We start from the raw sequence: 113,073 nt of genomic DNA, 5'->3' as shown, positions 1-113,073 counted from the left end.
CCGACCACCACCACCCCTGCCTGGAACTGGAAGTCGCTGCTGCTGTTCTTCCTCGCCGGGGTCGGCCTGACCTTCACGCCCTGCGTCCTGCCGATGCTGCCGATCCTGTCTGGCGTGGTGCTGCGCGGCCAGGTTGGCGGGCTACGCGGGCTGTCGCTGTCGCTGGCCTACGTGCTGCCTATGGCTGCCAGCTTTGCGGCACTCGGCGCCCTGATGGGCCTGTTCGGTGCGGGCCTGAACCTGCAGGCACGCCTGCAGTCGGCCTGGGTGCTGGTGCCTTTCGCGCTGTTCTTCGTGGTATTCGCCCTGGCCATGTTCGGCCTGTTCGAACTGAAGCTGCCCCAGGCCCTGAGCAACCGCCTGAACAACGTCGCCAACCATACCCGCGGCGGCTCTCTGCTAGGCGCGGCAATACTTGGCGTGCTCTCCAGCCTGCTGGTTTCGCCATGCGTCTCGGCGCCCCTGGCCGGTGCCCTGCTGTATATCAGCGCCAGCGGCGATGCCCTGGGCGGCGCGCTCAAGTTGTTCGCCCTGGGTTTGGGCATGGGCGCACCGTTGCTACTGGTGGCCACCGGTGGCGCAGCCTGGCTGCCGAAAAGCGGCCCTTGGATGAACACGGTGAAAAACGCCATCGGCGTGCTGCTGCTGGGGCTGGCCATCGGCTTGCTCAGCCGTGTACTGCCAGGCCCTGTGACCTTGCTGCTGGTCGGTTTCCTCGCCGCTGGCGTGGCCCTGTTCCTCGGTGCCCTGGAGCTCGTCGTCAAAACCGCGCCCCAGCGCCTGGCGCAACTGCTCGGCCTGGCCTTGCTGGTGTACGCGCTGGCCTGTTGGTACGGCGCCCTCAGTGGCCAGGGCGACCCACTGCGACCGCTGCCAGTTGCAACACTGGGCGCCAGCGGCGCCAGCCCGACGGCAAAGGCCGATGCCTGGCAGACCATCACCACGCCTGACGCATTGGACGCGGCCTTGGCGCAAGCCAAGGCGGCCGGGCAGCCAGTGCTGCTGGACTGGTACGCCGACTGGTGCATCAGTTGCAAGGTGATCGAGCATGAGGTGCTCAATGCGCCCCAGGTGCAGACACAGTTGACCGGCTTCAAACTGCTGCGTTTCGACATCACCGAAAGCAATGCCGAGCAACGCAAACTGCTCGACCGCTACCAGCTGTTCGGCCCGCCTGCCCTGCTGTTCTTTGCAGCGAACGGCAGCGAAATTACCGCTGATCGGGTGATAGGCGAAATAAACGCCGCTGAATTTGCACAAATTCTGGCACGCGTACGCGGCAAAGCCGGTCTATAACTTCCCGCGAGGCGGGGAAAATCCTGAAATCAGTGACCAGATTTAATTATTTGGTCACATACTTCGCGCGAATCTCGGACATCGTGCTGGCTATTGCCGGGAACTGGACACTTGCGGTCGCTTTACGGCACACTCGCCGCGCTGTGTCGAATTGCCCTACAAATCCAAGGAATCCGCAGATGGCAACGCTACTGGTGCTCCACGGCCCCAACCTCAACCTGCTCGGTACTCGCGAGCCAGGCCATTACGGCGCCGTGACCCTGGCCCAGATCAACCAGGACCTGGAGCAACGTGCCCGCGCCGCAGGCCACCATCTGCAGTACCTGCAGAGCAATGCCGAATACGAATTGATCGACCGCATTCACGCCGCACGCAACGAGGGTGTGGACTTCATCCTGATCAATCCGGCTGCTTTCACCCACACAAGCGTCGCATTACGTGACGCATTGCTTGCGGTGAGCATCCCATTCATCGAAGTGCACCTGTCCAACGTGCACAAACGCGAACCGTTCCGTCACCACTCCTACTTTTCCGATGTTGCCGTAGGGGTGATCTGCGGCCTGGGCGCCAGCGGTTATCGCCTGGCCCTGGAGTCCGCGCTGGAACAACTGGCTGCCAACGCACAGCCCAAATGATGAAAACCCTGGCCTAAGTGGGCCGGGGTTCGAGAGAAACGTTCCGATACGTTTTTTTGTATTTCGCCCCCTGACCGAACCTTTGGGAGTTGATGATTAATGGATATCCGTAAAGTCAAGAAACTGATCGAGCTGCTGGAAGAGTCTGGCATCGACGAACTGGAGATCAAGGAAGGCGAAGAGTCGGTCCGTATCAGCCGTCACAGCAAAACCCCAGCTGCCCAGCAGTTCTACGCACCAGCACCGATGGCTGCCGCCCCGGTTGCTGCGCCAGTTGCCGCCGCCGCCCCTGTCGCCGAAGCCGCTGCTGCTGCCCCAGCCCTGAAAGGCACCGTGATCCGTTCGCCAATGGTCGGCACCTTCTACCGCAAGCCTTCGCCGACCTCGCCTAACTTCGCTGAAGTTGGCCAGACGGTGAAAAAGGGCGACACCCTGTGCATCGTTGAAGCCATGAAGATGATGAACCACATCGAAGCCGATGTTGGCGGTGTCATCGACGCCATCCTGGTAGAAGACGGCCAGCCGGTTGAGTTCGACCAGCCGCTGTTCACCGTCGTTTGAATCGCGGAGAGCCAACGATGTCTGGGAAGCTCGAAAAAGTCCTGATCGCCAACCGTGGGGAAATTGCCCTGCGGATCCTGCGTGCCTGCAAAGAGCTGGGCATCAAAACCGTCGCTGTGCACTCCACCGCCGACCGTGAGCTGATGCACCTGGGCCTGGCAGACGAGTCGGTCTGCATCGGTCCTGCATCGTCCAAGGATTCCTACCTGCATATCCCGGCAATCATCGCTGCCGCCGAAGTCACCGGCGCCACCGCGATTCACCCGGGCTACGGCTTCCTGGCAGAAAACGCCGACTTCGCCGAACAGGTAGAAAAATCCGGCTTCGCCTTCATCGGCCCGAAAGCCGACACCATTCGCCTGATGGGTGACAAGGTTTCGGCCAAGGACGCGATGATCAAGTCGGGCGTGCCGACCGTACCAGGCTCCGATGGCCCGCTGCCGGAAGACGAAGAAGTCGCCCTGGCGATTGCCCGTGACGTCGGCTACCCGGTGATCATCAAAGCCGCCGGTGGTGGTGGTGGTCGCGGCATGCGCGTGGTGCACAAGGAAGAGGACCTGATTTCCTCGGCCAAGCTCACCCGTACCGAAGCCGGTGCTGCCTTCGGCAACCCGATGGTCTACCTGGAGAAGTTCCTGACCAACCCACGTCACGTGGAAGTGCAGGTGCTGTCCGACGGCCAGGGCAACGCCATCCACCTGGGCGACCGCGACTGCTCGTTGCAGCGCCGTCACCAGAAGGTACTGGAAGAAGCACCAGCCCCGGGCATCGACGAAAAGGCCCGTCAGGAAGTGTTCAAGCGCTGCGTCGATGCGTGCATCGAGATCGGCTACCGTGGTGCCGGTACTTTCGAGTTCCTGTACGAAAACGGCCGCTTCTACTTCATCGAGATGAACACCCGCGTGCAGGTTGAGCACCCGGTGTCGGAGATGGTTACCGGTATCGACATCGTCAAGGAGATGCTGAGCATCGCCGCTGGCAACAAGCTGTCGTTCCGCCAGGAAGACGTGGTGATCCGTGGCCACTCGCTGGAGTGCCGGATCAACGCAGAAGACCCGAAGAAGTTCATCCCAAGCCCAGGCAAGGTGAAGCACTTCCACGCACCAGGCGGCAATGGCGTACGTGTCGATTCGCACCTGTACAGCGGTTATTCGGTTCCGCCGAACTACGACTCGCTGATCGGCAAGCTGATCACCTACGGCAAGGACCGCGACGAAGCCATGGCGCGCATGCGCAATGCCCTGGACGAGATCGTCGTCGACGGCATCAAGACCAACATCCCGCTGCACCGCGACCTGGTGCGTGATGAAGGTTTCTGCAAAGGCGGCGTCAACATTCACTACCTCGAACACAAGCTGGCCAACGAGCATTGATCGAGTAGTGTGATGTACCAGAACCCCGGACCTGTTCCGGGGTTTTTTATGCCTGCAACAATCTGGGGCCGCTATGCGGCCCCAATGGCCCTACCCCTTCATCCGCGGCATCTCGATACGATGCTCATGCACCCGTCGATACAGGGTCGCCCGCGAGATCCCCAAAGCCCGCGCCGCATCCGCTGGCTTCCAGCGATGACGGATCAATGCATCCAGCAGCAACTGCCGGGCCGGGCACGATACGCCGCTTTCAGCCGAAACAACCGCGTCACCGCGAACCTCATGCGGCAGGTCCTGCAAGTGCAACTGCCCGCCCTCGCTCACCGCACAGGCATAGCGCAACACCTGCCGCAGCTGGCGCAAATTGCCCGGCCAGCGATAAACCAGCAACGCCTGCAGCGCAGCATCGGCCAGTACCACCTCCACTCCACAGGCCAGGGCTTCTTCGGCCAGCAGCTGGTGAATCAACCCCAAGCGGTCCTCGCGCTCACGCAGCGGCGGCAGCTCGAACCGGGCATTGGCCAGGCGGAAATACAGATCCTCACGAAAACGCCCGTCCGCCACCATGGTTGCCAGGTCGCGGTGAGTGGCACAGATCACCTGAATGTCCACCCGCTCGCGCCGTGCAGCACCCAGCGGCGCCACTTCGCCCTCGGCCAGCACCCGCAACAAGCGGGTTTGCAGGTGCAACGGCATATCGCCGATTTCGTCCAGGAACAGCGTACCGCCATCGGCCTGCTGCAACAGCCCCTGCATGCCTTTGCTGGAAGCCCCGGTAAAGGCTCCTGCGACATAGCCGAACAACTCGCTCTCGATCAGGCTTTCCGGGATGGCCGCGCAGTTCAGTGTGACGAACGGGCCGTCGCGGCGCAGGCTTTGCTGGTGCAACTGGCGGGCAAAGACCTCTTTGCCAGCACCGGTTTCGCCTAGCACCAGCACCGCCAGGTTGCAGTCCTTGACCCGCGTGGCCAACCGCAGGTGCTGCTCGATCCGCGCGTCCTGGGCCTGATGCAACGGCTGCGCGCGCTCGCGTCGTTGCGGCGCGCTGACCCGGCCATACAAACCACCCAAGCCGGGCAGGCGCTGGGCTGAAGTCGCGCTCACCCGGCGCAACTGGTCTAGGTCGAACAGTTCGCCAATATGCTCGGGCAAACGCCCCAAGCGCTCCACCAAGCGTTGCCGCGCCAGGCTGTTGATGGCCTGCAAGCGGCCATCGGCATCCCAGGCCAGCAGGTAATCGGGCTGGCTTTCCACATAACCTGGCGTGCCATGGGCACGCATCACCCAATGGCCCTGGGCACTGTGCATGAAGAAGGCGTTTTCGATCTCGCGGGCCGTCTGCTCGACCAGTTGCCGGATCAGGTGCTGGCTGCGCCGATCGTCTGGCGACTGCAAGGCTGATACATCCACCACACCCAAAAGCTCGCCCAACGGGTCGAATACCGGTGCGGCAGTGCAGGTAAGGCCGATGAAGGCAGCGCGAAAGTGATCGCGCTTGTGCACCGTGACCGGGGCCTTGCTGGTCAGCACCGCCGCCACGCCGCAGGTGCCCTCCTCGCCCTCTGACCAGCAGGTGCCCAAGTACAGCCCGGCTTTGCGGCAGTCGTTGCGGATGGCCGACTCGACCCGATAATCGATGGTGCGCCCCTGGGCGTCGGTCAGCAGCACGCAGTAGTCGGCGCCGCGCACCCGCTCATGCAGGCGTGCCACGGCATCGCTGGCGATACGCAGGAACAGCTCGGCGCGTTCGCGGCATTCGTTGAGCAGGCTTTGGGAAAGGATACGCGGCCCCTGCTGGGACCCAGGGTCGAGGCGGTACAGCTCCATGGAGCGGCGCCATGAGTCGAGGATCAGCGCAGGAACCGGCGCCTGTGGCAGGCGATCGGCATTCTTCAGCACCCTGCTGACGCAGTCGACGTGGGCTCGGGAGTTCGCGGCAAGCATTCAGGCCCTCCGGTTCTCGTTGCTGTTTTTATCGTTGTCCGGCCATTAAGCGCCTCTGTGCATGCCCCGACAAGCACTGTGTGATTACTGCCGAGCTTGAGACGCAGCGTCTCAGCGTCTCGGCATGGCCAGCCCCGCGCTGGCACCCGGCGTCTCGTCGGCGCCGCCGTGCAGGCCTGCCATAACTCGACCAAAGCCCTCTAGCGCGGCCACTTCAGCCAAGGCGAAGAAAGCTGGCACCGCGCTTGCTCAAGCCCTTGCAAACAAAAATACGAGGTGCGCCATGCCGCTACCCGCCCCGATTGTCGGGATCATTGCCAACCCTGCCTCTGGCCGCGACCTACGCCGCCTGACCGCCAATGCCGGGCTCTATTCGAGCACCGACAAAGCCTCGGCGATTCAACGCCTGCTCGCAGCCTTCGGCGCCACCGGCATCGGCCAGGTGCTGCTGCCCAGCGACATGACCGGCATCGCCGCCGCTGTACTCAAGGCCAGCCAGGGCCCAGGGGCCCACGATCAGCACTGGCCGGCCATCGAGATCCTCGACCTGCCACTGACCCAGACCGTGGCCGATACCCACCTGGCTACCCGGCGCATGGTCGAGCGTGGCGTGTCGATGATCGCTGTGCTGGGTGGCGACGGCACCCACAAGGCGGTCGCCGCCCAAGCCGGTGACGTACCGCTGCTGACCCTGTCCACCGGTACCAACAACGCCTTCCCCGAACTGCGCGAAGCCACCAGCGCGGGCCTGGCCGGCGGCCTGCTCGCCAGTGGCCGGGTGCCGGCCAGCATCGGCTTGCGCCGCAACAAGCGCCTGCTGGTGAACGTGCCAGAGCAACAGCTGGCGGAATGGGCCTTGGTCGAAGTGGCCGTGTCACCGCAACGCTTCATCGGTGCCCGCGCGCTCAGCCGCAGCGAGGACCTCTGCGAGGTCTTCGCCTGCTTCGCCGAGCCCCATGCCATCGGCCTGTCGGCCTTGTGCGGCCTGTGGTGCCCAGTATCGCGCCAGGACCCGCACGGCGCCTGGGTACGCCTGAACCCCGCTGCCGAGCAAGCGCTGCTCGTCCCCCTGGCCCCCGGCCTGCTGCAAGCCTGCGGCATTACCGCCAGCGGCCCACTGACGCCCGGCGTCGCCCATCGCCTGAGCCTGGCCAGCGGCACCCTGGCCCTGGATGGCGAACGTGAAATCGAATTTGCCGAACACGACACGCCCACCATCACCCTCGACCACCAAGGCCCGCTCAGCGTGGACGTCGAGGCCGTACTGGCGCATGCCGCTCGCCATCACCTGCTGGCCGTCCCGCGCGGCCACCGGCTGCACCCTGCAAACCCGTGTTGAGACAACCCTGGAGAACAACAAGATGTCCAATCAACTCAGTACCGAACAACTGCTGCATGCCTATGAAGTGATGCGCACCATCCGCGCCTTCGAAGAACGCCTGCACGTGGAATTCGCCACGGGCGAGATCCCCGGCTTCGTCCACCTGTATGCCGGCGAAGAAGCCTCCGCCGCCGGGGTCATGGCCCACCTGCGCGACAGCGACTGCATCGCCTCGACCCACCGCGGCCATGGCCACTGTATCGCCAAGGGCGTGGACGTGTACGGCATGATGGCCGAGATCTACGGCAAGAAAACCGGGGTATGCGGCGGCAAGGGCGGCTCGATGCACATTGCCGACCTGGAAAAGGGAATGCTCGGTGCCAACGGCATCGTCGGTGCTGGCGCTCCGCTGGTGGCCGGGGCCGCGCTGGCGGCCAAACTCAAGGGCCGTGACGACGTGTCGGTGGCGTTCTTCGGCGATGGCGCCTCCAACGAGGGAGCCGTGTTCGAAGCCATGAACATGGCGTCGATCATGAACTTGCCGTGCATCTTCGTGGCCGAAAACAACGGCTACGCCGAGGCCACCGCCTCCAACTGGTCGGTCGCCTGCGACCACATCGCCGACCGCGCTGCTGGCTTTGGCATGCCAGGCGTCACCATCGACGGCTTCGACTTCTTTGCCGTGTACGAGGCCGCAGGCGCGGCCATCGAGCGCGCACGTTCCGGGCAAGGCCCGTCGCTGATCGAGGTCAAGCTCAGCCGCTACTACGGCCACTTCGAGGGCGATGCGCAAACCTACCGCGCCCCCGATGAAGTGAAAAACCTGCGCGAATCCCGCGACTGCCTGATGCAGTTCCGTAACAAGACCACCCGCGCCGGCCTGCTCACTGCCGAGCAACTGGACGCCATCGACGCGCGCATCGAGGACCTGATCGAAGACGCCGTGCGCCGCGCCAAATCCGATCCCAAGCCACAGCCCGCCGACCTGCTCACCGACGTCTACGTCGCCTACCCCTGAGCCGCGGATTACAAGAACAACAGGAGAACCACCATGGCAAGAAAGATCAGCTACCAGCAGGCCATCAACGAAGCCCTGGCCCAGGAAATGCGCCGTGACAATACCGTGTTCATCATCGGCGAAGACGTCGCCGGTGGTGCCGGTGCACCCGGCGAGGATGACGCCTGGGGTGGCGTGCTGGGGGTGACCAAAGGCCTGTACCACCAATTCCCCGGCCGCGTGCTCGACGCGCCGCTGTCGGAAATCGGCTATGTCGGCGCCGCGGTCGGTGCCGCCACCCAGGGCCTGCGCCCGGTGTGCGAACTGATGTTCGTCGACTTCGCCGGCTGCTGCCTGGACCAGATCCTCAACCAGGCCGCCAAGTTCCGCTACATGTTCGGCGGCAAGGCGGTCACCCCGCTGGTGATGCGCACGATGTACGGCGCCGGCCTGCGCGCGGCAGCCCAGCATTCGCAGATGCTCACCTCGCTATGGACGCACATCCCCGGCCTGAAGGTGGTGTGTCCGTCCTCGCCCTACGATGCCAAGGGCCTGTTGATCCAGGCGATCCGTGACAACGACCCGGTAATTTTCTGCGAACACAAGCTGCTGTACAGCATGCAAGGCGAAGTGCCAGAAGAGGTGTACACCGTGCCGTTCGGCGAAGCCAACTTCCTGCGCGATGGCGACGACGTGACCCTGGTGACCTATGGACGCATGGTCCACGTGGCACTTGAAGCGGCCAACAATCTGGCCCGCCAGGGCATCGACTGCGAGGTGCTGGACTTGCGCACCACCAGCCCGCTGGACGAAGACAGCATTCTGGAAAGCGTGGAGAAGACCGGCCGGCTGGTGGTGATCGATGAAGCCAACCCGCGCTGTTCGATGGCCACCGACATCAGCGCGCTGGTGGCGCAGAAGGCCTTCGGCGCACTCAAGGGCCCGATCGAAATGGTCACCGCGCCGCACACCCCGGTGCCGTTCTCCGACGCACTGGAAGACCTGTACATCCCTGACGCGGCGAAGATCGAAACTGCCGTGCGCAAGGTGATCGAAGCTGCAAGGAGTGCCGCATGAGCCAGATCCATACCCTGACCATGCCCAAGTGGGGCTTGTCGATGACCGAGGGCCGGGTGGACGCCTGGCTCAAGCAGGAAGGTGACGAAATCAACAAGGGCGACGAGGTGCTGGACGTCGAGACCGACAAGATCAGCAGCAGCGTCGAAGCCCCGTTCAGTGGTGTACTGCGCCGCCAGGTGGCCAGGCCGGATGAAACCCTGCCGGTCGGCGCGCTACTGGCAGTGGTGGTGGAAGGCGAAGCCGAAGAAGCAGAAATCGATGCGCTGGTGCAACGCTTCCAGGCCGAGTTCGTCGCCGAAGGGGGCGCCGATCAGGCACAAGGGCCGGCCCCGCAGAAGGCGGAAGTCGGTGGCCGCCTGCTGCGCTGGTTCGAGCTGGGCGAAGGCGGCACGCCGCTGGTGCTGGTGCACGGTTTTGGCGGCGACCTCAACAACTGGCTGTTCAACCACCCGGCGCTGGCCGCCGAACGCCGCGTAATCGCCCTGGACCTGCCGGGGCACGGCGAGTCGGCCAAGGCCCTGCAACGGGGTGACCTGGACGAGCTGAGCGAAACCGTGCTGGCCTTGCTCGACCACCTGGACATCGCCAAGGCCCACCTGGCGGGCCATTCCATGGGCGGTGCGGTAAGCCTCAACGTGGCGCGCCTGGCGCCGCAGCGGGTGGCCAGCCTGAGCCTGGTGGCCAGTGCCGGGCTGGGTGACGCAATCAACGGGCAGTACCTGCAAGGTTTTGTCAGCGCCGCCAACCGCAATGCGCTTAAACCACAAATGGTGCAGCTGTTTGCCGACCCGGCGCTGGTCACCCGGCAAATGCTTGAGGACATGCTCAAGTTCAAGCGCCTGGAAGGTGTTGATGATGCCTTGCGCCAGCTGGCATCGGCCCTCGCCGACGGCGACCGGCAGCGCCACGACCTGCGCGGGGTGTTGGGACAGCACCCGGCACTGGTGGTGTGGGGCGGCAAGGACGCGATCATCTCGGCCAGCCATGCCGAAGGCCTGGAGGCAGAAGTACTGGTGCTGCCGGAGGCTGGGCATATGGTGCAGATGGAAGCGGCTGAACAGGTCAACCAGCAACTGCTCGCGTTCCTGCGCAAGCACTAAGCCCTTTCCGTGAGCCTGGAGAACAACAATGAACGACCTGAGCCACACCCATATGCGCGCCGCCGTCTGGCATGGCCGCAACGATATTCGCGTCGAACAGGTACCCCTGCCAGCCGACCCTGCGCCGGGCTGGGTACAGATCAAGGTGGACTGGTGCGGCATCTGCGGCTCCGACCTGCACGAATACGTCGCCGGCCCGGTATTCATCCCGGTGGAGGCCCCGCACCCACTGACTGGCATTCAGGGCCAGTGCATCCTCGGCCACGAATTTTGCGGCCAGATCGCCAAGCTGGGTGAAGGCGTGGAAGGCTTTGCGGTCGGCGACCCGGTGGCCGCAGACGCCTGCCAGCATTGCGGCAACTGCTACTACTGCACCCACGGCCTGTACAACATCTGCGAGCGCCTGGCCTTCACCGGCCTGATGAACAACGGCGCCTTCGCCGAGTTGGTCAACGTGCCTGCCAACCTGCTCTACCGGCTGCCGCAGGGCTTCCCTGCTGAAGCCGGGGCACTGATCGAGCCGCTGGCAGTGGGCATGCATGCAGTGAAAAAGGCGGGCAGCCTGCTCGGCCAAACCGTGGTGGTGGTGGGTGCTGGTACCATTGGCCTGTGTACCATCATGTGCGCCAAGGCTGCGGGAGCAGCGCAGGTCATTGCCCTTGAGATGTCCTCGGCGCGCAAGGCCAAAGCCAAGGAAGTCGGTGCCAGCGTGGTGCTGGACCCCAGCCAGTGCGATGCCCTGGCGCAAATCCGCGCACTCACTGCCGGGTTGGGGGCGGATGTGAGCTTTGAGTGCATCGGCAACAAGCACACGGCCAAGTTGGCCATCGACACCATCCGCAAGGCGGGCAAGTGTGTGCTGGTGGGCATTTTCGAAGAGCCTAGCGAGTTCAACTTTTTCGAGCTGGTGTCCACCGAGAAGCAGGTGCTGGGGGCGTTGGCGTACAACGGTGAATTTGCCGATGTGATTGCCTTTATCGCTGATGGACGACTGGATATTCGCCCCTTGGTGACCGGGCGGATCGGGCTGGAGCAGATTGTCGAGCTGGGCTTCGAGGAACTGGTGAACAACAAGGAAGAGAACGTGAAGATCATCGTTTCACCGGGCGTGCGCTGAAGCCATTGGTTGGGGCAAACACTTGCATATGGCACCAATCCCTGTGAGAGCGGGTTTACCCGCGAAGAATGCGACGCGGTGCATGGCACCGGCTTCGCCGGTGTTCGCGGCCAAAGCCGCTCCCACAGGTACCGCGTGAGCTTTAGGGGCCGTACAAGCCTTGCGCTCCCTGTCTCAGGATCCCATTCTGCGTCATACTCGGCAGACCTATTGCCCGGTCCTCGCCATGCGTCCACTGCTCCCCATTACCCTGGTCCTGCTGCTCGCCGCCTGTGGCGATGGCGAATCGCTGCTTCCGCCAGACGCGCGCCTGCCTGACGGCGGGCGTTACCGGGGGCAGGTGGTCGATGGCCTGCTGCAGGGTGAGGGCCGGATCGACTACCCCAACGGCAGCTGGTACGCCGGCAGCTTCAAGGATGGCCAGTGGCACGGCCAGGGCGAATGGCATGGCCAGAACGGCGAGGTGTACCGTGGCCAGTTCGCCGAGGGGCTGTTCCAGGGCCTGGGCGATTTGACCACCCCGGGCAGCCACTATGGCGGCACGTTCAAGCATGGCCGTCGCGACGGCGAAGGCACCCTCAAGCAGGCCGACCAGACCTACCGCGGCCAGTTCAAGGACGACCTCTACGACGGCGCGGGCGAGCTGGAACTGGCCGATGGCAGCCGCTACCAGGGGCTGTTCGCCAAAGGCAAGCCCAACGGTGCCGGCGTGCGCAGCGACGCCAGCGGCAACCAGTTCAGCGGCCACTTCATCAACGGCCAGTTACAAGGCAGCGGCACCTTCGACAGCGTTGACGGCGAGCAGTACATCGGTGAGTTCAAGGACAACCGCCTGGAGGGCCGTGGCCGCTACGAAAATGCCGATGGCGATGTATGGATCGGTGAATTCAAGGATGGCTCGCTGGTGGGTGAAGGCGAACTGCTGGGCAGCGATGGCAGCCACTACAAAGGCGAGTTCGCCGATTGGCGCCTATCGGGCCAAGGCAGCCTGCAACTGGCCGACGGCAGCCAGTACATCGGCGGCTTCCTCAATGATGCCTACCATGGCCATGGCCGATTGATCCTGCCCAGCGGCAAGGTTGAAAGCGGCGTGTGGGCAAATGGCGTGCGCGTGCGTGACCAGAAAGGCAAGCTGCTGCCCGACCCACTGGACCTGGCACTGCTCAACCAGGGCCGGCTGCTGGAAGAAGCGCTGGCCAGGGTGCCGCGCTCGGCGCCCCCGATCCAGCTGTACAGCCTGGTGGTGGCCGGCGATGGCCAGCAGAGCGTGTTCCTGCGTGAAGCCGATTATGTCAGCAACATGCTCAAGGTGCGCTTTGGTGCCCGTGGCCAGGTGACCCTGGTCAACCACCGCGACCATATGGCCACCCGCCCCATGGCCACCCGCGAGAACCTCACCCGTGCCGCCAGCACGCTGGCCGAACGCAGCGGCCCCGAAGACCTGGTGTTCATCTACCTCACCAGCCATGGCAGCCAGGACCACCAGTTGGTGCTCGACCAGCCGCGCCTGCAGCTGGCCGACCTGTCCGCCGACGAGCTGGCCACCGCCCTGGCGCCGTTGAAGGACCGCGACAAGGTAATCGTCATATCCGCCTGCTATTCAGGGGGCTATATCGCCCCTCTCAAAGATGAGCGCACGCTGATCATGACCGCCGCCCGGGCCGACCGCGTCTCCTTCGGCTGCTCGGAAGAGGCCGACTTCACCTACTTTGGCGATGCCTTGTTCGCCGAAGCGCTGAACCAGACCGACGACCTGAAACAGGCGTTTGAACTGGCGCGCGCCAGCGTTGCCGAACGAGAACAAAGGGAAGGCTTCGAGGCCTCTGAACCGCAGCTATGGGCGCCGCCAGCCGTGCTTGAACACTGGCAGCACCTGCGCCGCCAACAGGCCGAAGAAGCTTTGCGTAACGCCGCACAAGCCGCCGTGGGGGAACAGGCAAAAACGCCCCGCAGCCACTAAGCTTGTGTGTAACAAGGGAGAGACATCATGTATTTGACGCCTCAGCATGTCCTGCTTGCCGGTGCCACGGGCCTGACGGGTGAACACCTGCTGGACCGCCTGCTCAACGAGCCCACCATTACCCGCGTATTGGCGCCCACCCGCCGGCCACTGGCCGAGCACCCACACCTGGAAAACCCGGTGGGCGACCCGGCGGTGTTCCTCCCGCAGCTGGCCGGGCGCGTCGATATTGCCTATTGCTGCCTGGGCACCACGTTGAAACAGGCCGGCTCCGAGTCGGCCTTCCGCGCGGTGGACCTGGACATGGTGGTGGCGTTCAGCAAACGCGCAAGGGAAATGGGCGCACGGCATCTGCTGGTGGTCAGTGCAGTAGGCGCCGACCCCAAGTCGTCAATTTTCTATAACCGGGTCAAGGGCGAGATGGAAGAAGCGCTCAAGGCTCAGGACTGGCCACAGCTGACCATCGTGCGGCCCTCCTTCCTGCTGGGCGAGCGGATAGAGCCACGGCTCACTGAGCAGCTGGTTGCGCCACTTTCCAGGTTGATTCCTGGCAAGTACCGGGGGATCGAGGCGTGTACCCTGGCGCGGGCGTTGTGGCGACTGGCGCTTGAGGAAGAAGACGGGATACGGATTGTGGAGTCCGATGAATTGCGCAAGCTGGGCAAAAAATAGGGGGTTACCTGCCAGGGCCTCTTCGCGGGCAACCCAGCGAAAGGGCCCTTAAAGGCCGCCTGTGGCCTGGAAGCCTACACCTGCCGCTGTCAGTAAGGATAACGGCAACAACAGGGTATCGAGCAGCATGCTCCCCGGCAGGTCCAACCCCGGATAGGCCGGCGCATCAGCCCCATAATGATCACGCGGGCAGCACCCGCCGTTGATCACATACAAATCCAGCCGGGTGCCGGCATATACCACCGGTGCCCCAGGCTTGGCGGCATCCAGCGTGCGCACCGTGGCACAACCACTCAACAGCCCCAGCGCCAGCAAACTGGCCAGCGCTCGCTTCAATCATCCACCCCAAAATGATGCTCGCCCCAACGCGGCAGCATGTCCTGGGGGATGTTCAGCAGGTTGAGAATGCGCGCCACGACAAAGTCGACCAGGTCGTCGATGGTCTGTGGCTGGTGATAGAAGCCCGGCGCCGCCGGCAGGATCACCGCGCCCATTTGCGACAGCTTGAGCATGTTTTCCAGGTGGATGGTGGAGAACGGTGCTTCGCGTGGTACCAGGATCAGCTGGCGACGCTCCTTGAGGGTAACGTCGGCAGCCCGCTCGATCAGGTTGTTGCACGCACCGGTGGCAATCGCCGACAACGTGCCGGTAGAACTCGGCACCACCACCATCGCTGCTGGGGCGCCAGAGCCCGAGGCCACGGGCGACATCCAGTCCTCCTTGCCGTACACACGGATCTGCCCATCGGCGGCGCCGGTGTACTCCGTCAGAAAGGCCTGCATTGCCTGGGGCTTGGCCGGCAGCAACACATCCGTCTCGGTGGCCATTACCAACTGCGCGGCCTTTGAGATGAGGAAATGTACCTCGCGGTCCTCACGCACCAGGCAATCGAGCAAGCGCAGGCCATATTGGGCGCCAGAGGCGCCCGTCATGGCCAGGGTGATGCGTTGCGGCCCGTTCACTTCAGCGCCTCGGCCAACTTGCCGTGCAGGCCACCGAAACCGCCGTTGCTCATGATCACCACATGGGTGCCTGGGCGAGCCTGGCCTTTGACCCGTTCGATGATCGCTTCGAGGCTGTCGGCCACCACGCTCGGCACCTTGCATTGGGCGGCGGTGGCGGCCAGGTCCCAGCCGAGGTTGGCCGGTGCATACCAGATCACCTGGTCCGCATCGTTGACGCTTTCTGGCAGGCCGTCACGGTGAGCACCAAGCTTCATTGAGTTGGAGCGTGGCTCGATCACCGCGATCACCGGTGCCTCGCCAACACGCTTGCGCAGGCCGTCGAGGGTGGTGGCAATGGCGGTCGGGTGGTGGGCGAAGTCATCGTAGATGGTCACGCCCTGCACTTCGGCCACCTTCTCCATGCGCCGCTTGACGCTCTTGAAGGCACTCAGGCCAGCGATCCCCATGGCCGGCACCACGCCAACATGGCGGGCCGCAGCCAGGGTGGCCAAGGCGTTGGCGACGTTGTGCTGGCCGGTCAGTGCCCAGTCCACCACGCCCTGCGCCTCGCCTTCGAACAACACTTCGAAGCGCGAGCCATCAGGGCTGAGCAGGCGAGCTTGCCACTGGCCTCCTTCACCGGTGGTTTGCACCGGGGTCCAGCAGCCCATGCCGATCACTCGCTCCAGCGCTTGCTCGGTGGTCGGATGGATGACCAGGCCCTCGCTGGGGATGGTACGCACCAAGTGATGGAACTGTCGCTCGATCGAGGCCAGGTCCGGGAAGATGTCCGCGTGATCGAACTCAAGGTTGTTGAGGATCGCAGTACGTGGGTGGTAGTGAACGAACTTCGAGCGCTTGTCGAAGAACGCGCTGTCGTATTCGTCGGCTTCGACCACGAAGAACGGCGTGTCGCCCAAACGCGCCGACACCGAGAAGTTCTGCGGCACACCGCCAATCAGGAAGCCTGGGCTCATGCCGGCGTGCTCCAGCACCCAGGCCAGCATGCTGCTGGTGGTGGTCTTGCCGTGGGTACCGGCAACGGCCAGCACCCAACGGCCTTGCAGCACGTGGTCGGCCAGCCACTGCGGGCCGGAGACATAGGGCAGGCCCTTGTTCAGCACGTATTCAACCGCCGGGTTGCCGCGCGACATGGCGTTGCCGATGACCACCAGGTCTGGCGCCGGGTCCAGCTGAGCCGGGTCATAACCTTGGGTCAGTTCGATGCCCTGGGCTTCGAGCTGGGTGCTCATCGGGGGATAGACGTTGGCGTCCGAGCCGGTGACGCGGTGGCCAAGTTCCTTGGCCAGCACCGCCAGCGAGCCCATGAAAGTGCCGCAAATACCGAGAATGTGAATATGCATGGTCGACCTCGCAAAACATCGAGGCAGGGTAGCCCAGGGCGCGACAAATCGCACCCGCTGTTTCGCTCAGTCGGCCCTGGTGATGCCGTGTTTGCGCAGTTTTCGATACAAGGTATTGCGGCTGATGCCCAAGTGCTCGGCGACGCGGGTCAAGTGCCAGTGTTTTGCCTCCAGCATGGCCAGCAAAACTTGCCGTTCCGCATCCTGCAAAACCTGGTTACCCACGGATTCACCGTCAACTGCGGAATCAACGCAGGTTGTGCGGGAGCGGGCTTGCCCGCGAACGAGGGCAAAACCCTCGCCCTCATACGGCTGTGAGGCAGCCTTCGCGGGCAAGCCCGCTCCCACAGGATTGGCGTTGTTGCGGACGATGGTTGGGAGATCCGCCAATGCGATTCGGGAATCTTCGCAAAGCGCCACCAAGGTACGCAGCACATTGCGCATTTGCCGCACGTTCCCCGGCCAGGTGAATTCGAGCAGTGCCTGCCGCGCCCTGGGCTCGATGTCGATCAACTGCCCCTGCGCCTCCTGGCGCAGCAGGAAGTCCAGCAACTGCGCCTTGTCACTGCGCTCGCGCACCGCTGGCAACGCCACTTCCAGGCCATTGAGGCGGTAATAAAGGTCTTCGCGGAAACTGCCCTGCTCTACCCGCTCCAGCAAGTCACGGTGGGTGGCGCTGACAATGCGCACGTCCACCGCCTGCGGCTCGCCCCCGATCGGCACCACCTGGCGCTCCTCCAGTACCCGCAGCAGGCGGGTTTGCAGGGCCAGCGGCATGTCGCCGATCTCGTCCAGCAGCAAGGTGCCGCCGTCAGCCTGCAGCAGCTTGCCGCGCATGCCTTCCTTGCGCGCGCCGGTAAAACTGCCGCCACGGTACCCGAACAGCTCACTCTCGATCAGGCTTTCTGGGATCGACGCACAGTTGATGGCAACGAACGGCTTGCCGCGTCGCTCACTGGCCTGATGCACAGCCTGGGCGAAGGCCTCCTTGCCACAACCGGTCTCGCCGCGCAGCAGCAAGGGCACATCGCGCTCGAACACCCGCACGCTGCGCCGGAAGTCGTTTTGCAACGCCGGGTCGAGCAGGCAGACCAGCGGCTCTACTTCGCACGCGGGCCGCGGCTGGGCGGCTGGCACCGACCACACCGGCGCCCGGGCCTGCCCTCGCAGGCTGGCGAACACCTGGCGGCCGTCCAGGGTACGCAGCGGCCAGGCGGTGCTGCCGCCGGGCGTGGCGCGGCTGAACAATTCGTCATGGCTGCAGGCAAAAAATCGCTTCAATGGTTTGCCCAGCACACCGCCCCGCACAGTGCCCAGCAGGTTAAGCGCGCTCTGGTTGGCAGCGCAAATGCGCCCATCGCCGTCGAACGCCAGCAAGCCTTCGCTGAACAAGCCGACCGACTCGGCCTGCAGGTGAAAACGCAGCAGCCATTGCTGCTCGAAATGGCGAAGGAAGTAACAGCTTTCGATCATCTTCGCCGACAGGTTGACCAACGCCATGGTGTGGAACTGGCTTTGCCGTGATACGTCAGGACGCGCCGAGGACACGTCGAGTACCGCCAGCAACTCGCCATGCGGGTCGAACACTGGGCTGGCCGAGCAGGTCAGGCCGGTGTGGCGGCCACGGAAGTGCTCGTTCTGGTGGATAGTCAGCGCTTGGCGCTCGACCAGGCAGGTGCCGATGCCATTGGTGCCCTCGCGCGCCTCGCTCCAGTCGGCGCCCAGCCACAGCCCGGCACGCTCGAAGCTACGCCGCTCGGTGGGGGCGCTGACACAGTTGAGGATCACCCCGCGGGCGTCGGTCAGCAGCACTGCGTGGCCCGCGCCGGAAAGCTGCTGGTGCAGGCTGTTCATTTCATGGTCGGCAATTTGCAACACCTGGCGCAGGCGCTCGCGGCTTTCCAGCAGGCGCCCATGCTCAAGCACCACCGGCGCTTCGATCACCGTAGGGTCGAGGTGGTAGTCCTCCAGGCAGCGCAGCCAGGAGCGGGCGATGGACGGGTCACTGCCGCCCTCCCCAGCCCGACCATGGGCAACGCTATGGACCTGCTGGGCATGGCGACTGAAAGGGTTGCTCTGCATTGTTGTAGTTCTCCGCAGATAGAGCGTCAGCCCAGCATCCTCCACCCGGAAAGGCTTTGCAATGCACGCGCCTGTGACGTGTCGCAAATGGCACAAAATGTCACCCAGCGCGTACCGGCGCCGGCACAGCGACTGTTGATCAGCGCCGTGATACTGACCCAAGTCATTGATTTGCCTGGCACAGCCAACGCTGGCCCAACCTTTGCTCTACGCTTTTCAACTCCCTAACAAACACAATAGCCAGGAGACACACCATGCGTTACGCACATCCCGGTACCGAAGGCGCGAAGGTTTCCTTCAAGAGCCGCTACGGCAACTACATCGGTGGTGAGTTCGTTCCTCCGGTAAAGGGGCAGTACTTCGAAAATACCTCCCCGGTGAATGGCAAGCTGATCGCTGAATTCCCTCGCTCCACTGCCGAAGACATCGACAAGGCCCTGGATGCCGCCCATGCTGCGGCCGACGCCTGGGGCCGCACGTCGGTGCAGGACCGCTCCAACGTTCTGCTGAAGATTGCCGACCGTATCGAGCAGAACCTCGAGCTGCTGGCCATTACCGAAACCTGGGACAACGGCAAGCCAATCCGCGAAACCCTAAACGCCGACATCCCGCTGGCGGTCGACCACTTCCGCTACTTCGCTGGCTGCATCCGCGCCCAGGAAGGCGGCGCGGCCGAGATCAACGAAGGCACCGTGGCCTATCACATCCATGAGCCGCTGGGCGTGGTCGGGCAGATCATCCCGTGGAACTTCCCGATCCTGATGGCGGCCTGGAAGCTGGCGCCCGCGCTGGCCGCGGGTAACTGCGTGGTGCTCAAGCCTGCCGAGCAAACGCCCCTGGGCATCACCGTGCTGCTGGAAGTGATCGGCGACCTGCTGCCACCTGGCGTGCTGAACGTGGTGCAAGGCTATGGCCGCGAAGCCGGTGAAGCCCTGGCCACCAGCAAGCGCATCGCCAAGATCGCCTTCACCGGCTCGACTCCGGTTGGCTCGCACATCATGAAATGCGCCGCCGAGAACATCATCCCGTCAACTGTCGAACTGGGCGGCAAATCGCCGAACGTGTACTTCGAAGACATCATGCAAGCCGAGCCAAGCTTCATCGAGAAGGCGGCCGAAGGCATGGTGCTGGCATTCTTCAACCAGGGCGAAGTGTGCACCTGCCCATCGCGGGCACTGGTACAGGAGTCGATCTACCCGCAGTTCATGGAAGTGGTGATGAAGAAGGTGCTGCAGATCAAGCGCGGCGACCCGCTGGACACCGACACCATGGTCGGCGCCCAGGCCTCGCAGCAGCAGTTCGAGAAGATTCTGTCGTACCTCGACATCGCCCAGAAGGAAGGCGCCGAGCTGCTGACCGGCGGCAAGGTGGAAAAACTGGAAGGCTCGCTGGCCACCGGTTACTACATCCAACCGACCCTGCTCAAGGGCAACAACAAGATGCGCGTGTTCCAGGAAGAAATCTTCGGCCCGGTGGTCAGCGTCACCACCTTCAAGGACGAAGCCGAAGCGCTGGCGATTGCCAACGACACCGAGTTCGGCCTGGGCGCCGGCGTATGGACCCGCGACATCAACCGTGCCTACCGCATGGGCCGTGGCATCAAGGCTGGCCGTGTATGGACCAACTGCTACCACCTGTACCCGGCGCATGCCGCGTTTGGCGGGTACAAGAAGTCCGGTGTTGGCCGTGAGACGCACAAGATGATGCTCGACCACTATCAGCAGACCAAGAACCTGCTGGTGAGCTACGACATCAATCCGCTGGGCTTCTTCTAATCCGCGTCGCGGCCCTCGCGGGCTCGCCCGCTCCCACAAGCTCTGCACATGACTTGAATGTTGTGCAATCCCTGTGAGGGCGGGCAAGCGCGCGACGAGGCCGGGCCTGCATTTAACAATGCCAAAGCGGTTGCCGTGCACCAACCGCTCTGGCTCGCTTCCTGCAGTACCCATCACCATCGGCCCGGAACCCTTCCGGCCACCAAGAAAAACAACAGGTGAAACTATGCCAAGCGATCATTCCGCCGGCTCGCCGGCAGGCTCTTCCGTAGACTTCGAAAAAGTCGGTTCGGACTATTTCCAGCAACGTGAACTGAAAAAAGGCGCCGCCGGCTGGGTACTGCTGGTCGGCCTGGGCGTGGCCTATGTCATCTCCGGCGACTACGCTGGCTGGAACTTCGGCCTGGCCCAGGGCGGCTGGGGTGGCATGTTCCTGGCCACCCTGCTGATGGCCACCATGTACCTGTGCATGTGTTTCTCATTGGCCGAGCTGTCGTCGATGATCCCCACCGCAGGCGGCGGCTACGGCTTTGCCCGCAGCGCCTTCGGCCCGTGGGGCGGCTTCCTGACCGGGACGGCGATCCTCATCGAATACGCCATCGCACCCGCCGCCATCGCCGTGTTCATCGGCGCCTACTGCCAGTCACTGTTCGGCATCGGCGGCTGGATGATCTACCTGGCGTTCTACATCGTGTTCATCGGCATCCACATCTTTGGCGTGGGTGAGGCGTTGAAGCTGATGTTCATCATCACCGCTATCGCAGCCATCGCCCTGGCGGTGTTCCTGGTGAGCATGGTGCCCCATTTTGATGCAGCCAACCTGTTCGACATCGCCAAAACGGACGCGGTAGGCGCCAGCAGCTTCCTGCCGTTCGGCTATGTCGGTGTGTGGGCGGCGATTCCTTACGCCATCTGGTTCTTCCTTGCCGTAGAAGGTGTGCCACTGGCCGCCGAAGAGACCAAGAACCCCAAGCGCGACCTGCCACGCGGCCTGATCGGTGCCATGCTGGTACTGCTGGCCTTCGCCCTGCTGATCTTGGTGGTCGGGCCTGGCGGTGCGGGGTCCGAAGCCCTGAAAGCGTCCGGTAACCCGCTGGTCGAGGCATTGTCCAAGGCCTACGGCGGCAACACCTGGATGGGCGGTTTCGTCAACCTGGTGGGCCTGGCCGGGCTGATCGCCAGCTTCTTCTCGATCATCTACGCCTATTCCCGGCAGATCTTCGCCCTGTCCCGCGCGGGCTACCTGCCCCGCAAATTGTCGCAAACCAACAAGAGCAAGGCCCCGGTGCTGGCCTTGATCATCCCTGGCATCATCGGTTTTGCCTTGTCGCTGACCGGCCAGGGTGACCTGCTGATCCTGGTTGCCGTATTCGGCGCTACCCTGTCTTACGTGCTGATGATGGCCGCGCACATCACCTTGCGCATCCGCCGGCCGAAGATGGAACGCCCATACCGCACCCCGGGTGGCGTCTTCACCTCGGGCGTAGCCTTGGTGCTGGCGTGCATCGCCGTGGTCGCCGGCTTCCTGGTCGACCCACGGGTGGTGATTGGCGCCGCAGTGATCTATGCGGTATTAATTGCCTACTTTGCTTTCTACAGCCGCCACCACCTGGTCGCGGGCACACCGGAAGAGGAATTCGCCGCGATCCAGAAGGCCGAAGAGGCCCTGCACTGATCGCCGCCACCCGCCGCGGGGCAACCCGCGGCTCTGGAGATTCTGTATGGCAAGTTTCGTACACACGGTCGGCCACCTGGTCTACCGCTTCGACAGCCTCAAGGACGTAATGGCCAAGGCCAGCCCGGCACGCTCGGGGGACTACCTGGCGGGCGTCGCGGCCAGCAACGACGGCGAACGTGTCGCGGCGCAGATGGCGTTGGCCAATATCCCACTGACGCACTTCCTCAACGAAGCCCTGATCCCTTACGAGGATGACGAGGTCACCCGCCTTATCGTCGATACACACGACGCCCAGGCTTTCGCCCCGGTCAGCCACCTGACCGTGGGCGGCCTGCGCGACTGGCTGCTCAGCGAAGAGGCCGATGAAGACAGCCTTCGCGCCCTGGCGCCCGGGCTGACACCCGAAATGGCGGCAGCGGTGTCGAAGATCATGCGCGTGCAGGACCTGGTGCTGGTGGCGCAGAAGATCCGCGTGGTCACGCGCTTTCGCGGCACCATGGGCCTGCGCGGGCGCCTGTCGACGCGGTTGCAACCCAACCACCCGACCGACGAACCGGCCGGTATTGCCGCCAGCATTCTCGACGGCCTGCTGTACGGCAACGGCGACGCCATGATCGGCATCAACCCGGCCACCGACAGCATCGCCTCGATCTGCGCCCTGCTGGAAATGCTCGATGCCATCATCCAACGCTACGACATCCCTACTCAGTCCTGCGTGCTGACCCACGTCACCACCTCGATCGAAGCGATCAACCGTGGCGTGCCCCTGGACCTGGTGTTCCAGTCCATCGCCGGCACCGAGGCAGCCAACGCTGGCTTCGGTATCAACCTGAACGTGTTGCAGGAAGGCTACGAAGCCGGCCTGTCGTTGAAACGTGGCACCCTTGGGCAAAACCTGATGTATTTCGAAACCGGCCAGGGCAGCGCACTGTCGGCCAACGCCCACCATGGCGTCGACCAGCAAACCTGCGAAACCCGCGCCTATGCCGTGGCCCGCCACTTCAAGCCGTTTCTGGTCAACACCGTGGTCGGCTTCATTGGCCCGGAGTACCTGTACAACGGCAAGCAGATCATCCGCGCAGGCCTTGAAGACCACTTCTGCGGCAAGCTGCTGGGTGTGCCGATGGGCTGCGACATCTGCTACACCAACCACGCCGAAGCCGACCAGGATGACATGGACACCCTGCTGACCTTGCTGGGTGTGGCCGGGATCAACTTCATCATGGGCATCCCCGGCTCCGACGACATCATGCTCAACTACCAGACCACCTCGTTCCATGACGCGCTGTACGCGCGCCAGACCCTCGGCCTGAAGCCTGGGCCGGAATTCGAGGCATGGCTGGCCCGCACCGGCATCTTCACCCAGGCCGATGGCCGGGTGCGCTTTGGTGACAACCTGCCACCGGCCTTTCGCCAGGCCCTGGCACAGCTTGCATAGGGATGACCATGGACCATCGCACGCCTACCCCCGACAACCCTTGGCTGGCCCTGCGCAACCTGACCCCGGCGCGCATCGCCCTGGGCCGCACCGGCACCAGCCTGCCGACCGGCGCGCAACTGGACTTCCAGTTCGCCCATGCCCAGGCCCGCGATGCCGTACACCTGGCCTTCGACCACGCCGGCCTGGCCAGCCAGCTGAGTGATCGCGGGCGCGACAGCCTGGTGCTGCACAGCGCCGCCAGCGACCGCCACCAGTACCTGCAGCGCCCGGACTTGGGGCGACGGCTGAACGAAGACTCGATTGCCACCCTGCGCCAGCACACCCAGGCCAACCCCGGCGGCGTCGACCTGGCCATCGTGGTCGCCGACGGCCTCTCGGCGCTGGCCGTGCATCGCCACACCCTGCCGTTTCTGAACCGCTTCGAGGAGCAGGCCGCCGCCGACGGCTGGACCAGCGCCCCGGTGGTGCTGGTGCAGCAAGGCCGTGTGGCAGTGGCCGATGAGGTCGGCGAGCTGCTCGGCGCACGCATGACAGTGATGCTGATCGGCGAACGCCCGGGGCTGAGTTCGCCTGACAGCCTGGGCTTGTATTTCACCTATGCACCGAAGGTTGGCCTGACCGACGCCTACCGCAACTGCATTTCCAACATCCGCCTGGAGGGGCTGAGCTATGGCATGGCGGCTCACCGCCTGCTGTACTTGATGCGCGAAGCCTGCCGGCGCCAACTTTCCGGGGTGAATTTGAAGGACGAGGCCGAGGTCCATAGCCTGGAGAGTGAAGGCAGTGCCAGCCAGAAAGGTAACTTCCTGCTCGGCAAAGGGTAAAAAACATGTCACGGAAGGCGGATTGCACTTGTGCCGCGCATTGGGCAGCATGCCCTTGAAAGCTGCTGGCATTCCGCTGTTTCCCAAAATGGACTCTGAGGGCCGCACATGCGCATCATCAAGGCAACCCTGGAACACCTCGACCTGCTCACGCCATTGTTCGTCAAATACCGCGAGTTCTATGGTCAGCTGCCCTACCCCGACAGCTCGCGCAGCTTTTTGGAAAAGCGCCTGAAACGGGATGAATCGGTGATCTACCTGGCGCTACCGGATGATGACGACAGCAAACTGATGGGCTTCTGCCAGCTGTACCCCAGCTACTCGTCGCTGTCATTGAAGCGGGTGTGGATTCTCAACGATATCTATGTAGCCGAAGACTCGCGGCGCATGCTGGTGGCCGACCACCTGATGCGCGAAGCGAAGAAAATGGCCAAGGACACCAACGCCGTACGCATGCGGGTGTCGACCAGCGCGGACAACGAAGTTGCACACAAGACTTACGAATCCATCGGTTTTCGCGAAGACACCGAGTTCAAGAGCTATATCCTGCCGATCAGCCAGGATTGACCGGTGGCGGCCTTTTCGCGGGCACGCCCCCGAAGAGGCCGCCACAGGATTACCTCTATCGTAACCCCCCGCTACAAACTCCCCGGGCATGTTCCTGACTTAGCCGTATAATGCCTCTTCTGTCATGTGTGAAATTTTACCCATCCCCAGGTAACCGAGCCTACGCCCCAGAACACAGGTGCTGTACATGGATTTCAACCCGCTGGACCTTATCCTGCATCTCGATGCTTACCTCGATCTGCTGGTCACCAATTACGGTCCCTGGATCTACGCCATCCTGTTCACCGTGATCTTCTGCGAAACCGGGCTGGTGGTAATGCCCTTCCTGCCGGGCGATTCGCTACTGTTCATCGCCGGCGCCGTGGCTGCGGGTGGCGGTATGGACCCTGTCCTGCTGGCCGGCCTGCTGATGGTTGCCGCGATCCTGGGTGACAGCACCAATTACGTGATCGGCCGAACGGCCGGCGAGCGCTTGTTCAACAACCCCAACTCCAAGATATTCCGCCGCGATTACCTGCAACGCACCCACGAGTTCTATGAACGCCATGGCGGCAAGACCGTGACCCTCGCGCGCTTCCTGCCCATCCTGCGCACCTTCGCGCCGTTCGTCGCCGGCATCGCCCACATGCATTACCCACGCTTCCTTGGCTTCAGTGTCGCCGGCTCGCTGCTGTGGGTCGGCGGGCTGGTCACCCTGGGTTATTTCTTCGGCAACGTGCCGTTCATCAAGCAGCACCTGTCGCTGATGGTGGTGGGCATTATCATCCTGTCGCTGGTGCCGATGATTCTCGGCCTGCTGCGTGGGCGTCTGGGCCGCACGGCCAAGGCTCACTGAACACGCACAAGAGCAACCGGCATGTGGTCATTCAGCGCCTGGCGGCGCAAGCGCACTCTGGCGCGTTACCCGATCACGCCACAGCAATGGCAGGCCGTACGCGAGCGCCTGCCCATGCTGGACGGCATCACTGACGCAGAAGACCAATGGCTGCGCGAAGCCTGCATCCTGTTCCTGCTCGACAAGCACCTCACCTGCCTGCCCGGCGTCGAACTGGACGACGAGCAGCGCCTGTTGCTGGCCGCCCAGGCACAGTTGCCACTGCTGCACCTGGGCGAGCTGAACTGGTACCAGGGCTTCCACGAAATCATCCTGTACCCCGACGACTTCAAGAGCCCCCAGCGGCACCGCGATGCCAGTGGCGTGGAGCATGTGTGGGACGGCGAGCACAGCGGCGAAGCCTGGCAACAGGGGCCGATCATCCTCGCCTGGAACGGCGTGCTGGGCAGCGGTGGCTGGGAGGCCTACAACCTGGTCATCCATGAGCTGGCGCACAAGCTCGACATGCTCAACGGCGATGCCAACGGCCTGCCACCACTGCACAGCGGCATGCCGGTGGATGAGTGGGCAACAGCCATGCAGCAGGCTTACGACGACCTCAACCGCCAGTTGGATGCCGACCCTGACGCCGAAACCGCCATCGACCCATACGCTGCAGAAAACCCGGCAGAATTCTTTGCCGTCACCAGCGAATACTTCTTTAGTGCCCCCGACCTGCTGCATCAGGCTTATCCACAGGTCTACCGCCAGTTGTCGCAGTTCTACCGGCAAGACCCGCTGGCGCGCCTTTGCCGGCTGCAGGCCGAACACCCCGAGTACCGCGAAAGCCACGCCTGACGGGGCCGCACATCAGGCCAGACGTGGCATGCCCCGGCAGAATGTGCCTATAATCGCCGCCACTTTTTTGGTCAAACACGGGGGCACTGCCCAATGAGCTACAGCAAGATTCCGGCGGGCAAAGACCTGCCGAACGACATCTACGTCGCCATCGAGATCCCGGCCAACCACGCGCCGATCAAATACGAGATCGACAAGGACAGCGACACGCTGTTCGTCGACCGCTTCATGGCTACCCCAATGTTCTACCCAGCCAACTACGGTTTCATCCCGAACACCCTGGCTGACGACGGTGACCCGCTGGACGTGCTGGTGGTTACCCCTTATCCGGTAGCGCCAGGCTCGGTAATCCGCGCCCGCCCGGTTGGCGTACTGAACATGACCGACGACGGCGGCGGCGACGCCAAGGTCATCGCCGTTCCTCACGACAAGCTGTCGCAGCTGTACGTCGACGTGAAGGAATACACCGACCTGCCAGCCCTGCTGATCCAGCAAATCGAGCACTTCTTTGCCAACTACAAAGATCTCGAGAAGGGCAAGTGGGTCAAGATCGAAGGCTGGGAGGGCGCTGACGCTGCCCGTGCTGCGATCACCAAATCGGTTGCTGCCTACAAGGGCTGATACCGGTTGCATAAAAAACCCCGCCTTGGCGGGGTTTTTTTACGCCTGAAAGGGCGATGCGCTGATTACTAGTAAGAAATCCTACGCAGTCCTACACCAACGCCCTACAGGCGGCCTCTTTTCACACAAACCCCATCAACACCCGGTTCATATCCTTGCTGGCACCCCGCCGCTACACTCGCTGCCATGAACACTTCCGGTGACCGCCTCAAGGCCCTGCTGCATGAATGCGGCCTGACCCCTTCCGATTTCGCCGCCCAGCGCAGCGTCACACCGCAGCACGTCAACAACTGGTTCAAACGCGGTGTGCCTTTGGCCCGGCTGGATGAGCTGGCCGACCTGTTTTGTGTGCACCGCCGTTGGCTGCGCACCGGTGAAGGGCCCAAACACCCCAACCCGATCCTGCGCAACGGCCCGCCAAAGCCGGCACTCGCCAACCCACCCACTCCGCTGTCGGTGCGACACGGCCGGGTACTGAACGTGCCTTATTACGAGATGCATAACAGCCTGCTGTCGCCAGTGGCGGGCAAAAACCTGCGCCTGCCGGCAAAGGCCCTGAAGGGGTTGGGTGTACAGGCCGGTAACGCGATCTGCCTGGCGATGCCGGCCGGCAACATGCTCCCGTTGATTCCGCTGGAGGCCACCCTGGCCATCGACCTGAGCATGACCCGAGTGGTCGATGGCGAGACCTATGCCCTGCTGCACAACGGCATGCTCAGGGTTAACAGCCTCAGCCTTGGCCTGCACGATACGCTCTATCTGCACAGCCATGACCGGCGTAACTATGCGGTCGAACGCTACACCCCAGCGCAGCGCCAGGCGCAGGGGCTGGAGATCCTTGGCTGGGTGTTCCACTGGTCACATTTCCGCCAGCAGCGGCCAGGCTGAAACACCCTGTGCCATTTTTTGCTGGGCATCCTGCGCGGGCCCTTGTATGCTACGCGGCACATTTAGCCCCGACCGGCGCAAGCCGCGGTCCAGAGGGCTCGGCGATATCCCACACGGGCATCTGCCATCTCTTTCAGGCCCTTGATGGCCACACAGTTAAGGCGATTGCGGCTTACCATAAATTAGTCGGAAGCGTCCCCGAGAAGCCGGCCACAAGCCGGCTTTTTAATACCCCGTCGTATACGCTACAACCGGCAGATCCTCGTACGTGGCGTCAGATGTGCGGGCTGGCCGAGAGCTTCAAGCTGCTCTTCAGGAATTCCTCACGAACCTGATGCATCTGCAAGTGGGTTTTCCCCGTCGCATAGTCCAGCCCCGCGAGCCCCATTTTCAGCGCCAGCTCGGGGTGCCGCGCCGCATATCGAATACGGTCAGCCAAACTGGACGGGTTACCGGTTTCAAACGTGAGCGCATTGTGCCTGCTGGTAATATCCTGCACCCCGGATGTGTCGGAGCCGATGACGGGAACGCCCTGGCTGAACGCATCGAATATGATTCGGGGTTGTTCCTGCTTCAATGTCGGGACCAACAGCCAGTCATGCTGGGCAATGATCGTGAAAAAGTCTTTGCCATAATCGACTGCGCTCTGAAACCTCACCGCGACGGCGCCACGGTACTCAGCGGCAAAGCGTAGGCAGTGCGCTTTCAAATCCCCGTCACCCATGAGAGTGATCGTGATTTCAACGCCTTCGACGTTCAGTTGTTCAATGGCTTCAAGAACGACCATGACACCTTTATCCACGACCAGGCGTGAGGGGTAAAGCAAGTTGAGTGTACGCTCACGCCTACCTTCGAATCGCCTCCTGACTGCCTCCGGGGCCGCCATGTACTGCTTATCGAGCCAGCTGGCAGGGTTAATTAACGTGTGGCTATTGTTGCCCCCGAGAAAATATTCCTTGTAGAAAGATTGAGTGAATATCCTGGCGTTTGCCAGCTTCAAACAGCGTTTCAACAGGAGGGAGTGTGCGTAGTGCTCGATGACTGCCCTGAACGTCCGCGTATCACCCTGGCCCAGCATCCAGAATGAAGACTCTATGACAACAACCCATTGAAAGCGAAACAGGGGTTTCAGGGGCAGCAGGTAGAAGGACAACGGAAATGCCCAACCGGCACCGTCGGAATGCACGACCCTCGCCGATTTACAGGCTTTGGCGACGCACATGAAATTGGGTAGGAAATTCTTTAATACAGAGGCAAGCCCATAGTCTTTTCTCAAGCCGTAAAGCCATTTCACATTCAGATGACTAATGCTTTGCAACCCTTCGACGTTGTTGCTTTTTTCAACAGGGCAGCAGATGCCGAAGTTTTCTATGTAGCTCAGATGAAGCTCTATATCCTTGACCCACAAAGGGTCAGTAAAAAGTTCACCTTGCTCGTTTACAACAATCGGTATTCGGGTAAACAGGATATATGGGTCTTCAATCATATTCCCCTCACAGGGATGCCTGGACACGATCAGTTGAATTGTCTACATGGGGCCTACTCCTCAAAACCAGCCGTCCATCTCAACAACGTTTCAGCGTCCTTGCAGACCTCCTGCACACGCAGTAAGCACTCCGCTAGGGCTACACTCTAGTGCGACTCAACCGATTGCACACGCAGTGCTGCAAAAAAACCAGGCGGTCATGGCGCCGGTAAGCCGGCGCCAAAAACAGTCATGCCAAACTAGCTATATATATCGTTCAATGAGCGCCGCACCTGGGATATCGACGCATCAGAAGTCATACCGCGCGCCAACCATCATGCTGCGCGACGGCCCGTAAAAGTTGAATGTCGAAGTTGACCCCACCCGCGACAGGTAGTCCCGATCGAACAGGTTGTTGACGTTGAAGGTGGCCGTCAGCTTCGAGGTAACCGGGTACGACAGCATCGCATCCACTGTGGCATAGCCCGGTGCATCGATACGCACACCGCCATTTTCGGAATAGAAGTTGCTCATCGCCGATATGCCGCCACCCACGGCCAGGCCAGTCAGCGGCCCTTGGTTGATGGTGTATTTGCTCCACAGTGATGCCTGGTTGCGCGGCATGATGAAGAAGGTGGTTTCGGCGTCACCCTTGACGGTTTCGGTTTCCATCCAGGTGTAGCCGGCCAGCAGTTCCCAATTTGCCGTCAGCTTGCCGCTCACTTCTACTTCCGCGCCCTTCACACGTGTCTTGCCGGCTGCAACGGAGTCGGTAGTTGCTACGCCATCAGCGTCGTACAGCGTGGTGGCGCGGTTCTTGTCGGTCAGCCGGAACACCGACAACCGGGTATTCAGGTCGCCGCCAAAGTAGCTGCTCTTCAGGCCGAGCTCATACTGCTCGCCTTCACGCGGCTTCAGCACGCGGCCGTTGCTGTCGGTGTCGGACTGCGGCTTGAACACCTGCGAGTAGCTGGCATACAACGCGTGGTTATCGGTCAGGTCGTAGACCAGGCCGCCATATGGAGTGAAGTGACCGTCCACGCGTTTGCTGTCATTGGTGGTGGCGCCGCTGCTCAGGGTAGTGGTGTAGAAGTCACCGCGATACCAGCTGAAACGACCACCGGCGATCAGCGCCAGGCGATCGATCGGGCGGAACGTAACCTTGGAGTACAGCCCGTATTCCTCTTCCTGCATGCCGGTTTCGGTGCTGTAGTTGGGCGACGGCTTGGCGAACTGCTTCGGCGAATAGGTGTTGACGTTGATGGCACCCAGGTTGGTGGTGCCGTTGAGGTACTCGGTATCGTAGTTCTTATAGTCGCTGCCGACCACGAACTCGCTGACCTGGCCGAATGTTTCGAACGGCTGGCTGTAGCTGGCGTCCAGCGAGTAGGTGTCCTGGGTGAAATCGCGGGCGCTGGCGCGTTCGGAGTTGGCACCGGTAGTGGCGTTGGTCGCAGTGAAGGCATACAGGTAATTTGTATCGCGGTGCGAGCCACGGGCAGCGACACGGCCGTAGCCACCGTTATCGAAGCGGTGGGTCAGTTCAGCAACCAGGTCGGTGGTCTTGCCGTCGAAGTAGTTCCAGTCGGCCCCCAGGAAACGCGAATGGCTGAAGTCGGGCACTTCACCGGACAACGTGGCCGGGTAGCCGTTGTGCGGGGTGATGTTCTTCACTTCGTGCATCAGCCCGAACGACAGCGTGGTGGCCTCGTCCAGGTCGATGTCCAGCGCACCGTAGTAGCTGTTACTGGTGTTGGCGTTGTAATCGACTTCGCCATTGGTGTCGTCACGGGATGCGATGAAGCGCCCGCGCACGCGGCCGGCGTCATCCAGCGGCCCGCTCAGGTCGATTTCCTCGTGGTTGGTGTCCCAGGTGCCGTAGCTGCCTTCGATGTGGCCCTGGAATTCGGCCGTCGGGCGCTTGCGCACCATGTTGACGATGCCACCCAGTTCACTGGTACTGCTGAACAGCCCAGCCGGGCCACGCATGATTTCGACTCGGTCGAACGCCGCCAGCGACGGCACAGTGCCGAAGATACTGGCCATGGGGGCCGGCAGGCCGTCGATGTTGAATTCGCTGTACTCGTAGCCACGGGCGTAGATTGACGAGCGGCCGCTATCGTTGGTCAGGGTGCGCAGGCCGGCGGTGTACTTGGCCAGGTCATCCAGGTGCACGAACTGGCGGTCCTTGACGTAGTCCTGGGTGTAGACGGTGATGGACTGGGGAATGTCCTTTAGCGCTGCTGGCGTCTTGGTGCCCACTGTAGCGGCATCGACGCTGTAGCCCCCGGTTTCTTCCGATGGCAGCATGTCGTAAAGGCGGTTGCCCTCGATGGTCAATGCTGGCAGGTCGAGCGAGGCATCCTCGGCTGCCGCCTGAGTCGCTACAGTTTCAGCCAGTGCCGACAACGAAAATGGCGCCAGCAGCCCCAGTACCAGCCAGCCCCGCACCCGTCGCGGGCTCCCCACACCTTTGAAACCGTTCATGCCACACCCTTCGCCCAAGTGATAATAATTCGCAAACGAAACAAGTTGCTTTTTGCGAACGATACCGGAGCGAAAACGGGGGTGCAGCATCATTAACCTTCTTAACACATTGGGGCGTTGCCCTCGGGCCGCTGGCAATGGGATGATTCGTAACTGATAGAAGTTCTCATTCAAGGCTCGCCGTGCCCACCTCACTTCTCCTTGTCGAAGACGACCCTCGCCTGCTTCAAGACCTGGAACGCCATTTCCTCAACCGCGGTTTCCAGGTGCACGCCTGCGCCAGCGGCACCCAGGCACTGAATGCCATACAGCAATCGCAGTTCGATTTGGTGCTGTTGGACATCATGCTGCCAGGCATCGACGGCCTCAGCCTGCTCGACGAGCTGCGCCGACAACAGGCGGTACCGGTCATGCTGATGTCGGCGCTAGGCGCCGAGCAAGATCGCATCAGCGGCTTTACCCGTGGCGCGGACGATTACCTGCCCAAGCCCTTCAGCCTGGCGGAGCTGGACGCCCGGGTCGACGCCTTGCTGCGGCGTGTGGCATTCGACCGTGGCACGGCGCTGCGTACCGACGTCGGCGAGGTGATGCTGGACCACGACCGTCAAGACGTTATCCACAACGGCAATGCCGCTGGCCTCACCGCTTCCGAATTCCGCTTGCTGGTGACGCTGCGGGCGCACCCCGGCGAAGCCTTGAGCAAACCCTTCCTGTACCGGAGCGTGCTGCACCGGGCCTATACCCGCCTGGACAGGGGCCTGGACGTGCATGTGTGCAACCTGCGCCGCAAGCTGGCCGACATCAGTGCCCAGCACCTGCAGATCCAGGCCGTGCGTGGCCAAGGGTATGTCCTGATCGACACGGAACAGCCCTGATGCGTCGCCACCCTTTGCTATGGAAACTGGCGGTACTGCAGGTCAGCTTCTGCCTGCTGCTGGTCTGGCTGATCTGGACCTGGGGCCTGTCGGTAGAGCGCAGTACCTACTTCCTGTCCCAGGGCGACCAGGATTACCTGGCCCGCTATGCACAACAAGCCGAACAGGCCTGGAACCAGGGCGGCGCGGAAGGCGCCGAGGCCTGGCGCAGGCAACTGGAACAAGCCGAGGACACCTGGGTTGCCTTGGTCGGGCCGCACCTGCAAAGCCTTGGCACCACGCCACTGAATGCCGAGCAAGCCAGCCACCTGACCTTCATGCGCAAACTCGACTGGCCAATGAGCCGGCGCCTGCAGGATGAGCTGCCGTATGTCAGCATCGAGTTCCCGCAACACCCCGAGCACGGCCGCCTGGTGCTGCAACTGCCCGAGCGCCTGCTGCCCACCGGCCTGACACCGTGGACCCATGTGATCACCCACGGCGTTGCACCCGCACTGCTCGCACTGCTGCTGGGCCTGGCGTTGTACCGACATTTGGTCGTACCGCTGAACCGCCTGCGCGACCGCGCCGACGCCCTGCGTGCCGACGACCTGGACAGCCCCGCCCTGCCCCTGCAGGAACGCCGTGACGAGCTGGGTGAACTGGCACAGGCCTTCGAACACATGGCCGGGCGCCTGCGCCAGAGCCTGGAACAACAGCGCCTGCTGTTGCGCACACTGTCTCACGAATTGCGCACGCCACTGGCGCGGCTGCGCATTGCCCATGACAGCGACTTGCCACCGCCACAACTGCGCGAACGCCTGGACCGCGAAGTCGCCGACATGCAAAAGCTGCTGGAAGACACGCTGGACCTGGCCTGGATGGACACCGAACAGCCCAGCCTGCCGACCGAACCGGTGTTGATGCTTTCGGTATGGGAAGCACTGTGCCAGGACGTTTGCTTCGAAAGCGGCTGGGCCCCGTCGCGCCTGCCGTGTTCGCTCGGTACCGACTGCCGGGTACAGGCTCACTTGGACAGCCTGGCCCAAGCCCTGGAAAACCTGCTGCGCAATGCCATTCGCCACTCGCCGGCCGAGGGCCGGGTGAGCCTGGATGGCTGGCGTGAGGGCGATTGCTGGCACCTGCGCCTGAGCGATCAAGGCCCCGGTGTGCCTGACATCGACCTGGAACGCATCTTCAAGCCTTACCAGCGCCTGGCCGGTAGCGGAGCGGGCTTCGGCCTGGGCCTGGCCATCGCCCGCCGCGCCATCGAGCTGCAAGGTGGCCGCTTGTGGGCCAGCAACGGCCACCCTGGCCTGTGCCTGCACATGACCTTGCCGCTTGCCAGGGACTGTTTAGAAAGTTAATGCGCTTTACGCCCAATCAGGACTGATTATCATCTTGGCGCACCCGCCTTGCGCTCCTCGCAAAGCCCTGACGAGACGCCTGATGAGCAAGATGACCCTGACGCTGGCTTTGGCACTGGCCCTTGCAGCCCCTGTCGCCCTGGCGCAGCCCGAGCACAACCAGAAAATGGACACTTCGCTGCTGCAGCGCAAGGGCCTGGCGTACCGCTTCAGCCATCTCGATATGGACTCGGCAGACGGCCAGCGCCACTACCGCCTGTGGGTCGGCCAGCCGAACCGCCCGGCACCCGCATCCGGGTATCCGGTGCTGTGGATGCTCGATGGCAATGCCGCGCTAGGGGCGCTGGACAGCCAGCAACTGGGCAAGCTCGCTGCCGGTCAGGCGCCATTGCTTGTGGCCGTGGGTTACCAGACCGACCAGCGTATCGAGCGAACTGCGCGCACCTATGACTACACCCCGGCATTGCCTGGGCGGACAGAACAACACGACCCGTTGACCGGGGAGCCCAGTGGCGGCGTGGAGGCGTTCGTTGACCTGCTGACCGGGCCCATGCGCAACAAGGTGGCTGGCGTGGCACCCATCGACCTGCGAAGGCAAACCCTGTGGGGCCACTCCTACGGCGGGCTGGCCGTGCTGCATACACTGTTCACCCGGCCCGGCGCATTCAGCGACTACGCCGCCGCCAGCCCATCACTGTGGTGGCATGACGGGGCCATCGTGCAGGAGGCGCGGGGGCTTGAGCAGCGCTTGGGCAACAACCCTGCGCGGCTGCTACTGATGCGGGGCAGCGAGGAACCTGCGAGCCCCAGGGCGCAGTTAAAGGGCGATGTGGAGAAGCCCGCGCGCGAACTGACGGCAGACCTGGCCAAGGTAAAAGGCCTTCAGGTGCGCTTCGAACGGTTCGAGGGGCTGGACCATGGGCAAATGCTGGGGGCTTCTTTGCGTACGGTGCTCAAGCAGCTGGCCAGATAACGACGTATCCGGCTGCAGTTGTTCGAGGCGCTCCTGGCTAGCCCTTCACACACACCACCTGCCGCAGGGTGTGAACCACCTCGACAAGCGCCTGCTGGGCACGCATCACCGCGTCGATGTCCTTGTACGCCATCGGGATTTCGTCGATTACATCCTTGTCCTTGCGGCATTCCACATGCGCCGTGGCCCGCCGTTGGTCCTCGACGGTGAAGCGGCTTTTGGCCTTGGTCCGGCTCATCACGCGCCCAGCGCCATGGCTGCAGGAGCAGAACGACTCCTCATTGCCCAGCCCACGCACGATGAAGCTTCTGGCGCCCATGGAGCCTGGGATGATGCCCAACTGCCCCTTCTGCGCCGACACCGCCCCCTTGCGCGTGACCAACACTTCGCGGCCAAAGTGCTGCTCACGCTGTACATAGTTGTGGTGGCAGTTCACCGCTTCCAGGCTGGCCTCGAACGGTTTGCCCAGCGCCTTGCGAGCAGCGCCGACCACGGCCAGCATCATCAGCTCGCGGTTCTGCCGGGCGTAGTCCTGTGCCCACTCCACGGCCTGGACGTAGTCCGCGAAATGGCGACTGCCTTCCTCGAAATACGCCAGGTCCTTGTCCGGCAGGTTGGCCAGGTGCTGACGCATGTCGGCCTGGGCCAGTTCGATGAACAGGTTGCCGATGGCATTGCCCACACCGCGCGAGCCGCTGTGCAGCATGAACCAGACGCGGTCGGCCTCATCCAGGCACACTTCGATGAAGTGGTTGCCACCGCCCAAGGTGCCCAGGTGGTGACGGTTGTTGGTCTTCTCCAGGCGCGGGTACTTGTCGGTAATGGCCTTGAAGCGCCCGGCCAACTGGCCCCAGGCCTTGTCTGCCTTGGCCGGCACATCGGCCCAGGCGCCCTGGTCACGTTTGCCGAAGGTTTTGCCATGGGGCACCGCCTGCTCGATGGCGCTGCGCAGGCCATGCAGGTTGTCTGGCAGGTCACGGGCGTGCAAAGAAGTGCGCGCAGCGATCATGCCGCAGCCGATGTCCACGCCAACCGCTGCGGGAATGATCGCACTGACCGTGGGGATCACGCTGCCGATGGTCGAGCCCTTGCCCAGGTGCACGTCCGGCATCACCGCCAGATGCTTGAAGATGAACGGCATCCTGGCCGTGTTCATCAGTTGCCGGCGGGCGTCCTCCTCGACCGGCACGCCATCAGTCCATAATTTGACCGGCTTGCCGCCGGCGACTTGGAGAATGTCCATGGGGGTACTCCAGAAAGGCCATGCCTGCATGATACCGCCGAAGGTCGTAGAACAGCGGGTTGCCAGTGGGGTGGCACTGTGCGGTATGCTTGCCCGGTCTTCAGGGCGGGGTGAAAGTCCCCACCGGCGGTAAATCGAAAGATGAGCCCGCGAGCGCCCCGGCCATGCCGGGGGTCAGCAGATCTGGTGCAACTCCAGAGCCGACGGTCATAGTCCGGATGAAAGAAGGCGTCAGGCAGGGGCCATTCGGGCGCCCTTGCGCGCGCATTTTGTTCGCCCCGAGACGTTCATCGATCATTCACGAGGAGCGTTTCATGTCCACCCAGCACCTTTCGCAATTTCCCAATGTTTCCGCCGCCATCGCCGCCTTCCAGGCCGGGCGCCCTGTACTGCTGCTCGACGATAACGACCGCGAGGACGAAGCGGACATCATTGCCGCCGCCGAGAACATTACGTTGCAGACCATGGCCATGATGATCCGCGACTGCAGCGGTATCGTCTGCCTGTGCCTGGATGAAGCCACCGTCGACGCGCTGCAGCTGGCACCGATGGTGCAGAACAACCAGGCCCGCCACGGCACCGGCTTCACCGTCACCATCGAGGCAGCAGAAGGCATTACCACCGGGGTTTCTGCCCAGGACCGTATCACCACCATCGACGCGGCACTGCGTTCCAGCGCCGAACAGCGCCATATCGTCAGCCCAGGCCATGTGTTCCCGCTGCGCGCCCGCAATGGCGGGGTACTGACCCGCCGTGGGCACACCGAAGGTTCGGTTGACCTGGCGCGCCTGGCTGGCCTGCGCCCGGCGGCTGTGTTGTGCGAACTGATGAACCCCGATGGCAGCATGGCCCGGGGCGAGCAGGTGGCGGTGTATGCGCGGCAGTACAATTTGCCGGTGCTCACCATCGAAGAACTGGCGCGGTATCGTGAGGCCTTGTTGGAGCTGGAAGCAGAGCCAGCCTGATAGGTCACCTTCAGGTTGTTCGCGTTCACGCCCGCTGCCACAGGTACCCCACAGTTCTTCAAGGCTGTGGAGTACCTGTGGCAGCGGGGGTGCCCGCGAAAGAGCCCTTGATACCCACCTCATTGCCCCTGAAGTTTGCTCCCCCCGCCCCGCTCTGCTAGTGTCGCGCCGTTCTGAATGCCACCGAGACAGTCGCCATGGCCCGCAAAAAAGCCTCCCTCGATTTCGAGCAATCCCTCGCAGACCTGCAAGCACTGGTCGAGCGCCTGGAGAACGGCGAGTTGTCGCTGGAAGAGTCGCTGGCCGCCTTCGAACAAGGCATCGCCCTGACCCGTGATTGCCAGGGCGCCCTGGCCCAGGCCGAACAGAAGGTGCAAATTCTGCTGGAGCGCGACGGCGAGCTGGCTGCCCAGCCCTTCGACGCGGAGCCAGACGTATGATTGGTACCTACCAGGCCAGTTGCCAGGCGCGGGTCGATACCGCCCTCGAACCGCTGTTCATCGCCCCGACCAAAGAGCTGGAGCGCCTTTACGCCGCCATGCGCTACAGCGTGATGAACGGCGGCAAGCGCGTGCGCCCGTTGCTGGCCTACGCGGCCTGCGAAGCCCTGGGCGCACCCGCCGAACAGGCCAACGGCGCCGCCTGCGCGGTCGAGCTGATCCACGCTTACTCGCTGGTGCATGACGACCTGCCGGCCATGGACGACGACGACCTGCGTCGCGGCCAGCCAACCACTCACAAAGCGTTCGATGAAGCCTGCGCCATCCTGGCTGGCGACGGCCTGCAGAGCCTGGCGTTCAGCGCCCTGCTCGACCCACACCTGAGCCCGCAGGCAGACAACATCCGCCTGGCCATGGTCCAGGCATTGGCCAAGGCTGCCGGCCCGGCCGGCATGGTCGGCGGCCAGGCCATCGACCTCGGCTCAGTGGGCCTGAAGCTGGACCAGCAGGCGCTGGAATTCATGCACCGACACAAGACCGGCGCGCTGATCGAAGCCAGCGTCCGCCTCGGCGCCCTGGCCAGTGCCCGCGCCGAACAAGCGCAGCTCGATGCCCTGCAAACTTATGCACAGGCCATCGGCCTGGCATTCCAGGTGCAGGACGATATCCTCGATGTGGAAAGCGATACCGCCACCCTGGGTAAACGCCAGGGCGCCGACATAGCCCGTGACAAACCGACCTATCCGGCCCTGCTGGGCCTGGAAGCGGCCAAGGCCTATGCAATCGAACTGCGCGACCAGGCGCTGATCGCACTGCAAGGGTTCGGTGAAACGGCCGAGCCGCTGCGGGCGCTGGCGCGCTACATCGTCGAACGCCGTAACTGATGGATTGGGGCCGCTGCGCGCCCCATGCGACACCCGTCTGAATGGGCAGTATTTCCTACAATGGGGTAAACTGCCGCGTCTTCACACACCTATAACGACTCGCCTGATGCCCACGACGTTTCAAGAGATCCCCCGCGAACGCCCGGTCACGCCGTTGCTCGACCGCGCTGACACGCCTGCCGGCCTGCGCCGGTTGGCCGAAGCCGACCTGGAGACCCTGGCCGACGAATTGCGCCAGGAACTGCTCTATACCGTGGGGCAGACCGGTGGGCACTTTGGTGCCGGTCTGGGCGTGATCGAGCTGACCATCGCCCTGCACTACGTGTTCGACACCCCGGACGACCGGCTGGTGTGGGACGTGGGCCACCAGGCCTACCCGCACAAGATCCTCACCGGGCGCCGTAACCGCATGCTCAGCCTGCGCCAGAAGGACGGCATCGCCGCCTTCCCGCGCCGCAGCGAAAGCGAGTACGACACCTTTGGCGTCGGCCACTCCAGCACCTCCATCAGCGCCGCGCTGGGCATGGCCATTGCCGCCCGTCTGCAAAACAGTGCACGCAAGTCGATCGCGGTGATCGGCGATGGCGCGCTGACCGCCGGTATGGCCTTCGAGGCGTTGAACCACGCCCAGGAGGTCAACGCCGACATGCTGGTGATCCTCAACGACAACGACATGTCGATTTCGCGCAATGTCGGCGGCCTGTCCAACTACCTGGCCAAGATCCTCTCCAGCCGCACCTACGCGAGCATGCGCGAAGGCAGCAAGAAAGTGCTGTCGCGCCTGCCAGGTGCCTGGGAAATCGCCCGCCGCACCGAGGAGTACGCCAAGGGCATGCTGGTGCCAGGTACGCTGTTCGAAGAGCTGGGCTGGAACTACATCGGCCCGATCGACGGCCACGACCTGCCGACCATGATCGCCACCTTGCGCAACATGCGTGACCTGAAGGGCCCGCAGTTCCTGCACGTGGTGACCAAGAAGGGCAAGGGCTTCGCCCCGGCCGAGGTCGACCCGATCGGCTACCACGCCATCACCAAGCTGGAGCCAGCCGACAAGCCAGCCGCGCCGAAGAAAGTCAGCGGCCCGAAATATTCCGCCGTGTTCGGCCAGTGGCTGTGCGACATGGCCGCCGCCGACAACCGCCTGGTGGGCATTACCCCGGCGATGAAGGAAGGCTCGGACCTGGTCGACTTCAGCGAACGCTACCCGCAACGCTACTTCGACGTGGCCATCGCCGAGCAGCACGCCGTGACCCTGGCGGCCGGCATGGCCTGCGAGGGCAGCAAGCCGGTGGTGGCGATCTACTCCACCTTCCTGCAGCGTGCCTACGACCAGCTGATCCACGACGTGGCCGTGCAGAACCTCGACGTGCTGTTCGCCATCGACCGCGCCGGCCTGGTCGGCGAAGACGGCCCGACCCACGCCGGCAGCTACGACCTGTCGTACCTGCGCTGCATTCCGGGCATGCTGGTGATGACGCCTAGCGACGAGAACGAGCTGCGCAAGATGCTCAGCACCGGCCACCTGTACAACGGCCCAGCGGCCGTGCGCTACCCGCGTGGCACTGGCCCGAACGCGCCGATCAGCGGTGACCTGCAGCCACTGGAAATCGGCAAGGGCGTGGTTCGCCGCCAAGGCGAGAAAGTCGCCTTGCTGGTGTTCGGCGTGCAACTGGCCGAGGCCATGCAGGTGGCCGAGCAGATCAACGCCACGGTGGTCGACATGCGCTTCGTCAAGCCGCTGGACGAGGCCTTGGTGCTGGAGCTGGCTGGCAGCCACGAACTGCTGGTAACCATCGAAGAGAACGCCATCATGGGTGGTGCGGGCGCTGCCGTGGGTGAGTTCCTGGCCAGTCAGGCGGTGCTCAAGCCGCTGCTGCACCTGGGGCTGCCGGATATCTATGTCGAGCACGCCAAGCCTGCGCAAATGCTGGCAGAGTGCGGGCTGGATGCAGCCGGGATCGAGGCTTCGGTGAAGGCTCGCATGGCCAAGCTCGGGCTGTAACCCTCGGGGCCACTTTGCGGCCCATCGCAACACAAGGCCGCTTCTACAGAGGAACGCGGACTCCTGTAGGAGCGGCCTTGTGTCGCAATCGAGGGCGCAGCCCTCGCAATATGGTACTGCCCATGAAAACCCCAACCTTCGCCACCCTGCTCTGCCTCCCTCTTCCGCTGCTGGCCACTGAGCGCGACGACGCCCTCAAGCTCCCCGACGTATTGATCAGCGCCAGCCGCCAAGTCGAATCGCGCACCGCTACCAGCGCCGCCAACACCGTCTTCACCCGCACCGACATCGACCGCCTGCAACCCACCAGCGTCACCGACCTGCTCACCCGCGTGCCCGGCGTGCAGGTGGCACCTACCGGTGGCCGTGGCAGCCTGCCTGGCATCTTCATTCGCGGCACCAAGGCAGCACAAAGCCTGGTGCTGGTCGATGGCGTGCGCATCGCCAACGCCACCTCCGGCGACAGCGGCCTGCAGTTTCTCGACGTCGACCAGATCGAGCGCATCGAAGTGCTGCGCGGCTCGCGCTCGGCGGTGTACGGCAGCGATGCCATAGGCGGGGTGATCCAGATTTTCACCCGCCGTAGCAATGGCCCCGGCCTGCAGCCGCGCCTGCGCATGGCCGCTGGCAGCAACCAGACCTTTCAACGCAGCCTGGGGCTTTCTGGCGGCAACGATGCGACCCGCTTCAACCTGGGCGCCAGCCTGGATGAAACTGCCGGCATCGACTCGACCGGGCCGTCCTTCGACAGCGATGGCGACCACGATGCCTACCGCAACCGATCGCTCAACCTGAGCCTGAGCCATACGTTCAACGAACGTTTCGAGGCAGGTGTAAACCTGCTCGACAGCCGCGGGCGCAGTGAATACGACAATCCGTACGGGCGACTCGATGAAGATACCTGGCTGAGTTATCCACAACAGCCCTACACCGATTTCAGCGTCAGCAGCCTGGGCGGCTGGTTCGATGCCCAACTCAACGACGCCTGGCACTCGAGGCTGGAACTGGGCCACAGCGAAAACCGCGACGACAAACGCGACAAACTCAGCGACCAGCGCTTCATTTACAACACCTATCGTGATCAGGTCACCTGGCAGAACGATCTCGCCTTCGACGACCAAAACCAACTGATGCTCGGTGGCGATTGGTACGAGGAACGCTTCCATGGCACGGCGAACTTCAGCGAAGACAGCCGCTGGAACCGCGCCGCCTTCGCCCAGTACCGTTTTACCGGGGAACACTTCTCGAGCGAGCTCGGCGTACGTCACGACCGCAACCAACAGTACGGCGACCAGACCACTTGGAACGCCAGCCTTACCCTTCCATTGAATTCCCGCAACGACCTACTGGCGTCTTACAGCGAAGGGTTTCGCGCCCCCACTTTCAATGACCTCTACGACGTACAGTACGGTAACCCGGACCTGCGCCCCGAGCACTCGAAGAGTTACGAGCTGCAATGGCGCAGCCAACTGGCCAGCCATACCCGACTGGAAGCCTCGCTGTATCGCACCGACCTACGCGATGCGATCAACTACGACCCAACGCTCAGGCGACCCGGCAATGTCGACAATGCACGCATCAATGGCTTCGAGTTGTCGTTGCTGCAGGAGTGGGCTGGCTGGACCTCTCAGTTGGGGGTGAGCATGATTGATCCCCGAGACCGCGAAAGCGGACATACCCTGCAGCGACGCGCCCGCCGCACGTTGAACCTTGACCTGGATCGTCAGTTCGAACGCTTCAGCGTGGGCGCGAGCTGGCAGGCTGTCAGCGGCAGCTACGACGATCCATCGAACAATGAGCGCATAGGTGGCTATGGACTTGTAGGCCTACGAGGCGGCATGCGCCTGACGACGGATGTAAAGCTTGAACTGAAGCTCGACAACCTGTTGGACAAACAGTACAGCCGAGCCATGTACAGCTTCGATGGCAGCCAGTACGGCTACCGCGAAGAAGGCCGCACGCTGCTGTTCAGCGTTACCTGGACGCCGGTGCTTTAGCCGCGAGCAACGCGCACAGGCGGGCGGTGGCCTCGATCATCTGCCCGCTGGGGCGCTCCAGGCCTTTGTCAGGCACCACCAGCAGGCGCCCATCAGCCACGGCTCGAAGCTGCGGCCAGGCCTTCCAGCTGGCCAACTGTGCCTGATCGCCGGCCAGGATGACCTGCGGATCACGCAGCAGTACAGACTCCACACTCACCTGCGGTGCCGGCTGGCTGAGGTCGGCGAATACGTTGCGCGCCCCGCACACGGCCAGGGCGTCGCTCACCACCTGGCGGCCACCGAGCGTGTACAACGGCCTATCCCACACTTGATAGAACACCTGCAAGGGTTCGTCTCGCCCATACTGCTGGCGCAGCTGCTGCAGCCGCTTGCGCAGGGCTTGAGCGTACGCGTGGCCTTGCTCGGCACGCCCAATGCGCCCGGCAATGGCCTCGATCTGCTCGATCAGTTGGTCGATGTCATGGGGTTCGGCACTGAAGGTGGCAATGCCCAGGCGCTTGAGCTGGTCGCGCTGGGCGGGCGATACGCTGCCAGGCCACAGCAACAACAAGTCGGGGCGCAGGCTGAGCAAACGCTCCATGTCCAGCTGCCCTTGGCGCCCGACCGAGGGCAAGTCGCCCAGGGCAGCCGGCCGTTCGCCACCGTCGAGCACGCCCACCAACAAGTCGTCGGCCTGCAGCTCAAGCATGATTTCAGTCATCGAGGGGGCCAGGCTGACCACCCGCAAGGGGTCGGCGGCCAGCGCGGTGCAGGCTAACAGCGCCAGCAGGCCAGGCAGCAGGCGCATCAGCCGAGCTGACGCGGAATACGATAGAGGTACAGCACTACCACCGTGGACAATGCCAGCAGGATCTGCGGCACCGCCTCCAGACCGACAAGCACCGTCAGCGCTGCGACCCAGGCTGGGAAGCAGGCATACAGCATGGCCACGCGCCGTACCCGCGCCAGTTCGATCCAGGCGCCAGGCTCTTCGCCCGTGCCGAGCACTTTGGAGGTGGCGATCAGTGCACGCTTGTAGGCGCCGAAGCGCGGCAAGCTGAGGAACATGGTGGCCGCACCGGCAATGAACAGTGGCATGGCCAGCACCGGGATCAGCGCATCACCACCACCAAAGGCCCAGGCCATGACCGGCAGCGGCACCAGGCCCACGGCCAGGTACTGCCACCAGGCCAGCGCCAGGCGCCGCTTGACCTCGGCGCGTGTCACGCCTGTGGCGCCTCGCCCTGGTGCTCGTTGCCCAGCATGTGGCCCAACTTACCGGCCTTGGTCGCCAGGTAGTAACGGTTGTGCGGGTTGTGCCCGGTGTGCAGCGGCACACGCTCGGCAACCACGATATTCATGTCGGTCAGGGCTTTGACCTTGCGTGGGTTGTTGGTCATCAGGCGCAGCGACTTCACACCCAAGTGCTCGAGCATCGGCAGGCACATGGCGTAGTCACGCTGGTCGGCGGCAAAGCCCAGACGCTCGTTGGCTTCGACGGTGTCGGCGCCGCCATCCTGCAGTTCGTAGGCACGGATCTTGTTCAGCAGGCCGATGCCACGGCCTTCTTGACGCAGGTACAGCAGCACGCCACGGCCTTCGCGGGCGATGGCCTGCAGCGCGGCTTCCAGCTGCGAGCCGCAATCGCAGCGCTGGCTGAACAGGGCATCGCCGGTCAGGCACTCGGAGTGCAGGCGCCCCAGCACCGGCTGGCCGTCCGCGATATCACCCAGGCTGAGCACCACATGCTCACGGCCAGTGGCTTCGTCGAGAAAGCCATGCATGGTGAAGGTCGCGAAGGGAGTCGGGAGTTTAGAGGCGGCAACAAAGACGACGGGCACGTTGTGCTCCTGGAATAAGTTGAAAATTTCTCGTGGGCCGATTGTATCAGCAGGTAGCGGAATGTGGGCCGGCTCAATACCGTGGGTTAAGATCGAAAAGTTCGATGCTTAGGTCAAGCAGGCCCGGATTCAATGGGGTTTGCTATCGGCACTGAACGGATACGGCTGCTTCCAGCGTTCGAAGATCGGCTTCAGTTCGCCGCTGCGTACCAGCTCGGCCATGCGCTTGTCGAACAGGTCGCACAGAGCCTTGGCCTGGTCGTTGCGGGCGAAAGCCAGGTACAGCGGCAGTTCGGCCACATGGGTACGACGGAAGCGCTCGGGCTGCGAAGACTGGCTCAGGACATAATCGACTTCGGTCTGCGCATCGATATAGAAGTCCACGCGATCATGCTCGAGCATCGGCAAGATGCCTTCACGGCGCTGAATCTCGCGAAATTCGTGCACATCAGGCAAGTAGCTGCCGTAGTCGTAGCCACGCACCCAGGCCAAGCGATATTTGCCCACGTTCTGCGGTGTAGGCACTGGCTTGCTGGCCAGCCCCAGGGCGTAGATATGGTCCATGTCGAAGTGCCAGCGCGGGTACAGATTGTCGTCGTTTTCTTCCTTGTACGAGCCAACCCAGGCATCAGCCTCGCCGCGCTTCACCAGGCCGACCGCACGGCTGTAGGGCGCGCTCTGGGTAACCACCTTGACTCCGGCCGGCTCGAACACCTTGCGCAACACGTCCCAGGCCACCCCGGTACCGTCGGCGTTGGTGTAGTCGAGCCACTCCTCGCTGACCAGATGGATCTGCTTGGGTACGCCTTCGGCAGCGCTCACCCACGGGGCGACACTCAGCAGCATTGCCAGCAGCACAGTCCTTATGGCCATTCACGCGCTCCCTGTTTCAGGCAACCGCCCACACCAGAACCTGCATGCCCAGCCAGGCGAAAACACCGGCCAGGATATCGTCGAGCATGATGCCGACACCCCCGTGCACATGGCGGTCGATCCAGCGGATTGGCCACGGCTTGAGGATGTCGAAGAAGCGGAACATCAGGAACCCTGCCAACAGCCACTGCCAGCCTTCCGGCACTAGCCAGAGGGTGATCCACATGCCGACAATCTCGTCCCAGACAATGCCTTCATGGTCGTGTACGCGCAAGTCATTGGCAACTTTGCCGCACAACCAGAAGCCAAACAGCATGCTGACGCCGAGCAACAGCCAGTAACCCCAGTCGGGCAGCATCTGCCACAGCGGGATGAACGGTATGGCAACCAGCGAGCCCCAGGTACCCGGTGCCTTGGGCAAGGTGCCGGAACCGAAGCCAAACGCGATGAAGTGCCATGGGTTGCGCCAGACCGAGGGCGGAACGAACTCCGCAGGCACCTGATTGGGGTGATCGGTCACGGTGTCTCCCTAAAGTGTTGATAGCCCCGCTGCACGGGGGTGATGTCCTGGCCTTGGGCGTCGCGCAAGGTCACGCCCTGCCCTTCGAGCACTCGGCCGATGGTATGCACTTCGATAGTGTCGAAGGCAGCCAGGGGCGCGAGCGCCTCGGGCGGCAAAGTGAAGGCCAGTACGTAATCGTCGCCACCGGTGAGCGCTGCCCGCACCGCAGCTTCACGACCGAGGAAGGCTTCCAAAGCAGGAGACACTGGTACTTGCGCCAGGTTCACCTCCAGCGCAACGCCGGACGCCTTGGCGATATGCCCACAATCGGCGAGCAACCCGTCGGAGATATCCAGTGCCGCTGTGGCCCGGCCACGCAGCAGTGCGCCAAGGGTGAGCTGTGGCATTGGCGACCAGTAGTGGGCCAACAACGGCTCGGCTTGCGCAGCCGGCGCCTCGCGCTCACCGAGTACCAGCGGCAATGCACCGGCAGCCTTGCCCAGCGAACCACCGACACACAGCAGGTCGCCAGGCCGTGCGCCGCTGCGGCGCAAGGCCTGGCCTACCGGCACGCGACCAAACACGGTCACAGTGATACTCAACGGGCCGCGAGTGGTGTCGCCACCAATCAGGCTCATGCGGCAACGCTGGGCCATGCGGCTGAGGCCGTCGGCATAGGCCGACAGCCAGCCAGGGCCAACGTCAGGCAGGGTCAGGGCGAGGGTAAAGCCGATTGCAGTCGCGCCCATGGCTGCCAGGTCACTGGCCGCCACGGCCAACGAACGCTGGCCGAGCAGCAACGGATCGCAAGCAACAGGAAAATGCACCCCGGCGACCAGGGTGTCGGTGGACACCGCCAGTTGCTCACCGGGGGGAAGATCCAGCAGGGCGCAGTCGTCGCCGATCCCCAGGGCCACGCCCTCGCCGCCCTGCGCACAGGGCGCGGCGGCGAAGTAATGGTTGATCAGCTCGAACTCACCCATGGCCAGGCTGCGCCAGGATCAGCGCTTGTTCGCCTTGACTTCTGCTTCACGCAGGGCCGGGGCGAGCTTGTCCAGCACGCCGTTGACAAACTTGTGGCCGTCGGTGGCACCGAAGACCTTGGCCAGCTCCACGCCTTCGTTGATCACCACGCGGTACGGAACGTCGACGCGCTTGATCAGCTCCCAGGTGGACAGGCGCAGCACGGCCAGCTCGACCGGGTCGAGCTCTTCCAGTGCGATGGTCATGCAAGGCACCAGTGCCTTGTCGATTTCGCCCTTGATTGCCGGGACCCCGTGCAGGATCTCGCGGAAATAGGCACCGTCGACATCGGTGAAATCGTTATCGACCCGGAACTGCGCTTCGATCTCGTTCAGCGAATGCTGGGCCATGTGCCACTGGTAGAGGGCCTGGGTCGCGAGCTTGCGGGCTTCGCGGCGCTTGGCGCTCTTGGAGGGCTTGCCGGCATCCGCAGGTTTTGGATCGCGCGGGTTGAAACGATCGCTTTCGTCGCTAATCACTTGGCCTCCAACTGCGCCAGCAGGCTGACCATTTCCAGAGCGGACAGGGCAGCTTCAGCACCTTTGTTGCCAGCTTTGGTGCCGGAACGCTCGATGGCTTGCTCGATGGAGTCGACGGTCAGTACGCCGAAGGCCACCGGTACACCGAACTCCATGGACACCTGGGCCAGGCCCTTGGTGCATTCGCCCGCCACGTATTCGAAGTGCGGGGTACCACCACGAATCACGGCGCCCAGGGCGATGATCGCGTCGTAGGCGCCTTGCTGGGCGACCTTCTGTGCTACCAGCGGGATCTCGAATGCACCGGGGGCACGGATGATGGTGATGTCGCTTTCGCTGACACCGTGGCGAACCAGGGCATCAACGGCACCGCTTACCAGGCTTTCGACGACGAAGCTGTTGAAGCGGCCAACCACCAAAGCATAGCGACCTTTGGGGGCGATGAAGGTACCTTCGATGGTCTTCAGGGTCATTCCGATATTCTCATCTTCAAGAGCGAGGCCGCATACAAGCGGCCTCGACAGGGGTCTGGACTCGAGCAGAGGGCGTCAATGCCGCCTCAAGTCACTCGGAGGGCACGTATTCTACAACTTCCAGATCGAATCCGGATATCGCGTTGAACTTCATCGGCGAACTCATCAGGCGCATCTTGCGCACACCAAGGTCGCGCAGGATCTGCGAACCGGCACCCACGGTGCTGTAGGTGGTCGGTGCCTTGGTCGGTGCATCACCCGCGCTTTCACGAATGTGCGCCAGCAGCACGTCGCCATCCAGCGGGTGGCCCAGCAGCAAGACCACGCCACTGCCAGCCTCGGCCACGGCAGCCATGGCTGCGCGCAGGCTCCAGCGGCCCGGCTGCTTGACCAGCAGCAGGTCGCGCAGCGGGTCCATGTTGTGCACACGCACCAAGGTCGGCTCTTCGGCGCAGATCTTGCCCAGGGTCAGGGCCATGTGCACGTCGCCTTCCACCGCATCACGGTAGGTGACCAGGTTGAATTCACCCAGCTCGCTCTCCACCGGCTGCTCGGAAACACGCTGCACGGTGCGCTCGTGGATCATGCGGTAGTGGATCAGGTCGGCGATGGTGCCGATCTTCAGACCGTGCTCGGCGGCGAACACCTCCAGCTCGGCGCGACGCGACATGGTGCCATCGTCGTTCATCACTTCGCAGATCACGCCGCTTGGCTCGAAACCAGCCATGCGCGCAAGGTCGCAGGCGGCTTCGGTGTGGCCAGCGCGAGCCAGGGTGCCACCTGGCTGGGCCATCAACGGGAAGATGTGGCCAGGGCTGACGATGTCTTCGGCCTTGGCATCCTTGGCTGCGGCGGCCTGCACGGTGCGTGCGCGGTCAGCGGCGGAAATACCGGTGGTGACGCCTTCGGCGGCTTCGATCGATACGGTGAACTTGGTGCCGAAGCCCGAGCCGTTGCGCGGTGCCATCAGTGGCAGCTTCAGCGTTTCGCAACGCTCGCGGGTCATCGGCATGCAGATCAGACCACGGGCGTGCTTGGCCATGAAGTTGATGTGCTCGGGCAGGCAGCATTCGGCTGCCATGATGATGTCGCCTTCGTTCTCGCGGTCTTCGTCATCCATGAGGATGACCATTTTGCCCTGGCGGATGTCTTCGACCAGTTCTTCGATGCTGTTGAGCGCCACGCGGCACCCCCTTCTCAATCAGGATTTCAAGAAGCCGTTGGCGGCCAGGAAGCTTTCGGTAATGCCACTGCCCTTGCTCGGCTCGGCGGCCTTGTCACCCAAAAGCAAACGCTCCAGATAACGGGCCAGCAGGTCGACCTCAAGGTTTACCCGACGCCCTGCACGGTAGTCGGCCATGATGGTTTCGGACAGGGTGTGCGGGACAATGGTCAGCTCGAATTCGGCGCCATTGACCTCATTGACCGTCAGGCTGGTGCCGTCGACGGTGATCGAACCCTTGTGGGCGATGTACTTGGCCAGTTCCTTGGGTGCGCGTACGCGGAACTGGATGGCGCGGGCATTATCGCTGCGCGAAATGATTTCGCCGACCCCGTCGACGTGGCCGCTGACCAGGTGCCCACCCAGACGGGTGGTGGGAGTCAGGGCCTTTTCCAGGTTGACCTTGCTGCCGCTCTTGAGGTCGATGAAGGCGGTGCGCTTGAGGGTTTCGACGCTGACGTCGGCCCAGAAGCCGTCGCCCGGCAGCTCCACGGCGGTCAGGCACACACCGTTGACGGCGATGCTGTCGCCGAGCTTGACGTCACCCAGGTCGAGCTTGCCGGTTTCGACGTAGACGCGCACGTCGCCACCCTTGGGGGTCAGGCTGCGGATGGTGCCGATGGATTCGATGATGCCGGTGAACATGGGGTCTTCCTCAAAAAGCGGTTTGCGCGGGGCAAGCCCGGCATTATACGCCGGGCGCCGGCAAGGGGATGGCCGTGACCCGCCAGTCATCGCCCACTGCGCGCATTTCGGTAATTTTCAGCCTTGGTGCCTCGCTCATCTTGCCCAGCGGCCAGTCCAGCAGCGGCCGGGCCTGGGAGCCAAGGAAGATGCCGGCGACAAACAGCTGGTACTCATCGACAAGGCCTTGCTGGGCAAAGGCGCCGACCAGGCCGGCACCGGCTTCCAGCAGGATTTCGTTGACACCTCGGGCCGCCAGGGCTTGCAGCAGCGCCGGCAAGTCGACCTGGCCATTGTCACCCGGCAGGCTGAGCAACTCGTGGCCGGCAGCGGCATAACGCGGGTCATCTGCGACAGCAGCCACCACCAGCGCCGGCCCGGCTTGGAAGAAAGCCGCATCCAGCGGCAGGCGCAGGCGACTATCGACCAGCACCCTCAGCGGTGTACGGCTGAGTGCCAGGGCGGTGGTTTCGGCATCCAGGCCCAGCTCGGTGCCACGCACGGTCATTCGTGCATTGTCGGCCAGCACACTGGCAGCGCTGGTCAGCACCACGCTGGAACGGGCGCGCAAGCGCTGCACCGCCGAACGGGCAGCCGGGCCGGTGATCCACTGGCTTTCGCCACTGGCCATCGCGGTGCGGCCATCCAGGCTCATGGCCAGCTTGGCGCGGACGAACGGCAGGCCGTGCTCCATGCGCTTGAGGAAGCCCGGGTTCAGTGCGCGGGCTTCGGTTTCGAGCACGCCGCTGGCGACTTCAATGCCTGCCTCGGCCAAGCGCTGCAAGCCCTGGCCTGCCACTTGCGGGTTAGGGTCCTGCATGGCTGCCACCACCCGCGCCACACCGGCCTTGACCAGTGCTTCGGCGCACGGCGGCGTGCGGCCATGATGGCTGCACGGTTCAAGGGTGACGTAGGCACAGGCGCCAATGGCGCGCTCACCAGCCTGGCGCAGGGCGTGCACTTCGGCATGCGGCTCGCCGGCACGCACGTGCCAGCCTTCACCGACCACTTCGCCATCGCGCACGATCACGCAGCCCACGCGCGGGTTCGGGTGAGTGGTGTACAGGCCTTTGCGCGCCAGCTCCAGCGCGCGGGCCATGTAATGGGCGTCGAGGACGGCAGCTTGGCTGGGCATGTTCACTCTCTAGCAGGCTCACGGGCCAGGCGGTCGATTTCTTCGCGGAACTCGTCGAGGTCCTGGAAGCGCCGGTACACCGAGGCAAAGCGGATATAGGCCACTTCATCGAGCTTGCGCAGCTCGGCCATGACCATTTCACCTACCACCAGCGATTTGACTTCGCGCTCGCCGGTCGCGCGCAGGCGGCTCTTGATGTGCGCCAGCGCCGCTTCCAGGCGCTCGACGCTGACCGGGCGCTTTTCCAGAGCCCGTTGCATGCCGGCGCGCAGCTTTTCTTCGTCGAAGGGCTGGCGCGTGCCGTCCTGCTTGATCAGCCGGGGCAGCACCAGCTCGGCGGTTTCGAAGGTGGTGAAGCGTTCGCCACAGGCCACGCATTCGCGGCGGCGGCGCACCTGCTCGCCCTCGGCAACGAGGCGAGAGTCGATGACCTTGGTGTCGTTGGCACCGCAAAAGGGACAGTGCATGGTGGCAGGCAACAAAAAAAGGGAGGGCCATGGTAGCGCATTGCACTGGCAAGACAAGCCAAAGGGGTTAACATCCATGGGAAATCTGCCCGTGAAGGACTCCCCCATGCACTACCGAGCGCTCGTCGTGCTGTGCTGCGCCGCCCTGCTCGCCGCCTGCGGCAGCGACAGGCCGAAGACCGACAACCTCCCAGCCCCCACGCCCGCCCGCTCGGCCAAGCAGGCCGAAGTACTGGGCCCGCTGCCGGCCTACCAGCGCGAGCTGAGTGGCACCTTGCTGGAAATTCCGGCCGGTGCCAACGTGGAGCTGGCCTTGCTGGTCATCGACGAACGCGACCGCCCGCAAGGCCTGCTGGCCAGCAGCACCCTGACCGGTACCGGCCAGGCCCTGCCCTATCACCTGCGCTTCAACCCCGAAGCCTTCCCGGCCGGTGCGCGGGTCGAGCTGCGTGGCCGTGCCAGCAGCTCCGGCCAACTGATCATGCACCTGCCCCCCGTGCGCATTACCCAGGCCCAAACCCAAGCCACTGGCCCGCTGCGTTTCGAGAAGGCGCCGTAAGTGGCACCGCTGGCCCTGCAACAGGCGCTCAGCGGCCTGATAGGCGAAGCGCGCCTGGTCGTCAGCGAACTGCCCGGCTGCGACCTGAAGCTGTGGCTGATCGATGACCAGAACATGGACCGGGCCTTCAGCAGCGAAGAAACCCGGCGCATTCTGGAAGAACCGCCCTACTGGAGCTTTTGCTGGGCCAGCGGCCTGGCCATGGCCCGCTACCTGGCCGAGCGCCCCGAATGGGTGGCGGGCAAGCGCGTGCTGGACTTCGGCGCAGGCTCCGGTATCGCCGGCATTGCCGCAGCACGCGCCGGTGCATTGGAGGTGGTGGCCTGCGACCTCGACCCGCTGGCCCTCGACGCCTGCCGCGCGAATGCCGCGCTGAACGGCGTCGAGCTGAGCTACAGCAGCGATTTCTTCGCAGAAGCCGACCGTTTCGACCTAATCCTGGTTGCAGACGTACTGTACGACCGCGCCAACTTGCCCTTGCTGGACGCCTTCCTTGGCCGCGGTCGCCAGGCCCTGGTGGCCGACTCACGAGTACGGGATTTCAGCCACCCGCTGTACCGGCAGTTGGGCGTGCTTGAAGCACTCACCCTGCCAGACCTGGCCGAGCCGCACGAATTCCGCCGGGTCAGCCTGTACCACGCCAGCCGCGACGCCTTATAGTGGTGCCATTCACGAGTTTGCGAGAGTCGCAATGAGCCAAGACACGCCTTACATTTTCGACGCCACCGATGCCACCTTCCAGCAACTGGTGATCGAGAACTCCTTCCACAAGCCGGTGCTGGTGGACTTCTGGGCCGAGTGGTGCGCGCCGTGCAAGGCGCTGATGCCGTTGCTGGCCAAGATCGCCGAGGGTTACCAGGGCGAACTGCTGCTGGCCAAGATCAATTGCGACGTGGAGCAACAGGTGGTTGCCCAGTTCGGCATCCGCAGCCTGCCGACCGTGGTCCTGTTCAAGGACGGCCAGCCGGTGGACGGTTTCGCCGGAGCACAGCCGGAATCGGCGATTCGCGCCATGCTCGAGCCGCATGTGCAAATGCCCGCCGCACCCGTCGCTTCGCCGCTGGAGCAGGCCAAGGCACTGTTTGCCGAAAGCCGCTTCGCCGAAGCCGAAGCACTGCTGCAGGTGCTGCTGGGTGAGGACAACAGCAATGCCGAAGCGCTGATTCTGTACGCTCGCTGCCTGGCCGAGCGTGGTGAGCTGGGCGAAGCGCAGGTGGTATTGGATGCGGTCAAGACTGACGAACACAAAGCTGCACTGGCGGGCGCCAAGGCCCAGCTGACCTTCCTGCGCCAGGCTGCCAGCCTGCCGGAAGTGGCTGACCTGAAAAGCCGCCTGGCGCAGAACCCGCAGGATGACGAGGCGGCTTATCAGCTGAGCATCCAGCAACTGGCGCGCCAGCAGTATGAGGCGGCGCTGGAGGGGTTGCTGAAGCTGTTCCAGCGTAACCGTGCCTATGAGAATGGGCTGCCGCAGAAGGCATTGCTGCAGGTGTTCGAGCTACTGGGCAATGATCACCCGCTGGTCAACGTTTACCGACGCAAGCTGTTCGCTGCGATGTATTGATAGCCAATGCCAGGTACGGCCGCCTGACATCGGGCGGCTGCATCGATCGACTCTATAGGTATTAGCCAATATCAAGGCTCAGCGCCGTCTGCGCGTCGATCAGTGGGACAGGCAAGATCAACACTGCCCAGATCAACGCCTCGCCCAGATCGCTGTGCGCCCGAATGATACAAAAGGGCTCATTATCAAACCGTTCGATAGCCCCATTGCTGGCAATAAAACAGTTAAGCCCATTCCAATAGGTTTTTTCATGGGGGATAACGACTTCCTGACCTCCCATTCGATAGCACAGCTTTACATGACCATGTAATGACGGCGTCAAACGAATATAGCCGGTCGGTACGCCTCGAAGAACCACAACTGTGGACGTGAACGCGCGGTTATCCACAGCGGCCTGAATAACGCAATACTCGCACAGTGTCTCGATACCAGATGCTTCCCGTTCGTCAGGTAGGAAGGTACACCCCCAACCCTTTGGCTCTACCTGACCGCCATATTGACTCCCCCACTTTGGAGGCTCACCTGTATTACTGGGCAAAAGGCTCAGCGTTACCGTTTGCGCCCCATTAATCACCCGCACCATGGGTTCAAGGCCGAACGACTGGCCCTCAACTTGCACCTGTGCGAATGGACGCTCATTCAGTTGACGTTCAAAGCGACTCCTAACAATTGAGCCATCCGTTTCCAAGACCCCACTCTGCACAAGCCCCGGTGGGATGAAGAGGCTGGGGCAGTCTTGTATATCCTGCTGGGCAAGCACTGCCCCAGGATAGCGCGTCGCATCCAGCACCATGGACACGCCTGCCGTTGATACAGGAATAGAAGGGTAGGTGTTGGGAAACGAACCGCTACCGTGCTCCCCAATCACTGGATGCAGGGCTAGAAACGATGATTGTGTATTTACCGGGGTTACCGAACGAAGCCAGAAATGCATGGGTTTGAGTACCCCGGTGCTCAACGGCTGAATTTTACCAAGCTGAATGAATTTGCTGGAATCAGCCTGCCCCTTGAAAAAGAGCGCATAGGGCAATGCCCCCTGTTCATCGCGAGTGGATGCTTGATAGGCACTGGAGAGATAGAAAACGGGATATTTAGCCCACCCTAGTGAAACCCGATGCTCACTGTCATAGCGTCCTGCGTTGGCTTCGAGGTCTATTTCCAGGCAGAGCTCAATACCTTGCTCCTCTATGACATGCCGTACTTGAGTGATGATCCTTGTCCGCCCACCCAATGAACGGGCCAGGTGAATAACTACACACGACAAGATTCTGCGTCTGACCACCCACCGTAACGGGCTACCGTCACCGCCCGTCACCTGCAATTTCAATGGCCCCAATGAGCATCGGAAGTACCGCGCCGATTCCATTGTCGTGTCGATTTCAAACTCGATATCCTTCGCACAGAACCCGTCGCCCTGCGGTTCTAGCGCATGAGCGTTCCAATACTCATTCACCTTGCGCCAGTCGAAGAACACCATGAAGGGCCAGCCGTAAAGGCTATCCTCGCCGGAGCGGACTTCATCGTTTGCGCCATTGCTGATATCCATTTTTTCCACCCGCGGTAGTGCCGTTCAGGTGACTGTCACGTATCACCCAAAGCGTCACAACTGGCAGAAATGACAGGTCATTCGGCTTTTCGTGGCCCCACCCAATGGTAAACCGGCGCATCACCCACGTTTTCAACCCGCACATCTGGACTATGGCGCAACCTGACCAACAATCGTTTACCTGCCGCGACACTTCCTACCAGCGCTTCCAATTGCTCCAACAGCTGAGGCCCTGCGACGTGCCCGGCCCGTTGCAGTAACTCACGTGCTGTTGCCCATTGCCCATCATCCTGACTTGGCGGGGCGTGGACCACTGCGGTTGCGTCTACAGACGCCTCACGCCCCGTCACCCGTTGCCCCAGCTGCGCCCACTCTTCTGGCGCCAGCTCAATGGTCAGGTCCACTGGCCATTCACCAATCTGTCCGCGAATTCTCATGATGCATTCCTTGAGCCCAGGTCAATGCAGCCATGCTACCGCAACATGAAACCTTAGCCACGCAGGCTGGCGGCGCGCAGAAAAATTGTTATAACATAACTCAATCTTCCAGCCCGCTCCGGAGTCGTCCATGCGTCGCCTGCTGCTCGCCCTGCCCTTCGCCTTGCTGCCACTGGCCGTGGCCCATGCCCACGATGACCATGATCACGACCACGCCCATGGCACACTCGGCGCCCATGAGCATGGCGTAGCCAAGCTCAACGTCGTACTCGATGGCAACACCCTGGAGCTTGAGCTGGACAGCCCGGCCATGAACCTGGTCGGTTTCGAGCACGCGGCCAGCAGCGATGCCGACAAGGCCAAGGTCGCCGCCGTACGCCAGCAGCTCGAACAACCGTTGACGCTGGTCGGCCTGGCTGCTGCCGCAGGCTGCAAAGAAGAACAGCAGGCGCTGGAAAGCCCGCTGTTCGGTGACGCCCCGAAAGCCGACGAGGATGGCGACGATCATGAGCATGGGCACCAACACAGCGACATTGGCGCCCATTACCAGCTGACCTGCGCCAACCCCGAGAAACTGACACAGGTGGACCTGGCACCACTGTTCAAGGCCTTCCCGGCCACCCAGAAAATCAACGTGCAACTGATCGGCCCCAATGGCCAGAAAGGTGTGGAAACCACGCCGGCCCAGGCAACGGTCGCCTTCTGAATGAGCCAGCCGTTGATCGAACTGCGTGACCTGGTGTTCGCCTGGCCAGGTCAGCCGCCGCTGCTGGACATTCCAGCCTTGCGCCTGAACGCTGGTGAAGCCTTGTTCCTCAAGGGCCCCAGCGGCAGTGGCAAGACCACCTTGCTGGGCCTGCTGGGCGGGGTGAGCGTGCCCGCCCAGGGCCGTATCGAGTTGCTCGGCCAGGACCTCGGCGGGCTGAGTCAGGGCGCCCGCGACCGTTTTCGGGTGGATCACACGGGGTACATCTTTCAGCAGTTCAACCTGCTGCCATTTCTGTCGGTACGTGAAAACGTCGAGCTGCCCTGCCGCTTCTCGCGCAGCCGCAAGGCCCGCGCCGAGCAGCGCCATGGCGGTGTCGACCAGGCAGCCAGCACGCTGTTGGCGCACCTGGGCCTGGACGACCCCGCCCTGCTCGCCCGCCGCGCCGACAGCCTGTCGATCGGCCAGCAGCAGCGGGTCGCCGCCGCCCGCGCACTGATCGGCCAGCCCGAGTTGGTGATTGCCGACGAGCCGACTTCGGCACTGGATACCGACACCCGCGAAGCGTTCATCCGCCTGCTGTTCGATGAGTGCCGCGCCGCCGGCGCAAGCTTGTTGTTCGTCAGCCACGATCAAAGCCTGGCACCGCTGTTCGACCGCCACCTTTCCCTGGCCGACCTCAACCGCGCCGCCAAGCCCCGGGAGGCCTGATGTACCTGCTCCGCCTTGCCCTGGCCAGCCTGGCCAACCGCCGTTTCACTGCGTTTCTGACCGCTTTTGCCATTGCCTTGTCGGTGTGCCTGCTGCTGGCCGTGGAGCGGGTCCGTACCGAGGCTCGCGCCAGCTTCGCCAGCACCATCAGCGGAACCGACCTGATCGTCGGCGCCCGCTCTGGCTCGGTGAACCTGCTGCTGTATTCGGTGTTCCGCATTGGTAACGCCACCAACAACATCCGTTGGGACAGCTTCCAGCATTATGCCCAGGACCCACGGGTGAAGTGGGCAATCCCGATCTCGCTGGGCGACTCCCACCGTGGCTACAGGGTGATGGGTACCACGGCGGATTACTTCAGCCATTACCAGTACGGTCGCCGCCAGCACCTGGAACTGAGCCAGGGACGTGAGTTCGCCAGCGACCCCTTCGAAGTGGTGCTCGGCGCCGAAGTGGCCGAGGCGCTGCATTACAAGCTGGGTGACAAGCTGGTACTGGCCCACGGCGTGGCCGCCATCAGCCTGGTCAAGCACGACGACAAACCATTCACCGTGGTCGGTGTGCTCAAACGCACCGGCACACCGGTCGATCGCACCCTGCATATCAGCCTGGGGGGTATGGAAGCGATCCATATCGACTGGCACAACGGCGTACCCGCCCGTGGCGCCGGGCGCATCAGCGCCGAGCAAGCACGCGCGATGGACCTGCAACCTGCCGCCATCACTGCATTCATGCTGGGGCTGAACAGCAAGATCGCGACCTTCAGCCTGCAGCGGGAGATCAATGAGTACCGCAGCGAGCCGCTGCTGGCGATCCTACCTGGGGTGGCCCTGCAGGAGCTCTGGAGCCTGATGGGCACTGCCGAACAAGCACTGTTCGTGGTGTCGCTGTTCGTGGTGCTGACCGGCCTGATTGGCATGCTCACGGCGATTCTTACCAGCCTCAACGAGCGCCGCCGGGAGATGGCGATCTTACGCTCGGTCGGTGCCAGGCCTTGGCATATCGCGGGGCTGCTGGTACTGGAGGCACTGTCACTGGCGGCGGTCGGGATCGTGGCCGGGCTTGGCTTGCTGTACGCGGGGATTGCCCTTGCGCAGGGGTATGTACAGGCGAACTATGGCTTGTATCTGCCACTGGCCCTACCTAGCGCTCATGAATGGACCTTGCTGGCTATCATCCTGGGGGCTGCGTTGCTGATGGGTAGCGTGCCTGCGTGGCGGGCGTATTGGCAGTCGCTGGCCGATGGTTTGTCCATACACCTCTGAGTGCGCGTAATGATCAAACACCTCATCGCCCTCTTCGCGGGTTCACCCGCGAAGAGGCCAGTAAAGGCAACACAATTTCTACTGGTCATATTGCTCTCGCTGACATTGCCTGCCTGGGCCTCAGAACCCCGTGAACTGGACTGGCCCGCCCTGATCCCCGAAGGCGCCCCGGTCATCCCACCACAACTGGCGCCGCTGCACGACATGTCGCAGCTAAGCAACGCCCTGTCTGCCGAGTCTGCCCCACCCGCGCGCCAGCAAGCCCCCGATGCCCCGGTGGTGAAAGGTCTCGACGGCCAGCAGGTCAAGCTGCCGGGCTACATCGTGCCACTGGAGGTCAGCGAAGAAGGCCGCACCACCGAATTCCTGCTGGTCCCTTACTACGGTGCGTGTATCCACGTGCCACCCCCACCGTCGAACCAGATCGTGCACATTTTCAGTGAGATGGGCGTGCGCGTCGAAGACCTCTACCAACCTTACTGGATCGAGGGGAAGATGCAGGTTAGAGCCTCCAGCAGCGAACTGGCCGACGCTGGCTACCAGATGGAGGCCGAGAAAATATACGCGTATGAGCTGAGATGAGAACTGTTTCGAATTCGTGAAGACGCTTCTTTGAGCTGGGTCAAACTTTCTGTTTAACCAGCTCCGTACCATTGGACTACTCGATTAATAACGTCCTTTGGGAGCTTCCATGAACAAGTCCTTGCTCGGCGCCTCGCTTGTGGCCCTTGCGCTCGCCGCCCCTGTTGCCCACGCTCACCAGGCAGGCGATGTCATCGTCCGCGCAGGCGCCATCACCACCGCCCCTAACGAAAGCAGCGGCGACCTGAAATTCGATGGCAACAAGGTTTCGGGCACCAAGGCAACCCTGGACAGCGACACCCAGCTGGGCTTGACCTTTGCCTATATGCTCACCGACCACATCGGCCTGGAGCTGCTGGCAGCCACCCCGTTCAAGCACACCGTAGGCGTAAAAGGCCTGGGCGGCGGCCTGGACGGCAAGCTGGCCGACATCAAGCAACTGCCACCGACCCTGTCGCTGCAGTACTACCCGATGGAACCGAACTCCAAGTTCCAGCCCTATGCCGGCGTGGGCATCAACTACACCCTGTTCTTCGATGAAGACCTCAGCAGTGCCCGCAAGCAGCAAGGCTTCAGCAACCTGAAACTGCAGGACTCGATCGGGATCGCCGGCCAGCTGGGCATGGACTACATGATCACCGACAACCTGCTGGTCAACGCCTCGGTCTGGTACGTCGACATCGACACCAAGGCCAGCGTCAACGGCCCGACCGCTTTGGGCTACAGCAAGACCAAGGTCGACGTCGATGTCGACCCGTGGGTGTACATGGTCGGCCTTGGCTACAAGTTCTGACCTGAACACGGCAGGGCGGCTTCGGCCGCCCTCGCACGTTGCAGCCATAGCCAGTAGCCCAGCGCTACCGCGCTGATGGCCATGCCAAGCCCGCACACTGCGACCCACCCCCAATGGGCAAACACCCAGGCCGCCAACACCGCTCCCAGCCCGCTGCCAAGCGAGTAGCAACACATGTAGGCACCGATCAACCGGCTGGCCATCGCGCCACGCCCGGCCAGCAACAGGCTCTGGTTGGTGACATGTACCGCCTGCACGGCAAAGTCCAGCATCAGCACTCCCAGCACGAAGGCCATCAGTGAAGCCCCGACAAACGCCGTGGGCAACCACGACAGCGTCAGCAAGGCCAGCGCCAACCCAGTAGTGCGTTCACCCTGCCCCTGGTCAGCCAGACGACCGGCACGCGAAGCTGCCAAGGTACCCGCGACACCTGCCAGGCCGAACAGGCCGATCTCGGTATGGCTCAGCGCCAACGGCGCAGCACTGAGCGGCATGACCATGGCACTCCATAGCACGCTGAACGCGGCGAAGATCAACACTCCAAACATGCCTCGCTGGCGCAGCAACCTGTCGTGCCGGTACAGGTTGAACTGGGACACAATCAGCGCCCGGTAGCCAGACCGATGCATGACGGGCTGCACCGAGGGCAAGCTACGCCATATCACCAGTGCCAGCACTATCAAGACGCCTGCGGCCATCCAGTACACGCTGCGCCAACCGGCCAGGTCGGCCAACCCGCCCGAGACCAGGCGCGCAAGCAGAATGCCCAGCACCACACCACTGGTGACGGCGCCTACCGCCTGCCCTTGCTGGCCCGGTGAGGCCAGGCTCGCGGCATGCGCCACCATCACCTGCACCATCACGGCCATCAACCCGGTGACGGCTAGAGCCACCAGCAGCATTGCCCAACTTTGCGACATGCCGACGCCGATCAGCGCCAGAGCCGAGAACAGCAACTGGCCAAGCAACAGGCGCTTGCGATCGACCAAGTCACCCAGCGGCACGATCAGTAGCAACCCCAGGGCATAGCCCGCCTGGGTCGCGCCAACTACCCAGCCAATCTGCTGCTGCCCTACCCCCAGCTCGGCAGCCATCGACTCAAGCAGAGGCTGAGCGAAGTACACCGTCGCGACGGCCATGGCGCTGGTAATGGCAAGCAACAGGGTTGTCCAGCGTGTCAGTGAAGGTGCCATCGGACCAACCTCGTCAATCTGGTTTCGATTTGAAACCACACACTGGCTATTTAGCAAATGTGGTTTTAATCTGCAACCAGACGTTAAGACAGGTTTGCACCATGCTCGATGAACACAATGCGCAATGCCCCGTAGCCCGGGCCCTGGAGGTGCTGGGTGACCGTTGGGCGCTGATGATCCTGCGCGATGCCTTTGACGGCCTGCACCGGTTCAGTGAATTTCACAAGAACCTGGGGCTGGCGAAGAACATCCTCGCCTCGCGGCTCAAACTACTGGTGGAGAGCGAGTTGCTGGCCTTGCAGCCGGCATCGGATGGCAGTGCCTACAAGGAATATGTGCTGACCGCGAAAGGGCGGTCGGTGTTTCCAGTGGTGGTTGGCTTGAGGCAATGGGGGGAGCGGTTTCTGTTCGAGGCGGGTGAGGCGCGTTCGGAATTGGTGGAGGGAGCTACCGGGCAGGCGCTTGAGACGTTGCAGGTGCGTGCCCAGGATGGGCGGGTTTTGCATGCCGAAGACTGCCTGCGCAGAATGGTGCGGCATGAATGATTTGGGGCTGCTGCGCAGCCCCCGGTTATCAGGCCTTGCCCAGAAGCCGCGCCAGCCCCTCGACCATCGGCGTCGCCTGCGCGAACTTGAACCGCGCCAGCAACCGCTGATTATCCGCCCGCGAATGGCGAATATCCCCCGAACGGGCCGCGACATAGCTGATCGCTGGCAAGCTCCCCACCACCTTCTCCAGCGCTGCCAGCAACTGGTTCAGCGAAGTCGCCTGGTTGAGGCCGATGTTCACCGCCCCCTCCTCGACCTGCGGCTGCTCCAATGCTTGCACCATCACCTGCACCAGATCACCCACGTAGAGGAAATCACGGGTCTGCTCGCCATCGCCAAACACCGTGATCGGCAAGCCCTGTACAGCGCGCTCGCAGAAAATGCTGATCACACCGGAATACGGTGAGGACGGGTCCTGACGTGGCCCGAAAATATTGAAGAAGCGAAACACCACCGGCTCCAGACCATGCTGGCGGCGGTAGAAGTCCAGGTATTGCTCACTGGCCAGTTTGTCCACGGCATAGGGGGTCAGCGGCGCCTTGGGGGTCTCTTCGGCAATCGACTCGCCCTCGCCATTGTTGCCATACACCGCCGCACTGGAAGCGAACAGCACCCGACGCACGCCATGCACGCGCATGGCTTCACAGACATTGAGGGTGCCGATGAAGTTGCTCTGATGGGTGCGTACCGGGTCCTCGACCGAGGCCTGCACCGAGGCCACCGCCGCCAGGTGCACTACAGCACGGCAGCCAGCCGCTGTCTGTGTAACCAACCCGGCATCGGCTACATCGCCTTCAATCAGCTCCAACCGTGGGTGGTCGACCTGCAGGTTGCTCCTGCGGCCTGTGGAAAAGTCATCAAGAATGCGTACGGCGTAGCCTTTGTCCAACAACGCATCGCACAGGTGGGAGCCAATGAAGCCGGCACCGCCGGTGATCAGGATGGGGGCGTCAGCCATGGCGGTAGAACCGGTCCAGTAGAGGCGGCAAGCCAGCGCGCCAGGCACGCGGCTTGATACCGAAGGTATGAAGGATTTTCTTGCAGGCCAGTACCGCATGTTGCGGCTCTTCGCTGGCATCCGGGCGCGCGGCATGGGCTTGCGGTGTGGGGGCCTGCACGGCCAGTTGGCGGTGCTGGCCGGCCTCGGTGAGGATCGCCTGGCCCAGCGCCAGCGGCGTGGTCGCCTCGTTGCCAGCGTAATGGTAGGTGCCCCACAACGGCGCATTGCAATCGAGCTGCTTGAGCACCGACAGGATCACCCGGGCGGCATCATCGACAGGCGTCGGGTTGCCACGTCGATCATCGGCCAGCAGCAGCTCTTGTGGTTGCTCGGCACGTGTCAGGAAGCGGCCCAACGAGCCGTCGATGCTCTCGTCGAGCAGCCAGCCAAAGCGCAGCAGTACATGCTGTGGGCAGGCCGCACGCACGCTCTGCTCGATGCGCCACAAGGCCTGGCCACGCAGGCCCAGCGGCACGGGCTCGTCTTTTTCGCTATAGGCCGTGGCCCGCGAACCATCGAACACCCGGTAGCTGGAAGGCTGCACCAGGGTGATCTGGTGGTGCTGGCACAGCTCCGCCAGCCGCTCCACCGCCCGCTCCTGTTGAGCCAGGCGCTGCTCGCTGACCGACTCGGCCTGGAACCAGTCGAAGTAATAGGCCAGGTTGACCAGCGCGTCGGGGCGGTGATCGTCGAGCAACTGAGTGAGGCTGGCCGGCGTCCAACCGTTCTCGGGCGGGCGTGGCGCCAGGAATGCGATGTCCTCCTCGGCCCCAAGACGAATCAGCGCTTGCCCGAGGGCATTGCCACCACCCAACAGCATTAGGCGCATACGCATAGAGTCAGCAGATCCGGAGAGGTTGATGAAGGAAAGGGGCATTTTGCGGTTTCCGCTGCGGGAAGTCCAACGTCTGGCCCTGTGACTGCTTCAGGCGGTGCGGTTTCCGAGCTGCCAAAGCTCACTATCGCGACACACAGATATTTCCTACGGCATACCAGGAACGAGCTGACTACCACGCAAAAGCATAACTGCATTCAATAGTTCCCCCCTTGCCAACAGGGGAGCCCCACAAAAATAAGTACAAGGAACGTTCAATGCCTCACTCGCAAGCCGCATACCTGGATTTTTCCCCCGAGCAAAGTCGGGCCATAGCCTTTGCAAGCCAAACCCTTGCAGACTCCGGCGGCCCGGAAGCAAAGGGGGTTGCAATCCAGGCACGTATATTGGCCGACCAAATCCAGAAATCCTTGACTGACGAGCAGCGTTCGCTGCTACAGCGCTTCGGCGAAGGCAGATTGTCTACGCTGATGTACAGGCACATGCCTTATGCCGACGAGCCGATACCTGAAAACCTTCCCGATATCACCGCCTTGGCGCAAAACCCTCGCTGCACATTCAGATGAGGCCCAGCGCCGCGGCGTAGGTGGCAGCCAGCGTCTTGTTCGGCGCGTCGAACTTCTTCTGGATGTTCTTGTGGTGGAAGTTCACCGTGCTCTCGGAAATGCTCAGGATGATGGCGATTTCCCCGGAGCTCTTGCCGTCGGCGGTCCATTGCAGGATCTCGCGTTCGCGATGGCTCAGGCAGACCGGGTTGGACATCAGCATCGGATGCTCCAGGTCGGTCAGCTTCTGGGTCAGCAACTCGATCATGCAACGCAGCCGCAGGCGGATTTCCTCGCGCTCGAAGCTGGAGATGTTCTGCTGGTCGCGCGCCACGGAAAGCACGCTGAGCAAATTGTTCGGCGCGCGGATCGGCAGGGTCGCGCCGACACAGAGGCCCCAATCGCGAGCCTCGTTCCAGAGCATCCGGCTCTGGTCGAACAGGCTGTCGCTCCAGACCACCATTTCCGAGGAGCGCAGGCCGTTGAGGATCGCCGGATCCACGGCCCCGTAGTTCTGCATCTGGTATCGCTCCAGCCAGGCCTTGGGATAGGTGCCATGGACCTCGGTCTTCGGCCGGGTGAAGGGAATCGTGTGGCGCACGCCATAGGCGTAGTAATCGAAGCCCAGGCGCCGCACTTCCTTTTCCAGGACGGCGAACACGCCCTGGCTGTCGTGGATCGGCTGCATCTCGCTACGCAAACCGTCCCACCACAGCAAAAAGCCTCCGTCATTCCTCATACCTCGCCTCGCGCAATCAGCTGCTGCTGGAGCTCGCACGACACCGAAATTTCGCTTTTGATATCGACAACGAGGGCAAGCAGGTCCGTCTGGTTGGCAACTTCAAGGGAGGAGGCCGAATTCCACGGGTTGGCGAACACCCACGCCTGGAAGTTGAAACCAGCTCGCATGCAGGCTTGTGCTTGGGGCCGCACACTGAAGCGCCTTACAACTGTTCAACAGTCTCCAGTGATGGTCACTCCCCTGCTCCCTCTGCACTTATCCTCACTGCTCGCTGGAACCCCGCCAATGACCCTACGCATGTCTTTCCCCTACAAGAAATCATCGAGCGCTTGAGCAGCCTGGATGCGCTCGCACTGACCTCAAAATCTTTCAACTTCACTCGCAGTGAGTGCTTGCTGACGGAAAAGGCAAAGCAGGTGAAGCAGTTTCAATGCTTCAGTTCGAGCCTAACGGTGGCTTCTCTGTACGCTTCAACAGTTACCGCTTCAGTTTGAATGAGCGTGCTTGCAGCGCTGCAGCACGCGCGTTCAGTACTTTTCGGAAAATGCTGAGTAGCGTACAACCACTGGTGTTTGTCTTGCAGCCCGACCGTGCATTGTTAATCAACAACAGCAGAGCGTTGCACGGTCGCCAGACAGTTGAGGACAACCGGCGCCTTCTCCTTCGTCAATTCGGATACTCCCCCTTCGCAGCACCGTTGGTACTTGTTGAGGATCCGCTGCTGGTGCGTGGCTGATTAGCGAAAAATACCCAATGATTGAAATCGATTTAACGCTTGTCCTGATACTGGCACTCGTCGCACTCACGGCCGGCTTTTTCGACGCTATCGCCGGAGGCGGTGGCCTGATCACGCTCCCCGTACTGTTCATCGCCGGTATAGAGCCCTTGGCGGCAATTGCCACTAATAAATTCCAGGCAGCTTCAGCGACGGTTTCGGCTACTTGCGCCTTTGCCCGCAAAGGCATGATCGACTGGAGACGAGGCAGCTCGATGGCGGTCATGTCGTTTATTGGCGGCGCTCTGGGAGCCTTGTCGATAACGTATGTGCCCAAAAGCCTTTTACAGGCATGCGTCCCCCCGCTGCTGATCCTGATAGCAGCCTACTTTGCCTTTAGTCCAAGCCCGAATGAACAAGCGCGCAAGGCGAAGATGTCGACTAGCCTGTTTTGTGTGGCGGTTACACCGTTCATTGGGTTTTATGATGGAGTATTTGGCCCTGGCGTCGGCTCGTTCTTCATGCTGGCCTGCGTAATTCTCTTGGGCCAGCACTTGATACAGGCCGTGTGCACCAGCAAGCTTTTGAACGCAGCCTGCAACCTGGGCGCACTGTCAGTCTTTTCACTCAGCGGAGCGATTATCTGGTCGCTGGCGCTGGCAATGGCGCTTGCCGCCTTTCTGGGCGCGCAATTGGGTGCACGCTGCGCAGTTCGTTTCGGCACGAGGCTCATAAGGCCGCTGCTGGTCAGTGTCTGCATCCTCATGGCACTCAAATTACTGCTCGACACGAGCAATCCACTCGGCGAGTGGCTTAACCTGTTACTTTAGAGGGCACCATGCACTTGCAAACGGGATCTTCTCAGCGCCTGAAATGGCAGTTTGACGAACCCGCCCCAGGCAAAGAACTTTTCATCGACGAAGTATTCGGAACCTACCAGCAACAGGCCCGATTGCTGGTACCCGATATCGAGCGCGCAGGGCCTGCATTCGTCCTGGGTGGCGCGCGCTCCGACTTTACCCGGCTCAACCCCCTGCTCTATCGCTTGCAAGCCGCAGGCATAGGTTCGCTCACTGCTAATCTGTCAGGCCATAGCCTTGCCAGTGAACCTGGTGCAGCTTCGCCTTCACTGGCTACGAACCTTGATGAGGCACGACGCTTCCACGCGCATATCGCACCTCAATGCCGAACGATAATTGGCCACAGCCTGGGCGCGGCAATTGCGCTGAAACTTGCAGCACAATTGCCGCAGGTGAACAGCATCGTGCTGGTCTGCCCAGCAGTCTATCCAGACCATGCTCACCAGGCCCCCTTCGGTCCGGCATTCACAGCCGCCATCAGAAAACCCTATGGCTTTCTCGATTGCGACAGTTACGCCTTCCTCAAGCAGTTCCAAGGCAGAGTGCTGATGGTGATAGGCGAATATGACGGGCTCAACTCACAGCGATTCGGCAAAGGCCCAGGCACCAGCGCAGGCAGCCTGTGGCTGACCGGCGCCGAGCGCTACAGCCCGATTCCTGAGGAGGTCACCCAGGCCCTGATGCAATCAGTTGCAGCCGCGCGTTTGCAATGCGTGTTTCTTACAGACTGCGACCATGGCATCGCCGCCCATTTACGCAGTACGCCAGCGATTGCGGATCAGGTTGCGAGCGCCGTGGAAACCTTCATCCTCGAAGACGCCTGACCGTAGGCAGTTACTCGATTTCAAACAAACCGTTACTCAGTGGCCTCACGCTTAGCCGCTCACGTACATCATCATCGATACGCGGATCATCCGGCCGGTACAGTTTCACTTGCCGGTAAGCATTGATGCGATTGATCTCCTCACCCAGGTACTCCCACACCACCCTGGTGCAGGCCGGGTTGCGCCGGTCGCCGCTGGACACACCGGCCTTCAGGCCGTTCAGGCGAGTGATTCGGCTTTTGAAGCTGGGGATGAGGATGGTCTGGCTCATTTCGTTGAACGTCAGCGACTCGTAGTCGATGAGGAACAAACGGTCCTGCAGCTGGAACGCCGCCCCCAGATAACGGCAACGCACCTCGGCATGCTGGTCAGTGGCGCTGGAGCGCTCCTGACGCTCCCGGCGCTCGAACAGGAAGCGGCCACGCTCCTCCCACAGGTGCACCAGTGACACCAGGATCGTGCCCGGCACCGACATGCAGTTGGAATACTCGAAGTAGTAACCGCAATAGCGCGACAGGTTGCCGGCATGATCGTGCAGCGGGCGGAACAGTTCACTGATCGGGTCGCTGGGCTGCTCGGCCAGGGTCGACACCCGTGCGCCAATCAGCCGGGCAAACTGCTCGGCCGGCAGGTTCAACTCGTAATCCTCAACGCCGAAGAAATCGCCGATGCGCTTCAGGTTGAAAGCCGTCGGACGGCTCTGCCCGCTCAGGTACTTGTTGAACTGTGCGCGGTTGATCGACAGCTGGCGGCAAACTTCGGAAATAGAGCGGTAATGGCTGCAGGCCAGCTTGAGGTTGGTAGCGAAATGATCGCTCATGTGCGTAATCCAGGTGACGCGAATGACGCCATTGTAGCATCAAGTCGCATCAACTCAGAGCAATCCGCGAAATTGTAACCACTCTTGTCATAGCCAACCATGCGCCCCAACGAATAGCGGTGCGCCTGCCGTCCGCTGGTCTTTCCACACGAAGAATAAGAATCGAGGTCATTTTCCAATGCTCGAAGTAATCAACGATTTCCTTTCGGGGAAACTCCTCATCGTGCTGATCGTAGGGCTGGGTAGCTACTTCACCCTCCGCTCCCGGTTCGTCCAGTTCCGCCATTTCGCCCATATGTTCAGCGTGTTCAAGGAATCGCTGCGTGGCCAGGCAGGCCAGCTGAGCTCCTTCCAGGCGCTGATGCTGAGCCTGGCCGGCCGCGTAGGTGCCGGTAACATCGCTGGTGTCGGTATCGCTGTGACCCTGGGTGGCCCAGGTGCCGTGTTCTGGATGTGGGTCACCGCACTGGTGGGTATGTCCAGCAGCTTCTTCGAATGTACCCTGGCCCAAGTGTACAAGCGCGCGGATGGCGATGGCCTGTACCGCGGTGGCCCGGCCTACTACATCCAGCACGGGCTGAAGCTGAAAAGCATGGCCATCGTGTTCTCGATCCTGCTGCTGGTCACCTACGGCTTCGCCTTCATCGGCCTGCAGTCTTACACCGTGACTCACTCGCTGCAGAACGCCTTCGCCTTCGACCCGAAACACACCGGTATCGTCCTGGCCGTGCTGCTGGCCGTCACCTTCATCGGCGGCATCAAGCGTATCGCTGCGGTGTCGGACCTGCTGGTGCCGGTCAAGACCCTGGCCTACATCGGCGTGACCCTGTACGTGATCGGCACCCAGATCGAACATGTGCCGGCCATGCTTGAAACCATCTTCAAGAGCGCCTTCGGCCTCGACCCGGCCTTCGGTGGCCTGCTCGGCAGCGCCATCGTCATGGGCGTCAAACGTGGCGTATTCGCCAACGAAGCGGGCCTGGGCAGTGCGCCGAACGTGGCGGCCGTGGCGGCCGTGAAACACCCGGGTGCGCAGGGCGTGGTGCAGGCTTTCAGCGTGTTCCTCGACACCTTCGTGATCTGCACCTGCACCGCACTGCTGATTCTTCTGTCGGGCTTCTACACCCCTGGTTTCGAGGGCGACGGCATTGTCCTGACCCAGAACTCGCTGGCCGCCGTGGTGGGTGACTGGGGCCGCGTGTTCGTCAGCGTGGCGCTGTCGCTGTTCGTGTTCACCTGCATCCTCTACAACTACTACCTGGGCGAGAACAGCCTGCAGTTCCTGAGCCGCAACCGTGTGGTGCTGATGGTGTTCCGTGGCCTGGTGCTGGCGTTGGTGGTTTGGGGGTCGATGCAAGACCTGTCGACTGTGTTCGCCTTCGCCGACATCACCATGACTTGCCTGGCCTTCGTCAACCTGGTCGCCCTGGCCCTGCTGTTCAAGGTCGGCCTGCGCGTCATGCGCGACTACGACGACCAGCGCAAGGCCGGTGTGCATCAGCCAGTGTTCGACTCATCTAAGTTCGCCGACCTGGACCTGGACCGTAATGCCTGGCCTGCCAATCCGCAGGTGGAAACAGCCGCTGACAAAGCAGCCGGCCAAGCTCAGCCGCAGCGCTGATATCCTCCCTGCCCAGCCGCCCCTTCCGCGGGCGGCTTTTCTTTCTCCGCTCACCGCTACGGATGCTTGCCATGCGTGCAGTAAAGAATCTTCTCGTTCTCTATACCGGTGGCACCATCGGCATGCTCGAAACCCCGGAAGGCCTGGCGCCGGCCGGTGGCTTCGAAGCGCGGATGCGTGAACACTTTGCCCAGATGGCCGATGCACCCAAGCTGCAATGGGCGCTGCAAGAGCTGAACCCGCTGCTGGACAGCGCCAACATGCAACAGCACAACTGGTTGGCGATGCGCGATGCCATCGTCGAAGCCGTGGATGTTGCAGGCCATGATGGCGTGTTGGTGTTGCATGGCACCGACAGCATGGCTTACAGCGCTGCAGCGTTGTCGTTCCTGTTGCTGGGCCTGCCCGTACCGGTGCTGTTGACCGGCTCGATGCTGCCTGCTGGTGCACCGGGTAGCGATGCCTGGGCCAACCTGTGCGGCGCATTGCGCCAGTTCGAACAAGGCCTGGAAGGTGGGGTGCATCTGTACTTCCACGGCCAACTGCTGCATGGCTGCCGGGCGTCCAAGCTGCGCAGCGAAGCGTTCGATGCCTTTGCCGCTCTACCGCGCCATCGGGGTGGTGAGCGGGCCTCGGCGATTCCCGCCGAACTTGGCTACATGCATCCACGCCAGCCGGTCAACCTGGCCGTAGTGCCGGTGTTCCCAGGGCTGCAGGCCGAGCACTTGCAGGGGCTGATCGACAGCGGTGTACAAGGGGTTCTGCTGGAGTGCTATGGCAGCGGTACGGGTCCATCGGATGACCAAGCGCTGCTTGATGTGCTGAGCGCGGCACGCCAGCGCGGCGTGATGCTGGCGGCTATCAGCCAGTGCCCAGAAGGCTCCGTGGTGTTCGATACCTATGCGGCAGGTAACCGCTTGCGCGGGGCCGGCCTGATCAGTGGTGGCGGCATGACCCGTGAGGCAGCGCTGGGCAAGATGGTTGCGCTGCTGGGGGCTGGGTTGGATGTCGAAGCCGCCGAGCAGTGGTTTGCGCTGGACCTGTGTGGGGAACGGGCGTAGAAGCGGCCTTGGTACCCAGAAAAATGGCGGAAGGCAGCGGGAGTCGAACCTGCCCGGGAACGGCTGCCGTCCCCAACCGGGTTTGAAGCCCGGCCGCGCCACCGGGCGCGATTGCCTTCCTTGAATTCAGTGCCTGGCCTGCTGTTGGGCCAGGGTGCTGTCGGCGCGGATGTGACGCTGGTCGGCCACCCTCCGGGTCAGGCCGATGCGGTCGAAGTACTCCAGAATCTGCACACTGCGCTTGCGACCGATGCCCAACATATCGCGAAACGCGGCAACCTGCACTATTGGCGTTTCGCGGGCCTGCCCCAGCAGCAGCTCTGCCATGCGCTGTAACGTCGCCTCTGGGTAGAACAGGTCACGCACCACCTGATGCACCAAGCCCAGCCGAGCCAACTTGCGCAGCAACAGGCGCACATCGGCTTCGGCGCAACTCTCCTCACTCGCCAGCGTCCGGACCCAGGGTGGATCGTATTGCCCTGCCAGCAACCTGGGCTGCAAACGTGCCCACAATGCACTGTCGGCTTCGCTCAACTGCACCTTGTGATCGGGCAGATGCAGCCAGGGCCCGCTGCTGGCCAGGGCGCCGTTTTCGAGCAATTCATCCAGCAGGCTGACGAACGCCGGCCGTTCCAGGGGCAAGGCTACGAAGCGGCGCAGGCGGTCACGGTCCGGGCCGAGCTGGTCGGGCTCTTGCTCATGGAAACGCGCCAGTTGCGCCAGCACCTGCTGCTTGAGCGCCTGCCATTGGGCGTTGGCGAACAACAGTTGGCCCTGCCGCGTAGCCACCACCAGTACATCCTTCGGCAAATGCCAGGTTTCGCGCAGGCGATTGAACTGCCGCTCTAGTCGCTGTGGGTCGATACCGGCCGGGGCGCTGGCGAGCAGCGCTGGCAGCGCCTGCTCCAGATCCACGGCATCACGCAGCACCTGCAACTGCCGTAGGCGCTCATCGGTGCGGCGTTGGCGGCTGGGGGCGAACGGGTCGAGCACCTTGCCGCCGCCCAGTGTGCGCTGGGCACGTTGGTCGCGCAGCACCAGGCGGTCGCCGTGCACCGCTTGCAGCGGCGCATTCAGCAGCAACTGGGCAAACGTGCGTTGGCCGGCCGCCAGGCTTTGGCCTTCAAGCAAGGCGACCCTGGCGGTTACATCCTGGGTGCCAAGGTGCACATGCACGGCGCTGAAGTGTTCGAAGGTATGCGTTTCGCCCGGCAACAGGTTCAGCTCGATATCCACCCTTACACTGGGTGCGTGCAACCATTCGGGTACCAGCCAGTCGCCCCGGTGCACCTGCTCCACGGTCAGGCGCTCGGCAGCGATGTTCAGCGCCACCCGCTGACCCGCCTCAGCCACCAGCGCGGCCTGGTTCTGTGCATGCAGGCCACGCACGCGCACCGGCTTGCCGGCCTTACCCAGCAACAACGTATCACCAGCACTGACCCGCCCGGCCAGTGCCGTGCCGGTGACCACCACACCGGCGCCGGTAACCGCAAAGGCACGGTCGACGGCCAAGCGAAAGCCACCGCGCGCACTCCGTTGTCGCACACCTGCTTCGGCTTCCAGCAGCGCCTGACGTAGCGCTTCGATGCCTTCCCCGCTGATGCTCGACAATGGGAACTGCCGCGCCCCGGCATACGGCCCAGGCGCCAGCAGTTCACTAACTTGTATCTGCACCTCGGCCAGGCGCGACGGCTCGACCCGGTCGCACTTGCTGATCGCCACCAGGGCCTGGGAAATGCCCAGCAGTTCGATGATCGCCAGGTGCTCACGGGTCTGCGGCATGACCCCATCGTCGGCAGCCACGACCAACAGCACCAAGTCGATGCCATGGGCGCCGGCCAGCATGTTGTGGATAAAACGCTCGTGGCCCGGCACATCGATGAAGCCGGTCAACGGCGCGCCTTCACTCAACGCCGCGTAGCGATAACCAAGGTCGATGGTCATGCCACGGGCGCGCTCTTCCTGGCGTTGGTCACCGGCCTGGCCGGTCAACGCCTGCAGCAGCGCGGTCTTGCCGTGATCAATGTGGCCGGCTGTACCAACGATCACTGCACCGGCCCCAACTGCAGGGCTGGCAATTGAGCGAGCCACTGGGCTTCGTCATCCAGTTGGCGCAGGTCCAGCCAGAGGGCATCGTCGTCGAGGCGGCCCAACACCGGCACCGGGAGGTCGCGCAGGGCTCGCTCCAGCACATGCAGGCTGCGCCCGCGCAACTTCTTCGACACCTGCGGGCGCAGACACAGTGCAGCGCTGGGCAAGCGCGCCACCGGCTGGCTGCCACTGCCGATCATGCCCAAAGCAGGCGCTACGCTGACGGCCCATTGCTCGCCGAGGTGCGCCTTGACTTCAGGCGCCAGACGCTCGGCTTGGGCTTGGATCTCGGCCTGGCTACGGGTCAGCAGACGCAGGCTGGGCAGGCGCTCGGCCAAGCGGTCAGGGTTGCGGTACAGCGCTAGGACCGCTTCGAGTGCGGCGAGGGTGATCTTGTCGACGCGCAGCGCACGCTTGAGCGGGTTTTTCTTGATCCTGGCGATCAAGTCCTTGCGGCCGACAATGATCCCGGCTTGCGGCCCGCCCAACAGTTTGTCGCCACTGAAGGTGACGATATCGGCGCCGTCGGCCAAGGCCTGGCGTACGGTCGGCTCGGCGGGCAGGCCCCAGCGGGTAAGGTCGAGCAAGCTGCCGCTGCCCAAGTCTTCAAGCAGCGGTAGGTCACGTTGGTGGGCGATGCTCGCCAGCTCGGCCGTGGGCACCTGGGTGGTGAAGCCCTGGATGCTGTAGTTGCTGCAATGCACGCGCATCAGCAAGCCGGTACGTGGGCCGATGGCGGCCTCGTAGTCGCGGGCGTGGGTGCGGTTGGTAGTGCCGATCTCGTGCAGCTTCACGCCGGCACGGGCCATGATGTCGGGGATGCGGAAGGCGCCGCCGATCTCGATCAGCTCGCCACGAGAGATGATGCCCTCCTTGCGCGCGCCCAGGCTGTTGAGCGCCAGTAGCACGGCGGCGGCATTGTTGTTGACCACGGTGACGGCCTCGGCGCCGGTCAACTCACGGATCAAACCCTCGATCAAATCGTCACGGTCGCCGCGCTTACCGGTAGCCAGGTCAAATTCCAGGTTGAGTGGATAGCGGGCGGCAGTCTGCATGGCCTCGATGGCCGCTTCAGGCAACAGGGCGCGACCGAGGTTGGTGTGCAGCACAGTACCGGTGAGGTTGAACACGCGGCGGACCTGGCTGCGTTGCTGAGCGGCAAGGCGTTCGCCCGTGCGGCCCAGGAGGATTTCGGGGGCCAGTTCGGCGGGGGTGAGCTCACCGTTGCGGACAAGGTTGCGCAGGTCGTCGAGCAATTGCCGCAGGGTGGCCAGGACGCCTTCGCGACCGTGGCGGTCGATCAGCGGAAGGCAGGCCTGGTGGCGCAGGAGGGTATCGATTGAAGGCAGGCGTGGGGTGTCGCTGGCGAGGCTGGAAGACATGCGGTACTACCTTGGCTAATCCGGTGTCTGTACTGGCCTCTTCGCGGACCGGCCGCGAAAAGGGCAACTCGAAACGTCAGTGTAGACACTTACCCTCTACCCAGGTGCGAGCATCAAGTTGGGTGCCAGGCGATGAAAACCCTCCTCGTCCAGGCGCATATCCAGCGCCAGGCTGGCCAGGTCGTCGGCCAGCGGCTCGGCCGCCGCATCGTTCTCCAGGTAGTTCTGTTTCAGGTAGCTTTCGCACCCTGGGCAGCATTCGGCGCGCAGCGGCGCCTTGCCCGGGGCATGGCGGTCATCCTCGAGGCTGGTGTAGCGCAAGTCCTTGCTCGACTCGCAGTACACACATTTAACCCGCACCACATGCCATTCACAGGCACACAGCGAACACGCCAGGTAACGCAAGCCATTGTGCTTGCCACGGTTGCGCACCACCCCGGCCATCGCCGGCGAACCACAGGCCGGGCACTGGGCCAGGCTGCCGGCAGGTTTGAGCTCAGGCGTCGGCAACGCCAGCAACCAACTGGACCAGGCCGCCTGAAGCGCAGCCCCGAGGAACGGCACCAATGCTGCCGGCACCGCGTCGTACTGGCCAGCTAGCAAAGCGATGCCCCAGCCCTTGCGTTGGTCGTCATCACTGCCGCGCAGTACCTGCAGCGCCTCACCCAGCGGGCCGCTGGTTTCGCCGCTCAATGGCTGTAGCAAGGCCTGCAACCAGACCAACCAAGGCCCCTCACGCACCAGGCTGTCAGCCGCCAGCGGCGGCAATCCATGACTTATGCACAGGCGCTGACGCTCCTCGGCCACCGGCATGCCGCCGGGCGGGTTATCCACAAGCTGTTGCTGGATGCGGCACAACCGTGCGACCAGTTTCAGGTAGTCGCCAAGGGCGTTGCCCTCGACCAGGTGCTCAAGTCGCAAGGCGCGCAGCTCGAACAGATTGGCGGGGGGCAGGTGCAGAAACGGCGGCGTCACCGCCGACGCTTCGATCTGCCCGGGTTCAAGTATCGTGCTCAAGCGCTCATCCTTCTTTTCGTCCGTGATTGCCCGGCGTCTTGTCGCCGGTCACGTCGCGGTACCACAACTCATGGTGCTTGCGTGCCCAGGCGCGGCTGACCCAGCCATGTAGCATGGCGCCGATCGAGCCCTTGATCCAGATACCGGCGTAGATGTGCACGATGATGCTGAGGATCAGCACAAACGCCGCCAGCGCATGCAGCAGCGCAGACAGGCGAATGGCATCGATGCCGAACCAATGGCTGAAATAGGCGCGCCAGATCACCACACCACTGACCAGCAGCACCAGCATGCACACCAGCAGGGTCCAGAACAGCAGCTTCTGCCCGGCGTTGTATTTGCCGATCGGCGGCACGCCATCTTCACGATTGACCATCACCCGATCGATGCGGCGCAGCCACAAGCGATCGTTGGCGGTGATGATATTAGCCCGCCAGAAACGAATCACCAAGCCGAGGAAAAACACGAACATCGCCACCCCCATGAACGGGTGCAGGATGCGTGTCCACGGCCCGCCGCCGAACAGGTGGCTAAGCCAGAACAGCGCCGGATGGAACAGCGCCAGCCCGGAAAGCCCGGCCATGAAGAACAGGATGGCGACGATCCAGTGGTTGGTCCGCTCGTTGGCGTTGTAGCGCAGGATGGGTTTGTTGTCGCTCATGGCCGCTGCTCCCCTTGCCCACCGGGCTGCTTCGGATCGTAGACATGCACCGCCGGGTCCACCTGGTGGACGCTGTCATCGGGCGCCGTGGGGTGCTCATCGTCCTCTACCCGCTGTGGCCCGACCCGTACGTAATGGAAGAACCCGGCCAGCACCGCCGCGCCCATCGCCAGCAGCGCCAACGGCTTGGTGAAGCCCTTCCACAGGCCCACCAGCGGGCTGATCACCGGCTGGTCCGGCAGGCCGGCGTACAGCTTCGGCGTGTCGGCATGGTGCAGCACGTACATCACGTGGGTACCACCGACCCCGTCAGGGTCGTATAACCCGGCCTTGTCGTAACCCCGTGACTTCAGGTCGACGATGCGCTCGGCAGCGTGCACCTTCATCTCGTCCTTGCTGCCGAACACGATCGCCCCAGTCGGGCAGGTTTTCACGCAAGCCGGCTCCAGGCCCACGGTCACGCGGTCGGAACACAGGGTGCACTTGTATGCTTTGTGGTCCTTCTGCGAAATGCGCGGGATGTTGAACGGGCAGCCGGTGATGCAGTAGCCGCAGCCGATGCAGTGATCCTGGTTGAAGTCGACGATACCGTTGGCGTGCTTGATGATCGCCCCTGGGCTCGGGCAGGCCTTCAGGCATCCTGGGTCGGCGCAGTGCATGCAGCCATCCTTGCGGATCAGCCACTCCAGGTTGCCGTCGTCGCGCTCGTGCTCGGTAAAGCGCATCAGCGTCCAGGTCTCGGCAGTGAGGTCCTGGGGGTTGTCGTAGGTGCCGTGGTTGTGGCCCACCTCGTCGCGCAGTTCGTTCCACTCCGAGCACGCCACCTGGCAGGCCTTGCAGCCGATGCACTTGGTGGTGTCGATCAGCTTGGCGACCTCCTGCTGCTGGCGTACCGAGGACGGCACGGTGGTGGTGGCCGAGCGGGCGATGATGTCTTGGCTGGCCATCAGAGTTTCTCCACTTTGACGAGGAACGACTTGGACTCTGGGGTCTGCGTATTGCCATCACCGAGGAACGGCACCAGGGTGTTGGTCAGGTAGCCATGCCGGGTAGCGCCGGTGAACCCCCAGTGCAGCGGGATGCCGATCTGGTGCACGGTCTGGTTGTTGACCTGCAGCGGACGAATCCGCTTGGTCACCACCGCCACCGCGTCGATATGCCCACGCTTGCTCGACACCCGCACTCGGTCGCCAGCCTTGATGCCTTTCTCGTTGGCCAGCACCTCGCCGATCTCGACGAATTGCTCGGGTTGGGCAATGGCGTTGAGCCGGCAGTGCTTGCTCCAGAAGTGGAAGTGCTCGGTCAGCCGGTACGTGGTCGCCGCATAGGGAAACTCGTCGTGCGTGCCGAGGGTGTCCCACACCGAGTCGAAAATGCGCCCGGCCGGGTTGCTGGTGGCCTTCTTGTTCTGCGGGTGCAGCGGGTTGATGCCGATTGGCGTTTCAAATGGCTCGTAGTGCTCGGGGAACGGGCCTTCGGCCATCTTGTCGATGGCGAAGAAACGCGCCACACCTTCGGGGTTCATGATGAACGGGTTCATGCCCGCCTCGGGCGGCGAATCGACCTTGAAGTCCGGCACGTCGGTGCCGGTCCAGGCCTTGCCGTTCCACCACACCAGGCGCTTTTTCTCCGGGTCCCACGGTTTGCCTTGCGGGTCGCTGGAGGCACGGTTGTAGAGGATGCGGCGGTTGGCCGGCCAGGCCCAGGCCCAGTTCTGCACCTGGTGCATGCCGTATGGGTCGCTGTTGTCGCGACGGGCCATCTGGTTGCCCTGCTCGGTCCAACAGCCAGCAAAGATCCAGCAACCGGATGCCGTGCTGCCGTCGTCCTTCATCTGGGCAAAGCCCGACAGCTGCTGGCCGGCCTTGAGCGTGGCGCCGGTAGTGTCGGTAAGGTCGGTGACCGCCCAGCCGTTCATTTCCTTGGCCAGTTCCTCTGGAGACGGCTCGTCAGGAATCTTGTACGGCCAGCTGATGTTCATCATCGCGTCTGGGTAGGCGCCGCCTTCAGCCTGGTAGCGTTGGCGCAGGCGCAGGAACAACTCGCTCATGATCTGCACATCGGTACGGGTCTCGCCCGGCCCGTCGGCGCCCTTCCAGTGCCACTGCAGCCAACGGCTGCTGTTGACCAGCGAGCCGTCTTCCTCGGCGAAGCAAGTGGTGGGCAGGCGTATCACTTCGGTCTGGATGTTGGCCGTGTCGACATTCAGAACATATCGATGAGCCCCGCCGAGACCGCCTTGACGACCGCCTGCACCTTGTTGGTCGCGCCAAGCTTCACGAGGACGTTGTTGACGTGAAAAGTCACCGTCCGCTCCGCGATGCCGAGGATCTGACCGATCTCGCATGCCGTCTTGCCTTCGGCGGTCCAGCACAGCACTTCGCGTTCCCGCGCCGTCAGCACGACGCTTGCCGCTGGCGCGAGCTTCGGCACCATGAAGCCGCTCATCAGCGAATGTGACAGGTTCGCGAGCCAGTGGGTCTGCAGCGTGAGCATGTCGATTTCGGCAGGCGTGAGGCGATCCGCATGGCGCGCGATGCTCAGCAGGCCGAACGCGCCGCGCGCGGCCCAGCTCGACTGCGCGATGCCGACCGACAACCCGGCCTCGCGCGCATCTTCCCACAACGGGCATGGCGCGACCTCGTCGACGTCCGGCCAGACGATCATGTTGGTGGTGAGCGCACCGTCGCGGACCGTCGAATCGATCTTGATGTAGTCCTGCGCCTGATAGTGCGCCATCCAGCCGTCCGGATAGGTGTCGAAGATCGCGACGGCCGATTTCGACACGGGCAGCGGCACCCGGATTCCGTAACAGCAGTATTCGAAGCCCAGGCGCTTCGAATACGCGGCGATCCGCTGGAAGAGCTGCTGCTCGTTCTCCGCGGCGCTGAATTGATGGTAGGCGTCCTGCCAGCGCAGCTCCATCGTTAAACGGCCCGGCGTTGCGCCAGAACTCCGAGGTCTCGGTGGCCAGCGGGTCCATGATCACCAGCCACTTGAGCTTGCCCAGCGCCGCCGTGACGCGGTTCTTGTCCGGCAGCGCGGCGATTGGGTTGAAACCCTGGCACATGTAACCGTTGACCTTGCCCTGGCCCATCATCTCGAACATGCGCAGCACGTCGTAGGCCGGTACGTCGAGCTTCGGCAGCCAGTCATAGCCCCAGTTGTTTTCCGCCGTGGCGTTGGCACCGTACCAGGCCTTCATCAGGCTGACGTGGAACTTGCCGTAGTTCTGCCAGTACGACAGCTGCCCAGGACGCAGCGGCTTGGAAGCGCGTTTGTCGATATAGGTGGCGTAATCCTGCTCGGCATCGCCGGCCAAGGTCAGGTAACCCGGCAGCGAGTTGGACAGCAGGCCGAGGTCGGTCAGGCCCTGGATGTTGGAGTGCCCCCGCAGGGCGTTGACCCCGCCACCCGGCATGCCGACGTTGCCCAACAGCAACTGGACCATGGCTGCACTGCGGATGATTTGCGCACCGATCGAGTGTTGCGTCCAGCCCAGTGCATAGAGAATCGTCATGGTCTTGCCCGGTGCCGAGCATGTGGCGATCTCTTCCCAGACCTTCATCATGGCGTCCTGCGGCATGCCACAGGTCATGCTCGCCAGTTCCGGGGTATAGCGGCTGTAATGCTGCTTCATCAGCTGGAACACGCAGCGCGGGTGCTGCAGGGTCGGGTCGACCTTGGCATAGCCGTCCTCACCCAGCTCATAACCCCAGCCGGACTTGTCGGCGTACACACGCTTGGCTTCGTCGTAGCCGCTGAACAGCCCATCCTCGAAGCCATAGTTCTCTTTGACGATGAACGACACGTCGGTGTAGTTGCGCACGTACTCGTGCTGGATCTTGTCGGTGCTCAGCAGGTAGTTGATCAGCCCGCCCATGAAGGCGATGTCGGTACCGGTGCGAATTGGCGCGTAGTAGTCCGCGACCGAAGCGGTACGGGTAAACCGCGGGTCGACCACGATCAGCCGCGCCTTGTTGTGCGCCTTGGCCTCGGTCACCCACTTGAAGCCGCACGGATGCGCTTCTGCTGCGTTGCCACCCATCACCAGGACCAGATTCGCGTTGGCGATATCGGACCAGTGGTTGGTCATGGCGCCACGGCCGTACGTCGGGGCAAGACTTGCCACCGTCGGGCCATGTCAGACACGTGCCTGGTTATCGAACCCCAGCATGCCTGTTGCGCGGACGACCTTGTGGGTCAGGTAACCAGCCTCGCTGGAGGCAGCGGAGGCAGCCAGAAAACCGGTGGTTAGCCAACGGTTGACGGTTTGCCCCTGGGCGTTTTTCTCGATGAAGTTGGCGTCGCGGTCCTGCTTCATCAGGTCGGCGACGCGGTCGAGCGCCTCGTCCCAGCTCACCCGCACCCACTCCTTGCTGCCCGGCTTGCGTACCTCGGGGTACTGCAGGCGGCTCGGGCTGTGGATAAAGTCCAGCAGGCCGGCGCCTTTCGGGCACAGGGTGCCACGGTTGACCGGGTGGTCGGCGTCACCTTCGATATGGATGATGTTCTGTTTGACGTTCTTGCCTGCATCGCCCTGGCTGTACAGGATCAGGCCGCAGCCGACCGAGCAGTAGGGGCAGGTGTTACGCGCTTCTTTGGTGTGCGCCAGCTTGAAGTGACGCACCTGCTCGGCGAAGGCCGGCGTCGGGGCCATGCCCAACGCCGCCAGGCTCGAGCCTCCAAGGCCGACAGCGGCGACCTTGAAGAATTGCCGACGGTTGAGGTCCATCGTGCACTCCTGATCAGGTGGTGGACGCGCGGAACATGGCCGGCGCCTCTTGGTAGTCACGGTGGCGGTTTTGACGGCCGCCAATAGATAAGACTAGTCAAGAATCGAGAAGGTGCGATGACTTGAGTCAGGAGTTAAGGCACCTGCCTCAGCGTTTTTTGTGTCTGTGAAATCGAGCGGCGTTCGAGCGGCGCCCGATTTCATAGCGGTGCCGATGCTGCGACAAGCAACGTGTGGCATTCACCTTTCTATTGGCATGCCCCGAAAGCAATAAAAAACCCAGGGCAACTGCCCTGGGTTTCTGGTCTTGCTAGACGCCTGACTGTTCTGATCAGAACGGAATATCGTCATCGAAGCTGTCGAAGTCAGCGGCCGGCTGCGGTGCAGGCTGCTGTGGCGCTGGGCGCTGAGGGGCCTGTTGCGGGCGCTGGGCCTGCTGACGAGGCGGAGCCTGGTTGTACTGCTGCTGTTGGCCGCCACCGTAGTTGCCACCCCCCTGGTTGTAGGGGTCACCGCCCTGCTGCTGGCCCTGCGGACGACCGCCAAGCAGCTGCATGGTGCCGTTGATGTCGACGATGATCTCGGTGGTGTAGCGCTTGATACCGTCTTTTTCCCACTCGCGGGTCTGCAGCTTGCCCTCGATGTAGCACTGCGAACCTTTGCGCAGGTACTCGCCGGCGATTTCGGCAACCTTGCCGAACAACGACACACGGTGCCACTCGGTACGCTCGACCTTCTGGCCCGACTGCTTGTCGGTCCACTGCTCGCTGGTAGCCAGGCTCAGGTTGGTCACGGCGTTACCGTTGGGCAGGTAGCGGACTTCGGGATCCTGGCCACAGGTGCCGACCAGAATGACTTTGTTAACCCCACGGGCCATAACGTTCTCCTAGGCTTCGCACGCCGAAGAGGCTGGATTCACCAGTCGCTCGAGGGTCGCACGGTCCAAAATTTTCGTATCCAGTTTGATATAGATGGCGGCCTCTTCTGCCACCACCACAGCGTCGGTCACACCCGGCACGGCCATCAGGCGCTCGGTCAGGCCGGCTTCACGGACTGCTTCGGGCGTCAGCGGCATACGCAGGCTGGTCACATACGGCGGCTCGTTCATGCGCAAGGCGACGATCAGCCAGATGGCACACAGCACCGCGCAACCAAGGAACACCGTGTCCAGCCCACCGTGCTGGAACAACCAGCCACCGAGGATTCCGCCCAGTGCCGCACCGAGGAACTGGCTGGTGGAATACACCCCCATCGCCGTCCCCTTGCCACCGGCAGGCGACACCTTGCTCACCAGCGAAGGCAACGAAGCCTCCAACAGGTTGAATGCGGTAAAGAATACCACGGTGCCAATCACCAGTCCGCGCAAACCGTCAGCCCACTCCCAGAAGTATATCTCTGTCAGCAGCAGGACACTGACCGCGCCAGCCAACACGCGTTTCATCTTGCGCTTTTTTTCGCCGTAGATGATGAACGGGACCATTGCAAAAAATGAGATGAACAGCGCGGTCAGGTACACCCACCAATGCTCTTCCTTGGGCAGGCCGCCACGCTCGACGAAGGCCAGCGGCAGCGCGACGAAGCTGGCCATGAGGATGGCGTGCAGGATGAAGATGCCCACGTCCAGGCGCAGAAGGTCCGGGTGGCGCAGGGTTGGGCCGAGTGCCTTGCGGGCCACACCCGACTCGCGGTGCTGCAGGATGCTGTGGGTGTTGGGCACGACGAACGCGATCAGCGCTATGCCAACCAGGGCAAGCCCTGCCGTGGCGAAGAACAAACCTGACAAACCAAAGGCACTTGTCAGCAAGGGGCCGACGACCATGGCGACAGCGAACGACAAGCCGATGCTCATGCCAATCATGGCCATGGCCTTGGTCCGGTGTTGTTCGCGGGTGAGGTCGGACAGCAACGCCATGACTGCGGCAGAAATCGCCCCGGCGCCCTGCAGGATGCGCCCGGCAATCACGCCCCAGATGGAGTCGGCCTGGGCTGCCAGCACACTGCCGAGGGCGAAGATCACCAACCCCAGGTAAATCACTGGACGACGGCCAATGCGGTCGGAAATCATCCCGAATGGAATCTGCAGTACCGCCTGAGTCAGGCCATAGGCACCAATGGCCAGGCCGATCAGCGCAGGTGTGGCGCCGGCCAGGTCCATGCCGTAGGTGGCCAGTACCGGCAAGACCATGAACATGCCCAGCATACGAAAGGCAAAGACCAGGGCAAGGCCGCCAGCGGCGCGGGTTTCGCCGCCACTCATGCGCTCGTTGTGGGTGTCGTGCATGGATTAACCTCGTGTGAACCGGCGGCGATTCTATCAGTCCGACAGCTTGACGGCATCTACGCGACGCTTTGCCGCGTCATACTGGCGCGCCGTATACTTCCTTGTTTATGCCCGCCGAGCGAGGCCGCAGTGGACAAGATCCTGATTCGTGGGGCACGTACCCACAACCTGAAGAACATCGACCTGACCCTGCCCCGGGACAAGCTGATCGTGATCACCGGCCTGTCCGGTTCCGGCAAGTCGTCCCTGGCGTTCGATACCTTGTACGCCGAAGGCCAACGCCGCTACGTCGAATCGCTGTCGGCCTACGCCCGGCAGTTCCTGTCGATGATGGAAAAGCCCGACGTCGACACCATCGAAGGCCTGTCGCCGGCGATTTCCATCGAGCAGAAGTCGACCTCGCACAACCCGCGCTCCACGGTCGGCACCATTACCGAAATCTACGACTACCTGCGCCTGCTGTACGCCCGAGTCGGCACCCCCCGCTGCCCGGACCACGACATCCCGCTGGAGGCGCAAACGATCAGCCAGATGGTCGACCTGGTGCTGGAGCGCCCGGAAGGCAGCAAGTTGATGCTGCTGGCACCGGTAGTGCGCGAACGCAAGGGCGAGCATCTGGCGGTGTTCGACGAACTGCGGGCCCAGGGCTTCGTGCGGGCCCGGGTCAACGGCAAGCTCTACGAGCTCGATGAGCTGCCCAAGCTGGACAAGCAGAAAAAGCACAGCATCGATGTGGTGGTGGACCGCTTCAAGGTCCGCGCCGACCTGCAGCAGCGCCTGGCGGAGTCGTTCGAGACCGCCTTGAAGCTGGCGGACGGCATCGCTCTGGTGGCGCCGATGGACGACGAGCAAGGCGAAGAAATGATCTTCTCCGCGCGCTTCGCATGCCCGGTGTGCGGCCACGCGATCAGCGAGCTGGAGCCGAAGCTGTTTTCCTTCAACAACCCGGCCGGTGCCTGCCCGACCTGCGATGGCCTGGGGGTAAAACAGTTCTTCGACACCAAGCGCCTGGTCAATGCCGAACTCACCCTTGCCGAAGGCGCGATCCGCGGCTGGGACCGGCGTAACGTGTACTACTTCCAGATGCTCGGCTCGCTGGCCGCACATTATGGCTTCAGCCTCGAAGAGCCATTCGGCGAATTGTCGGCCGAACACCAGAAGGTGATTCTGCAGGGCAGTGGCAAGCAGAGTGTCGACTTCAAGTACCTCAACGACCGTGGCGATATCGTCAAGCGCTCACACCCGTTCGAAGGCATTGTGCCAAACCTGGAGCGCCGCTACCGCGAAACCGAATCGGCCACCGTGCGTGAAGAACTGGCCAAGTTCCTCGGCACGCAACCTTGCCCAGATTGCCGAGGTACACGCCTGCGCCGCGAGGCACGCCATGTATGGGTGGGCGAAAAGACCCTGCCAGCCGTCACCAACCTGCCGATCGGTGAAGCCAGCAACTACTTTGGCGAGCTGACCCTGACCGGACGCCGTGGCGAAATCGCGGCGAAGATCCTCAAGGAGATCTGCGAGCGCCTGCAGTTTCTGGTCAATGTCGGCCTCGACTACCTGACCCTGGACCGTAGCGCTGACACCCTGTCAGGTGGTGAAGCACAACGTATCCGCCTGGCTAGCCAGATCGGCGCGGGCTTGGTGGGGGTGATGTACATTCTTGATGAACCGTCCATCGGCCTTCATCAACGCGATAACGACCGCTTGCTGGCCACCCTCAACCACTTGCGCGACCTGGGTAACACGGTGATCGTGGTGGAACACGACGAGGACGCCATTCGCCTGGCCGACTACGTCGTCGACATCGGCCCAGGTGCCGGTGTGCACGGTGGGCAGATCGTCGCGGAGGGCTCGCCACAGGAGGTCATGGACCATCCCGATTCGTTGACGGGCAAGTACCTGTCCGGGCGCAAGAAGATCGCCGTACCGGCCAAGCGCACGCCGCGCAACAAGAAACTGCAGCTCAAGCTCAAGGGCGCGCGAGGCAACAACCTGCAGAACGTCGACCTGGAAATCCCGGTGGGCCTGATGACCTGCGTGACCGGGGTGTCCGGGTCGGGCAAATCGACGCTGATCAACAACACCCTGTTCCCCTTGGCCGCCACCGCCCTCAATGGCGCAAGCAGCCTGGAAGCCGCACCGCATGGCAGCATGGACGGCCTGCAACACCTGGACAAAGTGGTGGACATCGACCAGAGCCCGATCGGCCGCACCCCGCGTTCCAACCCGGCGACCTACACCGGTATCTTCACGCCGATCCGCGAGCTGTTCTCAGGGGTGCCGGAATCGCGTTCACGTGGTTATGGCCCAGGGCGCTTCTCGTTCAACGTCAAAGGCGGCCGTTGCGAGGCCTGTCAGGGCGATGGCCTGATCAAGGTGGAAATGCACTTCCTGCCGGACATCTACGTGCCGTGCGACGTGTGCAAGAGCAAGCGCTACAACCGAGAAACGCTGGAGATCAAGTACAAGGGCAAGAACATCCACGAGGTGCTGGAAATGACCATCGAGGATGCCCGCGAGTTCTTCGATGCGGTACCGGCGCTGGCGCGCAAGCTGCAAACGCTGATGGATGTGGGCTTGTCGTACATCAAGCTGGGGCAGTCGGCAACCACGCTGTCCGGTGGTGAAGCGCAGCGGGTGAAGCTGTCACGCGAGCTGTCCAAGCGCGATACCGGCAAGACCCTGTACATCCTCGACGAGCCGACCACGGGCCTGCACTTCGCCGACATCCAGCAGTTGTTGGACGTGTTGCATCGCCTGCGCGACCACGGCAATACCGTGGTGGTGATCGAGCATAACCTGGATGTGATCAAGACCGCCGACTGGCTGGTGGACCTGGGGCCCGAGGGTGGCTCCAAGGGTGGGCAGATCATTGCCTGCGGCACGCCGGAAGAGCTGAGCGAGATGAAACAGTCGTACACCGGCCATTACCTGAAACCGCTGCTGGAGCGGGACCGAGCCTGACTGCCGCCGATGCAATGAAAAAGCCCCTGGTACCGTTGGTGCCAGGGGCTTTTTCTTGAGTCTGTGGATAACTTACATCTGCGACTGCAGGTAGTTTTCCAGGCCGATGGCCTTGATCAGGCCCTGCTGCTTCTCCAGCCAGTAGGTGTGATCTTCTTCGGTATCGGCCAACTGTGCACGCAGGATGTCACGGCTGATGTAGTCCTTGTGCAGTTCACACAGCTCGATACCTTTGCAAAGCGCGCCGCGCACCTTGTACTCGAGCTTGAGGTCAGCCTCGATCATTTCCGGTACGGTGCTGCCGACTTCCAGATCGTCCGCACGCATGTCGGGGGTGCCTTCAAGCATGAGGATGCGACGCATCAGAGCATCGGCGTGCTGGGTCTCTTCTTCCATTTCGTGGTTGATGCGCTCGTAGAGCTTGGACAGGCCCCAGTCTTCGTACATGCGCGAATGAATGAAGTACTGGTCGCGTGCCGCCAGTTCGCCCTTCAGCAGCGTGACGAGGTAGTTGATTACGTCCGGGTGGCCTTGCATCGCCCTGATTCTCCATGTGAAAACGACTATGCCACATAGTGTGAACCAGCTTTTGCCTGCGGTCACTGAAAAACGCGCAATTAGACGCAAAAAATCGGTTAAACAGTAGTGATATTCATTGAAAAACCGCCCAAATGAGGGCGGTTCTGCTTATCACTTAGAGTTAGGCGAGATGGACGCCCAACGCCTTGGCAATCCCTTCGCCATAGGCCGGATCGGCCTTGAAGAAGTACTGCAACTGACGCTGAATCACGTCCTCGCTGACACCCACCATGGTACCGGCGATGTTGCTGATCAACAGGGCTTTCTGCTCAGCGTTCATCAAGCGGAACAGCGCGCCGGCGTGGCTGAAGTAGTCGGTGTCCTCACGGTGATCGTACCGGTCCGCCGAACCGTTCAAGGCCAGCGCTGGCTCGGCATGGCGTGGCGACTGCTTCGGCGCATCAGCGTGGCTATTGGGCTCGTAGTTTGGTGCACTGCCGTAGCTGCCAGTGGCCATGGAACCGTCGCGCTGGTAGCTATTAACCGGGCAGCGAGGCGCATTCACCGGCAACTGCTGGTGGTTGGTGCCCACGCGGTAACGGTGCGCGTCGGCGTAGGCGAATACACGGCCCTGCAACATCCGGTCCGGCGACAGGCCGACCCCTGGCACCATATTGCTGGGCCCGAACGCTGCTTGCTCGACTTCCGCGAAGTAGTTGAGCGGGTTACGGTTGAGCTCCAGCACGCCCACCTCGATCAGCGGGTAGTCCCTCTGCGACCAAGTCTTGGTCACGTCGAAGGGGTTCTCGTCGCGACTCGCAGCCTCGGCTTCGCTCATCACCTGGATACAAACCGTCCAACGCGGGTAGTCGCCACGCTCGATCGCTTCGAACAGGTCGCGCTGGGCGTAGTCCGGGTCAGTACCCGCCAGGCGCGCTGCTTCTGCCGGAGCGAGGTTCTTGATGCCTTGTTGGGTCTTGAAGTGCCACTTCGCCCAAGTACGCTCACCCTTGGCATTGGTCAGGCTGTAGGTGTGGCTGCCAAAGCCGTGCATGTGGCGATAGCCATCCGGGATACCACGGTCGGAAAACAGTATGGTGACCTGGTGCAGCGCCTCAGGGGAGTGGGACCAGAAGTCCCACATCATCTGGGCATTCTTCAGGTTGGACTGCGGGTGGCGCTTCTGGGTGTGGATAAAGTCCGGGAACTTCAGCGGGTCGCGAATGAAGAACACGGGCGTGTTGTTGCCAACGATGTCCCAGTTGCCTTCTTCGGTGTAGAACTTGACCGCGAAACCACGCGGGTCGCGCTCGGTATCCGCAGAGCCACGCTCGCCACCGACAGTGGAGAAGCGCAGGAAGGTCTCGGTCTGTTTGCCGATCTGTTCAAACAGCTTGGCGCTGGTATAGCCGGTAATGTCGCGGGTAACAGTAAAGGTGCCATAGGCGCCCGAGCCCTTGGCGTGCACACGGCGCTCAGGAATGTTCTCGCGGTTGAAGTGGGCGAGTTTCTCGATCAGGTGAAAGTCGTCGAGCAACAATGGGCCACGCGGGCCGGCGGAGCGGGAGTTCTGGTTATCGGCTACTGGCGCACCGCTGGCGGTAGTAAGAATCTTGCTCATGGGCTCTCCTTATCGGTCTTCAAGCGCCGGCTAATCGGCTTGGAGAGAGTATTGACGAGCAAGGTTACAGGGACAAATTCATTACATGACTTGAATCAATAGAAATAAACAATGTACGTAGAAACAAAAAACCGGGCACTAGGCCCGGTTCTTTGTAGCAGACAGAACGTCTTACTCAGCAGCTTCTACAGCACCGCCGACCGGACGATCAACCAGCTCGACGTACGCCATAGGCGCGTTGTCGCCAGCGCGGAAACCGCACTTCAGGATGCGCAGGTAGCCGCCCTGACGGGTGGCGTAACGCTTGCCCAGGTCGTTGAACAGTTTGCCAACAGCGGACTTCGAACGGGTACGATCGAAGGCCAGACGACGGTTAGCAACGCTGTCTTCCTTGGCCAGGGTGATCAGCGGCTCGGCAACGCGGCGCAGTTCCTTGGCTTTCGGCAGGGTGGTTTTGATCAGCTCGTGCTCGATCAGCGACACTGCCATGTTCTGGAACATAGCCTTGCGGTGAGAGCTGGTACGGCTCAGGTGACGTCCACTTTTACGATGACGCATGATTCATTCCTTACCAAACACTACGTTCGGTGATTACGACGATCAGGCGGTCGCCTTGTCGTCTTTCTTAAGACTTGCAGGCGGCCAGTTGTCGAGGCGCATGCCGAGAGACAGACCACGAGAGGCCAGCACGTCCTTGATTTCAGTCAGGGACTTCTTGCCCAGGTTAGGAGTCTTCAACAGCTCTACTTCGGTACGCTGAATCAGGTCGCCGATGTAGTAGATGTTCTCCGCCTTGAGGCAGTTGGCCGAACGTACAGTCAGTTCCAGGTCGTCAACCGGACGCAGCAGGATCGGATCGATCTCGTCTTCCTGCTCGACTACGACAGGCTCGCTGTCACCTTTGAGGTCGACGAACGCGGCCAACTGCTGTTGCAGGATGGTCGCAGCGCGGCGGATAGCCTCTTCAGGATCCAGGGTGCCGTTGGTTTCCAGATCAATGACCAGTTTGTCCAGGTTGGTACGCTGTTCAACACGGGCGTTTTCGACCACATAGGCGATACGACGCACCGGGCTGAACGAAGCGTCCAACTGCAGACGGCCAATGCTACGGCTTTCGTCTTCGTCGGTTTGACGGGAGTCGGCCGGCTCGTAACCACGACCACGAGCTACGGTGAGCTTCATGTTCAGGGCGCCATTCGACGCCAGGTTCGCGATTACGTGATCGGGGTTGACGATCTCGACATCGTGATCCAGCTGAATATCGGCAGCGGTAACCACCCCCGAACCCTTTTTCGACAAGGTCAGCGTAACTTCGTCACGACCGTGCAGTTTGATAGCCAGGCCTTTCAGGTTCAACAGGATTTCAATTACGTCTTCCTGAACACCTTCGATCGCGGAGTACTCGTGGAGTACGCCATCGATCTCGGCCTCGACTACTGCACAGCCAGGCATAGAGGACAACAGGATGCGGCGCAGCGCGTTGCCCAGGGTGTGGCCAAAGCCACGCTCGAGAGGCTCGAGCGTGATCTTGGCGCGGGTCGGACTGACTACCTGCACATCAATGTGGCGGGGAGTCAGGAACTCATTTACCGAAATCTGCATGGATGCACCTATTTTCTAGCCCTTACTTGGAGTAGAGCTCGACAATCAGGTTTTCGTTGATGTCGGCAGACAGGTCGCTGCGAGCAGGAACGTTCTTGAAAACGCCCGACTTTTTAGCAGCATCCACGTCAACCCACTCAACGCGGCCACGCTGGGCGCACAGTTCAAGGGCTTGAACAATGCGCAGCTGGGCCAGCGACTTCTCGCGGACCGCGACCACGTCACCCGGACGAACTTGGTAGGATGGAATGTTTACAGTCTTACCGTTGACGCTGATCGCTTTGTGCGAAACCAGCTGACGCGACTCGGAACGAGTCGAGCCGAAGCCCATACGGTAAACGACGTTATCCAGACGGCACTCGAGCAGTTGCAGCAGGTTCTCACCGGTTGCGCCTTTTTTCGAGGCAGCAGCTTGGTAGTAACCGCGGAACTGACGCTCCAGAACACCGTAGATACGACGGACTTTTTGTTTCTCACGCAGCTGGGTGCCGTAGTCGGACTGACGGCCACGGCGCTGGCCGTGGATACCTGGGGCTGCTTCGATGTTGCACTTCGATTCCAGAGCGCGAACGCCGCTCTTCAGGAACAGATCGGTGCCTTCACGACGAGACAGTTTGCATTTTGGACCAATGTAACGTGCCATTCTTCTGTCTCCTGATTACACGCGACGCTTCTTCGGCGGACGGCACCCGTTATGCGGGATAGGCGTCACGTCGGTGATGCTGGCGATCTTGTAGCCGCAGCTGTTCAATGCACGAACGGCGGACTCACGACCTGGACCTGGACCCTTGACGTTAACGTCGAGGTTCTTCAGACCGTATTCCAGCGCAGCTTGACCAGCACGCTCAGCAGCGATCTGAGCTGCGAACGGGGTGGATTTGCGCGAACCACGGAAACCCGAACCACCGGAGGTCGCCCAGGACAAAGCATTGCCCTGACGGTCGGTGATGGTCACGATGGTGTTGTTGAAAGACGCATGGATGTGGGCGATGCCATCAACCACTGTCTTTTTGATTTTCTTACGAGGACGAGCAGCAGGTTTTGCCATGTCTATATTCCTGGGCGATTACTTGCGGATCGGCTTACGCGGGCCCTTACGGGTGCGTGCGTTGGTCTTGGTGCGCTGACCGCGAACCGGCAGACCTTTACGATGACGCAGGCCGCGGTAGCAACCCAGGTCCATCAAGCGCTTGATCTTCATGTTGATGTCACGACGCAGGTCACCTTCGGTGGTGAACTTCGCAACTTCGCCACGCAGGGTTTCGATTTGCTCGTCGCTCAGATCCTTGATCTTAGCGGCTGGATTTACACCAGCGTCTGCACAGATCTTCTGTGCAGTTGTGCGACCGACACCATAGATGTAGGTCAGCGAGATAACAGTATGCTTGTTATCTGGAATGTTGACGCCTGCAATACGGGCCATTCAGTGGGACTCCAATTGACAGCTACCTACGCCCCGGAAGCCAAGAAATAGGGCGCGAGATAATATCGCTGTAGAAACGAATAATCAACCCAGCAGCACACTAGCTGCTGGGTTTGAAGCGCAGATCACACTCAGCCTTGGCGCTGTTTGTGACGCGGTTCCGCGCTGCAGATCACTCGTACGACGCCTTCGCGACGGATGATCTTGCAGTTACGGCACAGCTTTTTCACCGATGCACGAACTTTCATTACCGACTCCTCGAACCTTAGGGGCGTATCAGCGCAGCAGACCGCTGCCACCGTAGCCTTTCAGGTTGGCTTTCTTCATCAGGGATTCGTACTGGTGCGAAACGAGGTGCGATTGTACTTGGGACATGAAGTCCATCACAACCACTACCACAATCAGCAACGAGGTCCCGCCAAGGTAGAACGGCACATTTGCTGCCACCACCAGGAACTGGGGCAGAAGGCAGACGGCCATCATGTAAAGAGCACCGAACATGGTCAAACGGGTCAGAACGCCATCAATGTAGCGCGCCGACTGCTCACCAGGACGGATACCCGGAATAAAGGCACCGGACTTCTTCAGGTTTTCCGCTACGTCTTTCGGATTGAACATCAATGCTGTGTAGAAGAAGCAGAAGAAAATGATCCCTGCACTAAACAGCAGAATGTTCAACGGCTGACCAGGAGCGATCGACTGCGAGATGTCCTGCAGCCAGCCCATACCTTCGGACTGACCGAACCAGGCACCCAGCGAAGCCGGGAACAGCAAAATGCTGCTCGCGAAAATGGCCGGGATAACCCCCGCCATGTTCACCTTCAACGGCAAGTGGCTGGTCTGCGCAGCGAAGACCTTGCGGCCCTGCTGACGCTTGGCGTAGTGAACGGCGATACGACGCTGACCACGCTCAATGAACACCACGAAACCGATAATCGCTACTGCCAGCAAACCGATAGCGACCAAGGCGAAAATGTTGATATCGCCTGTGCGTGCAGACTCGAAAGACTGCCCGATTGCTCTCGGAAGACCGGCAACGATACCTGCGAAGATCAACATCGAGATACCGTTGCCCACACCGCGCTCGGTGATCTGCTCGCCCAGCCACATCATGAACATCGCGCCTGCCACGAAGGTGGAGACGGCGACGACATGGAAGCCCAGGCCCACAGAAAACGCCACGCCCTGGTTGGCCAGGCCAATGGACATGCCAATGGCTTGAACCAGTGCCAGGATAACGGTGCCGTAGCGGGTGTACTGGCTGATCTTGCGACGGCCAGCTTCACCTTCCTTCTTCAACTGCTCCAGTTGCGGGCTGACCGCGGTCATCAGCTGCATGATGATCGATGCCGAAATGTACGGCATGATCCCCAGTGCAAAGATGCTCATGCGCTCGAGCGCGCCACCGGAAAACATGTTGAACAAGCTAAGAATGGTCCCCTCATTCTGCCGAAACAGATCCGCCAGACGGTCCGGATTGATGCCGGGAACCGGGATATGCGCACCTATCCGATAGACGATGATCGCCATGAACAGAAAGCGCAGACGAGCCCAGAGTTCCGACATCCCGCCCTTACCGAGCGAAGAGAGAGCACCTTGCTTAGCCATTTATTCCTCGAATTTGCCGCCAGCTGCTTCGATAGCCGCACGCGCACCCTTGGTGGCTGCGATGCCCTTGATGGTGACTGCGCGAGTAACTTCGCCAGACAGCATGATTTTCACACGCTGAATGTGCTGGTTGATCACGTTGGCATCCTTCAGGGATTGCACGGAGATCACGTCGCCTTCCACTTTGGCCAGCTCGGACAGACGCACTTCTGCGCGGTCCATGGCTTTCAGGGAAACGAAGCCGAACTTCGGCAGACGACGGTGCAGCGGCTGTTGACCGCCTTCGAAGCCAGGAGCGATCGAACCACCCGAACGGGAAGTCTGACCTTTGTGGCCACGGCCGCCGGTCTTACCCAGACCGCTACCGATACCACGACCTGGACGATGCTTCTCGCGACGGGAACCCGGCGCTGGACTCAGATCATTGAGTTTCATCGATTAGCCCTCGACCTTCAGCATGTAGTAAGCCTTGTTGATCATCCCGCGGTTCTCGGGAGTATCCTGGACTTCTACAGTGTGACCGATACGACGCAGACCCAGGCCTTTAACGCACAACTTGTGGTTAGGCAGACGGCCCGAGACGCTCTTGATCAGCGTTACTTTTACGGTTGCCATGATCAGAAGATCTCCTCGACGCTCTTGCCGCGCTTGGCAGCAATGGATTCAGGAGATTGCATGGCTTTCAGACCCTTGAAGGTGGCGTAAACCACGTTCACTGGGTTGGTCGAACCGTAGCACTTGGCCAGAACGTTCTGAACACCAGCAACTTCCAGGACAGCACGCATTGCGCCACCGGCGATGATACCGGTACCTTCCGAGGCAGGCTGCATGTAAACCTTCGAGGCGCCGTGGGCAGCCTTGGTGGCGTACTGCAGGGTGGTGCCCTTCAGGTCAACCTGAATCATGTTGCGGCGAGCAGCTTCCATGGCTTTCTGGATCGCGGCTGGTACTTCGCGCGACTTGCCACGGCCGAAGCCAACACGACCTTTACCATCACCTACCACGGTCAGCGCGGTGAAGGTGAAGATACGGCCGCCTTTTACGGTTTTGGCAACGCGGTTAACTTGAACCAGCTTCTCGATGTAGCCTTCGTCGCGCTTTTGATCGTTATTTGCCATAACTTAGAACTCCAGCCCGCCTTCACGAGCAGCATCAGCCAGCGCTTTGACGCGGCCATGGTACTTGAAGCCGGAACGGTCAAAGGCAACTTGAGATACACCGGCGGCTTTCGCACGCTCAGCTACCAGCTTGCCAACCTTAGTGGCCGCGTCGATGTTGCCAGTGGCGCCATCACGCAGGTCTTTGTCCAAGGTCGAGGCGCTTGCCAGAACCTTGCTGCCGTCGGCCGAAATGACCTGGGCGTAGATGTGCTGCGAGGAGCGGAACACGCACAGGCGCACGACTTCGAGTTCGTGCATCTTGAGACGTGCTTTGCGAGCGCGACGCAGTCGAATAACTTTTTTGTCGGTCATTTACTAGGCCCTACTTCTTCTTGGCTTCTTTACGACGGACTACTTCGTCCGCGTAACGCACACCTTTACCTTTGTAAGGCTCTGGCGGACGGAAGTCGCGGATTTCAGCGGCCACCTGACCTACCAGCTGCTTATCGATACCCTTGATCAGGATGTCGGTCTGGCTAGGTGTTTCAGCGGTGATACCGGCTGGCAGTTCGTAGTCCACTGGGTGAGAGAAGCCCAGGGCCAGGTTCAGGACGGTGCCCTTGGCCTGTGCCTTGTAACCAACACCGACCAGCTGGAGCTTACGCTCGAAGCCTTGGCTTACGCCTTGGACCATGTTGTTGACCAGGGCACGGGTAGTACCGGCCATGGCACGAGCTTGCTGGTCACCATTGCGAGCGACGAAACGCAGCTCACCAGACTCTTCGGTAACTTCAACAGACGAGTGAACGTTCAGTTCGAGAGTGCCTTTAGCACCCTTCACCGAAAGCTGCTGGCCAGCGAATTTGACTTCGACACCGGATGGCAGCTTAACGGGGTTCTTAGCGACGCGAGACATGTCTATCCCCCCTTAGAACACTGTGCACAGAACTTCGCCGCCGACACCGGCAGCGCGCGCAGCGCGATCAGTCATCACACCTTTGTTGGTGGAGACGATAGACACGCCCAGACCGCCACGTACTTTCGGCAGATCGGTGACGGCCTTGTACTGGCGCAGGCCTGGACGGCTGGAGCGCTTCAGTTCCTCGATGACCGGACGGCCTTCGAAGTACTTCAGTTCGATCGACAGGGAAGGCTTGGCCTCACCAGTTACCTGGTAGCCAGCGATGTAACCTTCGTCCTTCAGAACTTTGGCAACCGCGACCTTCAGGGTAGAGGAAGGCATGCTTACGACGGACTTTTCAGCCATCTGGGCATTACGGATGCGAGTTAGCATGTCCGCTAACGGGTCCTGCATACTCATGGGCTAGATGCTCCTGATACAAGAATTATTAGCCTTGCGGCTATGACAACCACCCGAGCGGATTGGGCAAAAAACCCAGGCTCAGGTGAGCCGGTCATTCTAGACACAAGGCAGAAACGAAACAAGCCCCATATAGGGGCTTGTTTGATGGCAAGGTCACCGGCGGTCGGAAGATTGCTCCCCTTCCACCAGGATCTTGCCTGCAGCGATTACCAGGAGGCTTTAACCAGACCTGGTACGTCACCGCGCATTGCAGCTTGACGCAGCATGTTACGGCCCAGGCCGAACTTACGGTATACACCGTGAGGACGACCGGTCAGGCGGCAACGGTTGCGCAGACGCGCAGCGCTGGCATCACGCGGCTGCTTCTGCAGAGCGACAACGGCAGCGAAACGCTCTTCTGGAGAGGCGTTAACGTTGACGATGGTCGCTTTCAGCTCAGCACGCTTCTTAGCGAACTTGGCTACCGTGAGCTGACGCTTCAGCTCGCGGTTTTTCATGCTCTTCTTGGCCATTTTCCTACTCCAATCAGTTGCGGAACGGGAACTTGAAAGCACGCAGCAGAGCGCGGCCTTCGTCGTCCGAACGAGCAGTGGTGGTCAGGGTGATGTCCAAACCGCGCAGAGCATCGATCTTGTCGTAATCGATTTCCGGGAAGATGATCTGCTCTTTCACGCCCATGCTGTAGTTGCCACGGCCATCGAAGGACTTGGCATTCAGGCCGCGGAAGTCGCGAACCCGAGGCAGGGAGATCGCCAGCAGGCGGTCCAGGAATTCGTACATCTTGTCGCTACGCAGGGTCACCTTGACGCCGATCGGCCAGCCTTCGCGGACTTTGAAGCCAGCGATGGATTTGCGAGCGAAAGTCACGACCGGCTTTTGACCGGTGATCTTTTCCAGGTCGGCAACAGCGTGCTCGATGACTTTCTTGTCGCCGATCGCTTCGCCCAGACCCATGTTCAGGGTGATCTTGGTAACGCGCGGAACTTCCATCACGTTCGACAGCTTAAGTTCTTCCTTAAGCTTAGGAGCGATTTCGTTCCGGTAAATCTCTTTCAGTCGTGCCATGGTCTTCTACCTAGCAGTGTTCAAGCATCAACCGCTTTTTGGGTCGACTTGAAGACACGAATTTTTTTACCGTCTTCTACTTTGAAACCAACGCGGTCAGCCTTGTTGGTTTCGCCGTTGAAGATGGCAACGTTGGAAGCGTGCAGAGGCGCTTCTTTCTCGACGATACCGCCCTGTACGCCCGCCATCGGGTTAGGCTTGGTATGACGCTTGACCAGGTTCACACCACCGATGACCAGACGGTCATCAGCGAGAACCTTCAGCACCTTACCGCGCTTACCTTTGTCTTTGCCGGCGATCACGATGATCTCGTCGTCACGACGAATCTTTTGCATGTCGGATCTCCTTACAGCACTTCAGGGGCGAGCGAGACGATCTTCATGAACTTCTCAGTACGAAGTTCACGGGTCACTGGCCCGAAGATGCGAGTGCCGATCGGCTCTTGCTTGTTGTTCAGCAGAACAGCAGCGTTGCCGTCGAAACGAATGATGGAACCGTCAGCGCGACGAACACCGTGACGGGTGCGCACGACAACAGCGGTCATCACTTGGCCTTTTTTGACCTTACCGCGTGGAATTGCTTCCTTGACGGTAACCTTGATGATGTCACCGATGCCGGCGTAACGACGGTGCGAACCGCCGAGCACCTTGATGCACATGACGCGACGAGCGCCGCTGTTATCGGCCACATCGAGCATGGATTGAGTCTGAATCATAAAATTTCTCCGACCCCTAGCCCTTAGACTTCAACAGCGCGTTCGAGGACTTCAACCAGTGCCCAGGACTTGGTCTTGGCCAGCGGACGGGTTTCACGGATGGAAACCTTGTCGCCGATCTTGCACTGGTTGGATTCGTCGTGCGCGTGCAGCTTAGTCGAACGCTTAACGTATTTACCGTAGATCGGGTGCTTTACGCGACGCTCGATCAGTACGGTGATGGTCTTGTCCATTTTGTCGCTGACGACACGGCCAGTCAGCGTACGGACGGTTTTTTCAGCTTCAGCCATGATCACTTACCTGCCTGCTGGTTGAGCACAGTTTTCACGCGAGCGATGTCACGCTTAACTTGCGAGAGCAGGTGCGACTGCCCCAACTGGCCAGTTGCTTTCTGCATACGCAGATTGAACTGGTCGCGCAGCAAGCCGAGCAGTTGCTCGTTCAGCTGCTGTGCCGATTTTTCACGAAGTTCATTCGCTTTCATCACATCACCGTCCGCTTAACAAAGGAGGTGGCGAGAGGCAGCTTTGCAGCAGCCAGGGCGAAAGCTTCGCGCGCCAGCTCTTCAGAAACACCCTCGATCTCGTACAGGACTTTGCCTGGCTGAATCTGGGCAACCCAGTATTCCACGGAGCCCTTACCTTTACCCATACGAACCTCGAGAGGCTTCTTGGAGATCGGCTTGTCCGGGAACACACGGATCCAGATCTTACCGCCACGTTTAACGTGACGGGTCAGCGCACGACGTGCGGACTCGATCTGGCGAGCGGTGAGGCGACCGCGAGCAACAGCTTTCAGAGCGAATTCGCCGAAGCTGACTTTGCTACCGCGCAGTGCCAGACCACGGTTGTGGCCAGTCATCTGCTTGCGGAATTTTGTACGCTTTGGTTGCAACATTTGGCGTACCCCTTACTTAGCAGCTTTTTTACGAGGCGCTGGTGCTTGTGGTTTCAGTTCTTCTTGGCGACCACCAATAACTTCGCCTTTGAAGATCCAAACCTTCACACCGATCACACCGTAAGTGGTGTGAGCTTCGTAGGTGTTGTAGTCGATATCGGCACGCAGGGTGTGCAGAGGCACACGACCTTCGCGATACCACTCGGTACGAGCAATCTCAGCACCGCCGAGACGACCGCTCACCTGGATCTTGATGCCCTTGGCACCAATACGCATGGCGTTCTGTACTGCGCGCTTCATGGCGCGACGGAACATTACGCGGCGTTCCAGCTGCTGAGCTACGCTCTGCGCAACCAGCATAGCGTCGAGTTCCGGCTTGCGGATCTCTTCGATGTTGATGTGCACAGGCACACCCATCTGCTTGGTCAGGTCCTGACGCAGCTTCTCGACATCTTCACCTTTCTTACCGATAACGATACCGGGACGAGCGGTGTGGATGGTGATGCGTGCAGTTTGAGCCGGACGATGAATATCGATACGGCTTACGGACGCGCTTTTTAGTTTGTCTTGGAGGTACTCACGCGTTTTCAGATCCTTCAACAGGTAATCTGCGTAAGTAGCACCGTCTGCGTACCAGACGGAGGTGTGCTCCTTGACGATTCCCAGGCGAATGCCAGTGGGATGTACTTTCTGACCCATCTGATCGACTCCGTTACTTGTCCGCAACCTTGACAGTGATATGGCAAGACCGCTTGACGATGCGATCAGCACGGCCTTTGGCACGTGGCATGATGCGCTTCAGCGAACGCCCTTCGTTGACGAAGACGGTGGAGACCTTCAGGTCATCAACGTCTGCGCCTTCGTTGTGTTCGGCGTTGGCAACGGCCGACTCGAGGACTTTCTTCATGATTTCAGCGGCTTTTTTGCTGCTGAAGGCCAACAGGTTGAGCGCTTCGCCCACCTTCTTCCCGCGGATCTGGTCGGCGACCAAGCGGGCTTTCTGGGCGGAGATGCGAGCGCCCGACAACTTAGCGGCTACTTCCATTTCCTTACCCCTTAACGCTTGGCTTTCTTGTCAGCCACGTGCCCGCGATAGGTGCGGGTACCGGCGAACTCGCCCAGTTTGTGGCCGACCATGTCTTCGTTCACGAGAACTGGAACATGCTGGCGACCGTTGTGAACCGCGATGGTCAGACCGACCATTTGTGGCAGGATCATCGAGCGACGCGACCAGGTTTTAACTGGCTTGCGATCGTTCTTCTCCACCGCCACTTCGACCTTCTTCAACAGGTGAAGATCGATAAAAGGACCTTTTTTCAGAGAACGTGGCACTGTCGTATCCCTCTAGTTACTTGCGACGACGGACGATCATGTTGTCGGTACGCTTATTACCACGGGTTTTAGCACCCTTGGTTGGGAAGCCCCATGGCGATACCGGATGACGACCACCGGAGGTACGACCTTCACCACCACCATGCGGGTGGTCAACCGGGTTCATGGCAACGCCACGAACGGTTGGGCGAACGCCGCGCCAGCGTTTGGCACCAGCTTTACCCAGCGAACGCAGGCTGTGCTCGGAGTTCGAGACTTCGCCCAGGGTCGCACGGCATTCAGCCAGTACTTTACGCATCTCACCGGAACGCAGACGCAGAGTCACGTATACGCCGTCACGAGCGATCAGCTGAGCCGAAGCACCAGCGGAACGAGCGATCTGAGCACCTTTACCCGGCTTCAGTTCGACGCCGTGAATGGTGCTACCTACTGGGATGTTACGCAGTTGCAGGGAGTTACCGGCCTTGATTGGGGCCAGGGCACCTGCGATCAGCTGGTCACCAGCGCTCACGCCTTTAGGGGCGATGATGTAGCGACGCTCACCGTCTGCATAGCACAGCAGGGCGATGTGAGCAGTACGGTTTGGATCGTATTCGATACGCTCGACAGTGGCTGGAATGCCATCTTTGTCGTTGCGACGGAAGTCGACCAGACGGTAATGCTGCTTATGACCACCACCAACGTGACGAGTGGTAATGCGGCCATTGTTGTTACGACCACCAGACTTCGATTTCTTCTCGAGCAGCGGTGCGTGAGGAGCGCCTTTGTGCAGCTCCTTGTTGACCACCTTGACCACGAAACGGCGGCCAGGGGAAGTCGGTTTGCATTTAACGATTGCCATGATGCACCCCTTCCTTACTCAGCACTGCTGCTGAAATCGAGATCTTGGCCTGGCTGAAGGGATACGATCGCCTTCTTCCAGTCATTACGCTTGCCCAGACCACGTGCGGTACGCTTGGTTTTACCCAGAACGTTAACAGTCGACACGTTTTCAACTTTTACGTTGAACAGGCCTTCGACAGCTTTCTTGATTTCCAGCTTGGTTGCATCGGTAGCAACCTTGAATACGAACTGGCCTTTTTTCTCAGCCAGAACGGTAGCCTTCTCGGAAACGTGCGGGCCAAGGAGGACTTTAAATACGCGTTCCTGGTTCATCCCAGCAGCTCCTCGAATTTCTTCACGGCCGAGACAGTGATCAACACTTTCTCGTATGCGATCAGACTGACCGGGTCGGAACCCTGTACGTCACGTACGTCGACGTGCGGCAGGTTGCGAGCAGCCAGGTACAGGTTCTGATCAACAGCGTCGGAGACGATCAGTACGTCGCTCAGACCCATGCCGTTCAGCTTGTTCAGCAGATCTTTGGTTTTCGGTGCTTCAACAGCGAAGTCCTGAACCACGACCAGACGGTCGCTACGCACCAGCTCAGCGAGGATGGAGCGCAGAGCTGCGCGGTACATCTTCTTGTTGAGCTTTTGCGAGTGATCTTGAGGGCGAGCTGCGAAGGTTGCACCACCGCCACGCCAGATCGGACCACGAGTGGTACCAGCACGAGCACGACCAGTACCCTTCTGACGCCATGGGCGCTTACCGCCACCAGCCACGTCGGAACGGGTCTTCTGCTGCTTGGTACCCTGACGGCCGCCGGCCATGTAGGCCACGACTGCTTGGTGAACCAGCGTCTCGTTGAATTCGCCACCGAAAGTCAGTTCGGAAACTTCGATCGCCTGAGCGTCATTTACATTAAGTTGCATGTCAGTTTCCCCTTAACCGCGAGCCTTGACAGCTGGACGTACAACCACGTCGCCGCCAGTAGCGCCAGGTACGGCACCCTTGATCAGCAGCAGGTTGCGTTCAGCGTCTACGCGAACTACTTCCAGGGACTGAACAGTCACGCGCTCGGCGCCCATGTGACCGGACATCTTCTTGCCCTTGAACACACGACCAGGAGTCTGGCACTGGCCGATGGAACCAGGAACACGGTGCGACACGGAGTTACCGTGGGTGTTGTCCTGACCACGGAAGTTCCAGCGCTTGATGGTACCGGCGAAGCCTTTACCTTTGGACTGACCAGTAACGTCAACCAGCTGGCCTGCAGTGAAGAGTTCAGCTTTGATCAGATCGCCAGCCTGGAAATCGCCTTCTTCAAGACGGAACTCCCAAACACCGCGACCAGCGGCAACGTTGGCCTTGGCGAAGTGGCCTGCCTGAGCGGCAGTCACACGCGAAGCACGACGCTCGCCGACAGTGACTTGCACTGCACGGTAGCCATCGGTTTCTTCAGTTTTGAACTGGGTGACGCGATTCGGCTCGATCTCAATGACCGTGACCGGAATGGAGACACCTTCTTCGGTGAAAATGCGGGTCATACCGCACTTGCGACCGATTACACCAATAGTCATGTTGTAAACCTCATGAGTGTACGGGGCTTTCACCCGCTATGGCCGCCCATTTCAGAGCGTTACACGACTAGACCGAAGTCTTAGCCGAGGCTGATCTGTACTTCCACACCTGCCGCCAGATCAAGCTTCATCAGCGCGTCAACGGTTTTATCCGTTGGCTGGACGATGTCCAGAACACGCTTATGAGTGCGAATCTCGTACTGGTCACGCGCGTCTTTGTTGACGTGCGGAGAGACCAGAACGGTGAAACGCTCTTTGCGGGTAGGCAGTGGAATTGGACCACGCACTTGTGCACCAGTACGTTTCGCGGTTTCCACGATTTCCTGGGTGGATTGGTCGATCAGGCGATGGTCGAAAGCCTTCAACCTGATACGGATTTGCTGATTTTGCATTGGATTTCAGACTCCAGGCTGTTCCCAACGGACGCACTACGCCCGCTAAAAGGAGGCGTGATTCTATAGACGCCCCCATTTAGTGTCAACCCAATAAAAAAAACCCCCGCTGAGCGGGGGTTTTTTCAATCGGTCGAGTGATTACTCGATGATTTTGGCCACAACGCCGGCGCCGACGGTACGACCGCCTTCACGGATAGCGAAGCGCAGACCGTCTTCCATTGCGATGGTCTTGATCAGGGTAACAGTCATCTGAATGTTGTCACCTGGCATTACCATTTCAACGCCTTCCGGCAGTTCGCAGTTACCGGTCACGTCAGTGGTACGGAAGTAGAACTGAGGACGGTAGCCTTTGAAGAACGGAGTGTGACGACCGCCTTCTTCCTTCGACAGAACGTAGACTTCTGCGGTGAACTTGGTGTGCGGCTTGACCGAACCTGGCTTGACCAGAACCTGGCCACGCTCAACGTCGTCACGCTTGGTACCACGCAGCAGAACGCCGCAGTTCTCGCCAGCACGACCTTCGTCCAGCAGCTTGCGGAACATCTCAACGCCGGTGCAGGTGGTGGTGGTGGTGTCACGCAGACCAACGATTTCCAGCGGATCCTGAACGCGGACGATACCACGCTCGATACGACCGGTAACAACGGTACCACGACCCGAGATCGAGAATACGTCTTCGATCGGCATCAGGAACGGCTGGTCGATGGCACGAACTGGCTCAGGAATGTAGCTGTCCAGAGTCTCTACCAGCTTCTTAACAGCGGTAGTGCCCATTTCGTTGTCGTCTTTGCCTTCCAGGGCCATACGAGCGGAACCGATGATGATCGGAGTGTCGTCGCCTGGGAAGTCGTAGGTGGACAGCAGGTCGCGAACTTCCATCTCGACCAGTTCCAGCAGCTCAGCGTCGTCTACCAGGTCAGCCTTGTTCAGGAAGACCACGATGTACGGAACGCCAACCTGACGGGACAGCAGGATGTGCTCACGGGTTTGTGGCATCGGACCATCGGCGGCCGAGCAAACCAGGATCGCGCCGTCCATCTGGGCAGCACCGGTGATCATGTTCTTCACGTAGTCAGCGTGACCTGGGCAGTCAACGTGAGCGTAGTGACGAATGGTCGAGTTGTACTCAACGTGAGCGGTGTTGATGGTGATACCGCGCGCTTTTTCTTCCGGAGCCGAGTCGATCTTGTCGAACTCAACGATTGCCGAACCGAAAACTTCGGAGCAAACGCGAGTCAGAGCTGCGGTCAGAGTGGTCTTACCGTGGTCAACGTGGCCGATGGTGCCGACGTTAACGTGGGGAAGGGAACGATCAAATTTTTCTTTAGCCACGACAGTGAACCTCTTGCCTAAAGGGGATTAGCCTTGTTTTTTAACGAGTGCTTCGACGATGTTCGACGGAGCTTCGGCGTATTTGGAGAATTCCATGGAGTAGCTTGCGCGACCCTGAGACATGGAACGAACGTCGGTTGCGTAACCGAACATTTCTCCGAGCGGTACTTCAGCACGGACGACACGGCCAGAGACCGATTCATCCATACCCTGGACCAGACCACGACGACGGTTCAGGTCACCCATCACGTCACCCAGGTAGTCTTCCGGGGTTACAACTTCGACCTTCATGATCGGCTCGAGAACCACACCGCCGCCTTTAGTGGCCAGCTGTTTGGTCGCCATCGAAGCAGCGATCTTGAACGCCATTTCGTTGGAGTCGACGTCGTGGTACGAACCGTCGAATACCGCGGCCTTCAGGCCGATCAGAGGATAGCCGGCAACAACGCCGTTCTTCATCTGCTCTTCGATACCCTTCTGGATCGGGGCGATGAATTCCTTAGGAATTACACCACCAACGACTTCGTTGGAGAACACCAGACCTTCGGTGATGTTGCCTTTCTCGTCGACTTCTGGCTCCGAGAAACGGATCCAGCAGTGACCGAACTGACCACGACCGCCCGACTGACGAACGAACTTGCCTTCGATCTCGACGTTGGACTTGGTGATCTTCTCGCGGTACGAAACCTGCGGCTTGCCGATGTTGGCTTCGACGTTGAATTCGCGCTTCATGCGATCAACGAGGATGTCCAAGTGCAGCTCACCCATGCCCGAGATGATGGTCTGGCCAGTCTCTTCGTCGGTCTTGACGCGGAACGACGGGTCTTCCTGGGCCAGCTTGCCCAGTGCAATACCCATCTTCTCCTGGTCAGCCTTGGTTTTCGGCTCTACGGAGAGCGAAATAACCGGCTCAGGGAAGTCCATACGCTCAAGAATGATTGGCTTGTCGGCGTTGCACAGGGTTTCGCCCGTGGTCACGTCCTTCATACCGATCAGTGCGGCGATGTCGCCAGCGCGCACTTCCTTGATCTCTTCACGCTGGTTGGCGTGCATCTGCACCATACGGCCAACGCGCTCTTTCTTACCTTTGACCGAGTTGATGACCGAGTCACCAGAGGTCAGAACGCCCGAGTAGACGCGAACGAAGGTCAGAGTACCCACGAACGGGTCAGTCGCGATCTTGAACGCCAGAGCCGAGAACGGCTCGTCGTCGTCAGCGTGACGCACATCTTTACGAACAGCCGGATCTTCTTTGTCCAGCTCTTTGTCGTCCGGATTGATACCCTGGATTGCAGGGATCTCGGTCGGAGCAGGCAGGTAGTCGATGACGGCGTCGAGAACCAGGGGAACGCCCTTGTTCTTGAACGACGAACCGCAGACGGCCGGTACGATTTCGCTAGCCAGGGTGCGCGCGCGCAGACCGGCCTTGATCTCTTCGACGGTCAGCTCTTCGCCTTCCAGGTACTTGTTCATCAGCTCTTCGCTGGACTCGGCAGCCGCTTCAACCATGTTGGAGCGCCACTCTTGAGCCAGCTCCAGCATATCGGCAGGAATTTCTTCCTCGCGATAGGTGGTACCCTTGTCGTCGTCGTTCCAGTAGATAGCCTTCATCTTGATCAGGTCGACCTGACCCTGGAAGTTATCTTCCGAACCGATGGCCAGCTGAACAGGAACCGGGGTGTGACCCAGACGGTTCTTGATCTGACCTACGACGCGCAGGAAGTTTGCACCGGCACGGTCCATCTTGTTCACGTAAACAACACGTGGAACGCCGTATTTGTTGGCCTGACGCCATACGGTTTCGGACTGAGGCTCAACACCGGAGGTACCGCAGAACACAACGACCGCGCCGTCGAGTACGCGCAGCGAACGCTCTACTTCAATGGTGAAGTCAACGTGGCCGGGGGTGTCGATAACGTTTACACGGTAGTTGTCATACTGACCAACGGAGCCTTTCCAGAAGGTGGTAACGGCAGCGGAGGTAATGGTGATACCCCGCTCCTGCTCCTGCACCATCCAGTCGGTGGTCGCGGCGCCGTCATGCACCTCGCCCATTTTGTGGCTCAGACCTGTGTAGAACAGGATCCGCTCGGTAGTGGTGGTCTTGCCCGCGTCAACGTGGGCACAGATACCAATGTTACGGTAGCGGTTAATTGCTGTAGTACGAGCCATAAAGCCCTCGCAAAATGATTGATGCTTGAATTAGAAGCGGTAGTGCGAGAACGCTTTGTTGGCTTCAGCCATACGGTGAACGTCTTCACGCTTCTTGACTGCAGCACCCTTGCCTTCGGCAGCATCCAGCAGTTCGCCGGCCAAACGCAGAGCCATCGACTTCTCGCCGCGCTTGCGGGCGTAGTCTACGAGCCAGCGCATTGCCAGAGCGTTACGACGGGATGGACGAACTTCAACCGGAACCTGGTAAGTAGCACCGCCTACACGACGGGACTTAACTTCGACCAGCGGAGCGATGGCGTCGAGAGCTTTCTCGAAGATTTCCAGGGGGTCGCTGTTCTTGCGTGCTTTGACGGTATCCAGGGCACCGTAAACGATGCGCTCGGCTACGGCCTTCTTGCCGCTTTCCATCACGTGGTTCATGAACTTGGCGAGGATCTGGGATCCGTACTTCGGATCGTCAAGGATCTCACGTTTTGCTGCTACACGACGTCTTGGCATGATAAGCCCTCAAACGGTCTTCAGGTTAGCCCGGGACGTGGGTCTTCGACCCCTGCCCGACCTTACTCTTATCGACTCAAAAAAATGGATGTCTGCAAACGGCCGATTACTTCGGACGCTTGGTACCGTACTTCGAACGACCCTGGTTACGGCCTTTAACGCCCGAAGTATCCAGAGAGCCGCGAACGGTGTGGTAACGAACACCTGGCAAGTCTTTTACACGGCCGCCACGGATCAGGACGACGCTGTGCTCTTGCAGGTTGTGGCCTTCACCACCGATGTACGAGGAAACCTCGAAACCGTTGGTCAGACGCACACGGCATACTTTACGCAGTGCCGAGTTAGGTTTTTTCGGCGTGGTGGTGTACACACGGGTGCACACGCCACGACGTTGCGGGCAGTTCTGCAGCGCAGGAACGTCGGACTTCTCGACCGAACGCTTACGCGGCTGACGTACCAGCTGGTTGATAGTTGCCATCTACTAGCTCCACTGATTGTCTTGCGACTCTATTGTCTTGCAAGAAAGCCAAAAATTGGCGAGACGGAGCCTCACCAAATTTAAGGGTACAAAAGTCTAAAGAGGATCTTGCACCCAGTCAAGACGAGGCCCCGACCAACCCCGCCCGATCATCGGCAACATTTTATGTCGCCGATGCCCGTTCGAGGCTGGTCGGGGCCCTGCCCTGTACTTAGTTACCGCTGGAATTCAGCGCTTCGGTCAGTGCGGCTTCCACCTCACTGGCACTTACGCGCAGCGGCTTGTCGGCATCACGGCGACGCTTGCGCTCGCTGTGGTAGGCCAGACCAGTACCAGCCGGGATCAGACGACCCACGACCACGTTCTCTTTCAGGCCGCGCAGGTAATCGCGCTTGCCGGTTACCGCCGCTTCGGTCAGTACGCGGGTGGTTTCCTGGAAGGAAGCCGCGGAGATGAACGATTCGGTCGACAGCGACGCCTTGGTGATACCCAGCAGCACGCGAGTGAACTTCGAGATGAACTTGTCCTCGCCGGCGAGACGCTCGTTCTCGACCAGTACGTGAGTCAGTTCCATCTGGTCGCCCTTGATGAAGCTGGAATCGCCCGACTCGGAGATCTCGACCTTGCGCAGCATCTGACGCAGGATGGTCTCGATGTGCTTGTCGTTGATCTTCACGCCTTGCAGACGGTAAACGTCCTGGATCTCGTTGACGATGTACTTCGCCAGCGCGCTCACACCCAGCAGACGCAGGATGTCGTGCGGATCGCTCGGGCCGTCGGAGATAACTTCACCGCGGTTTACCTGCTCACCTTCGAAGACGTTCAGGTGGCGCCACTTCGGAATCAGCTCTTCGTACGGATCGCTACCGTCGGTCGGAGTGATTACCAGGCGACGCTTGCCCTTGGTCTCTTTACCGAATGCGATGGTGCCGCTGACTTCAGCCAGAATCGAGGCTTCTTTCGGACGGCGCGCTTCGAACAAGTCGGCAACGCGCGGCAGACCACCGGTGATGTCACGGGTTTTCGACGTTTCTTGCGGGATACGCGCGATAACGTCACCAACACCGATCTGGGCACCGTCAGCCACACCAACGAGGGCGTTGGCTGGCAGGAAGTACTGAGCCGGTACGTCGGTACCAGGCAGGTACAGATCCTTGCCATTGGCATCGACCATCTTGATTGCCGGACGGATTTCCTTGCCTGCGGCAGGGCGATCCTTGACGTCCAGTACTTCAATGTTGGTCAAGCCGGTCAGCTCATCGGTCTGACGCTTGATGGTGATGTTTTCTTCCATGCCCACGAAGGTCACGGTACCTTTCAGCTCGGTAACGATCGGGTGGGTGTGCGGGTCCCACTTGGCGACGATGGCGCCAGCTTCGACCTTTTCACCTTCCTTGACCGAAATCACCGCACCGTAAGGCAGCTTGTAACGCTCACGCTCACGACCGAATTCGTCGGCGATGGCCAACTCACCGGAACGCGATACAGCAACCAAGTTGCCGTCGGCACGCTCAACCTGCTTCAGGTTGTGCAGACGCACCATACCGCCGTTCTTAACCTGGACGCTGTCAGCTGCCGAAGTACGGCTTGCAGCACCACCGATGTGGAACGTACGCATGGTCAGCTGGGTACCCGGCTCACCGATCGACTGCGCAGCGATAACGCCGACAGCTTCACCGATGTTCACCTGGTGACCACGCGCCAGGTCACGACCGTAGCACTTGGCGCAGATGCCGTAGCGGGTTTCGCAGTTGATCGGCGAGCGTACGATAACTTCGTCGATGCTGTTCAGCTCGATGAATTCGACCCACTGCTCGTCGACCAGCGTACCGGCTGGAACGATGACATCTTCGGTACCTGGCTTGAATACGTCACGGGCGATTACACGACCCAGTACACGCTCACCCAGCGGCTCTACAACGTCACCGCCTTCGATGTGCGGAGTCATCAGCAGGCCATGGTCGGTGCCGCAGTCGATCTCGGTCACGACCAGGTCTTGCGCCACGTCTACCAGACGACGAGTCAGGTAACCGGAGTTAGCAGTCTTCAAGGCGGTATCCGCCAGACCCTTACGAGCACCGTGAGTCGAGATGAAGTACTGAAGTACGCTCAGACCTTCACGGAAGTTCGCAGTGATCGGCGTCTCGATGATCGAGCCGTCCGGCTTGGCCATCAGACCACGCATACCGGCCAGCTGACGGATCTGGGCCGCAGAACCCCGCGCACCCGAGTCAGCCATCATGTACATCGAGTTGAAGGACTCTTGCTCGACTTCCTTACCCTCGCGGTCGATGACCTTCTCTTTCGAGAGGTTGGCCATCATCGCCTTGGACACTTCGTCGTTCGCCTTGGACCACAAGTCGATGACTTTGTTGTACTTCTCGCCCTGGGTTACCAGGCCGGAAGCGTACTGGCTCTCGATTTCCTTCACTTCATCGGTAGCGCTGTTGATGATGCGCGCTTTCTCATCAGGGATGACAAAGTCGTTCACACCAATGGACACGCCAGAGATGGTGGAGTAAGCGAAACCGGTGTACATCAGTTGGTCAGCGAAGATGACGGTCTCTTTCAGACCCACCACGCGGTAGCACTGGTTGATCAGCTTGGAGATCGCTTTCTTCTTCATCGGCTGGTTGACCACGTCGTACGGCAGACCTGCCGGTACAACCTGGAACAGCAGCGCACGGCCAACGGTGGTGTCGACGATGCGGGTGTTCTTGGTCACGCTGCCATCACGATCTTTCACGGTTTCGTTGATACGAACCTTGATTTTCGCGTGCAAGGCAGCCTCGCCGGCGCGGAATACGCGGTCGACTTCCTGCAGGTCGGCAAATACGCGACCTTCACCCTTGGCGTTGATGGCTTCACGGGTCATGTAGTACAGACCCAGTACAACGTCCTGCGACGGAACGATGATTGGCTCACCGTTGGCTGGCGACAGGATGTTGTTGGTCGACATCATCAGCGCGCGCGCTTCGAGCTGGGCTTCCAGCGTCAGCGGCACGTGAACAGCCATCTGGTCACCGTCGAAGTCGGCGTTGTACGCGGCACAGACCAGCGGGTGCAGCTGAATAGCCTTACCTTCGATCAGTACCGGCTCAAAGGCCTGGATACCCAGACGGTGCAGTGTTGGTGCACGGTTGAGCAGTACGGGGTGTTCGCGAATCACTTCGGCGAGAACGTCCCACACCTCTGGCAGCTCGCGCTCGACCATCTTCTTGGCAGCCTTGATGGTGGTCGCCAGACCACGCATTTCAAGCTTGCCGAAAATGAACGGCTTGAACAGCTCGAGGGCCATCTTCTTCGGCAGACCGCACTGGTGCAGACGCAGGGTCGGGCCTACGGTAATTACCGAACGACCGGAGTAGTCCACGCGCTTACCGAGCAAGTTCTGACGGAAACGACCTTGCTTACCTTTGATCATGTCAGCCAGGGACTTCAGCGGACGCTTGTTCGAGCCAGTGATGGCGCGACCGCGACGGCCGTTGTCCAGCAGGGCGTCGACCGCTTCCTGCAGCATGCGCTTTTCGTTGCGCACGATGATGTCTGGCGCCGACAGATCCAGCAGGCGCTTCAGACGGTTGTTACGGTTGATCACCCGACGATACAGGTCGTTCAGGTCGGAGGTCGCGAAGCGGCCACCATCCAGCGGTACCAGCGGACGCAGATCCGGCGGCAGCACTGGCAGGACGGTCAGGACCATCCACTCAGGCAGGTTGCCCGAGCCCTGGAAAGCTTCCATCAGCTTCAGGCGCTTGGACAGCTTCTTGATCTTGGTTTCCGAGTTGGTCTGCGGAATTTCTTCGCGCAGGCGGCCAATCTCGTGCTCCAGGTCGATAGCGTGCAGCAGCTCGCGGACAGCCTCGGCACCCATGCGGGCGTCGAAGTCGTCACCGAACTCTTCCAGCGCTTCGAAGTACTGCTCATCGTTCAGCAGCTGGCCCTTCTCCAGGGTGGTCATGCCCGGATCGATAACGACATAGCTCTCGAAGTAGAGCACGCGCTCGATGTCACGCAGGGTCATGTCCATCAGCAAGCCGATACGGGACGGCAGCGATTTCAGGAACCAGATGTGAGCAACTGGCGAGGCCAGTTCGATGTGCGCCATGCGCTCACGACGAACCTTCGCCAAGGCAACTTCAACGCCGCACTTCTCGCAGATCACACCGCGGTGCTTGAGGCGCTTGTACTTGCCGCACAGGCACTCGTAGTCCTTGACTGGGCCAAAGATCTTGGCGCAGAACAGGCCGTCGCGCTCAGGCTTGAACGTACGGTAGTTGATGGTTTCCGGCTTCTTAACTTCACCGAACGACCACGAACGGATCATTTCAGGCGACGCCAGACCGATACGGATGGCGTCGAACTCTTCGACTTGACCCTGGTTTTTCAGCAAATTCAGTAGGTCTTTCAAGGCCTTTCCTCCTGGCGGAGCAGGGAGCGGGCATTACCTGCCCCACTCCCCTTCGCGTCACGTGTTATTCGGTTTCCAGATCGATATCGATACCGAGCGAACGGATCTCTTTGATCAACACGTTGAAGGACTCGGGCATGCCCGGCTCCATACGGTGATCGCCATCCACGATGTTCTTGTACATCTTGGTACGGCCGTTCACGTCGTCCGACTTCACTGTGAGCATTTCTTGCAGGGTGTATGCCGCGCCGTATGCTTCCAGCGCCCACACTTCCATCTCCCCGAAACGCTGACCACCGAACTGCGCCTTACCACCCAGCGGCTGTTGGGTAACCAGACTGTAGGAACCAGTGGAACGCGCGTGCATCTTGTCGTCCACCAAGTGGTTCAGCTTGAGCATGTACATGTAACCAACGGTCACAGGGCGCTCGAACTTGTTGCCGGTACGGCCATCGAACAGCACCATCTGGCCGCTCTCTGGCAGGTCGGCCAGCTTCAGCATGGCCTTGATCTCGCGTTCCTTGGCACCATCGAAGACCGGGGTAGCCATAGGCACGCCTTTCTTCAGGTTGTTGGCCAGGGCCAGGATCTCTTCGTCGGTGAACTCGTCGAGGTTTTCCTGACGACCGCCGATCTCGTTGTAGACCTCGGTCAGGAACACGCGCAGCTCAGCGGCTTTGCGCTGCTCTTCGAGCATGCGGTCGATCTTCTCGCCCAGGCCCTTGGCCGCCAGGCCCAGGTGGGTTTCAAGGATCTGACCAACGTTCATACGCGAAGGTACGCCCAGCGGGTTCAGTACGACGTCAACCGGAGTACCGTTGGCATCGTGCGGCATGTCTTCTACCGGCATGATTACCGAGACAACACCTTTGTTACCGTGACGACCGGCCATCTTGTCACCCGGCTGGATGCGACGGCGGATTGCCAGGTAAACCTTGACGATCTTCAGTACGCCCGGCGCCAGGTCATCGCCCTGCTGCAGCTTGCGCTTCTTGTCTTCGAACTTGTCGTCCAGCAGACGGCGACGGTCGACGATGTACTGCTGAGCCTTTTCCAGCTGCTCGTTCAGTGCATCTTCAGCCATGCGCAGCTTGAACCACTGGCCGTGCTCCAGACCGTCCAGCACTTCGTCAGTGATCACGGTGCCTTTCTTCAGGCCCGCGCCACCGTCGACCACCTGGCCGTTCAGGGCAGAACGCAGACGCTCGAAGGTTGCACCTTCGACGATGCGGAACTCTTCGTTGAGGTCCTTGCGGATCTCGTCCAGCTGCATCTTCTCGATGGCCAGGGCGCGGCTGTCGCGCTCGACGCCATCACGGGTGAAGACCTGTACGTCGATGACAGTACCCTTGGTGCCGGTTGGCACACGCAGGGAGGTGTCCTTAACGTCGCTGGCCTTCTCACCGAAGATTGCGCGCAGCAGTTTTTCTTCCGGAGTCAGCTGGGTTTCGCCTTTTGGCGTGACTTTGCCGACCAGGATGTCGCCAGCGCCGACTTCAGCACCTACGTAAACGATACCGGCTTCGTCCAGCTTGTTCAGTGCAGCTTCACCCACGTTCGGGATGTCCGCAGTGATTTCCTCTGGGCCAAGCTTGGTGTCACGCGCCACACAGGTCAGTTCCTGAATGTGGATGGTGGTGAAGCGGTCTTCCTGAACCACACGCTCGGACAGGCAGATGGAGTCTTCGAAGTTGAAGCCGTTCCACGCCATGAACGCGATGCGCATGTTCTGACCCAGTGCCAGCTCACCCATGTCGGTGGACGGGCCGTCGGCCATGATGTCGCTACGCTGAACCTTGTCACCCTTGCTCACCAGCGGACGCTGGTTGATGCAGGTGTTCTGGTTCGAACGGGTGTATTTGGTCAGGTTGTAGATATCTACACCTGCTTCACCGGTTTCCACCTCGTCGTCGTTAACGCGAACAACGATACGGCTGGCGTCGACCGAATCGATTACACCACCGCGGCGAGCAACCACGCATACACCGGAGTCACGGGCAACGTTGCGCTCCATGCCGGTACCTACCAGCGGCTTGTCAGCACGCAGGGTCGGTACAGCCTGACGCTGCATGTTCGAGCCCATCAATGCACGGTTGGCGTCGTCGTGCTCAAGGAACGGAATCAGCGACGCAGCAACAGAAACAACCTGCTTCGGCGAAACGTCCATCAGGGTGACGTCTTCCGGCGCCTTGACGGTGAATTCGTTGAGGTGACGAACAGCTACCAGCTCATCGATCAGTTGCTTCTTCTCGTTCATCGCGGCCGAAGCCTGGGCGATGACGTGATCCGCTTCTTCAATGGCCGACAGGAACACGATGTCGTCGCTGACAACGCCTTCCTTCACCACGCGGTACGGGCTTTCCAGGAAACCGTACTGGTTGGTGCGGGCATAGGCCGCCAGGGAGTTGATCAGGCCGATGTTCGGACCTTCAGGGGTCTCGATCGGGCACACACGGCCGTAGTGGGTCGGGTGTACGTCACGAACTTCGAAGCCGGCACGCTCACGGGTCAGACCGCCAGGGCCGAGTGCGGAAACGCGGCGCTTGTGGGTGATCTCGGAGAGCGGGTTGTTCTGGTCCATGAACTGGGACAGCTGGCTGGAACCGAAGAACTCTTTCACCGCCGCCGCAACCGGCTTGGCGTTGATCAGGTCTTGCGGCATCAGGCCTTCGCTTTCTGCCATCGACAGACGTTCCTTGACCGCACGCTCGACGCGCACCAGACCAACACGGAACTGGTTTTCAGCCATTTCGCCGACGCAACGTACGCGACGGTTACCCAGGTGGTCGATGTCGTCGACGATGCCCTTGCCGTTACGGATATCGACCAGGGTCTTCAGGACCTCGAC

General features: G+C 61.5%; 115 protein-coding genes, 1 tRNA gene, 2 pseudogenes and 1 riboswitch (2 of these 119 running past the window's edge). Of the genes and pseudogenes, 44 read left to right on the top strand and 74 right to left on the bottom strand.

Annotated features, from left to right (window positions below; all coding sequences use genetic code 11):
- The 4 genes from ACNQP3_RS02915 to accC all read left to right on the top strand — a co-directional run.
- Window positions 1-1,296, top strand: partial view of a protein-disulfide reductase DsbD gene (locus ACNQP3_RS02915; RefSeq protein WP_012270327.1) — the 3' portion only. 477 nt of this gene lie to the left of the window's left edge; only the last 1,296 of its 1,773 coding nucleotides appear in the window; its start codon lies off the left edge, out of view; the stop codon is at window positions 1,294-1,296.
- 179 nt (window positions 1,297-1,475) lie between these two features.
- A complete protein-coding gene (gene aroQ / locus ACNQP3_RS02910) occupies window positions 1,476-1,931 on the top strand; it encodes a type II 3-dehydroquinate dehydratase (RefSeq protein ID WP_003255330.1) in 456 nt (151 codons plus the stop codon).
- Between the two features lie 99 nt (window positions 1,932-2,030).
- On the top strand, window positions 2,031-2,492 hold the full coding sequence (accB, locus tag ACNQP3_RS02905) for an acetyl-CoA carboxylase biotin carboxyl carrier protein (protein ID WP_012270326.1): 462 nt from the start codon (window positions 2,031-2,033) through the stop codon (window positions 2,490-2,492).
- Between the two features lie 17 nt (window positions 2,493-2,509).
- Window positions 2,510-3,865, top strand: coding sequence for an acetyl-CoA carboxylase biotin carboxylase subunit (gene accC, locus ACNQP3_RS02900; RefSeq protein WP_012270325.1), 1,356 nt, complete (start codon window positions 2,510-2,512; stop codon window positions 3,863-3,865).
- Between the two features lie 90 nt (window positions 3,866-3,955).
- Here the strand turns inward: accC and ACNQP3_RS02895 are convergent, their stop codons facing one another.
- A complete protein-coding gene (locus tag ACNQP3_RS02895; protein ID WP_060493805.1) occupies window positions 3,956-5,809 on the bottom strand; it encodes a sigma-54-dependent Fis family transcriptional regulator in 1,854 nt (617 codons plus the stop codon).
- Between the two features lie 283 nt (window positions 5,810-6,092).
- On the opposite strand from ACNQP3_RS02895, the gene ACNQP3_RS02890 reads away from it, so the two are divergent.
- The 7 genes from ACNQP3_RS02890 (at window position 6,093) to ACNQP3_RS02860 (ending at window position 14,056) form a co-directional block, all read left to right on the top strand.
- Window positions 6,093-7,148 carry an ATP-NAD kinase family protein gene (locus ACNQP3_RS02890; protein ID WP_060493806.1) on the top strand — a complete coding sequence of 352 codons (1,056 nt, stop codon included), beginning with the start codon at window positions 6,093-6,095 and terminating at the stop codon, window positions 7,146-7,148.
- A 22-nt stretch (window positions 7,149-7,170) separates the two neighbouring features.
- Window positions 7,171-8,148: a thiamine pyrophosphate-dependent dehydrogenase E1 component subunit alpha gene (locus ACNQP3_RS02885; RefSeq protein ID WP_012270322.1), complete on the top strand. Its 978-nt coding sequence runs from the start codon at window positions 7,171-7,173 to the stop codon at window positions 8,146-8,148.
- A 33-nt stretch (window positions 8,149-8,181) separates the two neighbouring features.
- On the top strand, window positions 8,182-9,204 hold the full coding sequence (locus ACNQP3_RS02880; RefSeq protein WP_012270321.1) for an alpha-ketoacid dehydrogenase subunit beta: 1,023 nt from the start codon (window positions 8,182-8,184) through the stop codon (window positions 9,202-9,204).
- Entirely contained in the window at window positions 9,201-10,307 is a 1,107-nt protein-coding gene (locus ACNQP3_RS02875) for an acetoin dehydrogenase dihydrolipoyllysine-residue acetyltransferase subunit (protein ID WP_264316771.1), read from the top strand. The genes ACNQP3_RS02880 and ACNQP3_RS02875 overlap by 4 nt, the downstream gene beginning before the upstream one ends.
- A gap of 52 nt (window positions 10,308-10,359) precedes the next feature.
- On the top strand, window positions 10,360-11,424 hold the full coding sequence (locus ACNQP3_RS02870) for a 2,3-butanediol dehydrogenase (protein WP_256217834.1): 1,065 nt from the start codon (window positions 10,360-10,362) through the stop codon (window positions 11,422-11,424).
- A 226-nt stretch (window positions 11,425-11,650) separates the two neighbouring features.
- Window positions 11,651-13,384: a C13 family peptidase gene (locus tag ACNQP3_RS02865; RefSeq protein ID WP_060493808.1), complete on the top strand. Its 1,734-nt coding sequence runs from the start codon at window positions 11,651-11,653 to the stop codon at window positions 13,382-13,384.
- A 27-nt stretch (window positions 13,385-13,411) separates the two neighbouring features.
- Window positions 13,412-14,056 carry an oxidoreductase gene (locus tag ACNQP3_RS02860; RefSeq protein WP_012270317.1) on the top strand — a complete coding sequence of 215 codons (645 nt, stop codon included), beginning with the start codon at window positions 13,412-13,414 and terminating at the stop codon, window positions 14,054-14,056.
- 48 nt (window positions 14,057-14,104) lie between these two features.
- On the opposite strand, the gene ACNQP3_RS02855 is transcribed toward ACNQP3_RS02860, so the two are convergent.
- The 4 genes from ACNQP3_RS02855 to ACNQP3_RS02840 form a co-directional block, all read right to left on the bottom strand.
- Window positions 14,105-14,392, bottom strand: a complete 288-nt coding sequence (locus ACNQP3_RS02855) for a YceK/YidQ family lipoprotein (RefSeq protein WP_012270316.1) — start codon at window positions 14,390-14,392, stop codon at window positions 14,105-14,107.
- Window positions 14,389-15,018, bottom strand: coding sequence for a flavin prenyltransferase UbiX (gene ubiX, locus ACNQP3_RS02850; RefSeq protein WP_264316770.1), 630 nt, complete (start codon window positions 15,016-15,018; stop codon window positions 14,389-14,391). Before ubiX ends, ACNQP3_RS02855 begins: the two co-directional genes overlap by 4 nt.
- Window positions 15,015-16,364, bottom strand: a complete 1,350-nt coding sequence (gene mpl / locus ACNQP3_RS02845) for a UDP-N-acetylmuramate:L-alanyl-gamma-D-glutamyl-meso-diaminopimelate ligase (protein ID WP_012270314.1) — start codon at window positions 16,362-16,364, stop codon at window positions 15,015-15,017. Before mpl ends, ubiX begins: the two co-directional genes overlap by 4 nt.
- Window positions 16,365-16,430: 66 nt before the next feature.
- Window positions 16,431-18,446, bottom strand: a complete 2,016-nt coding sequence (locus ACNQP3_RS02840; protein WP_060494384.1) for a sigma-54-dependent Fis family transcriptional regulator — start codon at window positions 18,444-18,446, stop codon at window positions 16,431-16,433.
- A 254-nt stretch (window positions 18,447-18,700) separates the two neighbouring features.
- Here ACNQP3_RS02840 and ACNQP3_RS02835 point away from each other — a divergent pair, with 254 nt between their 5' ends.
- The 9 genes from ACNQP3_RS02835 to ACNQP3_RS02795 all read left to right on the top strand — a co-directional run bounded on the left by ACNQP3_RS02835 (window position 18,701) and on the right by ACNQP3_RS02795 (window position 27,912).
- Entirely contained in the window at window positions 18,701-20,221 is a 1,521-nt protein-coding gene (locus ACNQP3_RS02835; protein ID WP_012270312.1) for an aldehyde dehydrogenase family protein, read from the top strand.
- Window positions 20,222-20,447: 226 nt separating this feature from the next.
- On the top strand, window positions 20,448-21,896 hold the full coding sequence (eat, locus tag ACNQP3_RS02830) for an ethanolamine permease (RefSeq protein ID WP_012270311.1): 1,449 nt from the start codon (window positions 20,448-20,450) through the stop codon (window positions 21,894-21,896).
- 46 nt (window positions 21,897-21,942) lie between these two features.
- A complete protein-coding gene (locus ACNQP3_RS02825) occupies window positions 21,943-23,337 on the top strand; it encodes an ethanolamine ammonia-lyase subunit EutB (RefSeq protein ID WP_264316769.1) in 1,395 nt (464 codons plus the stop codon).
- A gap of 8 nt (window positions 23,338-23,345) precedes the next feature.
- On the top strand, window positions 23,346-24,164 hold the full coding sequence (gene eutC, locus ACNQP3_RS02820; RefSeq protein ID WP_012270309.1) for an ethanolamine ammonia-lyase subunit EutC: 819 nt from the start codon (window positions 23,346-23,348) through the stop codon (window positions 24,162-24,164).
- A 108-nt stretch (window positions 24,165-24,272) separates the two neighbouring features.
- The gene (locus tag ACNQP3_RS02815) at window positions 24,273-24,731 is read left to right on the top strand and encodes a GNAT family N-acetyltransferase (protein ID WP_012270308.1); all 459 of its coding nucleotides are present in this window, start codon (window positions 24,273-24,275) and stop codon (window positions 24,729-24,731) included.
- A gap of 187 nt (window positions 24,732-24,918) precedes the next feature.
- Window positions 24,919-25,566 carry a DedA family protein gene (locus tag ACNQP3_RS02810; RefSeq protein WP_012270307.1) on the top strand — a complete coding sequence of 216 codons (648 nt, stop codon included), beginning with the start codon at window positions 24,919-24,921 and terminating at the stop codon, window positions 25,564-25,566.
- Window positions 25,567-25,587: 21 nt separating this feature from the next.
- Complete coding sequence (locus ACNQP3_RS02805; RefSeq protein ID WP_012270306.1) at window positions 25,588-26,403, top strand: zinc-dependent peptidase; 816 nt, start codon at window positions 25,588-25,590, stop codon at window positions 26,401-26,403.
- 93 nt (window positions 26,404-26,496) lie between these two features.
- Window positions 26,497-27,024 (top strand): inorganic diphosphatase, encoded by a 528-nt coding sequence (ppa, locus tag ACNQP3_RS02800; RefSeq protein ID WP_003255365.1) that lies wholly within the window; start codon window positions 26,497-26,499, stop codon window positions 27,022-27,024.
- Between the two features lie 186 nt (window positions 27,025-27,210).
- Entirely contained in the window at window positions 27,211-27,912 is a 702-nt protein-coding gene (locus ACNQP3_RS02795) for a LexA family transcriptional regulator (protein ID WP_012270305.1), read from the top strand.
- Between the two features lie 274 nt (window positions 27,913-28,186).
- On the opposite strand, the gene ACNQP3_RS02790 is transcribed toward ACNQP3_RS02795, so the two are convergent.
- A complete protein-coding gene (locus ACNQP3_RS02790) occupies window positions 28,187-29,398 on the bottom strand; it encodes a glycosyltransferase family 4 protein (protein WP_012270304.1) in 1,212 nt (403 codons plus the stop codon).
- A 288-nt stretch (window positions 29,399-29,686) separates the two neighbouring features.
- Complete coding sequence (locus tag ACNQP3_RS02785) at window positions 29,687-31,864, bottom strand: TonB-dependent siderophore receptor (protein WP_012270303.1); 2,178 nt, start codon at window positions 31,862-31,864, stop codon at window positions 29,687-29,689.
- Window positions 31,865-32,046: 182 nt separating this feature from the next.
- On the opposite strand from ACNQP3_RS02785, the gene ACNQP3_RS02780 reads away from it, so the two are divergent.
- From ACNQP3_RS02780 to ACNQP3_RS02770, 3 genes are all read left to right on the top strand, one after another.
- A complete protein-coding gene (locus ACNQP3_RS02780; RefSeq protein WP_264316768.1) occupies window positions 32,047-32,739 on the top strand; it encodes a response regulator transcription factor in 693 nt (230 codons plus the stop codon).
- Window positions 32,739-34,085 (top strand): sensor histidine kinase, encoded by a 1,347-nt coding sequence (locus tag ACNQP3_RS02775; RefSeq protein ID WP_060515785.1) that lies wholly within the window; start codon window positions 32,739-32,741, stop codon window positions 34,083-34,085. The genes ACNQP3_RS02780 and ACNQP3_RS02775 overlap by 1 nt, the downstream gene beginning before the upstream one ends.
- 82 nt (window positions 34,086-34,167) lie before the next feature.
- Entirely contained in the window at window positions 34,168-35,058 is an 891-nt protein-coding gene (locus tag ACNQP3_RS02770; protein ID WP_264316767.1) for an alpha/beta hydrolase, read from the top strand.
- Between the two features lie 37 nt (window positions 35,059-35,095).
- Here the strand turns inward: ACNQP3_RS02770 and ACNQP3_RS02765 are convergent, their stop codons facing one another.
- On the bottom strand, window positions 35,096-36,301 hold the full coding sequence (locus ACNQP3_RS02765) for an RtcB family protein (protein ID WP_264316766.1): 1,206 nt from the start codon (window positions 36,299-36,301) through the stop codon (window positions 35,096-35,098).
- A gap of 92 nt (window positions 36,302-36,393) precedes the next feature.
- A riboswitch (FMN riboswitch) is annotated at window positions 36,394-36,535 on the top strand.
- Window positions 36,536-36,615: 80 nt separating this feature from the next.
- Here ACNQP3_RS02765 and ribB point away from each other — a divergent pair.
- The 5 genes from ribB to ACNQP3_RS02740 all read left to right on the top strand — a co-directional run bounded on the left by ribB (window position 36,616) and on the right by ACNQP3_RS02740 (window position 42,589).
- Entirely contained in the window at window positions 36,616-37,266 is a 651-nt protein-coding gene (ribB, locus tag ACNQP3_RS02760; protein ID WP_012270298.1) for a 3,4-dihydroxy-2-butanone-4-phosphate synthase, read from the top strand.
- A 197-nt stretch (window positions 37,267-37,463) separates the two neighbouring features.
- On the top strand, window positions 37,464-37,706 hold the full coding sequence (locus ACNQP3_RS02755) for an exodeoxyribonuclease VII small subunit (protein WP_012270297.1): 243 nt from the start codon (window positions 37,464-37,466) through the stop codon (window positions 37,704-37,706).
- Window positions 37,703-38,590 (top strand): (2E,6E)-farnesyl diphosphate synthase, encoded by an 888-nt coding sequence (gene ispA / locus ACNQP3_RS02750; protein WP_012270296.1) that lies wholly within the window; start codon window positions 37,703-37,705, stop codon window positions 38,588-38,590. The genes ACNQP3_RS02755 and ispA overlap by 4 nt, the downstream gene beginning before the upstream one ends.
- Before the next feature lie 106 nt (window positions 38,591-38,696).
- Window positions 38,697-40,592, top strand: coding sequence for a 1-deoxy-D-xylulose-5-phosphate synthase (gene dxs, locus ACNQP3_RS02745; protein ID WP_060515788.1), 1,896 nt, complete (start codon window positions 38,697-38,699; stop codon window positions 40,590-40,592).
- A 122-nt stretch (window positions 40,593-40,714) separates the two neighbouring features.
- Entirely contained in the window at window positions 40,715-42,589 is a 1,875-nt protein-coding gene (locus ACNQP3_RS02740) for a TonB-dependent receptor domain-containing protein (protein ID WP_264316765.1), read from the top strand.
- Here the strand turns inward: ACNQP3_RS02740 and ACNQP3_RS02735 are convergent.
- The 12 genes from ACNQP3_RS02735 to nrdR all read right to left on the bottom strand — a co-directional run bounded on the left by ACNQP3_RS02735 (window position 42,567) and on the right by nrdR (window position 51,270).
- Entirely contained in the window at window positions 42,567-43,379 is an 813-nt protein-coding gene (locus tag ACNQP3_RS02735) for a cobalamin-binding protein (protein ID WP_069942869.1), read from the bottom strand. The genes ACNQP3_RS02740 and ACNQP3_RS02735 overlap by 23 nt on opposite strands.
- Window positions 43,379-43,798 (bottom strand): hypothetical protein, encoded by a 420-nt coding sequence (locus tag ACNQP3_RS02730; RefSeq protein WP_012270292.1) that lies wholly within the window; start codon window positions 43,796-43,798, stop codon window positions 43,379-43,381. Before ACNQP3_RS02730 ends, ACNQP3_RS02735 begins: the two co-directional genes overlap by 1 nt.
- On the bottom strand, window positions 43,795-44,412 hold the full coding sequence (gene ribA, locus ACNQP3_RS02725; RefSeq protein WP_012270291.1) for a GTP cyclohydrolase II: 618 nt from the start codon (window positions 44,410-44,412) through the stop codon (window positions 43,795-43,797). The genes ACNQP3_RS02730 and ribA overlap by 4 nt, the downstream gene beginning before the upstream one ends.
- Before the next feature lie 129 nt (window positions 44,413-44,541).
- Complete coding sequence (locus tag ACNQP3_RS02720) at window positions 44,542-45,285, bottom strand: substrate-binding periplasmic protein (RefSeq protein ID WP_012270290.1); 744 nt, start codon at window positions 45,283-45,285, stop codon at window positions 44,542-44,544.
- A gap of 16 nt (window positions 45,286-45,301) precedes the next feature.
- Window positions 45,302-45,805 (bottom strand): phosphatidylglycerophosphatase A, encoded by a 504-nt coding sequence (locus ACNQP3_RS02715; protein ID WP_003255391.1) that lies wholly within the window; start codon window positions 45,803-45,805, stop codon window positions 45,302-45,304.
- Window positions 45,802-46,770, bottom strand: a complete 969-nt coding sequence (gene thiL / locus ACNQP3_RS02710; protein ID WP_012270289.1) for a thiamine-phosphate kinase — start codon at window positions 46,768-46,770, stop codon at window positions 45,802-45,804. The genes ACNQP3_RS02715 and thiL overlap by 4 nt, the downstream gene beginning before the upstream one ends.
- Before the next feature lie 18 nt (window positions 46,771-46,788).
- The gene (nusB, locus tag ACNQP3_RS02705) at window positions 46,789-47,289 is read right to left on the bottom strand and encodes a transcription antitermination factor NusB (RefSeq protein ID WP_003255393.1); all 501 of its coding nucleotides are present in this window, start codon (window positions 47,287-47,289) and stop codon (window positions 46,789-46,791) included.
- Entirely contained in the window at window positions 47,286-47,762 is a 477-nt protein-coding gene (gene ribE, locus ACNQP3_RS02700; RefSeq protein WP_003255395.1) for a 6,7-dimethyl-8-ribityllumazine synthase, read from the bottom strand. Before ribE ends, nusB begins: the two co-directional genes overlap by 4 nt.
- A gap of 91 nt (window positions 47,763-47,853) precedes the next feature.
- A complete protein-coding gene (ribBA, locus tag ACNQP3_RS02695) occupies window positions 47,854-48,945 on the bottom strand; it encodes a bifunctional 3,4-dihydroxy-2-butanone-4-phosphate synthase/GTP cyclohydrolase II (protein ID WP_012270288.1) in 1,092 nt (363 codons plus the stop codon).
- A gap of 18 nt (window positions 48,946-48,963) precedes the next feature.
- A complete protein-coding gene (locus tag ACNQP3_RS02690; protein WP_003255399.1) occupies window positions 48,964-49,629 on the bottom strand; it encodes a riboflavin synthase in 666 nt (221 codons plus the stop codon).
- Between the two features lie 43 nt (window positions 49,630-49,672).
- Entirely contained in the window at window positions 49,673-50,803 is a 1,131-nt protein-coding gene (gene ribD / locus ACNQP3_RS02685) for a bifunctional diaminohydroxyphosphoribosylaminopyrimidine deaminase/5-amino-6-(5-phosphoribosylamino)uracil reductase RibD (RefSeq protein ID WP_264316764.1), read from the bottom strand.
- A 2-nt stretch (window positions 50,804-50,805) separates the two neighbouring features.
- The gene (nrdR, locus tag ACNQP3_RS02680; protein ID WP_012270286.1) at window positions 50,806-51,270 is read right to left on the bottom strand and encodes a transcriptional regulator NrdR; all 465 of its coding nucleotides are present in this window, start codon (window positions 51,268-51,270) and stop codon (window positions 50,806-50,808) included.
- A gap of 106 nt (window positions 51,271-51,376) precedes the next feature.
- Between nrdR and ACNQP3_RS02675 the strand changes: the two genes are divergently transcribed.
- The 3 genes from ACNQP3_RS02675 to trxA are packed head-to-tail and all read left to right on the top strand — an operon-like array spanning window position 51,377 to window position 53,393.
- Window positions 51,377-51,829: a YbaY family lipoprotein gene (locus tag ACNQP3_RS02675; protein ID WP_012270285.1), complete on the top strand. Its 453-nt coding sequence runs from the start codon at window positions 51,377-51,379 to the stop codon at window positions 51,827-51,829.
- A complete protein-coding gene (locus ACNQP3_RS02670; protein WP_060494595.1) occupies window positions 51,830-52,489 on the top strand; it encodes a class I SAM-dependent methyltransferase in 660 nt (219 codons plus the stop codon).
- Window positions 52,490-52,520: 31 nt separating this feature from the next.
- Window positions 52,521-53,393, top strand: coding sequence for a thioredoxin (gene trxA / locus ACNQP3_RS02665; protein WP_071890683.1), 873 nt, complete (start codon window positions 52,521-52,523; stop codon window positions 53,391-53,393).
- A gap of 61 nt (window positions 53,394-53,454) precedes the next feature.
- On the opposite strand, the gene ACNQP3_RS02660 is transcribed toward trxA, so the two are convergent.
- Window positions 53,455-54,939 (bottom strand): hypothetical protein, encoded by a 1,485-nt coding sequence (locus ACNQP3_RS02660; protein WP_060494623.1) that lies wholly within the window; start codon window positions 54,937-54,939, stop codon window positions 53,455-53,457.
- 77 nt (window positions 54,940-55,016) lie between these two features.
- Complete coding sequence (locus tag ACNQP3_RS02655) at window positions 55,017-55,376, bottom strand: hypothetical protein (RefSeq protein WP_012270281.1); 360 nt, start codon at window positions 55,374-55,376, stop codon at window positions 55,017-55,019.
- A 130-nt stretch (window positions 55,377-55,506) separates the two neighbouring features.
- Here ACNQP3_RS02655 and ACNQP3_RS02650 point away from each other — a divergent pair, with 130 nt between their 5' ends.
- The 5 genes from ACNQP3_RS02650 to ACNQP3_RS02630 all read left to right on the top strand — a co-directional run bounded on the left by ACNQP3_RS02650 (window position 55,507) and on the right by ACNQP3_RS02630 (window position 59,433).
- On the top strand, window positions 55,507-56,082 hold the full coding sequence (locus tag ACNQP3_RS02650; protein ID WP_060494624.1) for a DUF2796 domain-containing protein: 576 nt from the start codon (window positions 55,507-55,509) through the stop codon (window positions 56,080-56,082).
- Complete coding sequence (locus tag ACNQP3_RS02645) at window positions 56,083-56,793, top strand: ABC transporter ATP-binding protein (RefSeq protein WP_012270279.1); 711 nt, start codon at window positions 56,083-56,085, stop codon at window positions 56,791-56,793.
- Window positions 56,793-58,058 (top strand): ABC transporter permease, encoded by a 1,266-nt coding sequence (locus tag ACNQP3_RS02640; RefSeq protein ID WP_060494625.1) that lies wholly within the window; start codon window positions 56,793-56,795, stop codon window positions 58,056-58,058. Before ACNQP3_RS02645 ends, ACNQP3_RS02640 begins: the two co-directional genes overlap by 1 nt.
- 9 nt (window positions 58,059-58,067) lie before the next feature.
- Window positions 58,068-58,640 carry a DUF3299 domain-containing protein gene (locus ACNQP3_RS02635; protein ID WP_012270277.1) on the top strand — a complete coding sequence of 191 codons (573 nt, stop codon included), beginning with the start codon at window positions 58,068-58,070 and terminating at the stop codon, window positions 58,638-58,640.
- A 109-nt stretch (window positions 58,641-58,749) separates the two neighbouring features.
- Window positions 58,750-59,433, top strand: coding sequence for an OmpW/AlkL family protein (locus tag ACNQP3_RS02630; RefSeq protein WP_012270276.1), 684 nt, complete (start codon window positions 58,750-58,752; stop codon window positions 59,431-59,433).
- On the opposite strand, the gene ACNQP3_RS02625 is transcribed toward ACNQP3_RS02630, so the two are convergent.
- The gene (locus ACNQP3_RS02625; protein WP_060494626.1) at window positions 59,421-60,626 is read right to left on the bottom strand and encodes an MFS transporter; all 1,206 of its coding nucleotides are present in this window, start codon (window positions 60,624-60,626) and stop codon (window positions 59,421-59,423) included. The two genes, ACNQP3_RS02630 and ACNQP3_RS02625, sit on opposite strands and share 13 nt — an antisense overlap.
- A gap of 101 nt (window positions 60,627-60,727) precedes the next feature.
- On the opposite strand from ACNQP3_RS02625, the gene ACNQP3_RS02620 reads away from it, so the two are divergent.
- Window positions 60,728-61,171, top strand: coding sequence for a winged helix-turn-helix transcriptional regulator (locus ACNQP3_RS02620; protein ID WP_012270274.1), 444 nt, complete (start codon window positions 60,728-60,730; stop codon window positions 61,169-61,171).
- 28 nt (window positions 61,172-61,199) lie between these two features.
- On the opposite strand, the gene ACNQP3_RS02615 is transcribed toward ACNQP3_RS02620, so the two are convergent.
- Both ACNQP3_RS02615 and ACNQP3_RS02610 read right to left on the bottom strand, forming a co-directional pair.
- Window positions 61,200-62,132 (bottom strand): NAD-dependent epimerase/dehydratase family protein, encoded by a 933-nt coding sequence (locus ACNQP3_RS02615; protein ID WP_012270273.1) that lies wholly within the window; start codon window positions 62,130-62,132, stop codon window positions 61,200-61,202.
- Window positions 62,125-63,009: a sugar nucleotide-binding protein gene (locus tag ACNQP3_RS02610; protein WP_041166360.1), complete on the bottom strand. Its 885-nt coding sequence runs from the start codon at window positions 63,007-63,009 to the stop codon at window positions 62,125-62,127. Before ACNQP3_RS02610 ends, ACNQP3_RS02615 begins: the two co-directional genes overlap by 8 nt.
- 257 nt (window positions 63,010-63,266) lie before the next feature.
- Between ACNQP3_RS02610 and ACNQP3_RS02605 the strand changes: the two genes are divergently transcribed.
- Window positions 63,267-63,575 (top strand): hypothetical protein, encoded by a 309-nt coding sequence (locus ACNQP3_RS02605; RefSeq protein ID WP_416469511.1) that lies wholly within the window; start codon window positions 63,267-63,269, stop codon window positions 63,573-63,575.
- Here the strand turns inward: ACNQP3_RS02605 and rhlR are convergent.
- Entirely contained in the window at window positions 63,568-64,293 is a 726-nt protein-coding gene (gene rhlR, locus ACNQP3_RS02600; RefSeq protein WP_347063173.1) for a transcriptional regulator RhlR, read from the bottom strand. The genes ACNQP3_RS02605 and rhlR overlap by 8 nt on opposite strands.
- Between rhlR and ACNQP3_RS02595 the strand changes: the two are divergent.
- From ACNQP3_RS02595 to ACNQP3_RS02585, 3 genes and pseudogenes are all read left to right on the top strand, one after another.
- Window positions 64,290-65,032, top strand: a pseudogene (locus ACNQP3_RS02595) (hypothetical protein); the annotation flags it as partial. The gene rhlR and the pseudogene ACNQP3_RS02595 sit on opposite strands and share 4 nt — an antisense overlap.
- Window positions 65,033-65,049: 17 nt before the next feature.
- Window positions 65,050-65,841, top strand: coding sequence for a TSUP family transporter (locus ACNQP3_RS02590; protein WP_060494060.1), 792 nt, complete (start codon window positions 65,050-65,052; stop codon window positions 65,839-65,841).
- A gap of 8 nt (window positions 65,842-65,849) precedes the next feature.
- A complete protein-coding gene (locus ACNQP3_RS02585; RefSeq protein ID WP_060494061.1) occupies window positions 65,850-66,695 on the top strand; it encodes an alpha/beta hydrolase in 846 nt (281 codons plus the stop codon).
- Window positions 66,696-66,705: 10 nt separating this feature from the next.
- On the opposite strand, the gene ACNQP3_RS02580 is transcribed toward ACNQP3_RS02585, so the two are convergent.
- Window positions 66,706-67,515 (bottom strand): helix-turn-helix domain-containing protein, encoded by an 810-nt coding sequence (locus ACNQP3_RS02580; protein WP_264316762.1) that lies wholly within the window; start codon window positions 67,513-67,515, stop codon window positions 66,706-66,708.
- Between the two features lie 178 nt (window positions 67,516-67,693).
- Between ACNQP3_RS02580 and ACNQP3_RS02575 the strand changes: the two genes are divergently transcribed.
- Window positions 67,694-69,136, top strand: a complete 1,443-nt coding sequence (locus ACNQP3_RS02575; protein WP_060494063.1) for an alanine/glycine:cation symporter family protein — start codon at window positions 67,694-67,696, stop codon at window positions 69,134-69,136.
- Window positions 69,137-69,207: 71 nt separating this feature from the next.
- Window positions 69,208-70,197, top strand: a complete 990-nt coding sequence (locus ACNQP3_RS02570; protein WP_060494064.1) for an asparaginase — start codon at window positions 69,208-69,210, stop codon at window positions 70,195-70,197.
- A gap of 24 nt (window positions 70,198-70,221) precedes the next feature.
- On the opposite strand, the gene ACNQP3_RS02565 is transcribed toward ACNQP3_RS02570, so the two are convergent.
- From ACNQP3_RS02565 to ACNQP3_RS02515, 11 genes and pseudogenes are all read right to left on the bottom strand, one after another.
- A tRNA-Sec gene (locus ACNQP3_RS02565) sits at window positions 70,222-70,317 on the bottom strand.
- A gap of 6 nt (window positions 70,318-70,323) precedes the next feature.
- On the bottom strand, window positions 70,324-72,246 hold the full coding sequence (selB, locus tag ACNQP3_RS02560) for a selenocysteine-specific translation elongation factor (RefSeq protein ID WP_264316761.1): 1,923 nt from the start codon (window positions 72,244-72,246) through the stop codon (window positions 70,324-70,326).
- Window positions 72,243-73,670 carry an L-seryl-tRNA(Sec) selenium transferase gene (gene selA / locus ACNQP3_RS02555; RefSeq protein WP_060515228.1) on the bottom strand — a complete coding sequence of 476 codons (1,428 nt, stop codon included), beginning with the start codon at window positions 73,668-73,670 and terminating at the stop codon, window positions 72,243-72,245. Before selA ends, selB begins: the two co-directional genes overlap by 4 nt.
- Window positions 73,671-73,766: 96 nt before the next feature.
- Complete coding sequence (gene fdhE, locus ACNQP3_RS02550; RefSeq protein WP_264316760.1) at window positions 73,767-74,687, bottom strand: formate dehydrogenase accessory protein FdhE; 921 nt, start codon at window positions 74,685-74,687, stop codon at window positions 73,767-73,769.
- Window positions 74,688-74,691: 4 nt separating this feature from the next.
- Window positions 74,692-75,348 carry a formate dehydrogenase subunit gamma gene (locus ACNQP3_RS02545; RefSeq protein ID WP_264316759.1) on the bottom strand — a complete coding sequence of 219 codons (657 nt, stop codon included), beginning with the start codon at window positions 75,346-75,348 and terminating at the stop codon, window positions 74,692-74,694.
- On the bottom strand, window positions 75,345-76,295 hold the full coding sequence (gene fdxH / locus ACNQP3_RS02540; RefSeq protein WP_012270260.1) for a formate dehydrogenase subunit beta: 951 nt from the start codon (window positions 76,293-76,295) through the stop codon (window positions 75,345-75,347). The genes ACNQP3_RS02545 and fdxH overlap by 4 nt, the downstream gene beginning before the upstream one ends.
- Complete coding sequence (locus ACNQP3_RS02535) at window positions 76,295-76,831, bottom strand: molybdopterin dinucleotide binding domain-containing protein (RefSeq protein WP_416470112.1); 537 nt, start codon at window positions 76,829-76,831, stop codon at window positions 76,295-76,297. Before ACNQP3_RS02535 ends, fdxH begins: the two co-directional genes overlap by 1 nt.
- A gap of 722 nt (window positions 76,832-77,553) precedes the next feature.
- Window positions 77,554-78,273, bottom strand: a complete 720-nt coding sequence (locus ACNQP3_RS02530; protein ID WP_243567400.1) for an autoinducer binding domain-containing protein — start codon at window positions 78,271-78,273, stop codon at window positions 77,554-77,556.
- A pseudogene (gene fdnG / locus ACNQP3_RS02525) lies at window positions 78,272-80,083 on the bottom strand (formate dehydrogenase-N subunit alpha); the annotation flags it as partial. The pseudogene fdnG and the gene ACNQP3_RS02530, both read right to left, overlap by 2 nt.
- A 331-nt stretch (window positions 80,084-80,414) precedes the next feature.
- Complete coding sequence (locus ACNQP3_RS02520) at window positions 80,415-80,960, bottom strand: single-stranded DNA-binding protein (protein ID WP_003255446.1); 546 nt, start codon at window positions 80,958-80,960, stop codon at window positions 80,415-80,417.
- A 9-nt stretch (window positions 80,961-80,969) separates the two neighbouring features.
- Window positions 80,970-82,364, bottom strand: a complete 1,395-nt coding sequence (locus ACNQP3_RS02515) for an MFS transporter (RefSeq protein WP_012270241.1) — start codon at window positions 82,362-82,364, stop codon at window positions 80,970-80,972.
- A 129-nt stretch (window positions 82,365-82,493) separates the two neighbouring features.
- On the opposite strand from ACNQP3_RS02515, the gene uvrA reads away from it, so the two are divergent.
- Window positions 82,494-85,328: an excinuclease ABC subunit UvrA gene (uvrA, locus tag ACNQP3_RS02510; RefSeq protein WP_012270240.1), complete on the top strand. Its 2,835-nt coding sequence runs from the start codon at window positions 82,494-82,496 to the stop codon at window positions 85,326-85,328.
- A 72-nt stretch (window positions 85,329-85,400) separates the two neighbouring features.
- Here the strand turns inward: uvrA and bfr are convergent, their stop codons facing one another.
- The 36 genes from bfr to rpoB all read right to left on the bottom strand — a co-directional run.
- The gene (bfr, locus tag ACNQP3_RS02505) at window positions 85,401-85,865 is read right to left on the bottom strand and encodes a bacterioferritin (protein ID WP_003257116.1); all 465 of its coding nucleotides are present in this window, start codon (window positions 85,863-85,865) and stop codon (window positions 85,401-85,403) included.
- 163 nt (window positions 85,866-86,028) lie between these two features.
- The gene (locus ACNQP3_RS02500) at window positions 86,029-87,468 is read right to left on the bottom strand and encodes a catalase (protein WP_264316758.1); all 1,440 of its coding nucleotides are present in this window, start codon (window positions 87,466-87,468) and stop codon (window positions 86,029-86,031) included.
- A gap of 171 nt (window positions 87,469-87,639) precedes the next feature.
- Entirely contained in the window at window positions 87,640-88,026 is a 387-nt protein-coding gene (gene rplQ / locus ACNQP3_RS02495) for a 50S ribosomal protein L17 (RefSeq protein WP_003255451.1), read from the bottom strand.
- Window positions 88,027-88,068: 42 nt separating this feature from the next.
- A complete protein-coding gene (locus ACNQP3_RS02490) occupies window positions 88,069-89,070 on the bottom strand; it encodes a DNA-directed RNA polymerase subunit alpha (protein ID WP_003255452.1) in 1,002 nt (333 codons plus the stop codon).
- Window positions 89,071-89,092: 22 nt separating this feature from the next.
- Window positions 89,093-89,713, bottom strand: coding sequence for a 30S ribosomal protein S4 (rpsD, locus tag ACNQP3_RS02485; protein ID WP_012270238.1), 621 nt, complete (start codon window positions 89,711-89,713; stop codon window positions 89,093-89,095).
- Between the two features lie 15 nt (window positions 89,714-89,728).
- The gene (rpsK, locus tag ACNQP3_RS02480) at window positions 89,729-90,118 is read right to left on the bottom strand and encodes a 30S ribosomal protein S11 (protein ID WP_012270237.1); all 390 of its coding nucleotides are present in this window, start codon (window positions 90,116-90,118) and stop codon (window positions 89,729-89,731) included.
- An 18-nt stretch (window positions 90,119-90,136) separates the two neighbouring features.
- Window positions 90,137-90,493: a 30S ribosomal protein S13 gene (gene rpsM, locus ACNQP3_RS02475; protein WP_003255457.1), complete on the bottom strand. Its 357-nt coding sequence runs from the start codon at window positions 90,491-90,493 to the stop codon at window positions 90,137-90,139.
- A 131-nt stretch (window positions 90,494-90,624) separates the two neighbouring features.
- The gene (gene rpmJ, locus ACNQP3_RS02470; RefSeq protein WP_002555468.1) at window positions 90,625-90,741 is read right to left on the bottom strand and encodes a 50S ribosomal protein L36; all 117 of its coding nucleotides are present in this window, start codon (window positions 90,739-90,741) and stop codon (window positions 90,625-90,627) included.
- Window positions 90,742-90,769: 28 nt separating this feature from the next.
- On the bottom strand, window positions 90,770-92,101 hold the full coding sequence (secY, locus tag ACNQP3_RS02465) for a preprotein translocase subunit SecY (protein WP_003257108.1): 1,332 nt from the start codon (window positions 92,099-92,101) through the stop codon (window positions 90,770-90,772).
- Complete coding sequence (rplO, locus tag ACNQP3_RS02460; RefSeq protein WP_003255461.1) at window positions 92,102-92,536, bottom strand: 50S ribosomal protein L15; 435 nt, start codon at window positions 92,534-92,536, stop codon at window positions 92,102-92,104. It lies immediately after the preceding gene.
- A gap of 3 nt (window positions 92,537-92,539) precedes the next feature.
- Window positions 92,540-92,716, bottom strand: a complete 177-nt coding sequence (gene rpmD / locus ACNQP3_RS02455; protein WP_003255463.1) for a 50S ribosomal protein L30 — start codon at window positions 92,714-92,716, stop codon at window positions 92,540-92,542.
- Window positions 92,717-92,718: 2 nt separating this feature from the next.
- Entirely contained in the window at window positions 92,719-93,219 is a 501-nt protein-coding gene (gene rpsE / locus ACNQP3_RS02450) for a 30S ribosomal protein S5 (protein ID WP_003255465.1), read from the bottom strand.
- 3 nt (window positions 93,220-93,222) lie between these two features.
- Entirely contained in the window at window positions 93,223-93,573 is a 351-nt protein-coding gene (rplR, locus tag ACNQP3_RS02445; protein WP_003255467.1) for a 50S ribosomal protein L18, read from the bottom strand.
- A gap of 10 nt (window positions 93,574-93,583) precedes the next feature.
- The gene (rplF, locus tag ACNQP3_RS02440; protein ID WP_003255469.1) at window positions 93,584-94,117 is read right to left on the bottom strand and encodes a 50S ribosomal protein L6; all 534 of its coding nucleotides are present in this window, start codon (window positions 94,115-94,117) and stop codon (window positions 93,584-93,586) included.
- Window positions 94,118-94,129: 12 nt separating this feature from the next.
- Window positions 94,130-94,522 carry a 30S ribosomal protein S8 gene (gene rpsH, locus ACNQP3_RS02435; RefSeq protein ID WP_003255471.1) on the bottom strand — a complete coding sequence of 131 codons (393 nt, stop codon included), beginning with the start codon at window positions 94,520-94,522 and terminating at the stop codon, window positions 94,130-94,132.
- A gap of 209 nt (window positions 94,523-94,731) precedes the next feature.
- On the bottom strand, window positions 94,732-95,037 hold the full coding sequence (rpsN, locus tag ACNQP3_RS02430; protein WP_008089807.1) for a 30S ribosomal protein S14: 306 nt from the start codon (window positions 95,035-95,037) through the stop codon (window positions 94,732-94,734).
- Between the two features lie 13 nt (window positions 95,038-95,050).
- A complete protein-coding gene (rplE, locus tag ACNQP3_RS02425; protein ID WP_003255474.1) occupies window positions 95,051-95,590 on the bottom strand; it encodes a 50S ribosomal protein L5 in 540 nt (179 codons plus the stop codon).
- 20 nt (window positions 95,591-95,610) lie between these two features.
- Complete coding sequence (gene rplX, locus ACNQP3_RS02420; RefSeq protein ID WP_003255476.1) at window positions 95,611-95,925, bottom strand: 50S ribosomal protein L24; 315 nt, start codon at window positions 95,923-95,925, stop codon at window positions 95,611-95,613.
- An 11-nt stretch (window positions 95,926-95,936) separates the two neighbouring features.
- Entirely contained in the window at window positions 95,937-96,305 is a 369-nt protein-coding gene (gene rplN / locus ACNQP3_RS02415; RefSeq protein ID WP_002555479.1) for a 50S ribosomal protein L14, read from the bottom strand.
- Between the two features lie 23 nt (window positions 96,306-96,328).
- Window positions 96,329-96,595: a 30S ribosomal protein S17 gene (gene rpsQ / locus ACNQP3_RS02410; protein ID WP_008089812.1), complete on the bottom strand. Its 267-nt coding sequence runs from the start codon at window positions 96,593-96,595 to the stop codon at window positions 96,329-96,331.
- Between the two features lie 2 nt (window positions 96,596-96,597).
- Window positions 96,598-96,789, bottom strand: a complete 192-nt coding sequence (rpmC, locus tag ACNQP3_RS02405) for a 50S ribosomal protein L29 (protein ID WP_002555481.1) — start codon at window positions 96,787-96,789, stop codon at window positions 96,598-96,600.
- Window positions 96,789-97,202 (bottom strand): 50S ribosomal protein L16, encoded by a 414-nt coding sequence (gene rplP, locus ACNQP3_RS02400; protein WP_003255479.1) that lies wholly within the window; start codon window positions 97,200-97,202, stop codon window positions 96,789-96,791. Before rplP ends, rpmC begins: the two co-directional genes overlap by 1 nt.
- Before the next feature lie 12 nt (window positions 97,203-97,214).
- Window positions 97,215-97,901 carry a 30S ribosomal protein S3 gene (gene rpsC / locus ACNQP3_RS02395; protein ID WP_003255481.1) on the bottom strand — a complete coding sequence of 229 codons (687 nt, stop codon included), beginning with the start codon at window positions 97,899-97,901 and terminating at the stop codon, window positions 97,215-97,217.
- A gap of 13 nt (window positions 97,902-97,914) precedes the next feature.
- Window positions 97,915-98,247, bottom strand: a complete 333-nt coding sequence (gene rplV / locus ACNQP3_RS02390; protein WP_003103908.1) for a 50S ribosomal protein L22 — start codon at window positions 98,245-98,247, stop codon at window positions 97,915-97,917.
- Between the two features lie 11 nt (window positions 98,248-98,258).
- On the bottom strand, window positions 98,259-98,534 hold the full coding sequence (gene rpsS / locus ACNQP3_RS02385; RefSeq protein WP_003255482.1) for a 30S ribosomal protein S19: 276 nt from the start codon (window positions 98,532-98,534) through the stop codon (window positions 98,259-98,261).
- Window positions 98,535-98,550: 16 nt separating this feature from the next.
- Window positions 98,551-99,375, bottom strand: coding sequence for a 50S ribosomal protein L2 (rplB, locus tag ACNQP3_RS02380; protein ID WP_008089816.1), 825 nt, complete (start codon window positions 99,373-99,375; stop codon window positions 98,551-98,553).
- Between the two features lie 14 nt (window positions 99,376-99,389).
- Window positions 99,390-99,689 carry a 50S ribosomal protein L23 gene (gene rplW, locus ACNQP3_RS02375; RefSeq protein ID WP_003255484.1) on the bottom strand — a complete coding sequence of 100 codons (300 nt, stop codon included), beginning with the start codon at window positions 99,687-99,689 and terminating at the stop codon, window positions 99,390-99,392.
- A complete protein-coding gene (gene rplD, locus ACNQP3_RS02370) occupies window positions 99,686-100,288 on the bottom strand; it encodes a 50S ribosomal protein L4 (protein ID WP_264316757.1) in 603 nt (200 codons plus the stop codon). Before rplD ends, rplW begins: the two co-directional genes overlap by 4 nt.
- Window positions 100,289-100,300: 12 nt before the next feature.
- The gene (gene rplC / locus ACNQP3_RS02365) at window positions 100,301-100,936 is read right to left on the bottom strand and encodes a 50S ribosomal protein L3 (RefSeq protein WP_003255486.1); all 636 of its coding nucleotides are present in this window, start codon (window positions 100,934-100,936) and stop codon (window positions 100,301-100,303) included.
- A gap of 80 nt (window positions 100,937-101,016) precedes the next feature.
- A complete protein-coding gene (gene rpsJ / locus ACNQP3_RS02360) occupies window positions 101,017-101,328 on the bottom strand; it encodes a 30S ribosomal protein S10 (protein ID WP_003186070.1) in 312 nt (103 codons plus the stop codon).
- A gap of 141 nt (window positions 101,329-101,469) precedes the next feature.
- Complete coding sequence (tuf, locus tag ACNQP3_RS02355; RefSeq protein WP_003255489.1) at window positions 101,470-102,663, bottom strand: elongation factor Tu; 1,194 nt, start codon at window positions 102,661-102,663, stop codon at window positions 101,470-101,472.
- Between the two features lie 27 nt (window positions 102,664-102,690).
- Entirely contained in the window at window positions 102,691-104,835 is a 2,145-nt protein-coding gene (gene fusA, locus ACNQP3_RS02350; protein ID WP_012270236.1) for an elongation factor G, read from the bottom strand.
- A gap of 30 nt (window positions 104,836-104,865) precedes the next feature.
- Window positions 104,866-105,336 carry a 30S ribosomal protein S7 gene (rpsG, locus tag ACNQP3_RS02345; protein WP_003246741.1) on the bottom strand — a complete coding sequence of 157 codons (471 nt, stop codon included), beginning with the start codon at window positions 105,334-105,336 and terminating at the stop codon, window positions 104,866-104,868.
- Window positions 105,337-105,442: 106 nt separating this feature from the next.
- A complete protein-coding gene (gene rpsL / locus ACNQP3_RS02340) occupies window positions 105,443-105,814 on the bottom strand; it encodes a 30S ribosomal protein S12 (protein ID WP_003255492.1) in 372 nt (123 codons plus the stop codon).
- Window positions 105,815-106,025: 211 nt separating this feature from the next.
- On the bottom strand, window positions 106,026-110,225 hold the full coding sequence (rpoC, locus tag ACNQP3_RS02335) for a DNA-directed RNA polymerase subunit beta' (protein ID WP_012270234.1): 4,200 nt from the start codon (window positions 110,223-110,225) through the stop codon (window positions 106,026-106,028).
- A 64-nt stretch (window positions 110,226-110,289) separates the two neighbouring features.
- Window positions 110,290-113,073, bottom strand: partial view of a DNA-directed RNA polymerase subunit beta gene (gene rpoB, locus ACNQP3_RS02330; protein WP_012270233.1) — the 3' portion only. 1,290 nt of this gene lie beyond the right edge of the window; only the last 2,784 of its 4,074 coding nucleotides appear in the window; the start codon falls outside the window, past its right edge — the gene reads right to left on this strand; the stop codon is at window positions 110,290-110,292.

The sequence above is a fragment of the Pseudomonas sp. LFS074 genome, assembly GCF_047978165.1.
GTDB lineage: Bacteria > Pseudomonadota > Gammaproteobacteria > Pseudomonadales > Pseudomonadaceae > Aquipseudomonas > Aquipseudomonas putida_P.
This window is presented reverse-complemented; position numbering and strand designations above follow the sequence as displayed.

Coding starts and splice junctions, on each gene's coding strand:
- aroQ (WP_003255330.1), top strand. CDS start 1,476: ATGGCAACGCTACTGGTGCTCCACGGCCCCAACCTCAACCTGCTCGGT.
- accB (WP_012270326.1), top strand. CDS start 2,031: ATGGATATCCGTAAAGTCAAGAAACTGATCGAGCTGCTGGAAGAGTCT.
- accC (WP_012270325.1), top strand. CDS start 2,510: ATGTCTGGGAAGCTCGAAAAAGTCCTGATCGCCAACCGTGGGGAAATT.
- ACNQP3_RS02895 (WP_060493805.1), bottom strand. CDS start 5,809: ATGCTTGCCGCGAACTCCCGAGCCCACGTCGACTGCGTCAGCAGGGTG.
- ACNQP3_RS02890 (WP_060493806.1), top strand. CDS start 6,093: ATGCCGCTACCCGCCCCGATTGTCGGGATCATTGCCAACCCTGCCTCT.
- ACNQP3_RS02885 (WP_012270322.1), top strand. CDS start 7,171: ATGTCCAATCAACTCAGTACCGAACAACTGCTGCATGCCTATGAAGTG.
- ACNQP3_RS02880 (WP_012270321.1), top strand. CDS start 8,182: ATGGCAAGAAAGATCAGCTACCAGCAGGCCATCAACGAAGCCCTGGCC.
- ACNQP3_RS02875 (WP_264316771.1), top strand. CDS start 9,201: ATGAGCCAGATCCATACCCTGACCATGCCCAAGTGGGGCTTGTCGATG.
- ACNQP3_RS02870 (WP_256217834.1), top strand. CDS start 10,360: ATGCGCGCCGCCGTCTGGCATGGCCGCAACGATATTCGCGTCGAACAG.
- ACNQP3_RS02865 (WP_060493808.1), top strand. CDS start 11,651: ATGCGTCCACTGCTCCCCATTACCCTGGTCCTGCTGCTCGCCGCCTGT.
- ACNQP3_RS02860 (WP_012270317.1), top strand. CDS start 13,412: ATGTATTTGACGCCTCAGCATGTCCTGCTTGCCGGTGCCACGGGCCTG.
- mpl (WP_012270314.1), bottom strand. CDS start 16,364: ATGCATATTCACATTCTCGGTATTTGCGGCACTTTCATGGGCTCGCTG.
- ACNQP3_RS02840 (WP_060494384.1), bottom strand. CDS start 18,446: ATGCAGAGCAACCCTTTCAGTCGCCATGCCCAGCAGGTCCATAGCGTT.
- ACNQP3_RS02835 (WP_012270312.1), top strand. CDS start 18,701: ATGCGTTACGCACATCCCGGTACCGAAGGCGCGAAGGTTTCCTTCAAG.
- eat (WP_012270311.1), top strand. CDS start 20,448: ATGCCAAGCGATCATTCCGCCGGCTCGCCGGCAGGCTCTTCCGTAGAC.
- ACNQP3_RS02825 (WP_264316769.1), top strand. CDS start 21,943: ATGGCAAGTTTCGTACACACGGTCGGCCACCTGGTCTACCGCTTCGAC.
- eutC (WP_012270309.1), top strand. CDS start 23,346: ATGGACCATCGCACGCCTACCCCCGACAACCCTTGGCTGGCCCTGCGC.
- ACNQP3_RS02815 (WP_012270308.1), top strand. CDS start 24,273: ATGCGCATCATCAAGGCAACCCTGGAACACCTCGACCTGCTCACGCCA.
- ACNQP3_RS02810 (WP_012270307.1), top strand. CDS start 24,919: ATGGATTTCAACCCGCTGGACCTTATCCTGCATCTCGATGCTTACCTC.
- ACNQP3_RS02805 (WP_012270306.1), top strand. CDS start 25,588: ATGTGGTCATTCAGCGCCTGGCGGCGCAAGCGCACTCTGGCGCGTTAC.
- ppa (WP_003255365.1), top strand. CDS start 26,497: ATGAGCTACAGCAAGATTCCGGCGGGCAAAGACCTGCCGAACGACATC.
- ACNQP3_RS02795 (WP_012270305.1), top strand. CDS start 27,211: ATGAACACTTCCGGTGACCGCCTCAAGGCCCTGCTGCATGAATGCGGC.
- ACNQP3_RS02790 (WP_012270304.1), bottom strand. CDS start 29,398: ATGATTGAAGACCCATATATCCTGTTTACCCGAATACCGATTGTTGTA.
- ACNQP3_RS02785 (WP_012270303.1), bottom strand. CDS start 31,864: ATGAACGGTTTCAAAGGTGTGGGGAGCCCGCGACGGGTGCGGGGCTGG.
- ACNQP3_RS02775 (WP_060515785.1), top strand. CDS start 32,739: ATGCGTCGCCACCCTTTGCTATGGAAACTGGCGGTACTGCAGGTCAGC.
- ACNQP3_RS02770 (WP_264316767.1), top strand. CDS start 34,168: ATGAGCAAGATGACCCTGACGCTGGCTTTGGCACTGGCCCTTGCAGCC.
- ACNQP3_RS02765 (WP_264316766.1), bottom strand. CDS start 36,301: ATGGACATTCTCCAAGTCGCCGGCGGCAAGCCGGTCAAATTATGGACT.
- ribB (WP_012270298.1), top strand. CDS start 36,616: ATGTCCACCCAGCACCTTTCGCAATTTCCCAATGTTTCCGCCGCCATC.
- ACNQP3_RS02755 (WP_012270297.1), top strand. CDS start 37,464: ATGGCCCGCAAAAAAGCCTCCCTCGATTTCGAGCAATCCCTCGCAGAC.
- ispA (WP_012270296.1), top strand. CDS start 37,703: ATGATTGGTACCTACCAGGCCAGTTGCCAGGCGCGGGTCGATACCGCC.
- dxs (WP_060515788.1), top strand. CDS start 38,697: ATGCCCACGACGTTTCAAGAGATCCCCCGCGAACGCCCGGTCACGCCG.
- ACNQP3_RS02740 (WP_264316765.1), top strand. CDS start 40,715: ATGAAAACCCCAACCTTCGCCACCCTGCTCTGCCTCCCTCTTCCGCTG.
- ACNQP3_RS02735 (WP_069942869.1), bottom strand. CDS start 43,379: ATGCGCCTGCTGCCTGGCCTGCTGGCGCTGTTAGCCTGCACCGCGCTG.
- ACNQP3_RS02720 (WP_012270290.1), bottom strand. CDS start 45,285: ATGGCCATAAGGACTGTGCTGCTGGCAATGCTGCTGAGTGTCGCCCCG.
- thiL (WP_012270289.1), bottom strand. CDS start 46,770: ATGGGTGAGTTCGAGCTGATCAACCATTACTTCGCCGCCGCGCCCTGT.
- ribE (WP_003255395.1), bottom strand. CDS start 47,762: ATGACCCTGAAGACCATCGAAGGTACCTTCATCGCCCCCAAAGGTCGC.
- ACNQP3_RS02690 (WP_003255399.1), bottom strand. CDS start 49,629: ATGTTCACCGGCATCATCGAATCCATCGGCACCATCCGCAGCCTGACC.
- ribD (WP_264316764.1), bottom strand. CDS start 50,803: ATGCCCAGCCAAGCTGCCGTCCTCGACGCCCATTACATGGCCCGCGCG.
- nrdR (WP_012270286.1), bottom strand. CDS start 51,270: ATGCACTGTCCCTTTTGCGGTGCCAACGACACCAAGGTCATCGACTCT.
- ACNQP3_RS02675 (WP_012270285.1), top strand. CDS start 51,377: ATGCACTACCGAGCGCTCGTCGTGCTGTGCTGCGCCGCCCTGCTCGCC.
- trxA (WP_071890683.1), top strand. CDS start 52,521: ATGAGCCAAGACACGCCTTACATTTTCGACGCCACCGATGCCACCTTC.
- ACNQP3_RS02660 (WP_060494623.1), bottom strand. CDS start 54,939: ATGGATATCAGCAATGGCGCAAACGATGAAGTCCGCTCCGGCGAGGAT.
- ACNQP3_RS02655 (WP_012270281.1), bottom strand. CDS start 55,376: ATGAGAATTCGCGGACAGATTGGTGAATGGCCAGTGGACCTGACCATT.
- ACNQP3_RS02650 (WP_060494624.1), top strand. CDS start 55,507: ATGCGTCGCCTGCTGCTCGCCCTGCCCTTCGCCTTGCTGCCACTGGCC.
- ACNQP3_RS02645 (WP_012270279.1), top strand. CDS start 56,083: ATGAGCCAGCCGTTGATCGAACTGCGTGACCTGGTGTTCGCCTGGCCA.
- ACNQP3_RS02640 (WP_060494625.1), top strand. CDS start 56,793: ATGTACCTGCTCCGCCTTGCCCTGGCCAGCCTGGCCAACCGCCGTTTC.
- ACNQP3_RS02635 (WP_012270277.1), top strand. CDS start 58,068: ATGATCAAACACCTCATCGCCCTCTTCGCGGGTTCACCCGCGAAGAGG.
- ACNQP3_RS02630 (WP_012270276.1), top strand. CDS start 58,750: ATGAACAAGTCCTTGCTCGGCGCCTCGCTTGTGGCCCTTGCGCTCGCC.
- ACNQP3_RS02625 (WP_060494626.1), bottom strand. CDS start 60,626: ATGGCACCTTCACTGACACGCTGGACAACCCTGTTGCTTGCCATTACC.
- ACNQP3_RS02620 (WP_012270274.1), top strand. CDS start 60,728: ATGCTCGATGAACACAATGCGCAATGCCCCGTAGCCCGGGCCCTGGAG.
- ACNQP3_RS02615 (WP_012270273.1), bottom strand. CDS start 62,132: ATGGCTGACGCCCCCATCCTGATCACCGGCGGTGCCGGCTTCATTGGC.
- ACNQP3_RS02610 (WP_041166360.1), bottom strand. CDS start 63,009: ATGCGTATGCGCCTAATGCTGTTGGGTGGTGGCAATGCCCTCGGGCAA.
- ACNQP3_RS02605 (WP_416469511.1), top strand. CDS start 63,267: ATGCCTCACTCGCAAGCCGCATACCTGGATTTTTCCCCCGAGCAAAGT.
- rhlR (WP_347063173.1), bottom strand. CDS start 64,293: ATGAGGAATGACGGAGGCTTTTTGCTGTGGTGGGACGGTTTGCGTAGC.
- ACNQP3_RS02590 (WP_060494060.1), top strand. CDS start 65,050: ATGATTGAAATCGATTTAACGCTTGTCCTGATACTGGCACTCGTCGCA.
- ACNQP3_RS02585 (WP_060494061.1), top strand. CDS start 65,850: ATGCACTTGCAAACGGGATCTTCTCAGCGCCTGAAATGGCAGTTTGAC.
- ACNQP3_RS02580 (WP_264316762.1), bottom strand. CDS start 67,515: ATGAGCGATCATTTCGCTACCAACCTCAAGCTGGCCTGCAGCCATTAC.
- ACNQP3_RS02575 (WP_060494063.1), top strand. CDS start 67,694: ATGCTCGAAGTAATCAACGATTTCCTTTCGGGGAAACTCCTCATCGTG.
- ACNQP3_RS02570 (WP_060494064.1), top strand. CDS start 69,208: ATGCGTGCAGTAAAGAATCTTCTCGTTCTCTATACCGGTGGCACCATC.
- selA (WP_060515228.1), bottom strand. CDS start 73,670: ATGTCTTCCAGCCTCGCCAGCGACACCCCACGCCTGCCTTCAATCGAT.
- ACNQP3_RS02545 (WP_264316759.1), bottom strand. CDS start 75,348: ATGAGCGACAACAAACCCATCCTGCGCTACAACGCCAACGAGCGGACC.
- fdxH (WP_012270260.1), bottom strand. CDS start 76,295: ATGGCCAGCCAAGACATCATCGCCCGCTCGGCCACCACCACCGTGCCG.
- ACNQP3_RS02535 (WP_416470112.1), bottom strand. CDS start 76,831: ATGGCCGAAGGCCCGTTCCCCGAGCACTACGAGCCATTTGAAACGCCA.
- ACNQP3_RS02530 (WP_243567400.1), bottom strand. CDS start 78,273: ATGGAGCTGCGCTGGCAGGACGCCTACCATCAATTCAGCGCCGCGGAG.
- ACNQP3_RS02520 (WP_003255446.1), bottom strand. CDS start 80,960: ATGGCCCGTGGGGTTAACAAAGTCATTCTGGTCGGCACCTGTGGCCAG.
- ACNQP3_RS02515 (WP_012270241.1), bottom strand. CDS start 82,364: ATGCACGACACCCACAACGAGCGCATGAGTGGCGGCGAAACCCGCGCC.
- bfr (WP_003257116.1), bottom strand. CDS start 85,865: ATGCAAGGCCACCCGGACGTAATCAACTACCTCGTCACGCTGCTGAAG.
- ACNQP3_RS02500 (WP_264316758.1), bottom strand. CDS start 87,468: ATGAGCAAGATTCTTACTACCGCCAGCGGTGCGCCAGTAGCCGATAAC.
- rplQ (WP_003255451.1), bottom strand. CDS start 88,026: ATGCGTCATCGTAAAAGTGGACGTCACCTGAGCCGTACCAGCTCTCAC.
- ACNQP3_RS02490 (WP_003255452.1), bottom strand. CDS start 89,070: ATGCAGATTTCGGTAAATGAGTTCCTGACTCCCCGCCACATTGATGTG.
- rpsD (WP_012270238.1), bottom strand. CDS start 89,713: ATGGCACGTTACATTGGTCCAAAATGCAAACTGTCTCGTCGTGAAGGC.
- rpsK (WP_012270237.1), bottom strand. CDS start 90,118: ATGGCAAAACCTGCTGCTCGTCCTCGTAAGAAAATCAAAAAGACAGTG.
- rpsM (WP_003255457.1), bottom strand. CDS start 90,493: ATGGCCCGTATTGCAGGCGTCAACATTCCAGATAACAAGCATACTGTT.
- rpmJ (WP_002555468.1), bottom strand. CDS start 90,741: ATGAAAGTTCGTGCATCGGTGAAAAAGCTGTGCCGTAACTGCAAGATC.
- secY (WP_003257108.1), bottom strand. CDS start 92,101: ATGGCTAAGCAAGGTGCTCTCTCTTCGCTCGGTAAGGGCGGGATGTCG.
- rplO (WP_003255461.1), bottom strand. CDS start 92,536: ATGAAACTCAATGATCTGAGTCCAGCGCCGGGTTCCCGTCGCGAGAAG.
- rpmD (WP_003255463.1), bottom strand. CDS start 92,716: ATGGCAACCGTAAAAGTAACGCTGATCAAGAGCGTCTCGGGCCGTCTG.
- rpsE (WP_003255465.1), bottom strand. CDS start 93,219: ATGGCAAATAACGATCAAAAGCGCGACGAAGGCTACATCGAGAAGCTG.
- rplR (WP_003255467.1), bottom strand. CDS start 93,573: ATGACCGACAAAAAAGTTATTCGACTGCGTCGCGCTCGCAAAGCACGT.
- rplF (WP_003255469.1), bottom strand. CDS start 94,117: ATGTCTCGCGTCGCTAAGAACCCCGTTAAGCTGCCATCCGGTGTCGAA.
- rpsH (WP_003255471.1), bottom strand. CDS start 94,522: ATGAGTATGCAGGACCCGTTAGCGGACATGCTAACTCGCATCCGTAAT.
- rpsN (WP_008089807.1), bottom strand. CDS start 95,037: ATGGCCAAGAAGAGCATGAAAAACCGCGAGCTGAAGCGTCAGCTCACG.
- rplE (WP_003255474.1), bottom strand. CDS start 95,590: ATGGCACGACTGAAAGAGATTTACCGGAACGAAATCGCTCCTAAGCTT.
- rplX (WP_003255476.1), bottom strand. CDS start 95,925: ATGCAAAAGATTCGTCGTGACGACGAGATCATCGTGATCGCCGGCAAA.
- rplN (WP_002555479.1), bottom strand. CDS start 96,305: ATGATTCAGACTCAATCCATGCTCGATGTGGCCGATAACAGCGGCGCT.
- rpsQ (WP_008089812.1), bottom strand. CDS start 96,595: ATGGCTGAAGCTGAAAAAACCGTCCGTACGCTGACTGGCCGTGTCGTC.
- rpmC (WP_002555481.1), bottom strand. CDS start 96,789: ATGAAAGCGAATGAACTTCGTGAAAAATCGGCACAGCAGCTGAACGAG.
- rplP (WP_003255479.1), bottom strand. CDS start 97,202: ATGTTGCAACCAAAGCGTACAAAATTCCGCAAGCAGATGACTGGCCAC.
- rpsC (WP_003255481.1), bottom strand. CDS start 97,901: ATGGGTCAGAAAGTACATCCCACTGGCATTCGCCTGGGAATCGTCAAG.
- rplV (WP_003103908.1), bottom strand. CDS start 98,247: ATGGAAGTAGCCGCTAAGTTGTCGGGCGCTCGCATCTCCGCCCAGAAA.
- rplB (WP_008089816.1), bottom strand. CDS start 99,375: ATGGCAATCGTTAAATGCAAACCGACTTCCCCTGGCCGCCGTTTCGTG.
- rplW (WP_003255484.1), bottom strand. CDS start 99,689: ATGAACCAGGAACGCGTATTTAAAGTCCTCCTTGGCCCGCACGTTTCC.
- rplD (WP_264316757.1), bottom strand. CDS start 100,288: ATGCAACTTAATGTAAATGACGCTCAGGCGATCGAAGTTTCCGAACTG.
- rplC (WP_003255486.1), bottom strand. CDS start 100,936: ATGACTATTGGTGTAATCGGTCGCAAGTGCGGTATGACCCGCATTTTC.
- rpsJ (WP_003186070.1), bottom strand. CDS start 101,328: ATGCAAAATCAGCAAATCCGTATCAGGTTGAAGGCTTTCGACCATCGC.
- fusA (WP_012270236.1), bottom strand. CDS start 104,835: ATGGCTCGTACTACAGCAATTAACCGCTACCGTAACATTGGTATCTGT.
- rpsG (WP_003246741.1), bottom strand. CDS start 105,336: ATGCCAAGACGTCGTGTAGCAGCAAAACGTGAGATCCTTGACGATCCG.
- rpsL (WP_003255492.1), bottom strand. CDS start 105,814: ATGGCAACTATCAACCAGCTGGTACGTCAGCCGCGTAAGCGTTCGGTC.